Origin of the sequence: Marinobacter sp. F3R11 (assembly GCF_003318275.1) — a bacterium.
In the GTDB taxonomy this organism is placed as follows: domain Bacteria; phylum Pseudomonadota; class Gammaproteobacteria; order Pseudomonadales; family Oleiphilaceae; genus Marinobacter.
Genome location: NZ_QOCH01000015.1, coordinates 602,516 through 716,580 on the forward strand (window position 1 = coordinate 602,516; position 114,065 = coordinate 716,580).

At 55.1% G+C, this 114,065-nt stretch carries 114 protein-coding genes and 1 tRNA gene (1 of these 115 cut by a window edge); 61 read left to right on the forward strand and 54 right to left on the reverse strand.

The window, feature by feature from the left end; genetic code table 11:
* Positions 1-283 precede the first annotated feature (283 nt).
* The 4 genes from DS878_RS11185 to DS878_RS11200 are packed head-to-tail and all read right to left on the reverse strand — an operon-like array spanning position 284 to position 3,054.
* On the reverse strand, positions 284-658 hold the full coding sequence (locus DS878_RS11185) for a hypothetical protein (protein WP_113816033.1): 375 nt from the start codon (positions 656-658) through the stop codon (positions 284-286).
* Complete coding sequence (locus DS878_RS11190; RefSeq protein WP_113816034.1) at positions 624-1,412, reverse strand: CbbQ/NirQ/NorQ/GpvN family protein; 789 nt, start codon at positions 1,410-1,412, stop codon at positions 624-626. The genes DS878_RS11185 and DS878_RS11190 overlap by 35 nt, the downstream gene beginning before the upstream one ends.
* A gap of 30 nt (positions 1,413-1,442) precedes the next feature.
* On the reverse strand, positions 1,443-2,672 hold the full coding sequence (locus DS878_RS11195) for a cytochrome D1 domain-containing protein (protein WP_113816035.1): 1,230 nt from the start codon (positions 2,670-2,672) through the stop codon (positions 1,443-1,445).
* Positions 2,673-2,697: 25 nt separating this feature from the next.
* On the reverse strand, positions 2,698-3,054 hold the full coding sequence (locus DS878_RS11200; RefSeq protein WP_261977780.1) for a c-type cytochrome: 357 nt from the start codon (positions 3,052-3,054) through the stop codon (positions 2,698-2,700).
* Between the two features lie 226 nt (positions 3,055-3,280).
* Here DS878_RS11200 and DS878_RS11205 point away from each other — a divergent pair, with 226 nt between their 5' ends.
* From DS878_RS11205 to DS878_RS11245, 9 genes are all read left to right on the forward strand, one after another.
* Positions 3,281-5,005: a nitrite reductase gene (locus DS878_RS11205; protein ID WP_113816671.1), complete on the forward strand. Its 1,725-nt coding sequence runs from the start codon at positions 3,281-3,283 to the stop codon at positions 5,003-5,005.
* A 40-nt stretch (positions 5,006-5,045) separates the two neighbouring features.
* On the forward strand, positions 5,046-5,510 hold the full coding sequence (locus DS878_RS11210; protein WP_113816036.1) for an AsnC family transcriptional regulator: 465 nt from the start codon (positions 5,046-5,048) through the stop codon (positions 5,508-5,510).
* Positions 5,507-6,046 carry an Lrp/AsnC family transcriptional regulator gene (locus DS878_RS11215; protein ID WP_113816037.1) on the forward strand — a complete coding sequence of 180 codons (540 nt, stop codon included), beginning with the start codon at positions 5,507-5,509 and terminating at the stop codon, positions 6,044-6,046. The genes DS878_RS11210 and DS878_RS11215 overlap by 4 nt, the downstream gene beginning before the upstream one ends.
* A complete protein-coding gene (locus DS878_RS11220; protein WP_113816038.1) occupies positions 6,030-6,518 on the forward strand; it encodes an Lrp/AsnC family transcriptional regulator in 489 nt (162 codons plus the stop codon). The genes DS878_RS11215 and DS878_RS11220 overlap by 17 nt, the downstream gene beginning before the upstream one ends.
* Positions 6,493-6,999, forward strand: coding sequence for an Lrp/AsnC family transcriptional regulator (locus tag DS878_RS11225; protein WP_113816039.1), 507 nt, complete (start codon positions 6,493-6,495; stop codon positions 6,997-6,999). Before DS878_RS11220 ends, DS878_RS11225 begins: the two co-directional genes overlap by 26 nt.
* A 16-nt stretch (positions 7,000-7,015) precedes the next feature.
* The gene (nirJ, locus tag DS878_RS11230) at positions 7,016-8,212 is read left to right on the forward strand and encodes a heme d1 biosynthesis radical SAM protein NirJ (protein ID WP_113816040.1); all 1,197 of its coding nucleotides are present in this window, start codon (positions 7,016-7,018) and stop codon (positions 8,210-8,212) included.
* Positions 8,213-8,222: 10 nt separating this feature from the next.
* Positions 8,223-9,080, forward strand: a complete 858-nt coding sequence (cobA, locus tag DS878_RS11235) for a uroporphyrinogen-III C-methyltransferase (RefSeq protein WP_113816041.1) — start codon at positions 8,223-8,225, stop codon at positions 9,078-9,080.
* The gene (locus DS878_RS11240) at positions 9,065-10,558 is read left to right on the forward strand and encodes a nitrite reductase (RefSeq protein ID WP_113816042.1); all 1,494 of its coding nucleotides are present in this window, start codon (positions 9,065-9,067) and stop codon (positions 10,556-10,558) included. The genes cobA and DS878_RS11240 overlap by 16 nt, the downstream gene beginning before the upstream one ends.
* A gap of 100 nt (positions 10,559-10,658) precedes the next feature.
* Positions 10,659-11,360, forward strand: coding sequence for a Crp/Fnr family transcriptional regulator (locus DS878_RS11245; protein ID WP_113816043.1), 702 nt, complete (start codon positions 10,659-10,661; stop codon positions 11,358-11,360).
* Between the two features lie 25 nt (positions 11,361-11,385).
* Here the strand turns inward: DS878_RS11245 and DS878_RS11250 are convergent, their stop codons facing one another.
* A complete protein-coding gene (locus DS878_RS11250) occupies positions 11,386-11,949 on the reverse strand; it encodes a Yip1 family protein (RefSeq protein ID WP_113816044.1) in 564 nt (187 codons plus the stop codon).
* A gap of 118 nt (positions 11,950-12,067) precedes the next feature.
* On the opposite strand from DS878_RS11250, the gene DS878_RS11255 reads away from it, so the two are divergent.
* From DS878_RS11255 to DS878_RS11270, 4 genes are all read left to right on the forward strand, one after another.
* Positions 12,068-13,228, forward strand: coding sequence for an NnrS family protein (locus tag DS878_RS11255; protein ID WP_113816045.1), 1,161 nt, complete (start codon positions 12,068-12,070; stop codon positions 13,226-13,228).
* A gap of 257 nt (positions 13,229-13,485) precedes the next feature.
* Positions 13,486-15,078 carry an antiporter gene (locus DS878_RS11260; protein WP_113816046.1) on the forward strand — a complete coding sequence of 531 codons (1,593 nt, stop codon included), beginning with the start codon at positions 13,486-13,488 and terminating at the stop codon, positions 15,076-15,078.
* A gap of 61 nt (positions 15,079-15,139) precedes the next feature.
* On the forward strand, positions 15,140-16,501 hold the full coding sequence (locus DS878_RS11265) for an MFS transporter (RefSeq protein ID WP_113816047.1): 1,362 nt from the start codon (positions 15,140-15,142) through the stop codon (positions 16,499-16,501).
* Between the two features lie 96 nt (positions 16,502-16,597).
* Positions 16,598-17,452 carry an ion transporter gene (locus DS878_RS11270; RefSeq protein WP_113816048.1) on the forward strand — a complete coding sequence of 285 codons (855 nt, stop codon included), beginning with the start codon at positions 16,598-16,600 and terminating at the stop codon, positions 17,450-17,452.
* Here DS878_RS11270 and DS878_RS11275 read toward each other — a convergent pair.
* Positions 17,408-17,785 carry a SirB2 family protein gene (locus tag DS878_RS11275; protein WP_113816049.1) on the reverse strand — a complete coding sequence of 126 codons (378 nt, stop codon included), beginning with the start codon at positions 17,783-17,785 and terminating at the stop codon, positions 17,408-17,410. The genes DS878_RS11270 and DS878_RS11275 overlap by 45 nt on opposite strands.
* 126 nt (positions 17,786-17,911) lie before the next feature.
* On the opposite strand from DS878_RS11275, the gene DS878_RS11280 reads away from it, so the two are divergent.
* The 3 genes from DS878_RS11280 to fabB all read left to right on the forward strand — a co-directional run bounded on the left by DS878_RS11280 (position 17,912) and on the right by fabB (position 21,030).
* Complete coding sequence (locus DS878_RS11280; protein ID WP_113816050.1) at positions 17,912-19,096, forward strand: NnrS family protein; 1,185 nt, start codon at positions 17,912-17,914, stop codon at positions 19,094-19,096.
* Positions 19,097-19,297: 201 nt separating this feature from the next.
* A complete protein-coding gene (gene fabA, locus DS878_RS11285) occupies positions 19,298-19,807 on the forward strand; it encodes a bifunctional 3-hydroxydecanoyl-ACP dehydratase/trans-2-decenoyl-ACP isomerase (protein WP_113816051.1) in 510 nt (169 codons plus the stop codon).
* Between the two features lie 11 nt (positions 19,808-19,818).
* The gene (fabB, locus tag DS878_RS11290) at positions 19,819-21,030 is read left to right on the forward strand and encodes a beta-ketoacyl-ACP synthase I (RefSeq protein ID WP_113816052.1); all 1,212 of its coding nucleotides are present in this window, start codon (positions 19,819-19,821) and stop codon (positions 21,028-21,030) included.
* Positions 21,031-21,036: 6 nt separating this feature from the next.
* Here fabB and DS878_RS11295 read toward each other — a convergent pair whose 3' ends face one another.
* Positions 21,037-21,393 carry a helix-turn-helix transcriptional regulator gene (locus DS878_RS11295; protein ID WP_187298781.1) on the reverse strand — a complete coding sequence of 119 codons (357 nt, stop codon included), beginning with the start codon at positions 21,391-21,393 and terminating at the stop codon, positions 21,037-21,039.
* Positions 21,394-21,550: 157 nt separating this feature from the next.
* Here DS878_RS11295 and yegQ point away from each other — a divergent pair, with 157 nt between their 5' ends.
* From yegQ to DS878_RS11335, 8 genes are all read left to right on the forward strand, one after another.
* Positions 21,551-22,867, forward strand: a complete 1,317-nt coding sequence (gene yegQ / locus DS878_RS11300; RefSeq protein WP_113816053.1) for a tRNA 5-hydroxyuridine modification protein YegQ — start codon at positions 21,551-21,553, stop codon at positions 22,865-22,867.
* 243 nt (positions 22,868-23,110) lie between these two features.
* Complete coding sequence (sufB, locus tag DS878_RS11305; RefSeq protein ID WP_113816054.1) at positions 23,111-24,559, forward strand: Fe-S cluster assembly protein SufB; 1,449 nt, start codon at positions 23,111-23,113, stop codon at positions 24,557-24,559.
* Positions 24,560-24,638: 79 nt separating this feature from the next.
* Positions 24,639-25,412, forward strand: coding sequence for a Fe-S cluster assembly ATPase SufC (sufC, locus tag DS878_RS11310; protein WP_113816055.1), 774 nt, complete (start codon positions 24,639-24,641; stop codon positions 25,410-25,412).
* A gap of 12 nt (positions 25,413-25,424) precedes the next feature.
* On the forward strand, positions 25,425-26,711 hold the full coding sequence (gene sufD / locus DS878_RS11315) for a Fe-S cluster assembly protein SufD (protein ID WP_113816056.1): 1,287 nt from the start codon (positions 25,425-25,427) through the stop codon (positions 26,709-26,711).
* Between the two features lie 5 nt (positions 26,712-26,716).
* Positions 26,717-27,970: an aminotransferase class V-fold PLP-dependent enzyme gene (locus DS878_RS11320; protein WP_113816057.1), complete on the forward strand. Its 1,254-nt coding sequence runs from the start codon at positions 26,717-26,719 to the stop codon at positions 27,968-27,970.
* A 13-nt stretch (positions 27,971-27,983) separates the two neighbouring features.
* A complete protein-coding gene (locus DS878_RS11325; protein ID WP_113816058.1) occupies positions 27,984-28,337 on the forward strand; it encodes a HesB/IscA family protein in 354 nt (117 codons plus the stop codon).
* A 38-nt stretch (positions 28,338-28,375) separates the two neighbouring features.
* Positions 28,376-28,918 carry a putative Fe-S cluster assembly protein SufT gene (gene sufT, locus DS878_RS11330; RefSeq protein ID WP_113816059.1) on the forward strand — a complete coding sequence of 181 codons (543 nt, stop codon included), beginning with the start codon at positions 28,376-28,378 and terminating at the stop codon, positions 28,916-28,918.
* The gene (locus tag DS878_RS11335) at positions 28,919-29,380 is read left to right on the forward strand and encodes a SufE family protein (protein ID WP_113816060.1); all 462 of its coding nucleotides are present in this window, start codon (positions 28,919-28,921) and stop codon (positions 29,378-29,380) included.
* Positions 29,381-29,403: 23 nt separating this feature from the next.
* Here DS878_RS11335 and DS878_RS11340 read toward each other — a convergent pair whose 3' ends face one another.
* Together DS878_RS11340 and DS878_RS11345 are read right to left on the reverse strand one after the other, a co-directional pair.
* A complete protein-coding gene (locus DS878_RS11340) occupies positions 29,404-30,564 on the reverse strand; it encodes a flagellar assembly protein FlgT (RefSeq protein ID WP_261977783.1) in 1,161 nt (386 codons plus the stop codon).
* Between the two features lie 133 nt (positions 30,565-30,697).
* Positions 30,698-31,246 carry an LPP20 family lipoprotein gene (locus tag DS878_RS11345; protein ID WP_113816062.1) on the reverse strand — a complete coding sequence of 183 codons (549 nt, stop codon included), beginning with the start codon at positions 31,244-31,246 and terminating at the stop codon, positions 30,698-30,700.
* Positions 31,247-31,495: 249 nt separating this feature from the next.
* On the opposite strand from DS878_RS11345, the gene traF reads away from it, so the two are divergent.
* The 5 genes from traF to trmL all read left to right on the forward strand — a co-directional run bounded on the left by traF (position 31,496) and on the right by trmL (position 36,612).
* Positions 31,496-32,818 (forward strand): conjugal transfer protein TraF, encoded by a 1,323-nt coding sequence (traF, locus tag DS878_RS11350; protein ID WP_113816063.1) that lies wholly within the window; start codon positions 31,496-31,498, stop codon positions 32,816-32,818.
* A gap of 118 nt (positions 32,819-32,936) precedes the next feature.
* A complete protein-coding gene (locus DS878_RS11355; RefSeq protein WP_113816064.1) occupies positions 32,937-34,058 on the forward strand; it encodes a multifunctional CCA tRNA nucleotidyl transferase/2'3'-cyclic phosphodiesterase/2'nucleotidase/phosphatase in 1,122 nt (373 codons plus the stop codon).
* 9 nt (positions 34,059-34,067) lie between these two features.
* Positions 34,068-34,814 carry a pteridine reductase gene (locus DS878_RS11360; RefSeq protein WP_113816065.1) on the forward strand — a complete coding sequence of 249 codons (747 nt, stop codon included), beginning with the start codon at positions 34,068-34,070 and terminating at the stop codon, positions 34,812-34,814.
* Between the two features lie 127 nt (positions 34,815-34,941).
* Positions 34,942-36,120: an acetyl-CoA C-acetyltransferase gene (locus tag DS878_RS11365; RefSeq protein ID WP_113816066.1), complete on the forward strand. Its 1,179-nt coding sequence runs from the start codon at positions 34,942-34,944 to the stop codon at positions 36,118-36,120.
* Between the two features lie 6 nt (positions 36,121-36,126).
* Complete coding sequence (gene trmL, locus DS878_RS11370; RefSeq protein ID WP_113816067.1) at positions 36,127-36,612, forward strand: tRNA (uridine(34)/cytosine(34)/5-carboxymethylaminomethyluridine(34)-2'-O)-methyltransferase TrmL; 486 nt, start codon at positions 36,127-36,129, stop codon at positions 36,610-36,612.
* Here trmL and DS878_RS11375 read toward each other — a convergent pair.
* The 8 genes from DS878_RS11375 to DS878_RS11410 form a co-directional block, all read right to left on the reverse strand.
* The gene (locus DS878_RS11375; RefSeq protein WP_113816068.1) at positions 36,549-37,394 is read right to left on the reverse strand and encodes a heme ABC transporter ATP-binding protein; all 846 of its coding nucleotides are present in this window, start codon (positions 37,392-37,394) and stop codon (positions 36,549-36,551) included. The genes trmL and DS878_RS11375 overlap by 64 nt on opposite strands.
* Positions 37,394-38,431, reverse strand: coding sequence for a FecCD family ABC transporter permease (locus DS878_RS11380; protein WP_222837458.1), 1,038 nt, complete (start codon positions 38,429-38,431; stop codon positions 37,394-37,396). Before DS878_RS11380 ends, DS878_RS11375 begins: the two co-directional genes overlap by 1 nt.
* Positions 38,418-39,266, reverse strand: a complete 849-nt coding sequence (locus tag DS878_RS11385) for a hemin ABC transporter substrate-binding protein (RefSeq protein ID WP_261977785.1) — start codon at positions 39,264-39,266, stop codon at positions 38,418-38,420. The genes DS878_RS11380 and DS878_RS11385 overlap by 14 nt, the downstream gene beginning before the upstream one ends.
* Positions 39,257-40,333, reverse strand: a complete 1,077-nt coding sequence (locus DS878_RS11390; protein WP_113816071.1) for a hemin-degrading factor — start codon at positions 40,331-40,333, stop codon at positions 39,257-39,259. Before DS878_RS11390 ends, DS878_RS11385 begins: the two co-directional genes overlap by 10 nt.
* Before the next feature lies 1 nt (position 40,334).
* A complete protein-coding gene (locus DS878_RS11395) occupies positions 40,335-41,477 on the reverse strand; it encodes an HmuY family protein (protein WP_113816072.1) in 1,143 nt (380 codons plus the stop codon).
* A 33-nt stretch (positions 41,478-41,510) separates the two neighbouring features.
* The gene (locus DS878_RS11400) at positions 41,511-43,445 is read right to left on the reverse strand and encodes a TonB-dependent receptor plug domain-containing protein (RefSeq protein WP_113816073.1); all 1,935 of its coding nucleotides are present in this window, start codon (positions 43,443-43,445) and stop codon (positions 41,511-41,513) included.
* Between the two features lie 262 nt (positions 43,446-43,707).
* On the reverse strand, positions 43,708-44,211 hold the full coding sequence (secB, locus tag DS878_RS11405) for a protein-export chaperone SecB (protein ID WP_113816074.1): 504 nt from the start codon (positions 44,209-44,211) through the stop codon (positions 43,708-43,710).
* A gap of 87 nt (positions 44,212-44,298) precedes the next feature.
* Positions 44,299-44,715: a rhodanese-like domain-containing protein gene (locus DS878_RS11410; protein ID WP_113816075.1), complete on the reverse strand. Its 417-nt coding sequence runs from the start codon at positions 44,713-44,715 to the stop codon at positions 44,299-44,301.
* A 159-nt stretch (positions 44,716-44,874) separates the two neighbouring features.
* On the opposite strand from DS878_RS11410, the gene gpmI reads away from it, so the two are divergent.
* The 4 genes from gpmI (at position 44,875) to DS878_RS11430 (ending at position 49,951) form a co-directional block, all read left to right on the forward strand.
* Positions 44,875-46,422, forward strand: a complete 1,548-nt coding sequence (gpmI, locus tag DS878_RS11415) for a 2,3-bisphosphoglycerate-independent phosphoglycerate mutase (protein ID WP_113816076.1) — start codon at positions 44,875-44,877, stop codon at positions 46,420-46,422.
* Positions 46,423-46,442: 20 nt separating this feature from the next.
* Entirely contained in the window at positions 46,443-47,582 is a 1,140-nt protein-coding gene (locus DS878_RS11420; RefSeq protein WP_113816673.1) for a murein hydrolase activator EnvC family protein, read from the forward strand.
* Positions 47,583-47,714: 132 nt separating this feature from the next.
* Positions 47,715-49,121, forward strand: coding sequence for a S41 family peptidase (locus DS878_RS11425; protein WP_113816077.1), 1,407 nt, complete (start codon positions 47,715-47,717; stop codon positions 49,119-49,121).
* A 5-nt stretch (positions 49,122-49,126) separates the two neighbouring features.
* Positions 49,127-49,951: a divergent polysaccharide deacetylase family protein gene (locus tag DS878_RS11430; protein ID WP_113816078.1), complete on the forward strand. Its 825-nt coding sequence runs from the start codon at positions 49,127-49,129 to the stop codon at positions 49,949-49,951.
* Here the strand turns inward: DS878_RS11430 and hisF are convergent.
* From hisF to DS878_RS11455, 5 genes are all read right to left on the reverse strand, one after another.
* Positions 49,948-50,721, reverse strand: a complete 774-nt coding sequence (gene hisF, locus DS878_RS11435; protein WP_113816079.1) for an imidazole glycerol phosphate synthase subunit HisF — start codon at positions 50,719-50,721, stop codon at positions 49,948-49,950. The two genes, DS878_RS11430 and hisF, sit on opposite strands and share 4 nt — an antisense overlap.
* 14 nt (positions 50,722-50,735) lie before the next feature.
* Positions 50,736-51,473 carry a 1-(5-phosphoribosyl)-5-[(5-phosphoribosylamino)methylideneamino]imidazole-4-carboxamide isomerase gene (gene hisA, locus DS878_RS11440; protein WP_113816080.1) on the reverse strand — a complete coding sequence of 246 codons (738 nt, stop codon included), beginning with the start codon at positions 51,471-51,473 and terminating at the stop codon, positions 50,736-50,738.
* Positions 51,467-52,108 (reverse strand): imidazole glycerol phosphate synthase subunit HisH, encoded by a 642-nt coding sequence (hisH, locus tag DS878_RS11445; RefSeq protein WP_113816081.1) that lies wholly within the window; start codon positions 52,106-52,108, stop codon positions 51,467-51,469. The genes hisA and hisH overlap by 7 nt, the downstream gene beginning before the upstream one ends.
* Before the next feature lie 28 nt (positions 52,109-52,136).
* Positions 52,137-52,730 (reverse strand): imidazoleglycerol-phosphate dehydratase HisB, encoded by a 594-nt coding sequence (gene hisB / locus DS878_RS11450; RefSeq protein WP_113816082.1) that lies wholly within the window; start codon positions 52,728-52,730, stop codon positions 52,137-52,139.
* 128 nt (positions 52,731-52,858) lie between these two features.
* Positions 52,859-53,320, reverse strand: coding sequence for an SRPBCC family protein (locus tag DS878_RS11455; RefSeq protein WP_113816083.1), 462 nt, complete (start codon positions 53,318-53,320; stop codon positions 52,859-52,861).
* Between the two features lie 190 nt (positions 53,321-53,510).
* On the opposite strand from DS878_RS11455, the gene DS878_RS11460 reads away from it, so the two are divergent.
* The 4 genes from DS878_RS11460 (at position 53,511) to DS878_RS11475 (ending at position 57,260) form a co-directional block, all read left to right on the forward strand.
* Positions 53,511-55,718, forward strand: coding sequence for an AsmA family protein (locus tag DS878_RS11460; RefSeq protein WP_113816084.1), 2,208 nt, complete (start codon positions 53,511-53,513; stop codon positions 55,716-55,718).
* Positions 55,715-56,794 (forward strand): A/G-specific adenine glycosylase, encoded by a 1,080-nt coding sequence (mutY, locus tag DS878_RS11465; protein ID WP_113816085.1) that lies wholly within the window; start codon positions 55,715-55,717, stop codon positions 56,792-56,794. Before DS878_RS11460 ends, mutY begins: the two co-directional genes overlap by 4 nt.
* Positions 56,791-57,063, forward strand: coding sequence for an oxidative damage protection protein (locus DS878_RS11470; protein WP_113816086.1), 273 nt, complete (start codon positions 56,791-56,793; stop codon positions 57,061-57,063). The genes mutY and DS878_RS11470 overlap by 4 nt, the downstream gene beginning before the upstream one ends.
* A gap of 121 nt (positions 57,064-57,184) precedes the next feature.
* Positions 57,185-57,260: transfer RNA gene (locus tag DS878_RS11475), tRNA-Phe, on the forward strand.
* Positions 57,261-57,738: 478 nt separating this feature from the next.
* On the opposite strand, the gene DS878_RS11485 is transcribed toward DS878_RS11475, so the two are convergent.
* Positions 57,739-58,686, reverse strand: coding sequence for a LysR family transcriptional regulator (locus tag DS878_RS11485; protein ID WP_113816088.1), 948 nt, complete (start codon positions 58,684-58,686; stop codon positions 57,739-57,741).
* 158 nt (positions 58,687-58,844) lie between these two features.
* Between DS878_RS11485 and DS878_RS11490 the strand changes: the two genes are divergently transcribed.
* Together DS878_RS11490 and DS878_RS11495 are read left to right on the forward strand one after the other, a co-directional pair.
* Positions 58,845-60,305 (forward strand): AMP-binding protein, encoded by a 1,461-nt coding sequence (locus tag DS878_RS11490; RefSeq protein ID WP_113816089.1) that lies wholly within the window; start codon positions 58,845-58,847, stop codon positions 60,303-60,305.
* A 23-nt stretch (positions 60,306-60,328) separates the two neighbouring features.
* Entirely contained in the window at positions 60,329-61,297 is a 969-nt protein-coding gene (locus DS878_RS11495) for an NAD(P)H-dependent flavin oxidoreductase (protein ID WP_113816090.1), read from the forward strand.
* 85 nt (positions 61,298-61,382) lie between these two features.
* Here DS878_RS11495 and DS878_RS15485 read toward each other — a convergent pair whose 3' ends face one another.
* From DS878_RS15485 to DS878_RS11540, 10 genes are all read right to left on the reverse strand, one after another.
* A complete protein-coding gene (locus tag DS878_RS15485; protein WP_187298782.1) occupies positions 61,383-61,538 on the reverse strand; it encodes a hypothetical protein in 156 nt (51 codons plus the stop codon).
* Positions 61,539-61,653: 115 nt separating this feature from the next.
* Positions 61,654-62,607, reverse strand: a complete 954-nt coding sequence (locus DS878_RS11500) for a DMT family transporter (protein ID WP_113816091.1) — start codon at positions 62,605-62,607, stop codon at positions 61,654-61,656.
* A 2-nt stretch (positions 62,608-62,609) separates the two neighbouring features.
* Positions 62,610-63,413, reverse strand: a complete 804-nt coding sequence (locus DS878_RS11505; protein ID WP_113816092.1) for an ABC transporter permease — start codon at positions 63,411-63,413, stop codon at positions 62,610-62,612.
* Positions 63,413-64,285: an ABC transporter ATP-binding protein gene (locus DS878_RS11510; protein ID WP_222837459.1), complete on the reverse strand. Its 873-nt coding sequence runs from the start codon at positions 64,283-64,285 to the stop codon at positions 63,413-63,415. Before DS878_RS11510 ends, DS878_RS11505 begins: the two co-directional genes overlap by 1 nt.
* Before the next feature lie 61 nt (positions 64,286-64,346).
* The gene (locus DS878_RS11515; RefSeq protein WP_113816093.1) at positions 64,347-65,342 is read right to left on the reverse strand and encodes an ABC transporter substrate-binding protein; all 996 of its coding nucleotides are present in this window, start codon (positions 65,340-65,342) and stop codon (positions 64,347-64,349) included.
* 306 nt (positions 65,343-65,648) lie between these two features.
* On the reverse strand, positions 65,649-66,302 hold the full coding sequence (gene wrbA, locus DS878_RS11520) for an NAD(P)H:quinone oxidoreductase (RefSeq protein WP_113816094.1): 654 nt from the start codon (positions 66,300-66,302) through the stop codon (positions 65,649-65,651).
* 7 nt (positions 66,303-66,309) lie between these two features.
* Positions 66,310-66,774 carry a nucleoside deaminase gene (locus DS878_RS11525; RefSeq protein ID WP_222837486.1) on the reverse strand — a complete coding sequence of 155 codons (465 nt, stop codon included), beginning with the start codon at positions 66,772-66,774 and terminating at the stop codon, positions 66,310-66,312.
* 69 nt (positions 66,775-66,843) lie between these two features.
* Positions 66,844-67,629 (reverse strand): ABC transporter permease, encoded by a 786-nt coding sequence (locus DS878_RS11530; RefSeq protein ID WP_113816095.1) that lies wholly within the window; start codon positions 67,627-67,629, stop codon positions 66,844-66,846.
* A complete protein-coding gene (locus tag DS878_RS11535; protein WP_113816096.1) occupies positions 67,610-68,398 on the reverse strand; it encodes an ABC transporter ATP-binding protein in 789 nt (262 codons plus the stop codon). Before DS878_RS11535 ends, DS878_RS11530 begins: the two co-directional genes overlap by 20 nt.
* A 2-nt stretch (positions 68,399-68,400) precedes the next feature.
* A complete protein-coding gene (locus DS878_RS11540) occupies positions 68,401-69,405 on the reverse strand; it encodes an ABC transporter substrate-binding protein (protein WP_187298783.1) in 1,005 nt (334 codons plus the stop codon).
* A gap of 431 nt (positions 69,406-69,836) precedes the next feature.
* Between DS878_RS11540 and DS878_RS11545 the strand changes: the two genes are divergently transcribed.
* Both DS878_RS11545 and DS878_RS11550 read left to right on the forward strand, forming a co-directional pair.
* Positions 69,837-70,793 (forward strand): isopenicillin N synthase family dioxygenase, encoded by a 957-nt coding sequence (locus tag DS878_RS11545; protein WP_410003479.1) that lies wholly within the window; start codon positions 69,837-69,839, stop codon positions 70,791-70,793.
* Positions 70,786-71,535: an alpha/beta fold hydrolase gene (locus DS878_RS11550; RefSeq protein WP_113816098.1), complete on the forward strand. Its 750-nt coding sequence runs from the start codon at positions 70,786-70,788 to the stop codon at positions 71,533-71,535. Before DS878_RS11545 ends, DS878_RS11550 begins: the two co-directional genes overlap by 8 nt.
* Before the next feature lie 53 nt (positions 71,536-71,588).
* Here DS878_RS11550 and DS878_RS11555 read toward each other — a convergent pair whose 3' ends face one another.
* Both DS878_RS11555 and DS878_RS11560 read right to left on the reverse strand, forming a co-directional pair.
* A complete protein-coding gene (locus DS878_RS11555) occupies positions 71,589-72,575 on the reverse strand; it encodes an ABC transporter substrate-binding protein (RefSeq protein ID WP_113816099.1) in 987 nt (328 codons plus the stop codon).
* Positions 72,572-73,546: an isopenicillin N synthase family dioxygenase gene (locus DS878_RS11560; RefSeq protein WP_113816100.1), complete on the reverse strand. Its 975-nt coding sequence runs from the start codon at positions 73,544-73,546 to the stop codon at positions 72,572-72,574. The genes DS878_RS11555 and DS878_RS11560 overlap by 4 nt, the downstream gene beginning before the upstream one ends.
* A 239-nt stretch (positions 73,547-73,785) precedes the next feature.
* Here DS878_RS11560 and DS878_RS11565 point away from each other — a divergent pair, with 239 nt between their 5' ends.
* Positions 73,786-75,147, forward strand: a complete 1,362-nt coding sequence (locus tag DS878_RS11565; RefSeq protein WP_113816101.1) for an 8-oxoguanine deaminase — start codon at positions 73,786-73,788, stop codon at positions 75,145-75,147.
* Positions 75,148-75,246: 99 nt separating this feature from the next.
* Here the strand turns inward: DS878_RS11565 and DS878_RS11570 are convergent, their stop codons facing one another.
* The 4 genes from DS878_RS11570 to DS878_RS11585 form a co-directional block, all read right to left on the reverse strand.
* Positions 75,247-76,191 carry an ABC transporter substrate-binding protein gene (locus DS878_RS11570; protein ID WP_222837460.1) on the reverse strand — a complete coding sequence of 315 codons (945 nt, stop codon included), beginning with the start codon at positions 76,189-76,191 and terminating at the stop codon, positions 75,247-75,249.
* 79 nt (positions 76,192-76,270) lie between these two features.
* The gene (locus DS878_RS11575; RefSeq protein ID WP_113816103.1) at positions 76,271-77,200 is read right to left on the reverse strand and encodes an isopenicillin N synthase family dioxygenase; all 930 of its coding nucleotides are present in this window, start codon (positions 77,198-77,200) and stop codon (positions 76,271-76,273) included.
* A 494-nt stretch (positions 77,201-77,694) separates the two neighbouring features.
* Positions 77,695-78,690: a formamidase gene (locus DS878_RS11580; protein ID WP_113816104.1), complete on the reverse strand. Its 996-nt coding sequence runs from the start codon at positions 78,688-78,690 to the stop codon at positions 77,695-77,697.
* Positions 78,691-78,772: 82 nt separating this feature from the next.
* On the reverse strand, positions 78,773-79,462 hold the full coding sequence (locus tag DS878_RS11585; protein ID WP_113816105.1) for a GntR family transcriptional regulator: 690 nt from the start codon (positions 79,460-79,462) through the stop codon (positions 78,773-78,775).
* Between the two features lie 268 nt (positions 79,463-79,730).
* On the opposite strand from DS878_RS11585, the gene DS878_RS11590 reads away from it, so the two are divergent.
* The 8 genes from DS878_RS11590 to hpxZ are packed head-to-tail and all read left to right on the forward strand — an operon-like array spanning position 79,731 to position 88,040.
* Entirely contained in the window at positions 79,731-81,299 is a 1,569-nt protein-coding gene (locus DS878_RS11590) for an ABC transporter ATP-binding protein (protein ID WP_113816106.1), read from the forward strand.
* Entirely contained in the window at positions 81,296-82,354 is a 1,059-nt protein-coding gene (locus DS878_RS11595; protein WP_113816107.1) for an ABC transporter permease, read from the forward strand. The genes DS878_RS11590 and DS878_RS11595 overlap by 4 nt, the downstream gene beginning before the upstream one ends.
* A gap of 37 nt (positions 82,355-82,391) precedes the next feature.
* Complete coding sequence (locus DS878_RS11600) at positions 82,392-83,324, forward strand: ABC transporter permease (RefSeq protein ID WP_113816108.1); 933 nt, start codon at positions 82,392-82,394, stop codon at positions 83,322-83,324.
* 31 nt (positions 83,325-83,355) lie between these two features.
* Positions 83,356-84,417, forward strand: a complete 1,062-nt coding sequence (locus DS878_RS11605; protein WP_113816109.1) for a BMP family ABC transporter substrate-binding protein — start codon at positions 83,356-83,358, stop codon at positions 84,415-84,417.
* Complete coding sequence (locus DS878_RS11610) at positions 84,414-85,118, forward strand: isochorismatase family cysteine hydrolase (RefSeq protein WP_222837461.1); 705 nt, start codon at positions 84,414-84,416, stop codon at positions 85,116-85,118. The genes DS878_RS11605 and DS878_RS11610 overlap by 4 nt, the downstream gene beginning before the upstream one ends.
* A 21-nt stretch (positions 85,119-85,139) precedes the next feature.
* Entirely contained in the window at positions 85,140-85,826 is a 687-nt protein-coding gene (locus tag DS878_RS11615) for a cysteine hydrolase family protein (protein ID WP_113816110.1), read from the forward strand.
* Positions 85,823-87,652: an allophanate hydrolase gene (gene atzF, locus DS878_RS11620; protein ID WP_113816111.1), complete on the forward strand. Its 1,830-nt coding sequence runs from the start codon at positions 85,823-85,825 to the stop codon at positions 87,650-87,652. Before DS878_RS11615 ends, atzF begins: the two co-directional genes overlap by 4 nt.
* Positions 87,645-88,040: an oxalurate catabolism protein HpxZ gene (gene hpxZ / locus DS878_RS11625; protein ID WP_113816112.1), complete on the forward strand. Its 396-nt coding sequence runs from the start codon at positions 87,645-87,647 to the stop codon at positions 88,038-88,040. The genes atzF and hpxZ overlap by 8 nt, the downstream gene beginning before the upstream one ends.
* Positions 88,041-88,100: 60 nt before the next feature.
* Here the strand turns inward: hpxZ and rutF are convergent, their stop codons facing one another.
* The 6 genes from rutF to rutA are packed head-to-tail and all read right to left on the reverse strand — an operon-like array spanning position 88,101 to position 92,325.
* Positions 88,101-88,628 (reverse strand): NADH-dependent FMN reductase RutF, encoded by a 528-nt coding sequence (rutF, locus tag DS878_RS11630; protein ID WP_222837462.1) that lies wholly within the window; start codon positions 88,626-88,628, stop codon positions 88,101-88,103.
* 12 nt (positions 88,629-88,640) lie between these two features.
* Positions 88,641-89,231 carry a malonic semialdehyde reductase gene (locus tag DS878_RS11635; RefSeq protein ID WP_113816113.1) on the reverse strand — a complete coding sequence of 197 codons (591 nt, stop codon included), beginning with the start codon at positions 89,229-89,231 and terminating at the stop codon, positions 88,641-88,643.
* Positions 89,228-90,061 (reverse strand): pyrimidine utilization protein D, encoded by an 834-nt coding sequence (gene rutD / locus DS878_RS11640; RefSeq protein ID WP_113816679.1) that lies wholly within the window; start codon positions 90,059-90,061, stop codon positions 89,228-89,230. Before rutD ends, DS878_RS11635 begins: the two co-directional genes overlap by 4 nt.
* Positions 90,061-90,447 carry a pyrimidine utilization protein C gene (rutC, locus tag DS878_RS11645; protein ID WP_113816114.1) on the reverse strand — a complete coding sequence of 129 codons (387 nt, stop codon included), beginning with the start codon at positions 90,445-90,447 and terminating at the stop codon, positions 90,061-90,063. Before rutC ends, rutD begins: the two co-directional genes overlap by 1 nt.
* Before the next feature lie 16 nt (positions 90,448-90,463).
* Positions 90,464-91,237, reverse strand: a complete 774-nt coding sequence (gene rutB, locus DS878_RS11650) for a pyrimidine utilization protein B (RefSeq protein ID WP_113816115.1) — start codon at positions 91,235-91,237, stop codon at positions 90,464-90,466.
* Positions 91,234-92,325 carry a pyrimidine utilization protein A gene (rutA, locus tag DS878_RS11655; RefSeq protein WP_113816680.1) on the reverse strand — a complete coding sequence of 364 codons (1,092 nt, stop codon included), beginning with the start codon at positions 92,323-92,325 and terminating at the stop codon, positions 91,234-91,236. Before rutA ends, rutB begins: the two co-directional genes overlap by 4 nt.
* A 308-nt stretch (positions 92,326-92,633) precedes the next feature.
* Between rutA and rutR the strand changes: the two genes are divergently transcribed.
* The 9 genes from rutR (at position 92,634) to DS878_RS11700 (ending at position 101,071) form a co-directional block, all read left to right on the forward strand.
* Positions 92,634-93,323 (forward strand): HTH-type transcriptional regulator RutR, encoded by a 690-nt coding sequence (gene rutR / locus DS878_RS11660; RefSeq protein ID WP_410003480.1) that lies wholly within the window; start codon positions 92,634-92,636, stop codon positions 93,321-93,323.
* Positions 93,324-93,554: 231 nt separating this feature from the next.
* Entirely contained in the window at positions 93,555-94,565 is a 1,011-nt protein-coding gene (locus tag DS878_RS11665; protein WP_113816116.1) for an isopenicillin N synthase family dioxygenase, read from the forward strand.
* A 1-nt stretch (position 94,566) separates the two neighbouring features.
* Positions 94,567-94,953 carry a VOC family protein gene (locus DS878_RS11670; RefSeq protein WP_113816117.1) on the forward strand — a complete coding sequence of 129 codons (387 nt, stop codon included), beginning with the start codon at positions 94,567-94,569 and terminating at the stop codon, positions 94,951-94,953.
* Positions 94,954-94,985: 32 nt separating this feature from the next.
* Entirely contained in the window at positions 94,986-96,074 is a 1,089-nt protein-coding gene (locus DS878_RS11675) for a BMP family ABC transporter substrate-binding protein (RefSeq protein ID WP_113816118.1), read from the forward strand.
* Complete coding sequence (locus DS878_RS11680; RefSeq protein WP_113816119.1) at positions 96,071-97,591, forward strand: ABC transporter ATP-binding protein; 1,521 nt, start codon at positions 96,071-96,073, stop codon at positions 97,589-97,591. Before DS878_RS11675 ends, DS878_RS11680 begins: the two co-directional genes overlap by 4 nt.
* On the forward strand, positions 97,584-98,675 hold the full coding sequence (locus DS878_RS11685; protein ID WP_113816120.1) for an ABC transporter permease: 1,092 nt from the start codon (positions 97,584-97,586) through the stop codon (positions 98,673-98,675). Before DS878_RS11680 ends, DS878_RS11685 begins: the two co-directional genes overlap by 8 nt.
* Positions 98,676-98,677: 2 nt before the next feature.
* Complete coding sequence (locus DS878_RS11690; RefSeq protein ID WP_113816121.1) at positions 98,678-99,604, forward strand: ABC transporter permease; 927 nt, start codon at positions 98,678-98,680, stop codon at positions 99,602-99,604.
* Positions 99,605-99,650: 46 nt separating this feature from the next.
* On the forward strand, positions 99,651-100,421 hold the full coding sequence (locus DS878_RS11695) for an SDR family NAD(P)-dependent oxidoreductase (RefSeq protein ID WP_113816122.1): 771 nt from the start codon (positions 99,651-99,653) through the stop codon (positions 100,419-100,421).
* Between the two features lie 17 nt (positions 100,422-100,438).
* On the forward strand, positions 100,439-101,071 hold the full coding sequence (locus DS878_RS11700) for an isochorismatase family protein (protein ID WP_113816123.1): 633 nt from the start codon (positions 100,439-100,441) through the stop codon (positions 101,069-101,071).
* Between the two features lie 28 nt (positions 101,072-101,099).
* On the opposite strand, the gene DS878_RS11705 is transcribed toward DS878_RS11700, so the two are convergent.
* Entirely contained in the window at positions 101,100-102,050 is a 951-nt protein-coding gene (locus DS878_RS11705; RefSeq protein ID WP_113816124.1) for an isopenicillin N synthase family dioxygenase, read from the reverse strand.
* Positions 102,051-102,077: 27 nt separating this feature from the next.
* Positions 102,078-103,424: an amidohydrolase family protein gene (locus tag DS878_RS11710; RefSeq protein ID WP_113816125.1), complete on the reverse strand. Its 1,347-nt coding sequence runs from the start codon at positions 103,422-103,424 to the stop codon at positions 102,078-102,080.
* A 363-nt stretch (positions 103,425-103,787) separates the two neighbouring features.
* Here DS878_RS11710 and DS878_RS11715 point away from each other — a divergent pair, with 363 nt between their 5' ends.
* Both DS878_RS11715 and DS878_RS15740 read left to right on the forward strand, forming a co-directional pair.
* Positions 103,788-104,990, forward strand: coding sequence for an amidohydrolase/deacetylase family metallohydrolase (locus DS878_RS11715; RefSeq protein ID WP_113816126.1), 1,203 nt, complete (start codon positions 103,788-103,790; stop codon positions 104,988-104,990).
* Complete coding sequence (locus DS878_RS15740; protein WP_410003473.1) at positions 104,987-105,877, forward strand: rubredoxin; 891 nt, start codon at positions 104,987-104,989, stop codon at positions 105,875-105,877. Before DS878_RS11715 ends, DS878_RS15740 begins: the two co-directional genes overlap by 4 nt.
* Positions 105,878-105,944: 67 nt before the next feature.
* On the opposite strand, the gene DS878_RS11730 is transcribed toward DS878_RS15740, so the two are convergent.
* From DS878_RS11730 to puuE, 7 genes are all read right to left on the reverse strand, one after another.
* Complete coding sequence (locus tag DS878_RS11730) at positions 105,945-107,336, reverse strand: amidohydrolase (protein ID WP_261977790.1); 1,392 nt, start codon at positions 107,334-107,336, stop codon at positions 105,945-105,947.
* A complete protein-coding gene (locus tag DS878_RS11735; RefSeq protein WP_113816127.1) occupies positions 107,333-107,878 on the reverse strand; it encodes a (2Fe-2S)-binding protein in 546 nt (181 codons plus the stop codon). The genes DS878_RS11730 and DS878_RS11735 overlap by 4 nt, the downstream gene beginning before the upstream one ends.
* Positions 107,875-110,178 carry a xanthine dehydrogenase family protein molybdopterin-binding subunit gene (locus tag DS878_RS11740; RefSeq protein WP_113816128.1) on the reverse strand — a complete coding sequence of 768 codons (2,304 nt, stop codon included), beginning with the start codon at positions 110,176-110,178 and terminating at the stop codon, positions 107,875-107,877. The genes DS878_RS11735 and DS878_RS11740 overlap by 4 nt, the downstream gene beginning before the upstream one ends.
* A complete protein-coding gene (locus DS878_RS11745; RefSeq protein ID WP_113816129.1) occupies positions 110,168-110,992 on the reverse strand; it encodes an FAD binding domain-containing protein in 825 nt (274 codons plus the stop codon). The genes DS878_RS11740 and DS878_RS11745 overlap by 11 nt, the downstream gene beginning before the upstream one ends.
* A complete protein-coding gene (locus DS878_RS11750; RefSeq protein WP_113816130.1) occupies positions 110,993-112,069 on the reverse strand; it encodes an ABC transporter substrate-binding protein in 1,077 nt (358 codons plus the stop codon).
* Between the two features lie 176 nt (positions 112,070-112,245).
* The gene (alc, locus tag DS878_RS11755) at positions 112,246-113,268 is read right to left on the reverse strand and encodes an allantoicase (RefSeq protein WP_113816131.1); all 1,023 of its coding nucleotides are present in this window, start codon (positions 113,266-113,268) and stop codon (positions 112,246-112,248) included.
* Positions 113,265-114,065, reverse strand: the 3' portion of a protein-coding gene (puuE, locus tag DS878_RS11760; RefSeq protein ID WP_113816132.1) for an allantoinase PuuE. It continues 150 nt past the right edge of the window; 801 of the gene's 951 nt are visible here — the last part of the coding sequence; its start codon lies off the right edge, out of view — the gene reads right to left on this strand; it ends in the stop codon at positions 113,265-113,267. The genes alc and puuE overlap by 4 nt, the downstream gene beginning before the upstream one ends.

The following is a 114,065-nucleotide window of genomic DNA, read 5'->3' on the forward strand; positions in this document are numbered from 1 at the left end:
GTCATGCATCATGCCATCGTCTTTCTTCATGGCGCTATGATTCATGCTGTCACTTTTACTCATCTCATCAGCATGGGCCAGGTTTACACTCACCCCTACAACAGTAATCGCAGCAGCAAGAAACATTCGAGTCAGCGTCTTCATATAAATCTCCCGGTGTTTGTTATTGGCCAGAGGCATTTGCCCCGGGCTCTGACAACCATCATGAACGCACCGGTTTCCAGAGACTTAACGCAGCGCTAAAGACTTTATCCCGAAAAGATCACGAAATGATCACAGTGAATCAGAGCCATCTGGCTGGAAAGTGTGGCATCTTCTCCGACATTGCCCGTGCCAGGGAAACCATGCCCCAGAGAACAAACCCCGTGTGCAAAGCGATTGCCCATACCAGGGCAAATGTCCCGAAATGCCCCGGATCGCGGAAGAACATCCAGCCAAAAGCAATGCCCGAGCTGATCAGAGAGAAACCAATCAGCGACATGAACATGGCCGCCCGGGTATGGGCCCGGCGCAGCTCATTTGTTCCGGCGCTTTTAACAAACAGCCAGAGCAGAATTAAGAAGCCGATAACCGGAATCGCCAATAAATTCAGCAGATACCAGATAACCGGCACTACAGCTCCACTAGCGGGTTTCACCCGGGCGCCCGAATACTGCATACACCACCTCCATGAGTGAACTGACTGTTGCTTCGTCGTCTGAAAGCGGCTCAATCATGCCTGCACGGCAGGCTGCCTCCATCGGCACCCCTGCACGTATCAAAAGTGCCGCATGTATCAACAGGCGCGTTGATGCAGCTTCCTCCAGATCGTGGTCCTTCAGGTTGCGCAAGGCTGTTGCAAGATTTACCAGCTGTTGCGCGAGATCGCGGTCGCAACCGGATTCTTCCATAACGATGGTCTGCTCCGCTTCTTCGGAGGGATAATCAAACCGCAGTGAAACAAACCTCTGACGGGTGCTGGGTTTCATACCCTTGAGCAGGCTCTGGTATCCCGGATTATAGGAAACTACCAGCATAAAGCCCGGCGCTGCTGTCAGCAGTTCTCCGGTACGCTCTACGGGCAACTCCCGCCTGTCATCCGCCAGCGGGTGCAGCACCACGGTGGTATCCTTGCGGGCTTCTACCACTTCATCCAGGTAGCAAATACCACCTTCACGCACCGCACGGGTCAATGGGCCATCCTGCCAGTATGTGCCTTCCGGGCCGATCAGGTGCCGACCAACCAGATCAGCAGCTGTGAGGTCATCATGGCAGGCTACGGTATAAACCGGACGGTTCAGCTTCTCGGCCATATAGCGGATAAAGCGGGTTTTACCGCATCCGGTAGGCCCTTTGATCAGAACAGGCAGGCCGTTGTCAGCGGCAGCATGAAACAGCTCTATTTCGTTACCTACAGGCTGATAAAACGTCATCTGCAGAAATCCTTTGCGACTGGGTTGTATTCAAAGCCCGAGTACGTGGGCCCGGCTGGTAAAGAAAATACCGCTTGGGTTCTGTGCGTCCAGCTCAGCAACAGGCTCAAGGGTGTCAGTGTTGTACACCGTGATCCGGTTGCTGTCCCGGGACGAGACCCAGACTTCCTCACCCCTTGGCGTAAACTCCATGTGCAGCACAGCCTTTCCTGGTTCGAGCGTACGGATGATTTTACGGGTCTGGGAGTCGATCACCTGAACCACATCGTTCTTCGGGTGTGCGAAGCTCACCCAGATTCTTCGGTTATCCGGGCTGGCCATCACAAAAACCGGCTGCCCCTGTACCGGGATCCTGTCCACCAGAGACCAGTCATTCATATCTGCTACCAGGACCTGGTGATGTCCCACTGCAGGAACAAAGGCCCTGCCATCGGCCACCGTCCAGCCCTCAAGGTGCGGCATTTTGTACACAGGCAGTTGCTGTTCACCCTTACCATAATCTGGCAGGATTTCGGTAACACCTGCACTTGTATTCCAAAGATCCAGCATTGAGAGCCCATCCTCGCCAAACAGTCCAGCGATGTAATACCGCCCATCCGGCGTAATCATGGAGTCATAAGGGGCTTTACCCGCATCGAACCGGGTGACTTCCGGCTCACCGCCGTCTACTCCGTCAGGCATATCGAGAACCCAGATCTGTCCGGCATCAAACAGGCTGAAAACAAAACGGTTACCGGGTGCATCGACCAGACCCACGGTTTTAGACTGTGCCCTTTGACCATTATCAAGTATGTAAGTAGCAGGAATATCGGCCACAAGCTCCAGGGTCCCGCTATCAAAAACCTTTACCCCGCCCGGATCGTAATTGGACACAGCAACGTAACGGCCATCCTGGGATATGGCGCCGCCAATGCTGTTACCAGACTGAATAACCCGGCCTGCAATGGATTGAGTGAGCAGATCAACTTTGGTCAGCCCACCATCACGACCAAACACAAAGCCGTAACGCGCATCCCGGGAGTAAACAATAGACGCGTGAGACAGGTCACCCAGTCCTTCTATGCGGCCAATTACGCCATGGCTGGTCGTGTTGATAACCAGTAAAGAACCGGTAGCCCGCTCTACAACCAGGCCCATATCACCGGTGCCCATCAGACTGTCATCTGAGCCCCCGTCAGGGAGCGCCTGACAACCGCTCACCAGTGCAGAAAACAGCACCAGCGTTAACAGTGGTTTTACAAAACCGGGTATCCGGACCATGCAGTAATTCCTCCAGGCTAGTAGGTCAGGGTAAGACCAGCGCGCCAGCTTTAAGTTGATGACTGATCCATTCAATATCGGCGGGTGCCAGCAGGGGTTTCCAGGGTGGCATTGCCGTGCCGGGAACACCCTCACTGATGATCGCAGTGATCGCTGCCTCTGGCAGATGGGTAAGATTTTCCGGCCGCAACGGGGGGCCAAGCCCTCCCTTCAGGGTCAACCCGTGGCAGGAACCACAGTCCTGCACCACAAGGTTTTCGAGATCAGCCGGGCCGCGCGAAGGCTCATCAGCCAGGGTTACCGGAGCCCCGGAACCGAGCATCAACAACACCAGAATGACACTCACCTTCTGCCCTGTCTGACTCCTTCCGGAAGTGTTCACCGCTCGCTTTCTCCCATACGTCTGCGCGGGTTTTCACCATGGTGACGCCACCCTATAAGCGCATCTTTGATATTTGTTAAAAACACCCTCTTCCACAACAACTCTTTAGGCATACCTATGGTTGGGTACTCACTGGACACAGAACATATATCTGATTTTAATCAATGTTCATCAGGGCAAAGAAGCTAAACCTAACAACACTCTTAAAATCCAACGGGAGAACCTGATGAGAGCAACCAATCCATTTCTTAAACCACTGGCACTGGCCGTGGCAATCGCGTCGTTTGGCGTGATGACTGCGACCGCTGCTCCGAAGAATGGCGACCCGGCTGAGGCCGCCTACGAGGGTACCTCCAGCCCTATCTCACCCAAGTCGGCCAAAATTGTCCGCTCACCAGGCGCACCGGATCTGACCGATGCAGAGTTTGAAAAAGCCAAGAAAATATTCTTTGAACGCTGCGCGGGTTGTCACGGTGTATTGCGCAAGGGTGCTACCGGTAAGCCACTGACACCGGATATTACCCAGGCCCAAGGCATTGATTACCTCAAGACTTTCATCACCTACGGATCTCCAGCGGGCATGCCTAACTGGGGCACCTCCGGAGAACTTTCCGAAGATGAAGTCGAAATGATGGCCAAGTACCTGATGCATGAGCCACCTGCACCACCGGAGTGGGGCCTGGCCGACATGAAGGCGACCTGGGAAGTGCTTGTAGCGCCTGAGGACCGGCCGACAAAGCAACTGAACAATCTGGATCTGGAAAACCTGTTCAGCGTTACTCTGCGGGATGCCGGAGAGATAGCCCTGATTGATGGCGCGTCCAAAGAAATTGTTGAAATCATCAAGACAGGCTACGCGGTACACATTTCCCGTATGTCAGCCTCCGGACGCTATCTGTTCGTGATTGGTCGCGACGCGGCTATCAACATGGTTGATCTGTGGATGGAGCACCCTGACACAGTTGCCAAGATCAAAATTGGCCTGGAAGCCCGCTCGGTAGAAACGTCCAAGTACAAAGGCTATGAAGACAAATACGCGGTTGCAGGCGCCTACTGGCCACCGCAGTTTGTGATCATGGACGGGGAAACTCTGGAGCCGAAGAAAATCGTGGGCACCCGCGGCATGACTGTGGATACCCAGGAATATCATCCGGAGCCAAGGGTTGCTGCCATAGTCGCGTCCCACGAACACCCCGAGTTCATTGTTAACGTAAAAGAAACCGGCAAGATCATGCTGGTCAACTACGAAAACCTGGAAAACCTCAACAGCACCACCATCGACGCCGCGCGGTTCCTGCACGATGGCGGCTGGGACAGCAGCATGCGTTACTTCATGACGGCTGCAAACCAGTCCGACAAGATCGCTGTTGTTGACTCCAAAGACCGAGAACTGGAAGCCCTGGTAGACGTAGGCAAAATCCCCCACCCCGGTCGTGGTGCCAACTTTGTTGATCCTGAGCACGGCCCGGTCTGGGCAACAAGCCACCTGGGTGATCCGACCATTCAGATGATCGGCACCGACCCTGAAGGCCATCCGGATAAAGCCTGGAAAGTGGTTCGCACTATCAATGGTCAGGGCGGCGGCTCACTGTTCATCAAGACCCATCCGAAGTCTAAAAACCTGTACGTCGATACTGCCCTGAACCCGGCGGAGTCAGTCAGCCAGAGCGTCGCAGTGTATGACATCGACAACCTGGAAGGAGGCTATGAAGTATTGCCAATCGCCGAATGGGCAAATCTGGGAGAAGGCCCCAAGCGCGTTGTTCAGCCTGAGTACAACGTAGCAGGCGACGAAGTCTGGTTCTCTGTGTGGAATGGCAAAGAACATAGATCAGCCATCGTGGTGGTGGATGACAAGACCCGCAAGCTGAAGAAAGTTATCGACGACGAGCGTCTGGTCACTCCGACCGGCAAGTTCAACGTCTACAACACTCAGCACGACGTCTACTAGAACGCTCTTGTATGCCGCATCGACCCGGAGGAGACGAACGATGAGACTGGATCATACGGATCAGCAACTGATCAACCACTTCCAACGGCATCTGCCAGTGTGTGAGAGGCCGTACCTGGAAATGTCCCGGCAACTGGGCATCTCCGAGAAGGACGTTATTGAACGGTTGCAGTCGTTGCAGTCTCGCGATGTCGTCGGCCGGGTCGGACCGGTGTTTGAGCATAGCCAGGCTGGCGCAAGCCTGCTGGCTGCTGTGGCGGCTCCGGAAGAGCAGATTGATCTGGTAGCCGCCCGCATAAACCGTGCGCCCGGGGTGAATCACAATTACGCCCGGGAGCACACCTACAATCTCTGGTTTGTCATGACTGCTCCCGATAACGAATCACTGGAGGAGCATCTCGATAAACTCGAACAGGAACTGAGGCTGCCCATGCTACGCCTCCCTATGATAGAGGGCTATCACATTGACCTGGGCTTCGACATCGACTGGGGAGCCCTGTCATGAACCAGTGTGCATCAGCCGATCACCTGCATGTAGTTGCCGGGGAGTCAGGTGTTGTAAGTGCATGGGGTCTATTGCGGCTCAGAAAGCAGCTGGAGCAGGGACTGCCACTTACAGCCCGCCCCTATCAGACCCTTGCAGAACGTACCGGTCTTTCCGAGCGGGAGGTTATGAGTGCCATCACCCAATGGCAGGAACAGGGACTTATCAAACGCTTCGGGCTGGTAGTGAAGCACCGCACCCTGGGCTACACAGCCAATGCCATGGTGGTCTGGAATATCCCCGATGAACAGGTGCAGGCACTGGGGAAAATCATGGCTGACATACCCTTTATTACCCTGTGCTACCAACGGCCCCGGCAACTCCCGGACTGGCCCTACAACCTGTTCTGCATGATTCACGGCACAAGCCGGGTGCGTGTACTGGCACAGCTGGACAGCCTGATTGCAGAGCACAACCTGCAGAATGTGCAACATTCTGTACTGTTCAGTAATAAAGCCTACCGGCAACGGGGAGGACGCTATGTCAGCCACGACTGAAACCCGCCATCAGGTGCCGACTGCCATCCTCAGCCCGGTTGAGAAAGCCCTGGTCAATCGCTTGCAGCATGGCTTGCCACTGGTACCGAAGCCATATGCGGCAGTTGCCGGAGAGCTCGGCCTGAGCGAACAGCAGGTGCTTGAGTCGATTAAAAAGCTACTCGCTGAAGGCGTACTGACGCGCTTTGGCCCCATGTTTCATGCCGGAAAGCTGGGCGGCGCATTTACCCTCGCTGCCATGCGCATCCCGGATGAGGATTTTGAGCGAGTTGCAGAGCAGGTTAACAGCTTTGACGAAGTCGCTCATAACTACCGGCGAGAGCATGATCTGAATATGTGGTTTGTACTGGCAACCGAAACTCCGGAAGCCATCGAGAGCACCATTCGCGCCATTGAAGAAACTACAGGCCATCCGGTTTACAACATGCCAAAGGAGCAGGAATTCCATGTCCACCTCCACTTTCCCGTCTGAGGTCACTGTCACAGAGTTCGACCGCAAACTGATCCTTGCCACCCAGGCAGGGCTGCCTCTCGTCTCCGACCCCTGGGAAGAGCTGGGCAGGCAACTGGACATGAGCGCCGACGAGGTGCTTGCCCGCTTCCAGTCCATGCAGGAAGCCGGTGTGATACGCAGAATTGCAGCAGTACCTGATCACTACCGACTGGGTTACCGATACAACGGCATGACCGTGTGGGATGTAAACGATGACCGCATTACCGAGCTGGGAGCAGCCATAGGTGAACTGCCATTCGTGAGCCACTGTTATCGCCGGCCACGCCACCTGCCCTATTGGTCGTTCAACCTGTTTGCCATGGTGCACGGCACCACCCGGGAAGAGGTGGAGGACAAAGCAGCCCGTATCCGCGGTGTTTTAGGTGATGCCAGCCGGCAGCACACCATTCTCTACAGCTCGGCCATCCTGAAGAAAACCGGTCTGCGGCTGCGTAGCTAACGCAAGGGGGAACACTATGTTCAGAATGACCCGTTACATCAAAAGCCTGATGAATCCGGCCCCGGTGAGAGCCATCCCCAAGCCTTCCGGCCCGGTTGTCATCTGGAACCTGATTCGCCGCTGCAACCTTACCTGCAAACACTGCTATTCGATTTCGGCGGATATCGATTTCAAAGGTGAACTGAGCACTGGCGAAGTCTATACCGTGATGGACGATCTCAAATCCTTCGGCGTACCAGTACTCATACTTTCTGGCGGCGAACCGCTTATGCGACCGGATATTTTCGACATTTCACGCCGCGCAAAAGACATGGGGTTTTACGTGGGGCTGTCCAGCAACGGCACCCTGATTACCGATGACAACATAAAGCAGATCGCCGATGCCGGCTACGATTACGTAGGCATCAGCATTGATGGCCTGGAACAGACTCACGACGAATTCCGCCAGAAGAAAGGCGCCTTCGCAGCCTCCATGAAAGCAGTAAAGCTGTGCAAGGACGCAGGTATCAAAGTCGGCCTGCGCTTCACCCTCACACAGGACAACGCGCCCCAGTTGCCGGACATGCTCAAACTTCTGGATGAGCATGATATCGACAAGTTCTACCTCTCCCACCTGAACTATTCTGGCCGTGGTGGCCGCAACCGTAAACGGGATGCATGGTATGACATGACCCGGGATGCCATGAACCTGTTATTCAACCACTGCCACGAAGAACTCAAACGCGGAATTGAACGGGAGTACGTCACGGGCAACAACGACGCCGACGGCCCCTTCCTGCTGCAATGGGCAGCGGAACACTACCCTGATCAGGTGCCAGCTCTGGAGCAACGACTGGTCAACTGGGGCGGCAACTCCTCCGGCGTAAACATTTCCAACATCGATAACCTGGGCGTTGTTCACCCGGATACCTTCTGGTGGGACTACAACCTGGGCAACGTACGCGAAAAGCCATTTTCACGGATCTGGTCAGAGGCAAATGACGATCTGATGGTGGGATTCCGCCAGACACCACGCCCCGTTAAAGGCCGGTGTGCTGAGTGTCAGTATCTGCCCATCTGCAACGGCAACACCAGGGTACGCGCCCACAACATTTCCGGTGATTTCTGGGAAGAAGACCCCGGTTGTTACCTGACCAACGAAGAGATCGGGATTCTCGACATGCCCCGGCGTATCGCTACCCCGGTTGTCGAAATTCCGGTTCACAATCTGTAAGGAAAGCATCATGACAGTCAGCCAGAGAAAGAAGTGCCTGGTGGAATTCCAGCTGGCAGAACAACCCTTACGGCCCGGAGACGTTGCCATAGTAGGTGCCGGCCCGGGCGACCCGGGGCTGCTCACGCTCAGGGCCCTGATGCTGATCCAGCAGGCAGACGCCATTGTTTATGACCGCCTGGTATCCCCCCAGATCATGGAACTGGTGAATCCCCGGGCTGAGCGAATCCACGTGGGGAAAGCCAGTGGCTGCCACTATGTACCCCAGGAAGATACTAACGAGCTTCTGGTTCAGTTAGCCATGAAACTGCGCCGGGTGGTGCGTCTGAAAGGAGGTGACCCGTACATTTTTGGTCGCGGCGGCGAAGAAGCCGAGTTCCTGGTGGAAAACAACATCGACTTTCTGGTGGTGCCCGGCATTACCTCTGCGGCCGGCTGTGCTTCCTACTGCGGCATCCCCCTCACCCATCGGGATTACGCACAAAGCGTGACTTTCGTTACCGGGCACCGTAAAGCCGACCAGGCCTTTGAACTGAACTGGAAAGTTCTGGCGGGTCCCGGCCAGACCCGTGTGTTTTACATGGGCCTGCACAACGCCCCTACGATTGTCCGGGAGCTGACAGCTCATGGCCTGTCTGGCGACTGCCCGGTGGCATTGATAGAACGCGGCACCACCCCCCAACAGCATATGGCAGTGACCACACTCCAAAAACTGGAAAAGACCATCGAAATTGAAGGCTTCCAGCCACCTACGCTGATTATCGTAGGTGAGGTGGTACAACTCGCAGAAAAGCTGGCGCAGCCAACCCAGGCAGGCTGGAACCACTACCAACATTCAAATCAGGAAGCACGATGCAACAGCCTCTGAAAGCCCTGATACTCACAACAGGCCTGCTGCTGTCACCCCAGATTACCGCCAGTACAGATGCGCAGACTGAAGCTCTGTATCAGGAACACTGCGCAAGTTGCCACGGCAGCGATCGCCTTGGCGGGATGGGGCCTGCCCTGTTGCCGGAAAACCTTGCCCGTCTGAAAAAAGACCAGGCAAAAAAAGCCATTCTGGAAGGCCGTGCAGCAACCCAGATGCCTGCCTTTTCCAGCACGCTGAGCGCAGAATCTGTCAGCGCTCTGGCTGAACTCATCTACCAGCCGCCAGCTACTGAGCCGGTTTGGGGCAGGACTGAAATCATAGCCAGCCATCTGCTGCCACACCCTGCCGGCACTTTGCCCGACAAACCGGCCTACGACGCCGACATGATGAACCTGTTTCTTGTGGTGGAAATCGGCGATCACCACGTCACCCTGCTCGACGGTGACAGCATGCTGCCTGTCCACCGTTTTGCCAGCCGCTACGCCCTGCACGGTGGCCCCAAATACAGCCCTGACGGACGCTTCGTCTACTTCGGTTCCCGGGACGGCTGGATTACCAAATACGACTTGTACAACCTCGAAGTTGTCGCCGAAGTACGGGCTGGTATCAACATGCGCAACATCGCTGTTTCTGCTGACGGACACCACCTGCTGGCAGCCAACTATCTGCCCCACACCCTGGTTCTGTTCGATTCAGACAATCTCGATCTGCTGGAAATCATCCCTGTTGAAAACGATGCTGGAGAAAGTTCACGGGTCAGCGCCGTTTATGCCGCTCCGCCAAGGGGCAGTTTTATAGCAGCGCTGAAAGACATACCCGAAGCCTGGGAGATCACTGTCGAAAACAACAGGGCCAGGGTGCGCAGAATGGAAACCGACACCTGGCTTGATGACTTCTTCTTCGACCCGGGTTACGAACACCTGATCGGCGCCGCCCGCGACGGCAAACATGGTCTGGTCATCGACATGGACACAGGAAAAACCATCGCCAACCTGCCTTTGCCGGGCATGCCTCATCTGGGCTCTGGAATAACCTGGGACTACCAGGGTTCCCGGGTAATGGCCACACCTCACTTCCGCACCAACGCGGTTTCTATCATCGACATGAACACCTGGAAAGTCATAAAGACTCTTGAAACAGCCGGCCCGGGTTTCTTCATGCGCAGCCATGAAAATTCACGCTACGCCTGGGTAGATGTCTTCTTTGGCCCAAACAAAGACAAAGTTCATGTTATCGACAAGCAGACTCTGGAAATCGTCAAAACCCTGCAACCTGCTCCCGGAAAAGTAGCCGCTCATGTCGAGTTTGACCGCTACGGTAAAAAACTCCTGCTGAGCATCTGGGATGAAGACGGCGCAGTGATCGTCTACAACGCAGATACACTGGAGGAAGAAAAGCGGATACCCATGACCAAACCGTCCGGGAAGTACAACGTCTGGAACAAAATCAACTACGAGGAAGGGACAAGCCACTGAGCCTATATCGAGCGGGTGAAAAAGCCTTAATGATTTAAGTCATTTCCCAAAACATCTTTCTGTTAGGATAATTGGCAGATATCTCAACGGCAAAAACCCTATGACTCGCACTCACAGGCCAGACGTATCCTCCTCTCCCTGCATGCTGGGAGAGAACAACCCGGACATCATCCATCATGATTCAGCGCCGCAATCAATGGCGCTGCTCAATGGCCTGAGCCGGGTGTTCGGAATAAGGCTGAGCGAAAAACTGGACACTCCTGACACCCGGTTTTTGAGAGACCTCACCCGGCTGTTTCACCAGCGCCGGGTCGACGCAGAAACCCAGATGGAAAAACATGACACGCCCTGGAGCAACGTCTATCTGATCCAGTACGGCATTATGCGCCTGTTCCGTGAGGCTCCCAGCGGCAAAGTTGCAGTGCACCATTTCTTTACCGAGGGGGACATGGTCTGGCCGGTTTTTGGCCGCAGCCGCACAGTGCGCAACACCTTGTGCCTCACCACCGTAACACCCACCACTGCATGGGTTGCCGATTTCGCTGCCTTCCGGGCGGCCATTCAGTCCCACGGAGAGGGGCTCTGGCCCCAGTTCGCAATGGCCCTGACTGAAGAACTGGCGGAACTGACCAGCATGCGGGAATTTCGCAAACTCACCATGCCGGCAAAGGAGCGTTATCAGCTTCTGCTTGAAGAGTATCCGGAACTGGTCAGGCGGGTACCGGACAACCAGCTGGCTTCATGGCTGGGCGTTGTACCTGCAACATTCTCCCGGCTTAAAACCGGGGCGATCAAGAAATAACTGTATCAGCACAAAAAACAATATTTCAAAACGCCCAGACCATAGCCATCAACACCCCCCATGCAAGCAATGATGCCGCCATAACGGTGTAGGTGGCCGACATGGTAATAACATCATCAGGGCTGCGGTGGCACAACGACCTCAGGCCCTGATACACAAGGGTGCAGGACAACGCCATTGCAGCCAGAACCGTAATCACACTGACAATCACTGCCGGCACCAGCAGTGCCAGTGATGACAGCCAGAGCGGCAGGGGCGCAATTGCCGCCAGCAGATAAGCGTTGTTGTAACTGATCTCCAGCTTATGGCCCTCGACTACAGAGTGAATAAGCCAGCCCATCACAAAGAACGTCAACAGCTCAGCGAGAAAGAGAATGGTGGTGATAAAACGCCATTCCTTGCCCCCAAACCCTGCAATAAAATCATCGCCGTAATGGGTACCTGCGTAGTAGAGCAGCACCGGTGGCAGAAGCGACATGGGGACAACAACAAACCATGCAAGCATGGGAATGGATAGCTGCCTGCGCTCGAGTTCACTCCAGCCTCCATTGCTGGAAAACGGAAGTTTAAGCATGCTTGAAACATTCATGATGGTTCTCCTTGTTCTCAAGCAAGCGCATTTGCCTCACAGGACAGCGTTTGCAATATTATGATGGTTTTCAATTACTCTTTTTAGGCGCACCTCCCTGAACCGTCAATTGAGCTGGATGATCTTGAACAAGTCAGTCAACAGGCAGCCACGCAAAGTTCATGCTTTCTGGCTATTTTTCCCCGCAGCAAGCCTGCTGGCGGCCATGGCCGTACCGCTCTCTGTGTGGGCAGTGTGGTCGGGTACAGGGTGGCCGGCAGGGCTGCTGGGCTCAGGCCATGGGCATGAACTGATTTTCGGCTTTGCCCTTGCCCTCATAGCCGGTTACACCCTCGGCCCCCAGCCTGCATCCCTGCTTTATCCACTTTTCGGCCTCTGGCTGGCGGCCCGGTTGAGCTGGCTTCTGTTACCCGATAGTTTTTCAGCCCAGCTCCTGAGCCCCGTGTTTGCTCTGGCCCTGGCCTGGTATGTTGTGCCCCGCTTCCATGCAGCAAAAAAATGGCGGAACCGTATAGTGGGGCCGCTGATACTGTTAATTTGTTTGCTTGCTGTCATCTTCGGACTATCCGGGGCACTGAGTGTGCCGGATGAGCCCTGGCTGCCGGATCCTTTCAGACTTATGCATTCCGCGATTACAGGGTTGCTGCTGCTGATGACATTTATGGGTGGCAGGATCATCGCGCCAGCGGTTGCCGGCACGCTGGAGAAAAAAGGCATTCCCCTTGATGCCCGTGTTCAGCCGCGTATTGAAGGTATGCTGATTGTTGTACTGGGATGTTCGGTTTTCCTGACAGCCTTCCCGGTAATGAATCCGGTCACGGGCTTCCTCCTGATTCTTGCATCAGGGCTGATAACTCTGCGGATCCTGAGATGGAAACCATGGTTGTGCCGGGAGCGCCCGGATTTACTGGTATTGACGGCGGGATATGGCTGGCTCGCCATTGGCGCACTGGCAACCGGACTGGCGCTGGTAATGGGCACAGCACTGATTCCATCCCTGCACCTGATTACTGTCGGAGCACTGGGCATTCTCTCCACCAGCGTCATGCTCCGGCTGGCCTGGCAAAGAAGTCACCGGAGACCTCCTGCGGCAGGTGAAGTTTTCCCGATTGCAGCAATCCTGTCTGCAGCGGCAGTCAGCCGGTTTCTGGCCGGTGAGTCACCCTTCAGTGAACCCGGGCTGCTGTGGCTATCCGCCACCTTGTGGGCTCTAGCCTACCTGTGGGTAACCTTCAGGCTATTCGTTCTCGCCCGACACCTCCAAAAACCCGGGAAATGAGGGGCTACCTCTCCTGCGCTTCCCACAAAAATCCTTACCCATTTAGTGATATAACCACAATATCCCATTTAAAAACAACAGGTTAAAATCCAAAGATCACCCCGCCCCAGATAGCGCTCAACACGCCCCTACTCGCCAGATCTTTACCTTGATTTATGTCATGAATGAACACGCACCCAACTTTGCACAATGGCATCAAGAAGCCCGCAAACCGCACCCGAAGCAGTTCCGGGCAGGTTAACTCAGGGAGTATTGTTATGGCCAAAACCAACGCCGACATCGAACACTGGGATGTCGAAAGTGATGAGTTCTGGGAGAGGGAAGGCAAACGTATTGCTTCCCGCAACCTGTGGATATCCATTCCCAGCCTGCTGATGGGTTTTGCCGTCTGGCTGATGTGGGGAATGATCACCACCCAAATGAAGAATCTGGGATTCTCTTTCAGTATTGAGCAGTTGTTTACGCTCTCGGCAATTGCCGGTCTGTCTGGCGCCACCTTGCGGATTCCCGCATCGTTCATGATCAAGATTGCTGGTGGACGCAATACGGTTTTCCTGACTACAGCCCTGTTGATGATCCCGGCTGCGGGTACTGGCATCGCCTTGATGAACCCGGATACGCCATTCATCGTGTTCCAGGCACTGGCGCTGCTTTCCGGTATCGGTGGAGGCAACTTTGCCTGCTCCATGAGCAACATCAGCTCGTTTTATCCCAAGAGCAAGCAGGGCTATGGCCTGGGAATGAACGCCGGACTCGGCAACTTTGGTGTTACTACCATGCAGGTTCTGATTCCTCTGGTGATGACAATTGGCGTTTTCGGTGCTCTGGCTGGTGACCCGATGCAACTGCAGAGCCCAAGCGGCACACTGATCGGCCGCATTGAGGCGGGTACAGACACCTGGATCCAGAATGCTGGATTTATCTGGCTGGTGTTTCTTATTCCCCTGGCGTTCGCCGGTTGGTTCGGCATGAACAACCTTAAAGTGGTTACTCCGAATCCAGGCAACCCCATGTCGGCCTTCGGCAAAATTCTCGGGCTTTACGGCGTTGGCATTCTCACTTCCGTCGCAGGTGTCTGGGCGCTCAGCGTCATGAACATGTGGCTGGCCCTGCCGTTGACCATCGTTCTGACCGTCGTTCTGCTACGCCTGATCCCCGGTGATATCAAACCCAACATAAAAAACCAGTTTGCGATTTTCAGCAACAAGCACACCTGGTCCATGACCGTGCTGTACATTCTCACCTTCGGCTCATTCATCGGCTTCTCTGCAGCACTGCCGCTGTCTATCAGCGTGATTTTCGGCAACATGATGGACGTTGCTGCAGATGGCACGGTAACCCGCGTTGTTAACCCGGATGCCCCCAGCGCACTGACCTGGGCCTGGATGGGACCATTCGTTGGCGCACTGATTCGCCCTGTGGGTGGCTGGATTTCTGACAAGATGGGCGGTTCTATCGTTACCCAGATCATATCTGTAGTGATGGTTATTGCCTCTGTGGCAACGGGGTACGTGATGATGCTGGCCTATAACTCCACCGATCCGAACAGCTACTTCGCCCTGTTCCTTATTCTGTTCATCGTGATGTTCGCCGCCAGCGGTATCGGCAACGGCTCCACCTTCCGCAGCATTGGCTACATCTTTGATCAGCAGCAAAAGGGCCCTGTACTGGGCTGGACCAGCGCCATCGCAGCCTATGGTGCCTTCATCGCACCCAAGCTACTTGGGCAGCAGATTCAGGCGGGAACCCCGGAAGTCGCAATGTATGGCTTCGCAGTGTTCTATGCGCTCTGCCTGATCGTGAACTGGTGGTTCTATCTGCGCAAAGAAGCGTACATCAAGAACCCTTAGGAATCCGGTAAGAAATACAGCAAACACAAGCCAGAAGACACAGACATACGGGGCCACCAAAATGATCACACCAACCAAACAGCAGCAGCATCGAGCACTGGGTCTATCCACACTGGCATTCACGCTCTGCTTTGCCGTGTGGACAATTTTTTCGATCATAGGCATTCGCATAGCTGAGGACCTGGGGCTTTCAGATACGCAACTCGGCCTGCTCATGGCTACGCCAATCCTGACTGGCTCAATCAGCCGGTTGTTTCTTGGTATCTGGACGGACCGATATGGCGGGCGCTGGGTATTCGGCATACTCATGCTGACGACGGCCGCCTGTGTCTACTTGCTGACGTTTGCTACGACCTACCTGATGCTTCTGGTCGGTGCGCTGGGGGTCGGTCTTGCAGGCGGCGCCTTTATCGTTGGTGTGGCTTACACCGCAGCCTGGTTTGAACCCGCTCACCAGGGAACAGCTCTGGGTATCTTTGGCGCAGGTAACGTTGGTTCCGCAGTAACCAACTTCGGAGCGCCCTTCCTGCTCGTTGCCTTTGGCTGGGAGACCACCGCACAAATATATGCTTCTGTGCTGGCGGTAATGGGTGTTGCCTTCATTGTGCTGGCAAAAGAAGATCCGGTTTCTGCCAACCGCAAAAGTGGCGAACAGCGACGTTCGTTTATGGAGCAGATGGAACCATTAAAGGACCTTCGGGTGTGGCGCTTCGCTCTTTACTACTTCTTCGTATTCGGCGCCTTTGTGGCTATGGCCCTGTGGCTGCCACACTATCTGATCGGGGTATACGGCCTGGACATCCGGACGGCGGGTATGATTGCCGCGCTTTATACCATTCCGGCATCCCTGTTCCGCATTCTGGGCGGCTGGATGTCTGACCGCTTTGGCGCGCGGCGCGTCATGTACTGGACATTTATCGCCTCAGTTGCCTGCACCTTCCTGCTGAGCTACCCACCTACAGAATATGTTGTTCACGGCATAAACAGTGATATTCGCTTCCGGCTGGATATGAGTCTGCCGGTTTTCGTGGCGCTGATTTTCACTCTGGGTTTCTTCATGTCCCTCGGCAAAGCCGCTGTTTACAAACACATACCTGTTTATTACCCACTGCATGTGGGTGCTGTTGGCGGAGTAGTGGGAATGATTGGCGGGCTGGGCGGTTTTATCCTGCCACTGACCTTTGGCGTTCTGAACGATCTTACGGGCATATGGCAGAGCTGTTTCATGCTGATGTTCGTGATAGCGGTTGCCGCACTGGCCTGGATGCATTATGCCATCCGTTCTGCCGAACGGGTTGAATGGGCAGCAAACCAGGAACAGACAGATCTGCCAGAACTCTCATCTCCGCAACTGTTCTATCCGTTAAACCGAAAACCTGGCCAGAATGGCGGGAAAAGCTCTTCATCACAGGGAGGTAACTAGGGTCTGTTTTTTTGAAATCTCTGTAACAACGCTGTTCCAGTGCTGGACGGGCGATTAGAATCCAGAAACCCGTTTTTATCTGGAGCAGTAAAGAACATGTCCCTGGAAATATCGCCCACTGCCGGCTTCAACCAATTGCGCCGAATTGAGTCCAGCACACTCTTTCAGGGCGCCGTTATCGCCATCATCATACTGTCGGCCCTCACCATAGGTGCCAAGACATACGACCTGCCGCCTCTTGTAGAGCGATCCCTGAGTGTGATGGACAATGCCATCACACTGTTTTTCCTGGTCGAAATCCTGTTCCGCTTTGCCGCCAGCCCGATGAAACGGCGTTTCCTGATGGACGGCTGGAATCTGTTTGACACCCTGGTGGTGATCGGAAGCCTGATTCCTCTGGACAACTCAGAGGCAATTCTGCTCGGACGGTTACTGCGGGTTTTCCGGGTGCTTCGTCTGATCTCGGTAGTGCCTGAATTGCGTTTTCTGATCAACTCGCTGCTTAAAGCCATTCCTCGCATGGGCTACATCGCACTGTTGATGTTTATCATCTTCTATATCTATGCAGCCATGGGCTCCATGTTCTTTGCCCGTGTAGATGAAACCCTCTGGGGTGATGTGGCTATTTCGATGCTGACTCTTTTCCGGGTCGCCACCTTTGAGGACTGGACGGATGTAATGTATGCAACCATGGACCAGTACCCATTAAGCTGGATCTATTACCTGACCTTTATTTTCCTGACTGCGTTCGTTTTTCTGAACATGATGATAGGCGCGATTCTGGAAGTAATGAGCGAGGAACAGAACGCCAGACAGGCCCAGCAGGCTCACGATGAGCGTGATGAAATTACGCGCCAGCTCCGCGAGGTGCAGAGCCAGCTCGCAGAGCTGATCAGCCACACAAAATCAGAACAGAAGGGGTTTGCTCATCGCAAGGTAGAAGATGAATGACACCTGAAGCAACGCCAGAGCAGCAGCAACAACACGAACCGGCCGTGACATGGTAACTTTCAGCGCAAACAGCCCTGCGGCGATGTAGCCCAGCAACAACAGGATTTTGGCCATCAGCCAGCTCTGCTCCAGGGGATTCCAGCCGCCTACAAACAGAAGACTGATGGCCGCAACAAGCAGCACTGTATCATTGGCGTGGGGGATCCAGCGCAACGGAGTCTGACGCCAACCGGGCCGTCCCACTGCGTCGAGCAGAAGCCGCAACGCGAACAGAGTTATGGTGAGGTAGGCTGTAGTCATGTGAAGGTGCTTCAGGATCACGTACGTACTCATAGATCATTCCATTGTGATTCAAAACGATAGCGGCATTGTACGCAAAGATACCACCAACCGGGTATGTTATTTCTGACCTTACGCATATAACATATACTTAAAATATATGTATTAGCAGGAACCAGCATGCAGGCCATCCCGACATCCGTTACAGCCGATAGCGCCAGCTTTAGCCAGCTGTTCAGTTATCCATTCCGCATTTTCTTTCTGTCGATGACTCTGCTGGCACTTCTGGTTATCCCTCTCTGGTTTTTACAGGTAACCGGTATCATCAGTCTGCCACTGGCGTTGCCCGGACTGTTCTGGCATCAACACGAGATGCTGTTTGGCTTTTTGTCTGCAGCCATAGCCGGTTTTTTGCTGACGGCGGTCTGCGTATGGACTCAAACCGAACGCACCCATGGAGTTCGGCTGGTGTTGCTATGGGGTGTATGGCTGGCCGGGCGACTACTTCTGGCTCTGGGAGCCAATGTGCCGGACTGGCTGGTTCAGTGTGTCAATCTGGCCTTCCTGCCGCTGGTCATGCTGGATGCGGCCTGGCGCATCTGGCATGCCGGACAGGTGCGTCAACTCATGATTCTGGTGGTTCTGGGCCTGCTATGGGTAATGCAGATCGGGTTTGTGACCCGTCTGGACATGGCTTTCAGCCATGGTGCACTGATTGCCGCTATGGCACTGATCAGCATTATCGGTGGACGTATCACACCGGCATTTACAAAAGGCTGGCTACGTCAGCGGGGGCTTGACGCCAATGCAGTAAAAATCATTCCTGCTCTGGATATGGCCACACTGATTTCAATGATTCTGCTCACCGCATCCCTGGTTACCGGCTGGCAAACTGTTACCGGCCTTCTGGCAATGGTTGCCGGTACGCTTACACTGATCCGACTGGCTAACTGGAAGGGGTGGCTGGCTCGTAAAGAACCCCTCTTATGGGTTTTGCACCTGTCCATCCTTTGGGTTCCAGTTGCTTTGTACCTTCTCGCAGGCACACTCTTCCTTGGCTGGCCCTCCAATGCATGGAGCCATGCGGCAGGCACAGGCGCCGTCAGCAGCCTCATTCTGGGAGTCATTGCCCGCGTGACACTGGGTCACACAGGCCGCCCACTGGTGTTACCCAAAGGCATGGTTCTCGCGTTTATAGCTATGCAGCTGGCAGCCCTGGTCCGCGTGCTTACCGCTTTTGACATTATTCCATGGCACCCGGGCATTGGCGGCAGCACCCTTCTCTGGTTATTCGCCTACGGCATGTTTCTGGTGCGCTATATAAAGATACTCGCAACTCCCAGACCGGACGGTCGCCCAGGCTGAAAGCGCCTGTCACTGGCTGGTTCCGCACAATCCGCAGAAGGGCAGGCTCACAGGGAACCTGCCCTTTTTCTATTTTTCTGCGCCCACTGAAACTTGCAACTGCGCCCTTTAAACGTTAACTATCAACTAATGGTCAATAGCGACTCGCGAAAAAGCAGCTAAAGTATCAGTAAATCATTCTGTAACAGAGACAATGGCACTATGAACCCGGATCATTTTGACAAAGAAGACCTGATCAAATGCGGTCATGGCAAACTTTTCCCGGGCGCCACGCGGCTGCCCATCGATGAGATGTTGATGGTTGACCGTGTCACCCACGTAGGCACGGACGACGGCCTTTACGGTAAAGGCAGCCTGGTAGCAGAGCTGGACATCCATCCGGATCTCTGGTTTTTCAAAGTACACTTCGTAGATGACCCTGTCATGCCCGGCTGTCTTGGCCTTGACGCCATGTGGCAGTTGGTAGGTTTTTATCTCGCCTGGAGTGGCAGCGAAGGCAAGGGCCGCGCCCTGGGCGCCGGAGAAGTAAAATTCACCGGACAGGTCCTTCCTACCAACAAAAAAGTGCGTTATTACCTCGACATCAAGCGTGTAATCAAGCGTAAACTGACATTGGCCATTGCCGATGGGCGCATGGAAGTGGATGGCAAGGAAATCTACACGGCCAAAGACCTGCGGGTTGGCGTATTCACTTCCACTGATGATTTTTAGGAGCTAGCAAGATGCGGCGTGTTGTTATCACCGGCATGGGGATTGTCTCCAGCCTTGGCACCAATCAGAAAGAAGTCACCCACTCCCTGAAGGAGTCTGTGCCCGGCATCGGTTTCAGCGAAGAAGCCCGTGACAATGGGTTACGCAGCCACGTTTGTGGTCAGATCGACCTGAATCTGCCAGAACTTATTGATCGCAAACTTCTGCGCTTCATGTGCCCGGCTGCTGCTTACACATATCTCGCTGCCTGCGAAGCCATCGAACAGGCAGGACTGACTAACGAACACCTCACTGCCAACAGCACCGGTGCAGTGTTTGGCACTGGCGGCGCATCAACTGTCGAACTGCTGGACGCCATAGATACCCACCGCGCTAAAGGCATTCGCCGGGTCGGGCCTTATCGCGTACCCCGCACCATGGGCAGTTCAATCAACGCCACCATAGCTACGGCATTTGGTATTACCGGCATTAACTACGGCATTACCTCAGCTTGCGCCACCAGTGCTCACGCCATCGGCCATGCTGCAGATCAGATTGCTCTTGGCCGTCAGGATGTCATGCTTGCCGGCGGCGGCGAAGACATTCACTGGACCCTGAGCCTGATGTTTGACGCCATGGGCGCCCTTTCTACCAAGTACAACGACACCCCTGAGAAGGCATCGCGTACCTACGATAAAGACCGGGACGGATTTGTTATCTCGGGCGGTGGCGGCACTCTGGTGCTCGAAGCTCTGGAGCACGCTGAAGCACGCGGAGCGACCATTCTTGCCGAACTGGTTGGCTTTGGTGCCACTTCCGATGGTGCAGATATGGTTGCCCCCAGTGGCGAAGGAGCCGTGCGCTGCATGCAGCAGGCCATGAAAAACCTGGATGGCGAGATCAGCTATATCAACACTCACGGTACCAGCACACCTGCAGGTGACGTGACGGAACTGACAGCGCTGAAAAATACGTTTGGCGACAAAATACCGCCGCTGAGCTCCACCAAGCCCCTTTGCGGGCATGCCCTGGGTGCCGCTGGTGTTCATGAAGCCATCTACAGCATCATTATGCAGCGGGAAGGCTTTATCGCACCTTCAGCCAATATCGAGAACCTCGATGAAGGCGCCGAAGGCTACCCGATTGTGCGCGAACGCCTGGACAACCAGAACCTTGATCTGGTTATGAGCAACAGCTTTGGCTTCGGCGGCACCAACGCAACACTGGTCTTCAAGAAGCACTGATGTCAGTCAGGAACGCCTGACTGACCGATATTCAGCCGGGGAAGTGCCCATCCAGCGCTTGAACGCCCGGCTGAATGCGCTGAGTTCCGAAAACCCGAGCTGCTCGGCGATTTCCACCAGCGGCTTGGTTTTGTCCTGCATGTAAGTCAGCGCCTGCTTACGGCGAACGTCTTCCAGCAAACGGGCAAAAGTTAACCCCTCCCGCTTGAGTTTCTTGTGAAGCGTGTAGCGGCTCATATGTAACTGTGACGCCACCACTTCAACTCCCACCTTACCGCGGGCAAGTTGCATGCTGATCAGCGAACGCACTCTGTTACTCAACGAAACCCGCACAACCTCCGGTCCCAAAGGCTCTGACACCACCCTCAACTCTCCTTTATTATGGTTACCAACTCTCTCATGCCGGGTTGCAGCGTACACATGTTAGCTGAAAAGAATCAATAAGACGTTTGAGCAGGATCAAGAGAAAGCGCTTTTGCCTGCGGCAGAATACCCTACCACCGATTTAACCGGAGACCCCATGATTATCCCGGAATTACTGGCACCTGCCGGCACCCCAGAGCACCTTGAAACTGCGTTTGCCTACGGCGCAGACGCCGTGTACGCCGGACAACCACGCTACTCATTGCGGGTGAGGAATAACAGCTTCAAGGACACTGCTGCGCTGGGCGCCGGCATACAAAGAGCACATACTCTGGGCAAACAGTTCTATCTGGTTTCCAACATAGCGCCACATAACGACAAGGTACGCTCCTATCTGAGAGATCTGGAGCCCGTCCTCGAATACAAGCCGGACGCCCTGATCATGTCAGATCCGGGCCTGATCATGCTGGTGAGAGAAAAGTGGCCGGACCAGCCCATTCACCTGTCGGTGCAGGCCAATGCCGTAAACTGGGCAACCGTTGAATTCTGGCGACGACAGGGCATCAACCGGGTGATCTTGTCCCGCGAGCTCGCGCTGGGCGAAATCCGCGATATTCGCGAACGGGTACCTCAAATGGAACTGGAGGTGTTCGTTCATGGCGCGCTGTGTATGGCCTACTCCGGGCGTTGCCTGCTCTCTGGCTACATGAATCACCGGGACGCCAACCAGGGCGCCTGCACCAACGCCTGCCGCTGGAATTACAAGCCGGTACAACACAGCCACGACCAGACCAATGATCTGATCGCGACTTCTGCCGATGCGGTACAGCAAGTGGAGCCGAAAGAAATACTGCTGGAAGAACCGAACCGCCCTGGCAGCTTTATTCCCGCCTACGAAGACGAGCACGGCACCTACATCATGAACTCCAGGGATCTTCGCGCGGTTCAGCACGTCGCTGAACTGGCCGCCATGGGCGTGCACTCCCTTAAAATCGAGGGGCGCACCAAAAGCACCTACTATGTAGCCCGCACCACGCAGGTCTACCGCCGAGCCATTGACGAAGCGACACAGGGCAAACCTTTTGACATGAGCCTGATGAATGAGCTGGAAGCTCTGTCTAACCGTGGCTACACCGAAGGCTTCCTGCGCCGGCATATGCCGCAGGAATACCAGACTTACGAACAGGGCTCCTCCTATCTCGGCACCCAACAAGTAGTCGGCACCATCAGCAATGCCGACGGCGACTGGCTGACCGTTGACGTAAAAAACAAGTTCGCCCCCGGCGACCAGCTTGAACTGATTACTCCAGACGGCAACCTTATATTCTCGATTCCCGTTATGGAAAACCTGAACGGCACATCCATGAGTTACGCCCCTGGCAGCGGCCATACCGTTCGCATCCCCCGACCGCCTCGTACGCCTGAGACTCTGGAGCACAGCTACCTCACTCGCATACTACCATCCCGGACCTGAGACCCTGCGAAGCCTCAAACTCCGTATAAGCCATACCAAAGCAGTAATACACCTGCCAGACTTAGCCTCTGGCAGGTGTATTACGCTATAATTGCCTTTCCCACAATTTAATACCTGACTAATTTAGTATGGTATTGTACAATCTGGAACCAGAAGCAATAGATCAGCCCCCGCAACCCACCCCGGTTGCCGGCAAACCAAAGGGCCCGAGAGCCCCCGATGAGAGAATACGGAGCGACGATCATGGCGACCACCGATCAAGAGGTGAACGAACTGATCAAACGGGAATACGAGCACGGTTTCGTTACAGAAATCGAAGCTGATACGTTCGAAGCCGGTTTGAATGAAGACGTTATCGCCCGCCTTTCTGCAATCAAGAAAGAGCCGGAGTTTATGTTGGAGTGGCGCCTCAAAGCCTATCGTCGCTGGCTCGAAATGAAAGAGCCCGACTGGGCGCATGTGGGTTACCCGAAAATCGACTACAACTCGATCTCCTACTATTCGGCACCCAAGCGCAAAGAAGACATGCCCCAGAGTCTTGACGATGTCGACCCTGAACTCCTCAAGACATACGAAAAACTCGGCATCCCCCTGCACGAGCGCGCAAAGCTTGCTGGCGTGGCTGTGGATGCGGTTTTCGACTCGGTATCGGTTGCCACCACGTTCAAAGAACCTCTGGCAAAAGCTGGGGTTATATTCTGCTCGATCTCAGAAGCCTTGCGTGACCATCCCGAACTGGTCAAAAAGTACCTGGGTACTGTTGTGCCACACACTGACAACTATTTTGCAGGGCTTAACGCCGCAGTTTTCTCAGACGGAACCTTCGTATATGTTCCCAAGGGCGTTCGCTGCCCCATGGAGCTGTCAACCTACTTCCGCATCAACGCGGCAAATACCGGCCAGTTTGAGCGCACTCTGATCATTGCCGACGAAGGCAGTTATGTGAGCTATCTGGAAGGCTGCACAGCCCCGATGCGTGACGAAAACCAGCTGCACGCTGCAGTAGTAGAACTGATTGCTCTGGACGATGCGCAGATCAAGTACTCCACCGTACAGAACTGGTACCCAGGCGACGAAAACGGCAAAGGCGGCATCTATAACTTCGTAACCAAACGAGCAGCCTGTATCGGGAAGAACTCCAAGGTTTCCTGGACCCAGGTGGAAACCGGATCGGCCGTTACCTGGAAATACCCCAGCTGTATTCTTCGCGGTGAAAACAGCGTCGGTGAATTCTATTCAGTCGCACTCACCCACAATTACCAGCAGGCCGATACCGGCACCAAGATGATCCATCTGGGCAAAAACACGTCCAGCACCATCATCTCCAAGGGTATTTCGGCCGGCAAAAGCTCCAATGCCTATCGTGGCCTGGTGAAATTCGGCCCCCGCGCTGAAGGTGCGCGCAACTTTACCCAGTGCGATTCGCTACTGATCGGTGACCGCTGCGGCGCTCATACTTTCCCGTACATCGAAAGCCTGAACAAAACCGCCATCGTTGAACACGAAGCGACCACATCCAAGGTAAGCGACGAGCAGATGTTTCTTTGCCGCCAGCGAGGCATTGATCCCGAACAGGCCGTCTCCATGATTGTGAACGGTTTCTGTAAAGAAGTTTTCAAGGAGCTTCCAATGGAATTTGCGGTTGAAGCCGGCAAGCTTCTGGAAGTAAGCCTGGAAGGTTCTGTGGGCTAATCCAGTACGGACCTGAAGCTTCGTGAACGCAAACAGAATTCAGACGGTTAAAACAGTTTAAACAGAGAGAAGCCTACAAATGCTGAGCATCAAAAACCTGCACGCATCCGTTGAGGGAAAAGAGATCCTCAAGGGCATTAACCTCGAGATCAAAGACGGGGAAGTACATGCCATTATGGGCCCGAACGGGTCCGGCAAAAGTACGCTTTCCCAGGTGCTCGCAGGCAACGACGCATTTGAAGTTACCTCAGGCGAAGTCACCCTGAATGGTGAAGACCTGCTTGAAAAATCCACCGAAGAGCGGGCACGGGATGGGGTGTTTCTCGCATTCCAGTATCCGGTAGAGATTCCTGGCGTCAGCAACCTCCAGTTTATGCGTACAGCCGTGAACGCCATGCGTCACCACAACGGCGAGCCGGAAATGAATGCTGCCGAATTCATGAAGCTGGCACGGGAAGTGTCAAAACAAGTGGATCTGGACCCGGCGTTTCTCAAGCGCGGAGTAAACGAAGGCTTCTCCGGAGGTGAGAAAAAGCGTAACGAGATCATGCAGGCGCTATTGCTGCAACCGAAACTTGCCATTCTGGACGAAACCGACTCCGGGCTTGATATCGATGCTCTCAAGGTGGTTGCAGACGGCGTTAACGCTCTTCGCTCAAAAGACCGCGCAATTCTGATGGTAACTCACTATCAGCGCCTGCTGGATCACATTGTGCCTGATTACGTACACGTACTTGCCGGCGGCCGGATTATCAAATCCGGTGGCAGGGAGCTGGCACTGGAGCTGGAAGAACGCGGCTATGGCTGGCTTGGCATCAAGGATGAAGCAACTGCAGCCAGCCCAGCCAATTAAGGAGATCGCGGAATGAAACCAGCATCCACCCTTTCCACCGCGTTCCTGCACCCTGCGGGCCAGGCATTACCGGAGCCCCTGCTTGCGTTGCGCAGGCAGCGCGGAGCAGCTCTGGTCGATATGCCGCTGCCCACGCGAAAAACGGAAAACTGGAAGTACTCCAGCAAGTACCTGAAGCTGACTGACGAGATGGCCATCTCACTGCCAACAGCGGGCAAAGCCGGTAGCGCATTGGCTGTCCCCGGGTACAAAGTGGTTTTCAACAATGGCGTTATGATGCCGGAAGCCAGCGAGTATCCGGATCTTGAAGACATACTTATCCAGCGCTTTGGTGATCTTTCAGAAGCGGAAGCAAGTGAACTCGCTGAACGACTGGATAGCACACTGGACAACAAAACGGTGCAGTTTGCAGGTGTAAACTCAGCACGTTTTGAAGATGGGCTGGTAATTCGTCTGAAGCCAGATGCTGTTCTTGATCAGCCATTGTTCATTATTCATGAAGTAACTGCAGATGCCAGCGGATCTGCCTTCCCGCGGATATTCGTGGATGCCGGCCGCAACAGCCGGATCACCCTGGTTGAAGAGTATATTTCCCACGGGCATGAAGCTGTCATGGTGAACGCTGTCACCGAGTTCACCCTTGCTGAGGGCGCCAACATCACGAATATCCGTCTCAGCATGGATGGCGACAATGTACAGCACATCGGAGCCACTGGTGTATTGCAGCAACGTAGCTCACGTTTTGAAAGCCACTGCGTTGGCTTTGGTGGCCCTCTCCGCCGCCATGACCTGCAGGTACGGCTGGAAGGTGAAGGGGCGGAGTGCAAGCTGAACGGTGTCGTGGTTACCCAGGGTACTCAGCATTACGACAACCACACCAGCATCGAGCACGTTGCAGCGCGTTGCGATAGTGAAGAAACCTATCGCAACATCGCTGCGGACAAGTCCCATGCAGTGTTCAACGGCCGGATTTATATTCACCAGGACGCTCAGAAGTCCAACGCGAATATGAACAACAAAAACCTGTTGCTCACCACCGGCGCTGAAATCGATACCAAACCGGAACTGGAAATCTACGCAGACGACGTCAAATGTGCCCACGGCGCAACCATTGGTCAACTCGACGAAGAGTCGCTGTTCTATCTGGTATCCAGAGGCATTGGCCGCCGGGAGGCCAACGTGCTGCTGACAATGGCATTCATCAACGAACTGGTAAGCCAGATTCCGGTGGAAGCTGTAAGAGAAACCGTTCAATCCCGGCTCAATCAGTTTTTTGAAAAAGCATTTCAGGAGGCCTGAGCGGCATGAGTGATCTGTCCGTGGCAAACACAGCTACCAGCAAGGCGTTTGATGTAAAAGCCATTCGCCAGGACTTTCCCATCCTTTCCCAACAGGTAAACGGGAAGCCGCTGGTATACCTGGACAACGGCGCATCGGCCCAGAAGCCAATCGCCGTTCTGGATGCCATGGATCACTATTACCGGGAAATGCACTCCAATGTGCACCGGGGCGCTCACACCCTGGGAGACCGTGCAACAGCGGCCTTTGAAGGGGCCAGGGAAACCGTTCGCAGTTTTCTGAACGCACGCAGCACACAGGAAATTATCTGGACCCGTGGCACCACCGAAGCCATCAATCTGGTAGCAAATGGCCTGGCACCACGCCTCAAGGCTGGCGATGAGATTCTTGTGAGCCATATGGAGCACCATGCCAACATAGTGCCCTGGCAGATGATAGCCGAACGAACTGGCGCAAAAGTGGTACCAATCCAGATCACGCCTCAGGGTGAGCTGGACATGGAATCGTTCAACAGTCTGTTAAACGACCGCACCCGGGTGCTTGCCATCACTCACGCATCCAACGTTCTGGGTACAATCAACCCGGTAGCAGAGATGGTAAGCCAGGCCAAAGCCCGCGGCATCATCACCCTGCTCGATGGCGCACAGGCAGTCCCGCACTTTCAGCCGGACGTACAGGCTCTGGATTGCGACTTCTACGCGTTCTCATCCCACAAACTGTTTGGCCCGACAGGCATTGGCGTACTCTACGGAAAAACGGCCATGCTGGAAGCAATGCCTCCTTATCAGGGCGGCGGGGAGATGATCGAGCGGGTTTCTTTCGAGCGCACAACATGGAATGTCCTGCCCTACAAGTTCGAGGCAGGTACTCCAGCGATCGCCGAAGCGGTCGGCCTCGGTGCGGCAATCAGGTACCTCAATAGCTTCGACAGGGAAGCAATGGAAGCGGCAGAGCACGCCTTGCTGGAACGCGCCAACCAACTGGTTGAAACTGTTCCAGGCATGACCATTATCGGTACCGCAAAGCAAAAAGTACCTGTCATGTCGTTCAAAATCGAGGGTCTGCACCCCAGCGACATAGGCACCTTACTGGATCAGCAGGGCATTGCCATTCGTACCGGCCATCACTGTGCAATGCCATTGATGGATTTCTACGGAGTTCCCGGTACAGCCCGCGCTTCCTTTGCGTTCTACAATACACTGGACGAGGTGGATCAGTTGTTTACCGCCTTACAGAAAGTCCAACGTCTGTTTACCTGATGGAGGTGGCACAATGACAGCTGAAGTCTTTACTCCGATCGTAGGCGTTACCATGACGCCAAGTGCCGTCAAACACGTGCGCAAGCAACTCGAAAAAAAGAGGGATGCCAAAGGCATCCGGCTGGCAATCAAAAAAAGCGGATGCTCAGGCTTCAAGTATGAAACCCAGTGGGTAGATGAAGCCTCGTCCGATGACAGGGTTTTTACCATTGATGGCGTTGACGTGTTCGTGAAAGAAGAACACCTGCCCCTGGTAAACGGCATTGAGATCGATTTTGTCACCGAAGGTGTGAACTCAATGTTCCAGTTCCGCAACCCGAATGCAACTGCCGAGTGCGGATGTGGTGAGAGCTTCACAGTAGCTTGACCCCTCCCCCCTCCGGATCAAATGAGGTTTAACCAGGAATGCAAGAACGTGAAGTCGTCCTGACCAAACGCGAGGTGGAAGCCCGCCTTGTTCCGAGCGGAACGGAAATAATGATCCCGGCCGACACCTTTGTGACGATCACGCAGTCACTGGGCGGAACCTTTACTGTTGCGGTTAATGGTAATCTTGCCCGTATCGAAGGCCACAATGCCGATGCCCTGGGCAAAAAGCCGCTGGAAAGCAGTTTTGAGACCCCGGCTGATGGAAGCATCAATGAGAATCAGATCTGGGAAGCCCTGCGTAACTGCTACGACCCCGAGATTCCCGTCAATGTGGTCGACCTGGGCCTGATCTACGAATGCCGAATCGAAAACGGCACAGAAGAAGGCAATCAGGTTTTTATTCTGATGACGCTCACTGCTGCTGGCTGCGGCATGGGCCCCGTCATTACTGAAGATGTGAAAGTTAAAGTAGAGCATGTGCCCAATGTGGACAAGGTAACCGTAGAGCTCACCTTTGATCCGCCCTGGAACAATGACATGCTCACAGACGAAGCCAAGCTCGAACTGGGAATGTTGTAAATGGCTGCTACAGAACAGGATTTCCTGGACAACCCGCTCGGAAAAAGCACCACTCTTGAAGACGTACTTGACGGTTTCGAGTTTCTGGACGACTGGGAAGACAGATACGCATTTATTATCGACCTCGGCAAACAGTTGCCGGCCTTTCCTGACGATGCCCGCACAGAAGAGAACTATGTTCACGGCTGTCAGAGCCAGGTGTGGCTGATCTCCTACTACGATGAAGCCAGCGACAAGCTCTACCTGCTGATAGACTCTGACGCCATGATCGTTCGCGGCCTTGCAGCGATGATTCTGGTGGCCCTTAATGGAAAGTCGCCAAGAGATTTGCTGGCAACCGACATCGACGAACTGTTTGAACGCCTGGACCTGTTTCGTCATATTTCCCCAACGCGCGGCAATGGCCTGCGCGCCATGGTAGGGAAAATTCGCGATATAGCCGCGGCTAAAACAGCTGGCTGACCAGCTTACAGGTTTACTGTGAGCTACCAGATAATGGCAATGTCGTCGCGCTGGATGTTTACCTGCCCACCAACTCTGGGCATGGTGCCATTACTGAAATCCGGATGAACGTTATCAAGCGTCACTTTCATCTGGCTATCACTCAGCTCTGGCGTGCCCCCCAGGGAATCGAAATAACGGGCACTGCGGTACAGGTGCAGCTCATCCCCCGGCCTCAGACCGGCAGTTGCGCCTGACGCCAGAGTAACCAGCTGGCCATCTACCCGGGTAATCCGTGTCATAAACGGCTGGCAGGCAAGTGCTTCCGTTACGGCCCGAGTCATATCCCCGATAACACCGGCAACCGCCTCGCCATAGTGGGTTTTACGAAAACCCTCGGAACCAAAACCAGCTGAACTTCCAGGACTGGCGTTCCAGTCAGCAGCAGTTTCAAAGCGCTGCTGGTATACAGGCGAACCGCTGAAGCCATCAAGAACCACCACATCGACCGCAAAACGCCGGCGCATATCAGCAGTACCCATGCCACGACTCATCTTATCCAGAACAGAAGAGCCCCAGGCCGCAGGATCAGCGACGCCAATATCCCTGATAACACCAGACACTACGAACTGAACACCCATTTCCCGGGCCAGCTGAATCACATTGGTAAGCCTGTTGTTGTTTTGCTGAACCGTCGGTGCATTCAACAGATCAGCAAACAGACGTGACCTTGAGGCAGAAAACACCTGCAGATGACCGGCTTCACGCAGTCCTTGCTGAAGTTGCTGCGGCAGGATTTCGCCTGCGTCATCTATGCGCCCTATTGTGGCCTGCTCCGGATACAGAAGCGGAAACCCCGTTACCGCCACTCGCTTTTTCAACCGGCCGCTCTCGCCACCGTCACAACTGGACTGCCCGGCAGAGATATCGCCGCGCACGGTTACGCGCAGCAGATTGCCACTGCGATGCTCATCAATAACCTTTACATTCTTTGCTCTGGCACTGGAAGCAAGGCGCACGCTGGATTCTGTCAAGACACCGTTCTCCATAGTGTCTCTGGTACTTACCCGGGCTTCGTACTGTAGCGCAAGATCACGCATGGCAGCCTTGCGGGCTTCAGAACGCGCAGAAGCAAGGTCATCGTTATATATGCTGGCATGGCCCACACCTTCCAGAATAACCGCGTGAGCACTCGTGACCAGCATCAGCGGTATCAATACACACCACAGCACCGGCCGCACGAACCGCGTTAAAAACCTGCGCATTATTTCCTACCCGTTTTTTCGTTCAATTTTCAGTGCCTCAGACTATGTCGGGCTGAAATCAGTCAAGCTGAACTCAATCAAGATAGTACAGCGAGTCAACGTTTCTGCTCTGAACATCTCCGACACTGTCGTTGTATCGGGGCATAGGTATAGGGCAAAGATCCTGCACCTGATCGTCGGACACTTTGGACACACAGGCGCGGAAGCGTGGTTCCAGCCGCAGCTCCATAACAGTCTCAACAACGCCGTCGCTGTGTTCGTTTACAGCCACCATTTTTGCGCCGCGAATGTAACTGTCCACATAGGTACGGAACGAATCATTCCGAAGAACAAAGTCATTCACCGTAGCGCTGCCATAGATAACCGTGCCATATACCCGTTCTGCCAGATTCCGGTATGCATCCATCTGCGATGCCCTGCGCGCCATCAGGCGTTTGCGGGTATTCAGCCTGTCGGCACTGACATCTTCATAGGTGCCAAAACCGCTGACCCGCACTGTGATGGGTTCAAACTGCATTTCAGATTGTTCTTTATTTCTGTCGCTGTCCCGGTGGCTGCCAACGGGAGCGCATGCCGCCAGCGTAAACGCCAAAAAAGGGACCAGTATCCAGCGAATAGCCATGTTCTTGTCTCCAGAGATCATTTTGGTCAACCCATGAAAAATTCACGCCAGCTTTTCTAACATGCTGATTTAACGGAGTTCCCCCTATATAGCCATAAAACAAAACCTGAAACCGGCAAAAAAATGCCTCTTATTACATATCAAAAACAAATCGTTACCGCTTATGTAATGTTTGAGTACTCATATGGTTTTACCATTTTTCCAACCCACTAATTCCAAAACGTTTATTTTTTTTGAGAGGGAATCCATATGCATCAACATCGTCGGTCCAGACTGTTTATTACTATCGCTCTGTCCCTTACGTCCGTCTCTGCGCTTGCCAGCCCCCAGGCCTTCATGTCTTCGCGCTCGTTTGCCATGGGTGGAACCGGTGTAGCCGTTGCACATCCATCCTCTGCCACCGCAGCAAACCCCGCGATGATGGCAGCTGACCAGCATTCATGGTCAGACGATTTCGGCCTGATACTACCTTCCATCAATGCAAGGCTTGCGGATGAAGAAGAGACTGTTGATCAGGTTGACGACATCCAGGATGCCATTGACCAGTTTGACGGCATTGTCAGCAGCATACAAAACACCCCCTCACAGACGAATGCAGATGAACTCGCCGTATCCGCTGCGGATCTGAGGGACCGTCTGGTCGATCTGGACAATGACACTATGCGTGCAAACATCGGCCTCGGTCTCGCATTAGCTGTTCCGGGCAAAACCCTGGCGGTCGGCTTTTTCACCAATGCAAATCTCACAGCGACAGTAAGAGGCGAGTTGTCTGACAACGACAGGGCACTGCTGGACAGCATTGTAACTACAGCTCAAACCGGTACCCCTACCGACGTACAGAATATCGTCAACAACGCACCCGTTGATGGGAACGGCGACATTATTTTCGACTCCCAGGGACGTGTTCTGGCATCCGCCGTGGGCGAGTTTGGAATATCCTTTGCCCATGCACTGAAATTGAATAATGGCAACACACTGCAACTGGGCATTTCACCAAAATACGTTGAACTGCGAACCTTCCAATACACAGAAAGCGTTGCAGGCTTTGAAGACGATGAATTCGACAGCGATCAGTACCAAACTGAAAAAAGCGGCTTCAATCTGGACATAGGAGCGACTTACGCCTTCGGTGACGAGAAGCAATGGAACGCCGGCATCGTAGTTAAAAACCTGATTCCCATGGAGCTGGATTCTGCCGCAAGCAGGCCTCTGCTGGGAGAAGAAGTCAGAACACTGGAACTCAACCCCATGGCGACCATCGGTATCGCTCACAAAAGCGACTATCACGTTGTTACCGCAGAAATTGATCTGACCAAGAAAGAGGCCTTCGGCTTCGAGGATGATACTCAGTGGCTTGCTTTGGGTGCAGAATTCGATTTGTGGCGTTACGCCCAACTCCGTGCAGGTGTCCGCCACAACCTGGCCAGCAACGATGACAACGACGGCATTGAAGAAAAAACCCAGCTTACCGCCGGCCTTGGCGTTAACCTGATGGGCGTTCGCCTTGATCTCGGAGCTCTGTTCAGTAGTGCCGATACAGGCGCAGCTCTGGAGTTCGGCACCTCTTTCTGATCCAGCCCCGGACCTTGTTCAAGATGTCAGGCAACCCCGCCAGAAAACCGGGGTTTGCCTGATCCGCCCGGGAAACGGATAATTCCCGGACACTTCTCCGAAAGGAATCTGACGCTTCATGCAAACCTATCTGGTTGGCGGTGCTGTTCGCGATGAATTATTGGGCCTGACGGTCAAAGACCGGGACTGGGTTGTAGTCGGCGCGACCCCGGAGCAGATGCTTGCTCAGGGCTTTACTCAGGTAGGTTCAGACTTCCCGGTGTTTCTGCATCCCAAAACCCGGGAGGAATATGCCCTCGCCCGCACCGAACGCAAACAAGGGCACGGATATCACGGTTTCAGTGTTTACAGCGCTCCGGATGTCACTCTTGAAGAAGACCTTCTACGCCGGGACCTGACCATCAACGCCATAGCTCGTTCGAAGCAAGGCGAGCTGACAGACCCGTTTAACGGTAGAGCCGATCTGGAAGCACGGAAGCTCCGCCACGTTTCGGAAGCATTCAAAGAAGACCCTTTGCGCATTCTCAGAACCGCCCGCTTTGCTGCACGTTTCCAGCCTCTCGGCTTTAGTGTCTGCACTGAAACAATGGCGCTGATGCGCAGCATGGTTGCTGCGGGCGAGGTAGAGCATCTCGTACCCGAACGGGTGTGGCAGGAAATCCAGCGAGCCCTGCACGAACAGTCTCCGGCTACCTTTTTTCAGGTATTACGGGACTGCGGCGCACTTGCTGTGTTAATTCCCGAATTGTCTTCCGACGCCGACTTCAGCGCTGCTCTTGATGCCTTACAATGCGTTCATGCAGCCAAGGGTTCAACAGCTGAGCGTTTCGCCGCACTGTTTTGCACACTTGACGAGCCCACCTGTTCTGCAAGAGCCAAAGCACTGAAAGCACCTAATGACTGCCAGCAACTTGCCAGGCTGACCGTGGTTTTCATCCCGGTAATCAGGCAACTCGACCCGGCACAACCGGATGCCGGCATTTTGCTTGAATTACTTGAAAAGGCGGACCTGTGGCGACGCCCTGAACGTTTTTCAAATCTGGTCCGTGTACTCGGGTGTACCCTTGGAACTGCTGAGCAGGAACGCCTGAACCCGCTAATAAGCGCCGCAGACGCCGCCTCGGGCGTTGACCCCAAGGCTCTGATGGAACAAGGGTTTTCTGGCAAAGAACTGGGCGAAGCAATTCGGTCAGAGCGCCTGACCCGTATAGCTCAGGCAGTCGCCTGCCCAACACTTTGAGGATCACCCATGCCGGCACATACTCCTGTCGCCCTGATTACCGGTTCCGCACATCGTCTTGGCGCACACACGGCACAGTTACTCCACGACAGAGGGTGGAACCTGGTTATTCACTACCGCAGCCGTGAAGAACAAGCCAGAAACCTTGCGGAGACTATGAACCAGCAACGCCAGAACTCAGCAATCGCACTACAGGCCGATCTGAACCTGCTGGAAGACACCAGGAACCTGGGCCATGAGGCAATCGCTCACTGGGGGCGGCTGGATGCGTTGGTGAACAACGCATCGGTGTTTTATCCAAAGCCGACTTCCGAGACAACGGAAAACGACTGGAACAACATCATGGATACCAACCTCAAGGCGCCTTTCTTTCTGTTACAGGCCTGCCTGCCAGCACTGCAGGAAAGTATGGGCAGCGTCGTTAACCTGATTGATATCTACAGCGAAAAACCACTGGCAGAACATCCCCTTTACTGCGCCAGCAAAGCCGGCCTTGCTGCCCTCACCCGCTCCTGGGCCAAAGACCTGGCACCGCAAGTCAGAGTGAATGGCGTTTCGCCAGGAGCAATACTCTGGCCAGACGGCGATGCGGAGATTGATGCCGACTATCAGAACCGAATTCTGGACAAAACTCCGTTGAAGCGTACTGGCGAACCAGACGATATCGCCCGAACCATCGTATTTCTGCTGACGGAAGCACCGTTTATTACCGGTCAGATAATTTCTGTTGATGGCGGGCGAAGTCTCAATATGTAGTTATCCAGAGCATCATTTTGGCCGAAAGCCCTTTCCGGCGTACAATAGGCGCCATCTTCTGACTCAGTAAGGGCTGGCTTCTTCTTGCCACTCTCTGAAAGCAAAACCATCTAACCGGAGAAACACCATGCGTGATGTCGTTATTGTTGCCGCCCGACGTACGGCTATCGGAACATTTGGCGGAGGCCTTTCCAGCCTTCGCGCGGATCAACTTGGTACGGCAGTCATCAAGGCTCTGCTTGAGGAAACCGGTGTTGCCGGTGAACAGGTCAATGAAGTGATACTAGGTCAGGTACTCACTGCAGGCTCTGGCCAGAACCCTGCTCGCCAGTCGTCCATCAATGCCGGAATTCCGGCTTCTGTACCAGCCATGACCATTAACAAGGTTTGTGGTTCCGGTCTCAAAGCTGTGCATATGGCAGCTCAGGCTATCCGTTGCGGCGATGCAGACATGATTATTGCCGGCGGTCAGGAAAGCATGAGCCTGGCCCCGCACGTTCTGCCCAGCAGCCGAAACGGACAGCGTATGGGTAACTGGACAATGATCGACACCATGATCACGGACGGTCTCTGGGATGCCTTCAATGATTACCACATGGGCATCACAGCTGAAAACATTGTTGAGCAATACGGCATCAGTCGTGAAGAACAGGATGAGTTCTCTGCAGCATCGCAGCAAAAAGCCGTTGCCGCCCGCGAGTCCGGACGCTTCGATGGCGAAATCGTTCCGGTTTCCATCCCCCAGCGTAAAGGCGACCCAATTGTCATCAGCAGAGATGAAGGCCCTCGCGATGGCGTAACCAGTGAAGGACTCAGCAAGCTACGCCCCGCTTTCAAAAAAGACGGTACCGTAACAGCAGGCAACGCCTCATCTCTGAACGATGGCGCAGCGGCAGTTATGCTGTGCAGCGCAGAGAAAGCCAAAGAACTGGGCCTGACCCCGCTGGCGACAATCAAGGCTCACGCCAGTGCCGGAGTTGACCCGACTATAATGGGTACCGGCCCGATTCCCGCGAGCCAGCGTTGCCTGAAACTGGCTGACTGGAGCGTTGACGATCTCGATCTGGTAGAAGCCAATGAAGCATTTGCAGCCCAGGCCATCTCGGTCAACCGTAACATGGGCTGGGATACCAGTAAGGTCAATGTGAATGGCGGCGCAATTGCTCTTGGCCATCCAATTGGCGCTTCTGGCTGCCGCATTCTCGTGTCGCTGCTACATGAGATGGTGCGTCGCGATGCCCATAAAGGCCTCGCAACCCTGTGCATCGGCGGTGGCATGGGCGTTGCCCTGGCCGTGGAGCGCTGAAACAGCGTGCTGAATGTGGTGCTGTACGAGCCGGAAATACCGCCCAATACGGGCAATATCATCCGGCTGTGCGCCAACACCGGCTGTCGACTGCATCTGATTGAGCCCCTGGGTTTTACCCTGGAAGACAAGCAGATGCGGCGGGCCGGGCTCGACTACAGCGAGTATGCCTCGATAAGCGTACACAAGAACTATCAGGCCTTTCTCGACAGCGAGCAGCCCGGACGTCTGTTCGGCTTCACCACAAAAGGTCGACGTTACTACCATCAGGTAGCTTATCAGGAAGGTGACTACCTGATGTTTGGTCCGGAAACCCGCGGGCTGCCGGCAGAAGTACGCGAGGGATTATCCACAGAGCACTGCCTGAAAGTTCCGATGCGCCCGGAAAGTCGCAGTCTGAACCTGTCAAACACCACTGCTCTGGTGGTTTACGAAGCCTGGCGACAGCTCGGTTTTTCGGGCGCCAACCTTGAAAACGAAGCCCAGGAATAACCGGGTTTGTGCGCGTCGTCCCGGGGAATGACCAGCGGATAGCCCTCTTCCAGTTCCAGAATTCTCGCAGACAGGCCGTAAACCTCGGCCAGCACACCTTCGGTGAGTACCTCCGAAGGCAGCCCTTCAATATGAACTTGCCCCTGATGAAGTAACATCAACCGGTCAGCAAACCTTGCGGCCAGATTAAGATCGTGAGCAACGGCCAGCACGGCAAATCCCCGCTGGCGCGCCAGCCGCCGAAGCAACGAAAACACATGCTGCTGGTGGGCTGGATCCAGCGCTGACGTGCATTCGTCCAGCAGCAGCAACACTGGCCCCTCTGCATCCCATATCTGAGCCAGCACACGGGCAAGCTGAACCCGCTGCTGCTCACCTCCGGATAAGCCAGGCGCAAGGCGATGCTGCAGATGGGCTATGTCCAGCAACTCCATCAGTTCCATAAGAATGGGCATGCTCTGCGCCAGGGGTTCGGGTGGGCGGCCAAGGCGTACAATCTCCTCTACCGTCAGAGGAAAGTTCACTTCAACCCTCTGGGGCATAACAGCTCTCTGCTTCGCCAGATCCCGGTTCGACCAGCCTGTCATTAGCTGCCCGTCGAACATCACCTGCCCTCCAGCTATTTTGTGCTCTCCCGCCAGCCCCTTAAGCAGCGTGGACTTGCCCGCACCATTCGGGCCCAGCACAACAAGTAACTCTCCGGCATCCAGGTGAAAGCCGAGACCTTTAACAACCGGCTTTCCGGATAGATGAATACCCAGACCATCGACCTGTAACAGCATCAGACTATCCTCGTTCTCAGCAGCAACAAAAGGAAAAACGGGCCACCAATCAATGCCATCACTAATCCGATTGGCAATTCCGCCGGAGCCACCACCACCCGTGCAAGGCAATCCGCGCCCACCAGCAATGTCCCGCCCGCCAACGCACTTACGGGAATGACAATCCGGTGCCCCGCACCGAGTGCCTGCCGCACCAGATGAGGCACAACCAGCCCGACAAAACCAATCAGACCACTCACCGCAACCGCCGCACCCACACCGAGCCCTGCAATCAATACAGCAGCACGTTTGGCCCAGTCAGCGTTATACCCGAGGTGACCAACCACATGCTCCCCAAGCAGAAACGCATCCAGTGGCCGTGCCAGAAACGGGGCTGCGCACAATGACAACAAAAGCCAGGGGCCAGCCATAACCACATCATCCCAGGCTGCATGCCCCAGACTTCCCATTGTCCAGAAGGTCAGTGAACGTAGCTCTTCGTCCGACGAATAGAAGGTCAGCAATCCCGTACCTGCACCGGCAATAGCATTGATGGCTATCCCTGCCAGCAGCAAGGTCGCTACTGACGTTTGCCCCGCTCTTCTGGCGATGCGCCAGGCCAGAAAGACGGTGCCGCTACCACCCGCAAAAGCGGCAACCGGGAGTGCCCACACACCCGCCAGATCCAGCCATCCTCCCAGCCAGGTTCCACCCAGCACGATAACGGCAATTGCCGCCAGAGATGCTCCAGCGGAGACACCGATAAGCCCGGGGTCTGCCAGCGGGTTACGAAACAGGCCTTGCAGAATCGCACCGGAAACCGCCAGCACAGCGCCCACAAGAAAACCAAGAATCAGACGAGGCAGGCGTACATCAAACAGCACCATGCTGACAATATCGTCATCAAGTTCACCCTTCAGTACTGCAAGAATATCGGCTGCAGAAAGGGGGTAGGCGCCACTGGTAACGGAAACCGCAGAGACTGCAAACGCGGCTCCGAGAATTATCAGTAAAGCCGGCCCCTTTGCCAGCCGGCCAGCGCCATCAATGAGCTGCACTGGCAACCGGCCCCGCTTTCGCCAGCACCCCTGCAACCGCTTCCATTGCCTGAGGCAGCCGGGGACCAAAACCGAGCAGCAACATGCTGTCGCCTATGTAGTACCGGCCCTGCTTCCAGGCATCCAGCGCTGCCAACTGGGGCCACTGGTTTATATCGAACTGTCCGGGGCGGGATTCCGCAACAACGATCGCATCGGGACGGGAAGCAAGCAGTGCCTCGCGACCAGCAGGTTTATAACCACTTATATCGCCCATTGCATTGTCGGCACCCAAGGCGTCAAGAAGGGCGCTGGCAGCGGTATCCTGGCCGGCAATCATCACACCGTGATTCCCCGCCGCCATAAGGAATAGCACTTGCGCCGGCGTACCTTCGGTATTGGTGTCAATGCGCTCAACTCTTTTCCGGATATCCGCAACCATGGTTTCTGCTTCCGGGCCCTTGCCAAGAACCCGGCCAACCTCGCGAATACGCGCCATGGCACCCTCAGGCGAACGCGCAACAGGCAGCTGGATAACCTCCACGCCAGCCTGTTTCAAGCGTTCAAGAGTTCTGTCCGGAGCAGCCTCCACAGTGGTCAGGAGTACATCCGGGCGCAACGCCAGCACCCCCTCAAAGGGCAAAGCCCTCAAATACCCCACCCGAGGCTGCGACCGCACTTCAGGCGGATAGTTGCTGGTAGTATCAACGCCCACCAGACTGTCCTCCGCCCCCAAAGCGTAGACCGTTTCCGTGATACTGCCGTCGGCACTGACAATTCTGGGTTGCCCGGCCTGCACCGGAATGGAAAGCCACAGGCAGGCAGCACATAAGGCTACCAAGACACTCATTCGCATAGCGCATTCTCCAGCGTGTCAACTTCGCGCTGCCAGTCTGTAGATTCCGGCTGCCCTGGCTTGCGCTTGCCAAACAAGGTGATCACCAGGTCGCCTTGTGCGTTATAACCCTCCACGGATGTCACCATGCCGTCTGCAGACGGCCGGCGAACCACATACCAGTCACGAATGCCATAGGTATTGGCGTGCAGACTGAACCGCTTATCCAGAACATTCATCCAGGGGCCGGTGCGCTTCAGGTTGTCTACGGTGCCGGTGAAAATCTGGACAATTCCGGGATTACCCACAAACACCATTATCGGGCAGCGGCTGGTTCTGACCTGGTTCAGAATCTGATCCAATGGCGAATGGATCTCCGGGGTGGAGGACTTCAGACGAGCAACCCACTTCGCACCAATAAGCTCAACTGCGGTCAGACGATCTACCTTGTTACGCTTAAGCATTGCATGGAAATGATGAACGTCTTTGAGTTCCGACCAGTCTTTGCGCAGGGCAACAACATCGACCGCATCAGCATCAGCCCGCGGTTCACGCACAGGCGCAGCTAACAACTCCGGAAACGGCTGGTCATTGTCCAGATAATTCGCCAGAAGCAGATCCCAGGCATCAGTATTAGTCGTGGCTGTTTTATAGATCTTGTGCAGGGCTCCGCCATGGTCGTTGAAAAACTGCAGGCTTTCCCGGGTAGTTTTACCGGCATTCTCTGTCACCAGATAGCCATGGGCCCACTGGTTAAGAAACACCCGTATATCTATATCACCCACCGCAAGGCCCATGGCTCCTTTTGCAGCAACCGTAAATTTTCTGAACCTGGCCGTTACTTCGTGTACCACCTGGTCATTGCGAGTAAGGATCATCACATCGCCAACATCATCCATTGCAGACATCAGCGCGCCAAACGCAGGCTTCAATGGATAGACGCCATCGTCACGGCTGAGCAGGAGTTCCAGTTCGCTAACCCCGAGGGCTTCAGCTGCATTGCGAATGCGAAGCCCGGGTTGCTCTTCAAGTAGCTGCTGCCAGCGTTGCGCCAGCGACATGTCAGATTGAGCCGCAAGTGCTTCCATCTCAGTTCTCCCCGGTTGTCAGGCTGATTTCTTTCCAACGGATTTCAGGCTGCCCGCTGTTACCATCCGCCCCGTAGTAATTGATAATTTGCATTGCGTAGACCGGCGCTGAGGCATCTTCGGAGTCACTGTCGATGAGGTATACGCGGAAGTTGGGCCAAAGTTTGTGGGCACCCTGAAGGTTATAGGCATACCAGCTGTTGTCTGTGAACAGGCCGCCAGTAGAGTCTGATGCGTAGGCCTGCGTAAGAGATTCGCCTGTAGCACTATCGATTGTTGCGCTTGTGTAAGCCGACAACTCTGACCAGTCAATCGGGCCAAGCGCTCCACCCTGCCCCGCCCCGGACGGCCCACTGTTGGTTTTGAGGTACCACTCACGACCGGAAAAACCGATCAGAACATCCCAGGTATCCGAGCTCGAGCAGTCCACCACTGCATTGGTATCAAAATCGAAACAGGCATCACCACCATCGTATTCCAGCGGCTCAGTGAAATTTATCGTTGTTCCAGAAAGCTGAGTAGTGCCTGCGCTCTGAACCTCAAACTCCAGGTTGAAGCTCTCAATTCCGTTGCCGGACCTTGTCGGGAAATTAAAATCCACAATTCGCATGCGGGCATAGCTGTCCCCCTCAGCGGAACGGACCAGATACCCTATGTCGGGAACCTCTGAAATAACGCCCCCGTCGCCATATACTGACCAGCCATCACCAAATGCATAGACCACATCGTCTGATATCCAGCTTTCAGGCGCAGGAAAAGAATCCTTGAGATGGTCCAGCTCGCCATCCGCTGTCGCGCCGACAAACTTGTTCAGATCAGGGTTCCCGTCCGCATCGTAAAATTCCGCCTGTTCATCACCCATAGCCCCGGCAACGTTGCCATTGCCCGAAGCACCCGAGTTAAGCAGGACACTGGTGCGATTGAAGGCCAGATCCCAGTCCCCGTCACTGGAAACCACCTCTCCTGTGGCCAGGTTCAGATACTGGGTCTGAGTCCGTGCATCGATCACTAGCTGGCTGTAGTCGTTATCTGATGCCCCGCCATCATCCGCTTGTTCACTTATTTTATTGTCGCTACCGCCACACGCAGTCATCATCAGACCGAGAGCGGGTACCAGGAACTTCAGTTTGTGCTGTTGTGCCATTTCATGGCTCCTTGTTGTTGAATAAAGGGGCAATCACTGGTCGCCGAGAGTCATAGAGAAACCGGCATAGAGGAATCGGCCGGCAACCGGCTGGAAATCATCTGGGTCGGAAAAATCGCGCTGAGTGTCGGTAAGGTTGTCAACGCCCGCAAACAACTTCAGCTCCGGAAGAACCCGGTAATTGAACTTCAGATCTACAACGCTATAACCGGGAGATTTGCTGCCAAGAGTGGAATCGATATATTCAGAGCTCTGGTTGCGGGCTCTTACTGACCAGGACAAGCCCTGGATACCGGTCAGGCCATCAACAGAAGCCTGTAGCTGATGTTGCGGGCGTCTGTTGAGATCATCACCTGTTGCTACATCTTCGGTTTCAGTCCAGGTATAGCCGGCAGAGACACGCCAGCCTTCAGCGATTTCCCAGCCTAACGTTGATTCAACACCCCAGGTGCGAGCCTGATCAACGTTACTGTAGTGGTAGACCTGGACATTGTCGGTGCGTGCATCCGTTGCTTCCTGATCCAGGCCAGTCTGAATCAGGTCATCGATATCATTGAAGAAACCGTTTACGTCAAACCAGACCTTCTTTTCAAAATGGCCGCCAATGCCAAGTTGATAGCTAACAGATGATTCGGCTTCGAGTTCCGGGTTACCGTTAACTATGTACCCCAGCTGGCTGTGATCGAAACGGTAGTGGCGTTCTTTCAGGTTTGGAACGCGATAGCCCGCGCCTACACCAGCGCGAATAAAGCTGTCAAAACCCTCCCCATCTTCGAAGCCCAGACGGGCGTTGATCTTGGGCGCCAGGTGACTACCAAAATCAGAATCTCTCTGCCCGCGCAGACCGCTGGCGATTTCCAGGTTATCCAACAGGAACCAGGTATCCTGAACCCAGAGTTCATAACCCTCCCGGGAAAACTCTTCATTGCTGGAAAGTTCCGACACTCCGTCCTTGTACTGCTCTAGTGTTTCGCGCCTCAGGTCAACTCCTGTCTGGACCCTGTGCGCCTCACCCAGAGCAAATTCAATATGCCCTGAAGCCTGGGAAAGTGAACTGTCGGCCTCCCGCCGGTCAAAGGTGCCAGTGACAGAATATTTGGAAGTATCATCACTTAGTTGCTCGTGCAGCAGTGCCCAGTGCCCACGCAACCCATTACCGTCGCTATGGTCGCCCGAAAGGGTAGTTCTGAGACGGCGCACATCTTCGTCTTTACCCTGATTAATGGTGCCCCCGGGAAGCGTGCTGTAACGGGAACTGGAGTTTTCATCAAATACCGAACCAAACCAGGAAACCCTGTTGTTCTCTGCCGGCTGCCAGTCCACACGCACCGAAGCATCGTTGCGGTCGTATTCGTCGCCAGGGCGATCCCAGGTTTCCGGGGCCGGGTCTATGCCATCAGAGTGCTGCGATGAACCGGACACCCGTACACCCCACTGCTCATTGCCGCCAGAGACCGTCGCGCGACCGCTGTAACGGCCAGCATCCCATTTCTCTCCGGAGGGGTTCTGGTCACCGTAAGTACCGGCATCCGCCGAGAAAACTCCTTTAACGCCTGAGCCCACATCACGGGTAATCACGTTGACAACCCCACCCATAGCCGCACTGCCGTACTGAGCCGAAACAGCACCTTTCACTACCTCAATCCGCTCAATATCCAGCACCGCCAGCTGGCTCACATCAATAGCGGATCCTGTGGTGGCGCTCACGGGCAGACCATCCACCAGCACGAGTACACGATCGGCATCAATACCCTGCAACCACACTTCATAACCCGGCTTGCCGTGTATTTCCCGCAGTTGCAGGCCCGGTACGTTGATCAGAGCTTCTTTGAGACTTCGGGCGTGGGTTTGCTCTATTTCCCTGGAGGTAACAACATCGGTGCGTACCGGCGTATCCAGAACCGTTCGCTCACTGCGTGTCCCGGTGACTACCAGCTCATCCAGGTAGCCGGCAGAATAGGCGGGCATCGAGACTGCGATCAAAGCGAAGAGCACAGACCGGTTGATGCAACCGGACCATCGACATACAGAATTAATCACAACGAACCCCGCAAATATAAATACTAATGCGATAGATTCTTATTCAATACTTAACTTAAATCAAGACCGAGGATGAGATTTATTTTTATTCAGGGTCAATCGGGAACAGCAGATTGGCGAAGTGGCAGGTCATAAGCAAAACAGCCCGGCGTATGCCGGGCTGTTTCAGGTTTGGTTTGCAGTATAGCTGTCAGTGCGTCTTCTGCTCTGCGCCGGATTCTCCAGCGGCTTCTTCCTGCTTGCGCTGAAGGGCCTGAGCATAGATGGCGTCAAAGTTAACCGGTGCCAGCATCAATGCCGGGAAGCTGCCTTTGTTAACCACTCCGTCGATTGCTTCACGAGCATAGGGGAACAAAATGGTCGGGCAGTAGGCGCCAAGCATCTGGCCGAGTTGCGGCCCTTCAATGCCAGAGACCAGAAACACGCCAGCCTGCTGAATTTCTACCAGGTAAGCGACCTTTTCACCTATTTTTGTCGTAACGGTCAGTGACAGCACTACTTCATACTGATTGTCGCTGACTTTAGTATGGGCAGTGTTCAGGTCCAGACTCACCTGCGGCTTCCACTGCTCCTGAAATACTACGGGCGAGTTCGGGGACTCGAAAGAAAGATCTTTCACGTAAATACGCTGAAGCGCAAACTGGGCTTGGTTCTGGTTTTCATTGCCTGCGGCGGCTTGCTGATTCTCAGCCATGTTCAGTCCTTTCGGTTTTGTAGCGAGTCATTGGGTGGGCCAAAAGCCCATTATATATTTGCATCGGCCAGAATAGTCCAGCGCCGGTTATTTCTTCACCAGCGGCAAATTGCTGGCCCTCCAGTCGGCAACACCCCCGTTGAGGCGCACCACATTAGCATAACCCTCGGCGTTGAGCTGCTTGACCGCCATGGCGGAATGCTGCCCCATCTTGTCCGCTACGATGATTTGCTTGTCCTTGTACTTCTTCAGTTCAGCAGCCCGGCTCTTCAGACTGCTCAGAGGAATATTGACTGAACCGGTGATACGCCCCTCGCCAAACTCTTTGCGATCACGGATATCAACCACAATGGCCTCATCCCGGTTAATCAGACTGACAGCCGCCTGGGCAGAAACTTTTGCACCGCCACGCCGGGACTCCAGAATCAGGATAGCGACCAGAAAGGCCACAAACAACGAAGCCAGAACGTAGTGGTTAACGACAAATTCAAACAACCGATCCATGAGGTAACCCTGAAAATAAGTTTGGGCGGATTATACACAGCCTGCTCGCAGGACAGAAGGCGACCTTAAACACGACGACTGTGGCCTCAAAGAGTAAAAATGGATAAGCTTCACTCCTACTTCAGAAAACTTATCACTACTCTACTTCCGGACTGAATGATGACAGCATTGCGCAAGCCGACAGCACTGATAATTCTGGACGGCTGGGGCCATCGTGATCCCGCCGACGACAACGCCATCAGTAACGCCAACACGCCCTTCTGGGACAAGCTCTGGGAAACCAGGCCCAAAACACTCATAAACACATCCGGCATGTTTGTCGGCCTGCCCAAGGGGCAAATGGGCAATTCGGAAGTCGGGCACATGAACCTGGGCGCAGGTCGTGTGGTTTATCAGAGCCTGACACGTATTGATAAGGATCTGGAAGAAGGAACCTTTAACGAAAACAAGGTTCTGTGCTCCGCCATTGATAAAGCAGTAAGTAAGGGTGGCGCTGTTCATCTGATGGGTCTGCTATCGCCGGGCGGCGTGCACTGTCACGAAGATCACATTCTCGCGGCGGCTGAGCTTGCGGCCTCAAGGGGCGCAAAAGAAGTCTACATTCACGCCTTCCTCGATGGCCGAGACATGCCGCCTCGCAGCGCTCGCCCCTCACTGGAGAAGGCAGCAGCAAAACTCAAAAGTCTGGGCGTAGGTCGCATAGCATCCATTGTAGGGCGCTACTTCGCCATGGACAGGGATAACCGCTGGGACAGGGTTGAAGCTGCCTATAACCTTATGACTCTCGGCGAGTCAGAATTCACCGCAACAGACCCTGTTGCCGGCCTGGAACAGGCCTATGAACGCGGTGAAAACGACGAATTTGTAAAGCCGACCCACATTCAGAATGCGGGCGAACCGGCAGGCACCATCAATGATGGCGACGCAGTATTGTTCATGAACTTCCGCGCTGATCGTGCCCGGGAGATGACTCGCACTTTCGTGGACGAAGACTTCGAAGGATTCAAACGTCAGAAACACCCGCATCTCGCCGACTTTGTGACGCTCACCGAATATGCTGCGGATATCAAAGCCTCATGCGCCTACCCCCCCGAGCAACTGGTTAACGGCCTGGGTGAATACGTGGCAGGGCTGGGCAAAACCCAGCTTCGCATTGCCGAGACAGAAAAATACGCGCACGTTACTTTCTTCTTTAACGGCGGGCTGGAGACGCCCTTTCCCGGCGAAGACCGGATTCTCGTGCCCTCGCCCAAGGTAGCTACCTACGATCTTCAGCCTGAGATGAGCGCTCCGGAAGTCACAGACAAGCTGGTGGAAGCCATCAAGAGCGGCAAATATGATCTGGTGGTATGCAACTACGCCAACGGCGACATGGTTGGCCATACCGGCAAACTGGATGCAGCCATCAAGGCCGCGGAATGCCTGGATAAATGCGTGCAACGCGTAGTCGAAGCACTGGACGAAGTGGGTGGGCAGGCGCTGATAACCGCCGACCACGGCAACTGCGAGCAGATGACAGACCCCAGCTCTGGCCAGGTTCATACCGCCCACACCATTGGCCCGGTTCCCCTTGTCTACACAGGTAACCGCCAGGTACGCCTTGAGGATGGCGGCAGCCTGAGCGATGTGGCTCCGTCCCTGCTCACCTTGATGGATCTGGAGCAACCAAAGGAAATGACCGGGCACAGTCTGGTCAAAATCGGTTGATCCGGAAACAGGCCATACCATTGCGACTTACTGCAATAGCTGCGCTGGCACTCACGCTTCTCGTGGGTGCTGCGCCGGTAGCATCGGAGCAAGAGGTTACACCAGCCCAGATTGAAGCCCTCAAGGAACGCATTGAGGATATCGACGACTGGCTGGCCGACGCCGAAAAGGATCGCTCTACCCTGGAGCAGCAGCTTGCTGCGGCCGAGCGCTCTATCAGCCGTCTGACCCGTGAGCGACGATCTCTGCGTGAGCAGGTCGAGAAACAGCAGCAGCGACTCTCCGGACTCCAGAGCGAGGAGCAAGAACTGACACAAACACTGGAGCAGCAACGCGAAAGTCTGAAGAAACAGATCCGCACCGCCTGGATGGAGGGTGATGCTCCAGCCGTAAAGGTTCTGCTCAACGAGATAGATCCGGACAACATTGCCCGGACCATGACCTACTACGAATACCTCAGCCGCGACACCATCGGGCGTCTGGAAACCTTCCATAAAAACCTGAAGGAGCTGAAAGTAACGCAGGCAGCCGTTCAAAGCACCCGGGCAGAGCTTGCCAAAGCCGAGAAAGGTGTCATTCTACGCCAGCAGGAACTGCAGGCGTCCCGCCAGAAGCGCGAGAAAACACTGGTCGCGCTTAAACAGGATATCCACAACCGTCGCGGCGAAAAAGACGAGCTGGAATCCGACCGCAAGCGCCTGGAAAAGCTACTTTCGGAAGTACAGCAAGCCATTGCAAGCATTCCGTCTCCGAACGAATCACAACCCTTCTCCTCACTCAGAAACAAACTTCCATGGCCCGCACAGGGTAAGGTTACCAGCCGGTTTGGCGATAAATATGCAAATGGCAAACTCCGGAGAAACGGCTTGCTGATCCAGACCGCCGAGGGTGCGGAAGTAAAAGCCATCCACTATGGCAGGGTTGTTTTCGCCAACTGGCTCAGGGGGTTCGGGCTCATAACAATTATTGATCACGGTGATGGCTACATGACACTTTATGGCCACAGCAGCAGCCTCTTTACCAGTCCCGGCGACTGGGTTGCAGCCGGGGAAGCCATTGCTCTGGCAGGCCGCACAGGTGGTACAGAAAACCCGGCGCTTTATTTTGAGGTGCGCCACAATGGAAAACCAGACAATCCGGGGCGCTGGCTGGGCAAGTGAGCACCCGCAGCAGGGCTGACAAATGCGCCCGCTGACGCCATACTGTCGGGGCGGAGAATTCAGCCGGCTGATTCTGCCTGGTTCTCAGCTCAGTTCTCAGTTTAACTACCGGAATAACCACGGGATATGTGAATGAAACGGGTCCGAAGTACACTCCAAGCCATACCTTTGCGCTCTGCCATTCTTGCGGCCTGTTTCATCGCACTTCCAGGGCTGGCCTTCGCCCAGGACAGCTCTTCAGACACCACAAGGACTCTGGAAGGCATTCAGGATGGGGAGCGTGTTGAAATCACCCTGCCCGATCCGGAGAAGCAGCTGCCGCTCAATGACCTGCGCAAATTCACGGAAGTTTTCGCCCGCATCAAGGCCGCCTACGTTGAAGACGTAGACGACAGTCAGTTACTGGAAAGCGCCATCAAAGGCATGCTTTCGGACCTGGACCCACATTCCACCTATCTCGCCCCCAAAGACTATGAAAAACTGGAGGAAAGCACCTCTGGAGAGTTTGGTGGTCTGGGTATTGAAGTCGGCATGGAGAACGGCTTTGTAAAAGTTATCGCTCCAATTGACGACACTCCGGCTCAGCAAGCCGGCGTTCAGGCAGGGGATCTGATCATCAAACTTGATGAGAAGCCGGTAAAGGGCATGAGTCTTGAGGAAGCTGTGCAGCTGATGCGCGGCAAGCCAGGCACCATACTCACCCTGACGGTCATGCGTGAAGGACAGAATGCGCCGATCGAGATAGATGTTGAGCGGGATGTTATCAAGGTTACCAGCGTAAAAAGCCGCATGATTGAAAACGGCTACGGGTACGTCCGCCTGACCCAGTTCCAGGCGGAGACCGGAGAACAGTTCACCAAAGCTCTTAAGAAGCTCAAAGAAGATCATGGCAGCGACCTCGACGGGCTGGTGATCGACCTGCGCAATAATCCGGGTGGCGTACTGCAGGCGGCGGTGGCAACGGCGGACGCACTGCTGGATGAAGGGCTGATTGTATATACCGAAGGCCGGATCCAGAGCTCGCGTCTTCGCTTCAGTGCTCAAGCCGGTGACGTAATGGCTGGCACACCCATTGTTGTTCTGATCAACGGCGGCTCGGCCTCCGCTTCAGAAATCCTTGCCGGCGCCCTGCAGGATCACAAACGGGCCGTAATCATGGGCACCCAGTCTTTTGGTAAGGGCAGCGTTCAAACGGTCATCCCGCTGGATGAAACCCACGCTATCAAAATGACAACTGCCCGCTACTACACTCCCGACGGCCGTTCCATTCAGGCCACCGGCATTGAGCCTGATATAGAAGTCCGCCCGGCAGAGCTCAAGGAGCTGGACAGCCGCCCCTTCTTTACCGAAGCGGATCTGAGCGGCCACCTCATTGGCCAGGATGAGAAAGCGGACAATGCAGAAGGCACCGGCAAACAATCAGAAGCAGAAAGCCAGACCGGCTCCATAGCAGACCGCGACTATCAGCTACGCTCAGCACTCAATCTGCTGAAAGGACTGCACATTCTTGCCCCCCAAAGAGCTGGCTCAGTACAGTGAAGTCTATGTCTGGCCTGACACTGGGGGCGCTTATCCTGGCAGCCCTGACAAGCCTGGCGGGCAGGGCTGTAGCGGCCGATCCGGTAACGGACGCTGTCCCGCCAACCATTGCCATCATCATTGATGACATGGGGCACAATCTGCATGAAGGTGAACGCCTTGCCAACATCGACCAGCCGCTGACCCTGGCATTCCTGCCCTATCGGCGGCACACAGATGCTCTTGCACGCCTGGCACACAGCCGCAACAAAGAGATCATGCTGCACGCCCCCATGGCCAATACCCGGAACTTCAGCCTTGGCCCGGGTGGATTAACCTCAGATATGGATGAACGGAGTGTGACTACCACACTGCGCCGCGCCCTGAAATCCATTCCCTATGTACAGGGCGTGAACAACCATATGGGCAGCCTGCTGACCCAGCAACTGAAACCCATGGACTGGGTGATGAAAGAACTCAACCGCTACCCGGTTTATTTTATCGACAGCCGCACCATAGCTTCATCAGTAGCGGGCAGCGTTGCTGAGGCTTATCAGATACCAACCATGACACGGGACGTGTTTCTGGATCACGAACAAACCGAAGAGTTTATCGACCAGCAATTCAGGGAACTGGTCCGGCGGGCAAAGGAACACGGCAGTGCGATTGGCATTGGCCATCCGCATACGGTGACTATCGATTATCTCGAAAAACATCTTCCGCTACTGGATGAGCAAGGCGTTGCCATCGCCACAGTGAGCGGACTCTGGGCTATCCGTAACAACAACCAGAAGATGTTTGCAGAAGGGGAAAAGCAGGCCATAAGGCCTGCTCTCGCTAAAAAGGACTAATCCCGGACTTCGATTCCCTGAGCCTTCATAAAGGCTTTGGCCTCAGGAATTGTGTGCTCACCAAAATGGAAAATAGACGCGGCCAGAACTGCGTCTGCCCCCCCCTTGGTAACACCATCCGCCAGGTGCTGAAGCTCACCTACACCACCTGAGGCAATCACGGGAACAATTACGGCATCACTGACTGCACGGGTAAGGCCAAGATCAAATCCTGCCTTGGTGCCATCTCTGTCCATACTTGTAAGCAACAGTTCGCCGGCACCCATTTCCACCATTTTGCGGGCCCACTCAACAGCATCCAGCCCTGTTGGCTTGCGGCCTCCATGGGTGAAGATTTCCCAGCGCAGCGCTTCGCCTTCAGCGCTGACCTGCTTGGCATCAATCGCCACCACAATGCATTGGCTGCCAAAGCGCTCTGCCGCTTCCCGCACAAACTCCGGGTTAAATACCGCAGCTGTGTTAATCGCCACCTTGTCTGCTCCGGCGTTTAACAGCTTACGGATATCATCAACGGTACGAACACCACCACCAACCGTAAGCGGGATAAAAACTTCAGCCGCCATCCGCTCAACGGTTTCATAAGTCGTGTCGCGGCTTTCGTGGCTTGCCGTAATATCCAGAAAAGTGATCTCGTCAGCACCCTGTTCGTTATAGCGGCGAGCCACTTCCACAGGGTCGCCCGCATCCCGGATATCCACAAAGTTTACGCCTTTTACAACACGCCCTTTGTCCACATCCAGACAGGGAATAATGCGCTTTGCCAGTGCCATAAAATCTACCTTGTTCAGCCTTTCAGGGTGTCACAGAATGCCTGGGCTTCCGCAACATCCAGGGTGCCTTCATATATAGCGCGGCCGGTAATAGCGCCGATGATGCCCTTGCTGGCAACGGGTGCCAGGCGTTTGAGATCATCCATATTCGTAACGCCACCGGAAGCTATGACAGGTATACCCCCCTCTTCGGCCAGAGCCGCTGTAGCTTCAACATTTACACCCTGCATCATGCCATCACGGTTGATGTCGGTATAAACAATCGCCTCAACACCATCGCTGGCAAACCGCTTAGCCAGATCAGTCGCCATGATTTCAGACACTTCGGCCCAGCCATCTGTAGCTACGCGACCATCTTTGGCATCCAGGCCCACGATTATATGGCCAGGGAAACGCTTACACATTTCGGTCACAAATTCCGGTTCTTTAACCGCTTTGGTTCCGATAATCACCCACTGTACACCGGCTTCGAGATAGGCCTCGATTGTTTCTGCCGTGCGAATACCGCCACCAATCTGGATTGGCAGATCAGGGTATTTACGGGCGATGGCCTGGACAATCTCACCGTTAACCGGTTCACCTGCAAACGCGCCGTTCAGATCCACAAGGTGCAACCGGCGGGCGCCGGCCTCCACCCAACGGGTGGCCATATCAACAGGGTCACCACCGAAAACCGTGGAATCGTCCATCCGGCCCTGGCGCAAGCGCACACACTTTCCGTCTTTGAGATCAATGGCGGGAATAATCAGCATGTTCCGTTCCAGTCAGTAAAGTTCTTGAGAAGTTGCAGTCCTGCCCGGGCACTTTTCTCCGGGTGAAACTGCACAGCAAAAATATTGTCCCGGGCCACCGCAGCAGCCAGATCAACGCCGTAATGGCTGCGTCCGGCGATATCCGCATTGCCTTCTGCCTCTGCGTAGTAACTGTGCACAAAGTAGAAGCGGTCACCGTCGGGAATACCCTGCCAAAGCGGGTGCTCTTTGGTGTGATACACCTCGTTCCAACCCATATGAGGCACCTTCAGGCGTTCGCCATTTTCTATCAGGTTCTCACCGAAGAAACGTACTTCAGAAGGGAAGAGATTGATGCCGTCAACGCCGCCATTTTCTTCGCTTCGGGACATAAGTGCCTGCATACCGACACAAATGCCCAGAAATGGACGGTCACGGGAGACTTCCCGCACCAGTTCATCCACCCCATGTCGGCGCATCTCTGCCATACAGTCACGGATTGCGCCGACCCCCGGCAAGATTACCCGGTCGGCTTCACGAATCTGATCAGCGTTATCGGTTACCAGAACTCTGGTATCCGGGGCCACATGCTCTACCGCTTTGCGGGCAGAGTGAAGGTTCCCCATGCCGTAGTCGATTATGGCAACGGTTTTCATGGTTAATGCGGTGTCCTTGAGTGGCGGTTTACAACAGGCCTTTGGTCGACGGAGTAACACCCGCCATGCGCTCATCCATTTCAATAGCCATGCGCAAGGCGCGGCCGAATGCTTTGAACACAGTTTCGATCTGGTGGTGGGTGTTTTTGCCGCGAATGTTGTCGATGTGCATGGTCACCATCGCATGGTTGATGAACCCACGGAAAAACTCTTCAAACAAATCGACATCAAACCCACCCACCATACTGCGGGTATAGGGCACTTCCATAATCAGACCAGGGCGGCCTGAGAGATCAATAACCACGCGGGAAAGTGCCTCATCCAGAGGTACATAGGCGTGACCATACCGGCGAATACCTTTTTTATCACCCACGGCCTGTTTGAAAGCCTGACCAAGGGTGATGCCGATATCTTCTACCGTGTGGTGGTCATCAATGTGCAGATCGCCTTTGGAGACAATGTTCAGATCGACCAGACCATGACGGGATATCTGCTCCATCATGTGATCAAGAAACGGGACTCCGGTATCAAAACTGGACTTGCCGGTGCCGTCGAGATTGATTTCAACGGTGATCTGGGTTTCTAGGGTATTTCGTTCTACCCGAGCCTTACGTTCGGCCATGGGGACTCCGTAGCAGATTAGGTGGCACAACGCCGGAAAACTTGATTCGCGGATTATACCTTTTATGCCTGCAGGAGTCCCATAGCCGGGTTAATCGTTACGATAGTGTGAGCCTGAACACAAGTTGTTCAAAAAGCATTCTTCAGGTTTTTCATGTAGGTATCCACCAAACCGTTGAATTCGTGTTTGATGACAGGGCTGATGGCAAGCTTCAGCAAGCTTGGCAGGGGCATAGTCAGCTCGGCACAGGTGTGAAACTTCAGGGCGGTAGTTTCGTCTCCTTTTGCCGTCAACGTCCAGGACCCACGCACTACACCGTTGCCTTCCTCTTTTACAGGCTCCCAGGAAATTTTTCCGGCGTCTTTATCTGAAACGTACTGACATGCATAAATTGCCTGGATAGCGTATTTGTCGACGCCAACCTTTTCCATTTCCCAGCGATAGGTATTGCCGCCCAGATCCGCCAGCTTATCTACCTTTGGAAAATAGCCCGCAGAGCGCGGGACATCAGCCAGCAATTCAAACACGTCATCGTAGCTAGCCGGAATTTCAAGCTCCCGACTCAGCTCGATCGAAACAGTAATAGCCACAACGAACTCCTTTTTATGCTTATACGTAACAACAAAGCGGGAAAATAATAGATGTATTTTGGCCCAACACTACGGCATTGTCATACTCCCACCCTGTTAATTTATTAACCCTGCGTTATCCTTTAGATTATTCACGCCCGGATTCGCCCTGAATCCTGAAAGCTACTGCAAAAGAAAGGACGTCTGAAACATGAAAGCCATACGTTATGCGCTGATCGCCATAGTTGCACTTGTCGTTCTTGCCATTGTCGCGATTGCTATTGCCATGGCAGTCATAGACCCGAACGACTACAAACCACAGATCGAACAGGTTGTTGAAGATCAAACCAACCTCGAACTCGTTCTTGACGGCGATATCGGCTGGTCTTTTATTCCTCTCGGGCTGGAGCTGAATGATGTAGAAGCCAACCTTGATGGTGAACGCTTCATCGCACTGAAGCAACTGGTTGCCCAGATCGACTTCTGGTCTCTGCTTGCCATGTCGCCACAGGTCAGCACCTTCGTACTGGATGGTCTGGACACTCACCTGAGCATTAACGAACAGGGAGAAGGCAACTGGACCCACATTATGCCAGACTCTGCAGCCGTTGATGAACAACAGGACAAGCAGGACGTTACCAGCAATTCCGGGGAAACTGCCGCTCCGGAAACCGAACAGGGCAGCGGCCAAACCCTGAATTTCAATGTCGAAAACATCCAGATCAGCAATGCGCAGGTGCACTACAGTGACCAGCGTACCGGCCAGACAGTCACTCTTGAAGACTTCACCGTCAATGCCAGCAATATTACTCTCGGCTCCGAATTCCCGCTGGAAATCGGCTTTCGTGTAGAAACCAGCCAGCCACAATTCTCGGTTGACGGGAACATAGAAGTCCGCCTGGCGGCCAACGAAGCTCTGAACGATTTTGCCGTTTCCGGGCTGGAAGCTGTTTTTGACATGAGCGGCGAACCTTTCGGCGGCAAAACAGTAACAGCAAAACTCGGTGGCTCTGCCAAAGCCAATCTGGAAAACGAAACCGCTACGCTGAGCGACTTCACTGCCAGCCTCGCAAACCTGACGCTGTCGACCCAGCTCGATGTTAATGGTTTCGGTGATAAACCAACCCTCAAAGGCCAGGTAGCCATCGATGAGTTTTCTCTCAAAGAACTGATGGAAAACCTGGGGCAAGCTGCCATTGAGACAACGGATGAAGCCGTTCTCGAGGCCATTGCATTCTCCACCAACATCGGTGGCGCTGCCGGCAAACCCGCACTGTCTGATCTGGTGATCAAACTGGATGACACTACATTCAAAGGATCAGGCAGTTATAACCTCGACAATGGCGGAGTTGTATTTGAACTTCAGGGCGACAAACTCAACGCTGACCGCTACCTGCCCCCTGCAACTGAAGGCGACGCCACTGAATCAGCAGCTGATGCACCGGCACAAACTGCTGAAACAGGCCCTGAAAGCGACCTGCTCCCACTGGAAACCCTGCGCAGCCTGCTGCTCGATATTGATTTCGGGCTGGGAGAGCTGATCGCAAGCAATCTGACCATCAGCGACATCAAGGCCAGCACAACCGCCAGCAAAGGCCTACTGAAAGTGGATGAATTCAGTGGCAAGCTTTATGAAGGCGGCTTTGACGCCAACGTCACCATTGATGCCCGCACCGATACCCCTAAGTGGACAGTCAGTTCTGATGTAAGCAATGTCCAGACTCTTCCACTGCTGGCAGACCTCGCAGAAGTCACCATGCTTGCCGGCGGCGCAAATCTCAAGGTTAATGCAACCACCTCCGGTAACCGCATATCTGTACTCAGAGAAAAGGCCGATGGACAGATCAGCTTCAACCTTGCCGAAGGTGAATTCCGCAACATGAACCTGACCCGCATGGCCTGTCAGGGAATTGCACTGGCCAACCAGGACCAGCTGACAACCACCGACTGGGGCGAAACCACGCCATTCAACGACATGCACGGCACACTGGACATCAACGGCAATGTCTTTGACAACACCGATCTGGTCGCCTCACTGGCGGGCATGAAGCTGGAAGGTAATGGCACCGTCGACCTGAAGCAGACCCTCGTTGATTACGAACTCGGCCTGAGAATTGTTGGTGAAATCCACCGAGACAACGCCTGCCGGGTGACCGAGTACGTTGAAAACGTAGTTATTCCTGTGGAATGCCGCGGTGATTTCTCGGCGGGTGCAGCCAGCCTGTGCTCCTTTGACGGTTCCCGTTTCCGCGACACACTGAAAACCATTGCAGAAAACGCTGCGCGCCTGAAAGCCAAAGAAGAAGTCGACAAGGTGAAAGACAAAGCCGAAGAAAAAATCAGCGAAAAGCTCACTGAAAAGTTTGGTGAAGGCGAGGGTGAGAAAGTTAAAGACGCCCTCAAAGGACTGTTCAAGTGACAGCAGGCTGCTTCGCCGAAAATCTTCTGACATGGTACGACCAGCACGGCAGGCACAACCTGCCGTGGCATCACAACCGCAACGCCTATCGGGTGTGGGTTTCCGAGATCATGCTTCAGCAAACCCAGGTAGCAACCGTTATCCCCTACTTCCAGGCTTTCATGGAACGGTTCCCCGATGTCCGGTCTCTGGCGGAGGCCCCGGTTGATGACGTGCTCAGCCATTGGTCCGGACTGGGCTATTACGCCCGCGCCCGCAACCTCCAGAAAGCAGCCCAATCCGTTGTAAACGACTTTGGCGGCATATTTCCCGACACCCGGGAAGAGCTGGAAACCCTCACGGGCATAGGCCGCTCTACCGCCGCCGCAATCATTGCACAGGCATTTGGCAAGCGCGCGGCCATTCTTGACGGCAATGTAAAGCGGGTACTGGCCCGCTACCACGCTGTTCCCGGCTGGCCAGGACAGACCTCTGTACTGAAGCAGCTCTGGGAACATGCCGAAGCCCACACTCCGGAGGAGCGCGTTCGGGATTACACCCAGGGCATAATGGATCTGGGTGCAACTGTATGCACCCGTAGCCGCCCCGCCTGCAACAGCTGCCCTCTGCAACAGGGCTGCACGGCCCATGCCAGAGGAGAGGTCAGCCTCTACCCAGGCTCCAAACCCAAAAAAGCCAAGCCCGAGAAAACAACCTGGATGGTCATACTGGAAGATAAGGAAGGCCGTATCCTGCTGGAACGACGCCCGCCCACTGGCATCTGGGGCGGCCTCTGGAGCCTGCCCGAGCTGGATCCGGCCTATGGTGCAGACGAACTTCAGGAGGCGTGTGAGCAGAGCCTTGGATTTGACTGCGGAGAACCTGAACTGATCGGCGGCTTCCGACATACATTTTCCCATTACCACCTGCACATTCAGCCTGCTCGCCTGAATGTAACCAGACAGAACACCGTGAGAGACGATGCTCAACACAAATGGCTGCACCGGCACGAAGCCCTAACCCTGGGCCTGCCAGCGCCTATACGCACCCTGCTCACGAATCCGACCACTCACATACCCAGACAGGAGCAATCATGAGCCGCACAGTTTTCTGCCGCAAATACCAGAAAGAACTGGAAGGCCTGGCTTTCCCACCCATGCCCGGGGCGAAAGGCCAGGACATTTTCGAGAACATATCCAAACAAGCCTGGGAAGAATGGCAAAACCAGCAGACCATGCTGATCAACGAAAAACACCTGAGCCTTATGGACCCCAACACCCGGAAATACCTGCAGGCGCAAATGGAGCATTACTTCAATAACGAACCTTTCGATAAAGCCGAAGGCTACGTACCACCGGAGCAATGACACAAGTTTGGTCAAAGCCTGACCAAGCCTGAAAAGATTCAGGATTTTTTCCGGGCCGGCCTTGACTCAATACACCGAAACCGGTTTAATAGCGCCCCGTTGCACAGCAGTCTTGCAACTTGCCCGGATAGCTCAGTCGGTAGAGCAGAGGATTGAAAATCCTCGTGTCGGTGGTTCGATTCCGCCTCCGGGCACCATTAAAAATTCAGATGAAGCCCGCCTTGTGCGGGCTTTGTTGTTTCTAGCATCAACAAAGTGTCCACGCGTAATTACTGCCCTGGCTTGTGCGTGTGACTAGCGCGCCTGGATCCATTTCTTCCTCAAAAAGGCTTCTCTCATAAAGAGCGCTCTGCAGCTTTGAATAGTTCGTAGGGCTGGGATCCTGGTTGTATCTTCCCTGGGCCACTCGCGCCAAATGACATTTTTCATTCCACTTCTCATGCATAGCGGCATTGCTCATAAATCACTCCTGCTTTTTTGAATGCCTGACAACCATAGCCGATAGTTAAAGGATTGATCTCGACAACTTTCTGCATGAATTGTGGCGAAAGATGGCTATACCCCAGCGTGGGTCCAATATCCCAATGCTTCTGCACCAGGCGCTCATACTCAGTAGGGCTCGGCGGTATCTTTCGCTTGTGTCGACACTGGTTTCAAAACAGGCACGCTGCAAAGTCAGAAAGAACCTCCAAACTGCCCCTTCATCACCTTGCCCACAACACCCTCTTCCGAAAATGAATCTTTAATAAAGTCCAGCAGCGTCCTCACCGTTTGCGATGGGTACAAGCTGGGAGCTGTTATCAGAAACATCTTGTCGCCCCACATTTTCGGATCCGAATCAAACCCCTTCAGTGCCCGGAGTAATACCCCACTCTTCAGCTCTTCACTGATTAAATAGTAGGGTAGAACCCCAATACCGTTCCCCAGGATGACGGACTGCTTAAGGAAGTTCATGTCGGCACATTGCAGCTTGGGTATCACCTCAACCACGTGTCGCTGCTCTGAATCCTGAGAGAAAAAGCTCCAGATCAGCCGGTTGTGTCTTACCGGGGGTGTCACCAGGTAGTGCTCAGATAACTCAGCAGGTACTTTCGGGCTGCCATACTGCTCAATATAACCAGGAGAAATACAGGGAACCCACTCAATTCCAGACAGCTCCCTGGCCACATAGTTTTCCGGAGGCACGTTAGCAACGCGAACAGAGATATCCACCTCTTCCTCCAACAGATCCAGAATACGGTTATTGAAGGTTATCTGCATGGTCACTCCCGGATGCAATTTGCAGAACTCCAGCAAGGCTGGCCCGAGAGTCATCTGCCCAAGGCCGATCGGCATGCTCACCCTCACATGACCTCTCAGATTCCGGCCCATATCCTGAACGGTAGCCTGAAGAGCAGACAGCTCCTGTGTGACCTTCACTGCGTGCTCGTACATGGCCCAGCCAATTTGCGTTGGCTCCATGTGACGCGTCGTTCGCCTCAACAGCTGCACACGAAGATCCGACTCCATTTTTTTCAATCGGCGGCTGACGTTTGAGCGGCTGGTGTTCAGACGAAGGGCGGCAGAACTCATACTGCCCGACTCTACAATGGCCACCAGTACCTCCAAGTCTTTGATATCCAAAAGACGCTCCTTATTGTTGCCAATTTGGAAACAGTTTGGGGTTAATTTGATGCATTGTCGAGAATCCGGATCGTACCTTAAAGTGTCGCTACCCGATACCAGTGCTCTGGCCTGAATGCGAATGCATAGGCGGGCTACCAAAAACAACAGGAAATCAAATGACTGCCGCACTCATTTTTGAAGACATACGTCTCTCAGGATCTGATATTGATTTACGCGGGCTGAAACTCGCAGGTGGGTTAACTGAGCTGGGACTGACTGAGGGCGACGTTGTTGCTGTCATGATGAGAAACCACCCGGTGTTTATGGACATCATGGTGGCATGTCGAACGATAGGCATATATCACTGTGCGATCAACTGGCATTTCAAGGCCGGCGAAGCCCGCCATATCATGAACGACTCCAATGCCAAGGCCTTGATAATCCAGTCGGAATTCCTGGAGGAAATTGAATCCGTCATTCCAACAGGCATACCCGTTCTGGTGATAGATTCTCACGATGGAACTCACACGAACTACGAGGACTGGCTAAGTAAACAACCTGTCTACAACGGTCCCGAGAGAAGCCCAAGGGGCATGATGCCTTATACCTCAGGCACCACAGGGAACCCGAAAGGGGTTCGCCGTATGCCCCTTGATCCGTCCTTCCTGCCATTGATGAGAGAGCTTGCAGAAAAAGCCTGGGGCGTTATACCCAGCGCAAGAACTCTGATGCCGGCTCCGCTTTATCATAGTGCGCCGAACAACATGACACTGCAGGCTTTGTTATACGGCGAATTGCTGGTACTGACGCAGGGCTTTGATGCAGAAAATATTCTGCGCCTCATAGAGCAGCACAAAATAACGACGGTGTATCTGGTCCCGATCATGTACGTGAGACTCCTGCGCCTGCCAAAAGAGGTAAAGCAACGGTACGACATATCATCGGTCACCTTCGTTGCATCAACCGGAGCACCCTGCGCCCCCGAATTAAAAGCATCAATGATTGAATGGTGGGGACCCGTCATTCACGAAACATACGCTTCCAGTGAAACCGGAATGCTCACCATCCAGCACCCCGACGATGCGCTCAAAAAACCCGGAAGCGTGGGCAAGCCGGCCCTGGGCGCCGAGGTAAAGATCATTGATGAGGATGGCAACGAATGCCCTACCGGCGACATTGGCGTTATCTACGGGCGACAGCCCGCCTACCCGGACTTCACGTACCAGAATAACCAGCAAGCAAGAGACAAAGCCGCACTCGGCCGCCTGGTGACCGTAGGTGATATGGGTTACTTCGACGATGATGGTTATCTGTATGTATGTGACCGCATCTCGGACATGGTCATTTCCGGCGGCGTCAATATCTACCCTGCTGAAATCGAGAACGTGCTGCTGGAAATCGAAGGTGTTCAGGACTGCGCCGTGATCGGAATTCCGGACCCGGAATATGGCGAGTCGCTTGTCGGGTTAGTCAAATTCCACAACCCAACTGAAGATACAGTCGCTGAAATCAAGACTCATCTGGAGAGCCGACTCGCAAAATATAAAGTACCCCGGACGATCAATATCGTCGACAGCATTGCACGGGACGACAACGGAAAAATCTCCAAGAAAAAACTCAAACAGCAGTTCATTTAAGACAAAAACAGGAGTTCAGACAAATGAGTCTGCCAGATACCCTCAAAGATAAATTAGCGCTGCCGGTGATCTGCTCACCGCTGTTTATAATTTCCACCCCCAGGCTTGTTATCGAACAGTGTAAAGCCGGACTGGTGGGATCCTTTCCGGCACTGAATGCAAGGCCTGCAGAGAAGCTGGATGAATGGTTAACAGAAATTGAAACCGAACTGGCTGCATACAAGGCGGAAAACCCGGACGCCAAAGTAGCCCCCTATGCCGTCAACCAGATTGCCCATGGCTCCAATGACCGGCTTGAACACGACATGGAGGTCTGCGTAAAACACAAGGTGCCAATCATTATTACCAGTCTGCAGGCATCGTCTATGGTGATAGAGGCAGCGCATAGCTACGGCGGCCTGGTGTTTCATGATGTAATCAACGTGCGGCATGCAAAGAAGGCGTTGGCTGCGGGGGTTGACGGCCTGATTCTGGTAACCGCAGGGGCCGGCGGCCACGCAGGAACATTAAGTCCATTTGCCCTGCTGTCCGAGGTTCGCAGTTTCTTTGATGGCCCGGTTATTCTGGGCGGTTCCATCACCAAAGGTAACCATATTCTAAGTGCAAAGGTGATGGGTGCAGACCTGGCCTACATGGGCACACGGTTCATTGCCACCCAGGAGGCCAATGCCGACCAGGCCTACAAAGACATGATCGTGCAGTCCTCAGCGTCTGACGTTGTTTACAGCAATCTGTTTACCGGGGTTCACGGCAACTATCTGCGGGGCAGTATCGAGAACGCAGGGCTTGACCCGGACAACCTGCCCACTTCTGACAAGAGCAAAATGTCGTTTGGCTCAAAAGGTAGCAGCAAGAGCAAAGCCTGGCGTGACATCTGGGGCGCTGGTCAGGGCGTTGGAGCGATTACTGAACTGACGACAGTTGCGCAGACTGTTGCAACACTAAAAGATGAATATGAAACGGCGCGTCAGAGCATCATTAGCGACAACTGAACCCAGCCTGTCTGAGCATTCAGCTTCGCAGCTCTGACGGCATAAGAGCGGCAAAACAAATGAAGGATTTTCGTAAAACAGCCTCTCAGGCAGCTTTGCGGAAATCCTCCATCCGTACACTCTTGTCCCGGTTGCGCCGGTATTTGCTTTTATCTTCAACTACACGCATCTGGTATTTCGGTGTTCTGAGTTCCCGCTGCACCGCACTGTGCTGAGTGGGCTTTGCTTTCTTTTTCGCCATGGCTATCTTCTCCTCTGGCTGTTGATTTATACACTCTGATTATAGCATCTGAGAGCTCTTCACCAGCGTAAGGAGTAACACCCATGCCTGAAATGGTCTGGCAGGCTCCTTCCTTTTACTTCCGCAGCCCGGAGGCCCGCATTCGCGCCAGCCGCCAGTCAGTGAGCCCGACAAGGACGATTCCCAGGCCAATCATCAGGAACCCGAACACGTCGTGATAACCCGGCATTTCCCCCAGCAGTATTGCGGAGGAAATGAGCCCTACTGCCGGAACCGCCGCCGAGCTCAGGGACATGGTAACCGCAGGCAGGGACCGGATGGCGCCCACTTGCGCAGCCACACAAACCCCCGAAGCCAGAGCCCCGCTGAACAGGATATTTACCAGAAAACCAGGCTCCCAGCGTATGCTGGCCGTGTCTTCTATAATCAGGGACAGGGGTACAAGAAAGACCAATGAGGACAGCAGCTGCCAGGATATAAGCGATAGCACATTGCCATGCCAGCGGTGTTTGCGAACGTGTATCAGCCCGGCTGTCCAGACCAGGGTAGCCAGTACAATCAGCGACCCTCCCAACAGAGTGCCTTCGGAACTCCAGTCAACATCCAGAGGGTTGAAAATACTCATCAGTCCCACCAGGCCAAGAGCTGTACCGATTGCTCTCGGGGCCGTCAGCCTCTCGCCCAGAAACATGGCCGCAGCCGGAACTACCCAGATTGGCGAAGTGTAGGCCAGTATGGCCGCCCTGCCCGCCGGCATAAACTGCATGCCCAGGGTAACCAGGGTGATAAACCCCATGTTCTGGAGAATTCCCACGGAAAACACCACAGGCATATCCGCACGGTGCGGCACACGGAGAATCCCCATGGCGCCGGCAATCACGAACATGGTGATTGTTCCGATCGACATCCGGAGGGTTGTATACAGGAGCGGCGGGCTGTATTCGAGCCCCATTTTCATAATGGGGAAGTTGATACCCCAGGTCAGAGCTGTGAATGCCAGCAGCAGGTACCCGTTACGCCAGGCGTAGCCAGCGCCCGCCGCAGGCATGGATTCGGCGAGGCGCGTCATGCTCAGTGTTCAACCTTGAGTGCACTTTCATGCCAGTTACGCAGAGCCCTGTCGGACATCCAGACCATGGCCGCAAACAGAATAATCCCGGTCAGCGTGATCAGAATCAGCGCCGCAAACATCTTGGGAATCTGCAGGTTGTAGCCGGATTGCAGGATCATGTAGGCAAGCCCTGCTTTGGCACCACCGGTACCGGCAACAAACTCTGCCACCACTGCGCCGATCAGTGCCAGCCCGGAGCTGATCCTCAAACCACCGAAGAAATAGGGCAACGCACCGGGAATCCGCAGGCGTACCAGTTCCTGCCAGCGGCTGGTCCGGTACATACGGAACATGCTCAGCAGGTTGGGATCAACGCTGCGCAATCCAAGCGTGGTATTGGATATGATCGGAAAGATGGCAACGATCACCGCACAGATGGTCAGAGCCCAGGTGGTGTCATCTACCCAGATGATGATCAGGGGCGCAATGGCCACAACCGGCGTTACCTGCATCAGTACTGCGTATGGAAACAGGCTGACCTCAATCCATTTGCTTTGGACAAACAGGAGGGACGCCGCGACACCCGCTATCACGGAAATCACGAAGGCCAGGAAGGTAACCTTCAAGGTCATCAACAAGGCACCAAACAGGGAGCTGAAGTCCGTAACCAGAGATTCAGCAATATCCACAGGGCTTGGCACCAGGTATTTCGGTACATCAAAAGCCATTACACTGATCTGCCAAAGTAGCAGAACCAGAACCCCTACCAGCAGAGGGGCCGCGATCTGGACAAAACGTTCATTCCGTATCAGTGGCGTACTCATCAGCAATTCTCCTTGCTCTCACCCATTCCGCTGGCACGTTCAAGAGCCTGCGATACCTGCCGGCAGTACCCGGCGAATTCCGTTGATATCCGGAAATCCGGAGATCTGGGATAGGGCTTGTCAATCTTGATGTCATCCACTATCCGCCCCGGACGGGCGGCCATCACAACCACCCGGCTGGACAGATAAACTGCCTCATAGACACTGTGCGTCACGAATACGATGGTCCAGCCATTCTCTTTTTTGAGTTTCAGAACATCGTCGTTGAGCTTGTTCCGGGTCATCTCGTCAAGAGCGCCGAATGGTTCATCCATTAACAGCAAATCAGGCTCGGTAACCATAGCCCGGGCGATGGAAGCGCGCATCTGCATACCGCCGGAAAGCTCCCGCGGAAAGCTTTCGTCAAAGCCCTTCAGCCCCACCATTTCCAGAGCATCATCCACTTTCTTTTCCGACTCTGCGCTGTTCTCATGCTCCAGATCCAGCGGCAGTCGCACATTCTTGCGTACCCGGGCCCAGGGCATCAGCGTGGCATTCTGAAAAACAAAGGCCAGCTTGCAGCCTTTGCTTCCAACCACATCGTAATCCTGCTCCCACCATTTCACTGTGCCGGTAGTCACTTCACCCAGTCCGGCCATGATGCGTAGCAGGGTGCTTTTACCACAGCCTGACGGGCCCAGCAGGCTGACAAATTCTCCCTGCTTCACGGTCAGGGCGGCCCCTTTCAGGGCGACAGTGCCATTGGCATATACCTTATCAACGCCCTCCACCTGAAGGAGCGGACGAGATGAGGCTCTTGCCTCAGCATCGCTGGTTTCAGTTTCCGGTTCCGGCGCAGGATTCAGCGGTGTAACCTTGTTGGCTGTCATCATAATTTCTCCACGAACGGCCGGGCTTTTTCACCCGGCATCAGGCTTGGTAGCTCACAGGTGTTTAAGGCAGCACCGGTGTCTCAGGCAGGAACTCCAGCGTGTAAACATCGCTCATATCGAGATCGGCAGATGCCAGTCCAGCCTCCACCATGAAGTTCTTGATCCTGGTCCAGCGTTCGTCAGTCATCACGCCAATGCCTTTGGTTTGGGCATCGCCACCGGTGACGAGCTCATATTCCTTCATTTTTTCCAGGCCATAAGCGAGCTGCTCCGGTGTCATTTCCGGGTTCTCCTTCATGATCAGCTCGTTACCTTTGGCCGGAGACTCAAGGTAGCTTTTCCAACCTTCCATACTGGCCTGCACAAAGCGTTTCACCACATCCGGACGCTCCTCGATCATGTCCGTGGTTGCTTCGATAGTGGTCGCATAGGGAGGGTAACCATAATCAGACAAGAGAAAGACGTTAGGCTCTACGCCACCTTTCTCGATAGCGAACGGCTCCGAAGACAGATACCCCTGCTGCACAATGTTCTCGTTAGTCAGAAACGGCGCCACACTGAAGGTGTAGGCATGAACCACATCATCTTCAAAACCATACTCAGCTTTCAGCCAGGGCCAGAACGTGGAGTGTGCAAAGGCCGCCAGATAGACGGGAAGCCCCTCCTCCTTGATCTGTTCTATGGACTCAATGTGCGGATGCGCAATCAGTGCCTGGGGATCCCCCTGCATTGCGGCGGCCACGGTTTTTACAGGCAGCCCCTTCTCAACTGCGGTGATGTTGCCGATGGGATAGCCCATCAGCATATCGTAGCGCCCGCTCACCAATAGCTGGGTGCCGTTTACCTGAGGCCCTCCCATTTTGATTTCCACGTCCAGGCCGTAGTCTTCATAGATTCCGGTGGCCAGTGCCTGATAGAAACCGCCGTGTTCGGCCTGGGCGTACCAGTTGGTTCCAAACACCACCTTGTCCAGTTCGTCAGCGGATACCGGGGAAAAAGCCACCAGGCCTGCTATTAAGAGGGAGCCTGCAGAGGCTGCCTTGAATTTACGCTTCATAGGTACTCTCCTGAGTCCGGGGACTATATTTATTTAATTGACCACTTGATCAACTTTTAAAGCAACCCTCATGCCACCCAGAAAAATCAGGGTAAAATAATTTATTTTCAATAAGTTAAAGAGTATTAAAGGTATGTCGAACGCACCACATTGAACCAATTCCAAGCCAACCGCTCTGGTTTTGTGCGCTTCAGAACTCAGGCCGCATCAGCGGTCCTCAATGAAACAAAAAAGACAAAAGAAAAGCCGCCCGAAGGCGGCAAAGGGACACAACACAACACTCACAATCTGACAGATGCCAAGGCATCAGACTGAACTGGCAGCAAGCTCTACGGATGATGGCTCAGGTCTGACCCAGCCAGCCAGCCGGGCCACTCTGGCACCAAGAGCACGGGCGATGGCCAGTTCATTACTATCCACTCCCCGGGTGCCATTGAAACCCGTCACGGTGGTCGCACCATAAGGGGACCCGCCCTTATCTGTATGTACCAGCTCCGGAACACTATGGGGCACACCCGCCAATACCATTCCGTGCTGCAAAAAGGGCAGCAGTAGGGTAAGCAAGGTGACTTCGTTACCGGAGTGCATGCCGCCACTGGAGGTAAACGCAGCACCCACTTTTCCGATCAGGGCTCCCTGTCGCCACAGCGGCGCCACCTCATCGATAAACGCACGAAGCGGCGTGCTCATGAGCCCGTAACGGGTCGGCGATCCCCAGATAATCCCCTGGGCCCACTCAAGGTCAGCAGCTGTAGCCCGGGACAGTTCGCTGTATTCCTTCTGGGCGGCGATATAGTCGGGCCGCTCTACATCCACACTGAACTCCGGCTCGACAATCGAGACCCGGCACAGACGAACCTCCGCACCTTCTGAAGCAGCGCCATCGGCAATAGCCCGCGCCAGAGCCAGGGTACTCCCATACCGGGAATCAACAATCACGGTGACACGACTTTGAGTCATAGCGCCTTTATGCTCCGTGGTTCTGCCAAAAGGTTTGGTGTACTTTCGCAGCTTCGTCTTCCAGTACCGGCCCAATAACTTCAACGTCCCGCTGGCCAGACGCAAACACCTGTCGGCAGGGCAGATCCAGCGTCGGGTTTTCCGGATGGTTTCCGGTAATCATCTTCAGCTGATGTTCGCTGACCCCATAGACCAATCGGCCCAGTCCGGCCCAGTAAGCCGAACCGGCACACATACAGCAGGGTTCAGCAGATACATACATGGTACAACTGGCAAGAAAGTCCGGACGCCAGGTTTTGCTCGCCCGGGTCATCAATACCCGCTCAGCATGCCCGGTCATATCCTGATCTGGCAGGTAGGCGTTGCCCTGCTCCATAAGAACATTACCGTCGCTGTCAGCCAGTATGGCTGCAAAGGGGTGAACGCCTTCTGTCGCAAGTTTCTCAGCCATCCCGATCACCTTGTGCATCATGGCCAGATCGGTATCGTTCAGTTTTTCCAGTTCAGACATATCATCAATCTCGATTTATATCCCGGAGCCTTATTTCTTAGGCAGGCTCCAGGGGAAGAAAATTTGTTGAGTCCATTGCACAGACTTGAAGAGCAACAGACTGACCACCGCCAGAAAGAACAGACCTGCAAAGGCCTGGGGAATCCGGAAGAACGATGTGGAGAACTGTATGAAGTACCCCAGACCTTCCTCCGCGGCAACGAACTCCGCAACCACCGCACCGATAATCGCCAGAGTGATCGCCACTCTCAATCCGGTAAAAATGTGCGGAATGGCGTAAGGAATACGGATTTGCCAGGTCTCCCGTCGGGTAGGCGCATCCAGTGACCGGCTCAGCTCTATCAACTCTGCAGGCGTCTCGTTAATCCCTGTAGCTGTAGACACCACCAGAGGGAAGAAGGTGAGCAGGCAGGTAATCAATACTCTTGAAGGATCGTCAGAGCCCATCAGAACGATGATCAGCGGCGCTACCGCCACAACAGGTGTGGACTGTATAACCACAAGTAACGGATAGAGCGTTCGGGTCAGCAATTCTGACCGCATCATGGCAATCGCGATGGGAATGGCGACCACAATGGAAACCAGGAAACCCATCAAAGCCACTCTCAAGGTTGCCCACAAGTGGGTCATCCAGCGGCTGAACTCAACCTTGAAGAAGGCGTCTATAATGGCTGAAGGCGCCGGCAACACGTATTCAGGCAGTGAGAACACACGGCATACCAGTTCCCACAACAGAATCAGGCCAACAAAAAACAACCAGGGCGCAGCTGCAAGCAGAAGGCGCCTGGCTTTAGGATCAGGCAGCGTCAGGCTCATAAATGTGCTTCCTCAGACGTTCTGTAAGTTCCGCGAACCTGGGCTCGGAAATCGTATGCCGGGTCCGTGGACGGGGCAGGTCCACTTCCAGCATTTCCAGCAAGGTTCCCGGCCGCTTGCTCATCACCAGAACACGGTCTGCCAGCAGTACCGCCTCTGCAATTGAATGAGTAATGAACAGTACGGTCTTGGGGTTTTCTTCCCAGATCTTCAGAAGATCAAAACCAATCTGCTCCCGGGTCATGGCATCAAGTGCGGAGAAAGGCTCATCCATCAAAAGGATATCCGGGTTAAGCAACAGCGCCCGGACAATACCGACCCGCTGCTGCATACCGCCCGACAATTCGTCGGGCATTTTCCCGGCAAAGCTTTCCAGTCCCGCCATCTCAAGCAACTCGTCTGCCCGCTTTTCATCTTCATGGCTGTAGCGGCCATACTTATGCTTGAGCGGGAACAGCACGTTCTTGCGAACATTCAGCCATGGAAGCAACGTGGGCTTCTGGAAGACGATGCCCACATCGTCCCTGGGGCCATCAACTGGCCGGCCAAATACAGTGACCTCTCCTTCTGTCGGCTTCAGCAAGCCGGAGATCATCCGCAACAGTGTCGACTTTCCGCACCCGGAAGGGCCGACAACCGCTACGAACTCATGCCGCTGGATGTCCAGATTGACACCGGTCACCGCCTTTGGCGTCTTAGGGTCCGGGTCGTACCTGTGTCCGACTCCGGAGAGCCGGACAAAAGAGCGGTTGGTGGCGGATCCAGTCATACTTACAGCGCCTCAAGCAAAGTACGATCGATAACGGTTTCCGGGTCCAGGGCATCCTCAGCCAGTTTTTCGGCCTGAGCCACACGGGTCCAGGTCAAAGCTACACGCTTTTCAGTAAGTGCTCCCAAACCATCACGGTTGCTCACATCGTTCACAATCAGCTTCATGGAGTCACCAATCTGGGCAACGGCCACATCAACATCCACCTCGGGCACCATGGTGTGCAGGGCTTCGGCTGCTTTGGTCGGATCATCATGGGTGAGCTTCAGAGATTTGTCGTAAGCGCGCATGAAACGCTTGGCCACGTCCGGGCGTTCGCTCAGGAATTTCTCGGAAGCAACAACTGAAGAGGAATACAGTTCCAGGCCGGCATCAGACCAGGGTAAAACCACCAGTTTGTTACCAGTTGTCTTGGCCTGATTGTCAAAGAGGGCAATGTTGGTTACCCAAGCGATAATGGCGTCAGTACCGCCGTTCATCAACATTGGGCCCAGGGCACCCGGGTCCGCCTTGGTGAGCTGAACCGCGTCTTCTGCTAACCCGTTATCTTTCAGCACCAGTGGCAGAAATGCATTGGACGAAGTAAACGGCGAGGTAGCAACTTTTTTACCTTCGATATCCGTCACCTTATTGATACCGCTGCCTTCAAGAGTAAAAAAGGCATGAGGTGCGCGATTGAATATGCTGTAAACAGCTTTCACTGGCAGGCTGTCATCCTGTGCTTTGGCGGCCATCAATGCACCAATATCAGCGCTGCCTATGTCGGCTTGTCCGGTCGCAATCTTGGTGATCGCGTCGGTAGAACCCCGGCCACTTGCGATGCGGACTTCCAGCCCTTCATCGGCAAAGAATCCTTCCTGCACACCGAGATAGACCGGAGACTTGTCACCTCCCGGCAGCCAGTCCAGCTGGTAGACAACTTTATCAGCGGCTAATACAGACTGGCTCAAAAGACCACCAGCCAATGATGCTGCAATCAGAAACGAACGAGTGATACGTTTATGCATTTCCTTTCCCCTTCTGCGATTTATGCTCTGAATTTTTTTGATCATTCGGTCAGGTTTTATTAGACAAAGCAAAGGCCAGGCCAGCTTGCCGATTCAGACTCAACAAACGTAGCCATAATTGGCTTTCACTCCTGAAAAGACTTCAATTAGCGGGCCAGCTCTGGCTTTCATAGCAGTAGACGAACAACCGGCAACACCCCCAGAAACTCCCACTTTCCAGATCAGACTTGCGCCCGAATCTAGTGCAATAGTTCAGGAAATGCCCCCATTTGAGGCCTTTAGTCCGTAACCAGAACTTCCAGAAACGTCCAGACATCAGTGCACACGTGATTTACCCAGCATTGCGCCCAGGCACATCACTGGCACGCTTTGTGAATTACTGACCATCTGGACAGCATTATTAAAGAACCTGGAGTCACATCATGAGCACCATCAACGAATCAGGGGCTTCGCTACCTGTTATCGACATGTCGTTACTAACCGGAACCGATCAGCAACGACAGCAGCTGGCCCGATCCCTGGCTGACGTCTGCCTGCATACCGGCTTTTTCTATGTCAGCGGCCACGGCATTCCCGAGACATTGATCAGCCGGGTATTCGAGGAATCCCAGGCCCTGTTCAATCTGCCCGAGTCAGAGAAAGAGGCCATCAACAAGAGCTTCTCCAAGGCGAACCGGGGATACGAACCTCTGAAGGGGCAGACTCTGGAACCCGGCTCTCCACCAGATCTTAAAGAAGGCTTCTATATTGGCCAGGAACTGGATGAAACAGATCCCCGGGTAATAGCCGGTCGCTTCAACCAGGGTGCCAATCAGTGGCCCCAGTCCCTGCCCGCATTCCGCGACACCATGACGGAATACTTCGAGGCTCTGAATGAGCTCAGCAGCCGGATCATGGAGGCTCTGGCCCTGTCGCTTGGGCTAGCTCATGATTTCTTCGAGGATTTTTGCCGGCAGCCCCTGTCTACCCTGCGCCTGCTGCACTACCCACCCCAACCACCAAACCCGGCCCCGGGGGAGAAAGGTTGCGGGGCCCACACAGACTTTGGCGGCATCACTGTACTGCTGCTGGACGACAAACCCGGGTTGCAGGTCTGGGACATTAAAGGCGACCGCTGGATCAATGCGGACCCGGTTCCGGGTACTTTTGTCGTTAACCTTGGTGACATGATTGCGCGCTGGACCAACGACCGCTATAGATCCACCCTGCACCGCGTGGTCAATACCTCCGGAGCCGAACGCTACTCGGTACCCTTCTTCTACAGCGGCAATCCCGACCACCAGGTCAGCTGTCTGCCTACTTGTCTGGCAGAGGGCGACCAACCCCACTACCCGCCCACAACCGTGGAAGCCCACCTGATGGATATGTACCGGAGAACTTATGCCTGATACACAAATTACCGCGGTTCTGATTCATGGCGCCTGGGCCGGAGGCTGGGTATGGGAAGCCATTACACCTTACCTTGAGGAACGCGGGTTCCGGATCCTGGCGCCGGACCTGCCCGGATGCGGCGCACGGCTGGGAAACCCTGCGGAGGCCTCTATTGAAAGGTGTGTAGCGGATCTCGAACAACAGCTTGATGAGATTGATGGCCCACTGTTGCTGGTTGGTCATTCAGGCGGTGGTGCTGTGGCCACCCAACTCGCTGAATCCATAGCCGAGCGGGTAATCGGCGTTGCGTATCTGGCAGGTATGATGTTGCCGTCAGGCACTGGCTTCGGTGACCTGGTCAGCGAAATGATAAAGGACTTCCCTGAAGCCTCAGGGATTGGTCCTTTTCTGGAATGGGAGTCCGATGGTCAAGTATCCCGGGTGCAGCCATCAGCTATCCGGAACATTTTCCTGCAAGACGTCAGTGAACAGGTAGCAGAGCAAGCCATTGGCCGGTTCAGCCCTCAAGCCGAGGGCAGCCGGGCACTGGTGCCCCATTGGACACAGGCCCGCTTCGGACAGCTACCGCGGCTCTATGTCGAAGCCCTGCAGGACCGTTCCGTGGTTTTGCCAGTGCAAAGACGTATGCAACAACTTGTACCCGGTGCCAGGGTTGTCTCTCTGAATACAGGCCACGTCCCCCAGGTAGCGGCACCCGAGGCCGTAGCCGACGCCCTTGCAGAATTTGTATCGGGCTAGACAAATAAAAAGGGCGACCTTCAGGCCGCCCTTTTTATTCATACCCTTAAATCTCAGTCTGCATAGACCGCTTCGATAAACGAAGCATCAAACGCCTTCTCCCAGTCCAGATCTTCCGGCAGGGTGCCGGCAGCAACCATATCATCAAAGAATGTCTTCCAGCGCTCAACGGTCATCATGCCATAGCGCCCACCCTCGGCTGCATCAGAAAGCAGCATGTTTTCTTCCTGCATTTTCGCATAGGTGTAGGCAAGCAGTTCATCCTGCATCTCCGGGTTGTCTGCCTTGATCAGCGCATTAGCCGGCTCCGGGTTCTCGAAGTAGGCTTTCCAGCCCAGGGCAGTAGCCTTCACCATTTTCTGCACAACGTCAGGGTGTTCCTCGATCATCTCACGGGTGGTGTCGAGTGTTGCTGAATAGGCTTTCCAGCCATAGTTAGCCAACAACAGGCTCTTGCCCTCAACACCCGCCTGCTCCAGGAAGAAACCATCGTTGGTCACGTAGCCCTGCTGGATAGCCTGCTCATCTCTGATAAACGGTGCAAAGCTGTAATCATAGGCCTGAAGCTGGTCATCGCTGTAACCGTATTCAGTTTTCAGCCAGGGCCAATAGGCAACGCGGCCCGCCGTAGGCACACGCATGGGCTTACCTTTCATGTCCTCCAGTGAGTCATTTCCTGCATTTTTATGTACCACGAGGGTTTGCGGGTCTTTCTGGAAGAAAGCCGCCACTGTGACCAACGGAATATCTTCCTTCACAGCGTTAAGTGACTGCAGGCTGTACCCCATAATGAAGTCCATCTTGCCGCCCATGAGCAACTGCACGTTGTTCACCTGAGGGCCACCCATCTTGATGGTAACATCCAGCCCCTGCTCCTCGTAGAGGCCCATGGCTTTAGCTGCATAGAAACCACCGTGTTCTGCCTGGGCATACCAGGTGGTAGACACGCTTACAGGAATGAGGTCTTCCCCATAGGCAACACCAGAGATGGTAGAAAGCGACAGGGTGATACCGGCCGCCAGGCTTTTTAGTTTGTTCATAGTGATTCCTCGGTTGCTGGGCTGGATGCCCCATAGGTATTGGTTAGCTTTTCATACAGGTGCTGACCCGCAGAAATCGGGCCATAGATCGGGGGACTGTCTGCCGTGGCGCAGCTTTCGATACAGGCTATTTCGGCTGATTTGTTGGGATGACAGAAAAAGGCAATGGAATACCGGTCTTTGCGGCAGTTTTCTGGTGCCACATTCACACGATGGGGTGTAGAGCAAAATACATGGTTGGTCCACCGGTGCATCAGATCACCTGTATTGACCACAACAGTTCCGGGTATCGGTGTCGCCCTAAGCCACTCTCCACCGCGAGTACGGACCTCCAGGCCACCAACTGAGTCCTGGAACAACAGGGTAATGCTTCCATAATCGGTGTGAGCTCCGGCCCGGCTTTCGCCTTCTTCCGGCTCAAACCCTTCAGGAAGAGGCGGATAGTGGAGCAATCGCAACGTATGATCGTGCTCGTTGTGCGCCTCCACAAAAAAATCCGCTGGCAGATCCAGAGCAAGTGCAAATGCTTCCAGCACGTGGCCTGCAGTCTGCGTACATTCCGCCAGAAACCCGCTCATTACTGATTCAAACTGCGGCTGGCCAGCAGGCCAGAGGTTTTTAATCGCTTCCGGGCCTGGACGCTCCGGCGCCAGATTGAAAGCCTCTTTCAGATCACCCGGGCGAGTCGGGTCCAACTTCTCTCGCCGGATTCCAACGTAGCCCCGATTGCTCTCGGCATTCTGCCAGGCCACCTGCCGCTTTACCTCAAGCGGTAAGCCAAAGAACGCCATTGATGTGGAGAATGCCTCTGCAAGCTTCTCTTCCGGCATGCCACAGCCGGACAAGTAAAAGAAGCCCCAATCCTGGCTGGCCTGCTTCATCTGCGCCGCCACTGCCTTACGATCGGCTTCAACTCCACTCAGGAACGGTGCAAAATCAATTACAGGTATTTCCAGCTCCTCGTCCGCCATATTCTCTCCAGTTGCATTAATGATTAACTACCCATCTGGTCAATATATTTGCAACAGACATGCCAAATAAGAAACCGCCACAATGCTCTGTTTATATGGGGCACACCAAATACATTTGCATCAAATAGGTGCAAACTCTCAATTTTCTGACCATTTCGTCAGGGTTTTGGGCAATAAAATAAGGCACCACTATTGCATGCGAACAAACTGCAAACTTTCGCAACGGGAAAATGCCAGCAATGACAGACACACTGTTACTGAAGAACGCCCGAGTCATCGCCACCATGGACGACGAAGAGCGTGAAATTGAAAATGGTTACATACTTGTCCGCGACAACCGGATTGAAGCAGTCGGGACTATTGATGAGTGCCCTCAGGATGCCGGCCGCACAATCGATCTTAGTGGCCACGTGGTAATTCCAGGCCTTATCAACACTCACCACCACATGTTCCAGTCCCTGACCCGGGCTCTGCCTGCAGCCCAGAACGGTGAACTGTTTGACTGGCTGAGCGCCCTGTTCCCCGTTTGGCGCAACATCACACCGGAAATGCAACGGGCGGCAAGCCGAACCGCCATGGCTGAACTTATGTTGTCCGGATGCACTACGGCCGCCGATCACGCTTACCTTTATGTAAATGGCATCACTCTGGATGACAGTGTTCAGGCAGCCATTGAGATGGGTATCCGTTTTCACGCCGCGAGAGGAGCAATGAGCCTCGGCCAGAGCCAGGGCGGCCTGCCACCGGATGAACTGGTGGAAGCAGATGAGCACGCGATTCTCAGGGACATGCAACGAGCGGTTGAGACTCACCACGACTACAGCCCGGATGCCATGATCCGGGTAGCGCTGGCACCCTGCTCACCCTTCACTGTCACCAAAGATCTGATGCGCGAAGCTGCCACCATGGCAAGATCAATGAAGGTTGGCCTGCATACCCACACAGCGGAGAACTGGAAAGATCTGGCGTTCAGCATGGAGCGCTATGGCATGACACCGACAGAATTCTCCGAAGATGTAGGCTGGCTTGGAGAGGACGTATGGCATGCACACTGCGTACATCTTGATGAACCAGGTATTAAGCTTTTTGCCCACACAGGTACCGGAGTTGCCCACTGCCCCTGTTCCAATATGCGGCTGGCTTCAGGCATTGCACCTGTCAGGCAAATGCTGGATGCCGGAGTAAAGGTTGGCCTGGGTGTAGACGGCAGCGCCTCCAATGACAGCGGAAATCTTCTCGATGAAGCCCGGCTGGCCATGCTGTCCGCTCGCGTAAGGGATCAGCAGCCCGGCGCGATGACAGCCCGCGAAGCGCTGCGTATCGCTACTCGCGGTGGTGCCGAAGTTCTGGGAAGGGGTGATGCTCTTGGCCGCATTCAGCCGGGTTACTGTGCTGATATAGTCGCTTTCCGCACCGATGACATTGGTATGGCCGGAGGACAGAGCGACCCGCTTGCGTCTCTGGTTTTCTGCACACCACCAAAGGTGCACTGGAGTATCATCAATGGCCGCGTGGTGATCGAGGAGGGTCAGCTATGTACCCGGTCACTGCCTCATATTATTGAGGAGCAGAACCGGATGGCGGCGCAGCTGCTTGCGTAACTCCCCAACTGTCCGGGGGGACACCACCAGCAACAGGCTCTTTTAGCAAGGGCACCCTGAAAGGGTGCCCTTTTCTCTCTGACAAGTTAACCAGATAGGTCAGTCGTTATATACAGCCTCAATAAATGAGAGGTCGAACGCTTTTTCCCAATCCAGGCCTTCCGGCAAAGTCCCCGCAGCAACCATATCCTCGTAGAACTCCTGCCAGCGCTCCTTTGTCATCATCCCGTAACGACCATCCTTGGCTGCTCCGGACAAAAGAATACCTTCCTCCTGCATTCTTGCATAACTGTAGGCCAGCAAAGCATCCTGCATCTCCGGATTATCTTCTTTGATAAGGGCATTTGCAGGTTCAGGATCCGCAAAATATTCAGCCCACCCCTTGGCAGTTGCCTCCACCATAGCCTGCACTATCTCGGGATGCTTGTTGATCATGCCTCGGGTAGTGTCCATGGTGGCAGAATAGGCATTCCAGCCATAGTCTGCCAGCAACAGGCTTTTCGCCTTCACATTTTCTTTAGCGAGAAAAAAGCCATCGATAGTAACGTAGCCCTGCATGATCGCTTCCGGATCAATGATAAACGGGCCATAGGTGTACTCATAAGGGCGCAACTGGCTATCACTGAAGCCATAGAGCGACTTCATCCACGGCCAGTAGGAAATACGTCCGGCCGCAGGCACACGAATCCCCTTACCCTTGAGCGCCTCCAGACTGTCATTACCGACGCCCTCGTGCACTACCATAGACTGAGGGTCCTTCTGGAACCAGGCCGCCACAGATACCAGCGGCACCTCCTCCCGGACAGCGCTGAGTGACTGCAGGCCATACCCCAGACTGAAATCAACCTTACCACCGACCAGCAACTGAACATTGTTGACTTGCGGCCCACCCATCTGAATGGTTACATCCAGACCATATTTTTCGTAGATTCCCAGTGCCTTGGCAGCATACAAGCCACCTTGTTCAGCCTGGGCATACCAGTTAGTCAGCACCGTCACCGGCGTCAGCTCACTGGCACTCATGGCAACTGCCGAGTAACTCAAAGACAGCACTACTCCTACGAAGTTCAAGAACTTTGAAAGCATAATATAGACCCTGTAAATAATGTTTTATCAAGAAAATTCAGTAAGTTGAATTAAGACACTCAAGCAAGTGATCCCCTGCCGAAATCGGGGCATAACGGGGCGGATTGCTCTCACTCGCGCAACTTTCAATGCAGGCAATTTCCGCATCATGGTTCGGGTAGCCGAAGAAGGCGATGGAGTAACGATCGATATGTTCTGCCCCGCTCGGCAGGCTGACCCGGTGAGGCGTCGAACAGAATTCCTGATTTGTCCAGCGATGCATCAGGTCGCCGGTGTTAACGACCACTGTGCCGGGAATGGGTGGAGCCGCAACCCACTGACCTTTGCGGGTACACACCTGCAGACCACCGACATCATCCTGAAACAACAGGGTGATGCTGCCGTAGTCTGTATGGGCTCCAGCACGGCTTTCACCGTCCTGAGGTACATATCCTGACGGTAGCGGCGGATAATGCAGCAAACGCAAGACATGATGGTGACGGTCGTGTGCTCTGACGAAAAAGTCGTCTGGCTGATTCAACGCTACAGCGAACGCCTCAAGTACATGGTTTGTGGTGATGATGCAGGCCTCAAGAAAGGCCTCCATCTGAGAACGGAAACCCGGCAGCGCTGCAGGCCACGGGTTATCAGCACCCTCAGAACTGCACGGCGCCAGGTTGAAAGCCTCCTTCAGATCACCCGGTTTACTCGGGTCGAGCCGCTCCCGGCGCACGCCCACGTACCCTCGGTTACTCTCAGCATTTCGCCACGCAAGGACTTGCTTGTCGTCGTCGGGCAAGGCAAAAAAGGCTTTTGAAGCGGAAAAGGCATCGGCCAAGCGGTCAGCGGGCATGCCGCATCCCGATAAGTAGAAAAAACCCCAATCAGCGCTGGCCAGTCGCATCTGCCGGGCTACTTCAGCCCGGGCGACTGCGTCACCGCCAATAAAGGGAGAAAAGTCAATTACCGGTATTAAGTCTGTTGTCATGGGTGTCTCCTGTTGCGGGTACATGCACCGCCACCAAGTAGCGGTGGAAAGATGCGACCTGCCGGTTTAGCCCTCGAACCCGAGTCCAGGACGACACGACTCATAACCTGACCAGTTACGCAAGATTTGAAAAAGCAAGATCGATGCCAAGACAGAAAACCCAGAACGTTGGCACCTTTCACAGGGAAAGATGTGGGAACTAACGCGCCATTTTTGTGCTTAAATTCGCAAACCGGCCTCTACATGCTCTAATTTGCCCCCTTGGATCCGCACCTAGAGCACTGATACCTTTCTTGTCCTTCTGGTCAACATAACAACATGCCTGGGAGCGCCATCAAGGCAGGGTGGTGATCGAGGAGGGTCAGCTATGCACCCGGTCCCTGCCTCATATTATTGAGGAGCAGAACCGGATGGCGGCGCAGTTAGTGGGGATCTGAACAACACAAAATCAGGAGGGCGCATGCCCTCCCGACAACAACCTTGCTCACCCGCTATCAGCCAGGCTTGTATTCACGTTCCGGCGGCTCAAAACCAAAGTCCCTGCCATCCACCACTCTCACATCGTCATCCCAGGGCAACCGGTACTGGCCACGCACCATGTCCTGCATGAATGTGTACGGGCAGTCTCTCGCGCCACCTTTCACAGCCACATAGCCGCGGTGACCAAGCTGATAGATGTTGTTCTCAACACCCCAGTGGATACGGGCCTCATCCACCAGGTCGGGACGCACTTCTGCAGTGATAATCTCGTCGGCAAAGCCATTGCCTTCGACCATCGGCTCACCATCAAAGTTGACCACCATACCCTCACCCATGGAGTTAAAGGTACCGTCACTGCCCGCCAGGCAAACATTGGCGGTCACCATCAAATTGCAAAATGCATTGGCTTGATTGGTAATTTTCCAGGAGTGCCGGATCGGCGCGGTGTAGCCTGCGGTGCGCAGCATGATATTGGCGCCTTTATAGGCACACTCGCGAGCAACTTCCGGGAACATGCCATCATGACAAATGGCCAGCGACAGGCGACTGCCATTAGGACCATCGCAGACGGGAATACCAAGGTTACCTGGCTCCCAGGGCTCCACCGGCACCCAGGGGTGCAGCTTGCGGTAGAACAGCCGCACTTCACCCGTGTTATCGATAATCACGCCAGTGTTATAAGGATTGCCGCCAGGATTATTCTCCATGATGGAAAAACATCCCCAGATGTCATGTTCCCGACAGGCAGCCTGAAAAGCAGCCATCTCCGGGCCATCGCGGTCACACATTATGGCCGGATCAATGTTCATGGAGAGACCATGCAGGCAATACTCGGGAAACACCACAAGATCCATAACCGGAGACTGGCGGCGAGCCTTGCCTACCAACTCACACACGCGGCGGGTCTGAGTCGCCAGCTGCTCTGGCGTGGACACATCCGGTAGCTGCAACTGGACCAGACCTATCACAACGCCATTGGGAGATTTATTCAACCCACCTAATCCACTCATACTGCCTCCAGTCTTGTCGGTTTAATACAGAAAGGAAACTATCGAGCATGAACCATGCCAGCAGAGTGAGTGCCCGCCCAGACTACCCCTCCATCACCATCAACCGACGGCGCTCTTCCAGCTGGGCCAGGGTTACTTCGCGACTCTTGGCCTGACTTTCATGAATATGGGCCCGCAGCACATCGATAGCAGCAGACAGGTCATTGGCCAGGATGCGCTGACAGATCTCGTAATGCTCTTCATAGGTTTTTATCACGCTTTCCCTGTCAGGCAACCCGAGACGCCGGACGATCCTGATATGGTCATTCACATCCTTCAAGAACTGCACCAGTACCGCGTTGCCACTAAGACCGGCAAGCCGGATATGAAAGTCCTCTTCGGCATTTTTAAAGCTCTCGGTTCCTTCCGAACCATAATTCAGTTTCTTCGGGTCCCAGTCGTCCGCAAGCTGCGCCAGCTCCCGATAAGGCACCCGACGGCTCATAAGTCCCACCGCTTCCAACTCAAGCGCGACCCGCACGTCATAGTATTCCGCCAGTTCGAAAACATCGAGTTGGCGAATATAGCAGCCATGTTTTGGACGAATGGTCAGATAGCCCTCAACCGCCAGCCGTTGCAGTGCCTCCCTTACCGGCGTCCGGCTGACACCAAACCTTTGTGCCAGCTCGGTCTCAGTGACCCGGCTCCCTGGATACAGATCAAGAGTCATAATCCCATGACGCAACTCGCCGTAAATGCGATCGGCGGTCCACTTCCGCGCTGATTCAGTCATGCTTCAACTCCTGTCTTTGGTTGCATACATCATTAACTATCATTGGGCACATTTCAATCAGTTCCACACCCAATACCGCGCACCATTTCTGAGCAATATTTGATTTATTGCACCAAATAAAAACACTTTCAGATCAGTTTTCATGGCCATTACACATGGTTATTGAGCACAACTGAACCAAAACACCTCAACCATACGCCCCGCCAGCATATGGCATGATCCATGCAATCTTGTATACAACAGAAGCAAATGAGCAAGAGTCGTTGTCATGGATATCCAGCTTTATAACATCACCAAACATTTCGGCGACGTTACGGCAAATGACGGAGTCTCTCTCGACGTCCGAGCCGGAGAGGTAGTCGCACTGCTCGGTGAGAACGGTGCCGGCAAAAGCACGCTCATGAAGATGCTGTTCGGCCTGTATCCTCCTGATGACGGCGCCATTCTGATTGACGGTCGGGAGACCACCATTGAATCCCCCCAGAAAGCGATGTCCCTGGGCATTGGCATGGTGTTCCAGCAGTTCAATCTGGTTCCCGCCCTGTCCGTGCTGGACAACCTGCTGCTGGCCTATCCGAAACCGCCCTTCTGGACCTTCCGCAGACTTTTTCATACATCTCCTCGCAAGGCCGTACTCACCTATCTGCATGAGCTTGCACCCGGGCTGGCACCGGACACTCTTGTGCGAGACCTTTCCGTGGGACAACGGCAACTACTCGAGTTGGTCAAGGTGCTGAACCTGGACGCAAAGGTCCTGATTCTGGATGAGCCCACATCGGTACTGCCGCCCCAGGAAGCAGAACGCCTGTGGGGACTGATCCGTAAACTGGCGGAGGCTGGCCGCAGCGTGGTGCTTATCACCCACAAGATGCAGGATGTGATGGCCTGTGCGCACCGGGTCGTCGTGATGCGGGCCGGCCGGATGGTTCAGACGCTAACCCATGAACAGTGCACCGAATCCTCTCTCGTCAGCCTGATGATGGGCGACAGCAACCAGCGTTCCGCCATTGAAGTCACTCCCCGTGAAGCCTTCGCCAACCGGCCGCCCCGGATTTCGATCCGGGACCTCGATGCCCGTCATGGAGCCCAGTCAGTGGAGGATATTCGGCTGGATATTGCGCCCGGCGAAATTCTCGGCGTTGCGGGTGTTTCCGGCAACGGCCAGCACCTGCTGGCAGACGCACTGGTGGGCCTGACCCCGCTGGCCAGGGGGGAAGTCATCATCGATGGCCGTGTCCTACAGTCCGCCAGCCGCACACCGAGCACTTCAGACCGGGTTTCCTATATTCCGGAACAGCCGGCCGTTAATGCGGTCGCGGCGGACCTGTCACTGACAACCAATGTAGCCCTTTCCCATTTTCGGAGTCTGAGATTTTTCCCCGCCTGGACGCCGGAAGAACAACTGACCCGAAAAATTATCCAACGCTATCAGGTGCGGCCCGATAACCCGGCCCTGGCAGCAGGCCAACTGTCCGGGGGCAATCTCCAGAAACTGGTGGTAGGCCGGGAACTGGAGGGAGACAAAGATCTGGTCGTCGCCGCCTACCCCACCATGGGGCTGGATGCCGGCGCCGCCCATGACATCTACCAGGCCTTATTTGCAAAGGCACAAGAAGGCGCTGCGATCTTGTGGATTTCAGAGGACCTGGACGATCTCATGTCTTACGCCCATCGCATTGCTGTGCTGCAGGGAGGACGGGTTTCCGGAATTTTCGACCCACGGGAATGCGACCGGCTCGACATCGGCCGGGCCATGACAGGCGAACATCGGCCTGCCAGTACCCAACAGCCACCCGAGCAGAAACCTGCTGACTCACACGCGAGGGCCGTATCATGACAAGCGCCACCCAACCCGTTGTAAAACTTGGCCTGCAACTGCTAAGAGGCCCGGCCGGTGCCGTTCTGGTCATGACAGCCATTTTCGTGGTGGCAACCCTGGCGTTCTTTGCCATCAACGGCCGTGAAGCAGTATCCCTGTTCCAGGAAATGGTCATGGGCGCCTTCGGCGACAGCTATTCCTTCAGCGAGACCCTGGTTAAAACCGCTCCCATTCTGCTGACTGCCCTGGCCGTTGCCCTGCCTGCCCGGCTTGGACTTATCAGTGTTGGTGGCGAAGGGCAGCTCTATCTGGGCGCCCTGTTTGGCACCGGAGCTGTGCTGGCCGCAGTAGATCAACCCGGCTGGATATTGATGCCGCTGATGCTGGCCGGCTCCATGGCAGGCGGTGCGTTATGGGGCGTTATCCCCGGGCTGCTCAAGACCCGCCTCGGGGTGAACGAAACCATTTCCACCCTGTTATTGAACTACGTGGGCATCCTTCTGGTGAGCTTTGTGGTTCATGGCCCTTGGAAAAACCCCAACTCTCTCGGATGGCCTGCCACTATTGAGTTCCCGGCCGGGGCGATTCTGCCCCAGTTCTTTGACACCCGGGTCCACATGGGGCTGGTGTTCGGCATCGTAGCCGCCATCGTCTTGCACATACTGGTAACCCGGAGCCGTTGGGGTCTTGGCCTTCAGGTCAGCCGCAGCAACCCACGGGTCGGGGCGACCGCCGGTATTTCCTACGAACGCAATGTTCTCATTGTTATGGCGGTGGGTGGTCTGCTGGCCGGCCTCGCCGGTATCGCCGAAGCTTCTGTGATCCAGAATCGCCTGCAGGATGGCCTGGCCAGCGGCTATGGCATGACTGGCTTTCTGGTGGCGTGGCTCGCGGGCCAGCATTTCCTGCGAATTATTCCGCTATCGGTGTTGATGGGTGGTCTGCTGGCCTCCGCCGACTCTCTGCAACTGTATGCTCAGCTCCCCAAGGCCAGTGCTGACATTCTCCAGGCCCTGCTGTTCATCATCGTACTCGCCGTGGCAAGTCTGTGGGCCCGGCGCAGCAACATCTGAACGGCCCGTGGCCCGATAGCAATCCAAAGGACCCTGTATGGAATATTTTACGACTGAACTCCTTACCCTTCTGTTTGCTGCCCTGCGCAGTGCCACACCGGTACTCGCCGTGGTACTGGGCGAGGCCATGACCCAGCGCAGCGGTGTGATCAACCTCGGCGTGGAAGGTCAGATGCTGCTGGGCGCAATGACCGGCTTCGCGGTAGCATCCGTGACTGGCGACCCCTGGCTCGGCGTCATCGCGGCCTGCTGTGCAGGCATCGCACTATCGATGGTTCACGCCATACTTGTACTCGGGTGCGGAGCTAACCAGATCGCCAGCGGCGTTGCAGTGCTGATTCTTGGCGGTGGCCTCAGTGCTTACTATGGCACGCCTTTTGTGGGCGACAAGATCGATGCTCTGGGCAACCTGAACCATACGTTCGTCAGCGACATCCCACTGCTCGGTGAGTTTCTGGGCCCGATCACACCCACCGTTCTGATCACCCTGCTCGCTATCCCGGCTATATCCATTTTCCTCTTCAGGACCCGTACCGGCCTGCGCTGGCGTTCCACTGGCGAATCCCAGGACATCACCCGCAACCTCGGGCATAACCCAACGTACTACCAGCTGGCCGCCATTGCCTTTGGTGGTCTGATGTCAGGTTTTGCCGGTGCTGCCCTGGCGGTGGACTACACCGCCAACTGGGTCGAAGGCATGACCGCAGGGCGGGGGCTGGTCGCCGTCGGTCTGGTCATTGTTGCCCGCTGGAACCCATGGTACGCCTTACCAGCGGCCCTACTGTTTGGAGCCTCCGAGGCCCTCAATCTGAAGTTGCAGTCATGGGGTGTGGACATTTCACCCTACCTGCTGGCAACCCTTCCTTACATGATCCCTCTGAGCGTGCTGATGCTCAGCTATCGTGGCCTGCGGGCAAGCGGTGGCGGCATGCCAGCCGGTCTCAGGGTGGTTTTTCAAAGTGCCCGATAACCAACCAGACAACATCAAACGGAGAATCACCATGAAAAAAGTAATCCGCACGCTACTCGCTTCTTCTATTCTGGCAATCAGTGTCCAGGCCGCCGCCGAAACCAAGGTTGGCTTTATTTACGTTGGTCCGAAGTCTGACTACGGCTACAACTATGCTCAGGATCAGGGCCGGCTCTATATGGAAGAGCACATGGACGACGTGGAAACCGTGTACTTCGAGAACATCCCGGAGAACGCAGATGTCCAGCGCGTCATGGAACGCATGGTCCGCTCAGGAGTGGAAGTGGTCTTTCCTACCAGCTACGGCTATCTTGACCATGCACTGAAGGTGGCCGAGAAGTATCCCGACGTCCACTTTGCCCACTCCGGTGGTCTCAAGACCTCCGATAACCTGATGACCTACTTTGCCGAGATCGACCAGGCAATGTACCTGGCCGGTGTCGCCGCTGGCCTGACCACAGAGACCAACCAGCTTGGCTTTATCGCCGCGCACCCGATCCCGCAAGTACTTCGTAACATCAATGCCTTCACCCGAGGCGCCCAGAGCGTGAACCCTGAAGTCACCACGTCCGTAATCTGGACTTCGAGCTGGTCGGACCCCACCAAAGAAGCTGAAGCGGCGGAAGCCCTGATCAGCGGCGGTGCCGATGTACTGACCGGTCACGTGGACTCTCCCATCAACTACGTCCAGGTCGCAGAGCGCCGGGGCGTCTACTCCGTGGGCTACCACGCCGATGCGAGCCAGTTCGCACCTAAAGGCTGGTTGGTCGGAGCAATCTGGAACTGGGGCCCGATGATGGTAGACATCGTCAATTCCGCCAAAGACGGCAGCTGGAAATCCGAGCATCTGAGGGGTGACCTGCTAACCGAAGCCGCCATGCTCAGCGATTTCGGCGCCGCCGTAAGTGAAGATGATAAACAGACTGTACTGGATCGCCAGAAAGCGATTATGGACGAGGAGTTCCAGGTCTGGGCCGGCCCGGTAATTGGCCAGGATGGGACAGTGATCGTTGAGGAAGGCGATACCATGACCCTTGAAGAAACCGAGAAGATGGACTTCCTGGTGCAAGGCGTCCAGGGGCGGCTCAAGTGAACGAAGCGGCAACCTTCACGGTAGAAGATGCAAGGCCCTATGCGTGGCCTTGCATCGCGCCGGTGGCGCCTCGGCAACTGGCGCTGATCGTTATCGACATGCAAAAGGATTTCTGCGCCCCGGGAGGCTATATCGACTCCCAGGGGGTCGACCTGACCCCCGCAAGAGCTACTATCGAACCCATACAGCGCGTTCTGGCAGCGTTTCGCAGGCTGCCGGAGGCGCTGGTTATCCACACCCGTGAAGGCCATCGACCGGAACTGGTCGACCTGCCCGCCAACAAGCAGTGGCGCAGCGAACAGGTCTGTCCCGGTATCGGCAATGCCGGCCCTCTGGGCAGGATTCTGGTGCGCGGTGAACCCGGATGGGAAATCATTCCGGAACTGGCGCCAGCCCCTGGCGAAATCGTGATCGACAAACCCGGAAAAGGCGCTTTCTACGCCACCGACCTGGATCACATTCTGCGACTGCGAGGCATAACTCACCTCATCGTCGTTGGCCTGACCACCGATGTGTGCGTACACACCACCATCCGTGATGCCAACGACCGGGGTCTGGAGACACTGATACTCAGGGACTGTACCGCCGCTACCGAAACCCGGCACCGGGATGCCACTTTCACCATGACAGAAATGCAGGGCGGGCTTTTCGGTGCTACGGCTACCTCAAGCCAACTCCTTGAAGCCCTTTCAACCCTTTGACTAATTATGGAGCAATCAGCCATGACCACCACACTGAATTCCCGCCCCTATGTCTGGCCGTGGGACAACAACCTGGGCAAGACCAACACCGCTCTGGTTATTATCGATATGCAGACAGACTTCTGCGGCAAGGGTGGCTATGTCGACACCATGGGCTATGACCTCTCCCTTACCCGGGCTCCTATCGAACCCATCAGCCGGCTCCTTGCCCGCTTTCGGGCTCTGCGCATGCCGGTGATCCATACCAGGGAAGGCCACCGGCCAGACCTCAGCGACCTGCCGGCCAACAAGCGCTGGCGTTCCCGGCAGATTGGCGCAGGCATTGGAGACCCGGGCCCATGCGGGCGCATTCTGGTTCGGGGTGAACCCGGTTGGGAAATTATTCCGGAACTGGCGCCCCGTGCAGGCGAACCCATCATCGACAAGCCTGGCAAAGGTTCTTTCTATGCCACTGATCTTGAGTTGATTCTCAGAACCCGGGGCATCCAGAACCTGGTACTGACCGGCATCACCACCGATGTCTGCGTTCACACCACCATGCGTGATGCCAACGACCGGGGCTTCGAGTGTGTGCTGGTAGAAGACTGCTGCGGCGCTACTGATCAGGCGAACCATGATCACGCTATCAAAATGATCCAGATGCAGGGCGGCGTATTTGGCGCTGTTACCGATTCCAATAGTTTGCTCCAACGGCTGGAGGCACTATGAACCAACGAATTACACCACCTGTGAGGCTCGACATTGATCACCTCCAGCACCTTTACAGCTCCGGAGATATAACGCCCAGGGCACTGCTGGCAAAACTCGACGATTATCAGGAAGCTTTCCGCGACCGCAATATCTGGATTCACTACCTGACACCGGACGAGCGGGAACCCTTTCTGCAATTCCTTGATGGCAAGGCACCGGAATCTTTACCACTGTACGGCGTACCTTTTGCGATCAAGGACAATATCCACCTGAAGGGAATTCCGACTACAGTTGCGAACCGGCATGTAAACATTCTTCCGGAGGACAGCGCGTTCGTGGTCAGACAGCTATTGGCCGCAGGGGCCATCCCCGTGGGCAAAACCAATCTGGATCAGTTCGCTACCGGGCTGAACGGCACCCGCTCTGACTTCGGCCCTTGCGGCAATGCCTTTGATGGAGACTGGATCTCCGGCGGGTCGTCAGCGGGCTCCTCAGTGGCGGTGGCACTGGGCATGGTGAGCTTTGCCCTGGGTACCGATACCGCAGGCTCTGGCCGGGTGCCGGCAGCCCTTAATCATATAGCCGGCCTCAAACCTACTCTGGGCAGGCTGAGCGTTGAAGGCGTTGTTCCCGCCTGCCAGACCCTTGATTGCGTATCAATCTTTGCCCGCACCATGGTTCAGGCCAATCAGGTTCTGACTCTGGCGGACACGTATAACCCGGACGACCCCTGGCAAAAAAAACGTCAACCTCCCAGCCGGCTGATCAGCGATTCCTTTACCTTCGGTATACCCGCTGCGGATCAGCTCGGGCTGGTAGAATACCCCGAAGCTCAGGGGCTTTTTGAAGCCACAATCGCACATCTGGAGGCTCTCGGCGGACGCGCCAAAGAAATAGACTTCCGCCCATTCGAAGAAGCCGCGTACCTTCTCTATGAAGGCCCTTGGGTCAATGAGCGCCAACTGGCCATTAACGACCTGATTGATAACCCGGAAATGATCAACCCGGTGGTACGTGATGTGGTGGCCAACGGTGACAAACACTCCGCCAGCGACGCATTTCGCGCCCAGTACCGGCTGGCAGCACTGAAACAGGAGGCCGACCGCATTCTCGCGTCAGTAGACCTTATTGTCACACCCACCTGCCCCGGGCCTTACACCATCGCGGACATGATCGCCGATCCCATAGCACTCAACGCCCGTCTCGGAGCATTTACCAACTTCATGAACCTGCTGGACTACGCTGCGGTGTCAGTTCCCTCAGGATTTCTGGCTAACAACATGCCGTGGGGTGTCACCCTGTTTGGTCCAGCCTGGAGCGATACTGTGCTAAGCAGTCTGGCCAACGGACTGCATCAAAGGGTGACGGATACTGTTGGAGCTACCACGGACCCGCTGCCAAAGGAGAGCCTGCCCGGAATCCCGAACACACTGGATGTTGCGGTCTGTGGCGCCCATCTGCAAGGGTACCCCCTGAACAGCCAGCTGACCGAACGAGGTGCCGTTCTCGTCCGACAAACCCGCACAGCTCCTCACTACCGCTTCTATGCACTGGCAGGAGGCCCACCATATCGACCCGGGCTGATCCGGTCTGAGGGCACAGGCGGCTCCATTGAGGTAGAAGTATGGCGGATGCCGGAAGACAGGTTTGGCACATTTGTAGCCGGCATCCCTCACCCTTTGGGCATTGGCCAGCTGGAACTTGAAGACGGCACCTGGTGCACCGGCTTTATCTGCGAACCCTGCGGCATCGAGGGCGCGACAGATATCAGTGAGACCGAAGGCTGGCGCCAGTATATGTCCAGACTTTCTACCCCACCATCAAAGGAGACTTCGAATGACTGACCCGATCGTTAACGCCCCCGACACAGTAGCCAGCGTCAAGTATGCTTTTGAGACTTATGAGAAGGCTCTGATCGACAACAAGCTGGACATCCTTGACGGCTATTTCTGGAATTCTCAATTCACAGTCCGTTTTGGCGTTGCCGAAAACCTCTACGGAGCTGTCGCCATCGCGGCCTATCGACGCAAATGTCAGCCAGTAGGACCGGGGAGGACTCTCCACAACACGGTAATAACCACCTTCGGTGACAGCTTCGCTACCGTGAGCACTCAGTTTCAAGATGGAGAGACGGATCAGGTTGGGCGCCAGATGCAGACCTGGGTCCGTTTTGCGGAAGGCTGGAAGGTGGTGGCCGCCCACGTCAGTGTGATGAAGACACCTTCAGCATAACCATTTACTCAGGCGACCACTGACGCAGCCTGGCCCCGACCTGGCTGCGTTCGTTACCTGTCACCGGGATTTCAACTGGTGATAAGCACGATCAAAATAGACCAGACTGCCCACTTCGCCCTGCTTGCGAACACTGGCAACTTCACAGAACAGGATGTCGTGAGTTCCCACACTTACCCGTTTACTGATCATGCAGTCGAAACTGACCAGAGCTCCTTCCAGCACGGGCGCGCCTGTCACTGCCGTGGTCCAGTCCGCAGCCGCAAACCGCTGATCCATATCGGACTTTCCACCAAATATACCGGACAAGTCAGACTGGCCATCTGCAAGCGTATTGACACAAAGGCTCTGGCAGTCGCTGAAAGTATCGTATACAGATGCGTTCCGGTTCAGGCAAACCAGTAGCGTCGGGGGCTCATCGCAGACACTGCATACCGCCGTTGCGGTAAAACCTGCACGACCGCCTGGCCCGTCCGTGGTTACAATATTCACGGCTGCAGCCAGTGTCGACATAGCGTCCCGGAATGTCTGCTTGTCCACCCGGGGGGGCATGGCCATAACCTCACAAATTTGCTGCTGTGGTTTCATGGTTTTCTCCTTTCAGGACAGGCGACAGGCATCATCAAATTCAAGCCGCATCAATCTGTCATAGAGTTTTTCCGGGTCGCCGTAGCCCAGGTTGATCAGAAGGTTAACTTTCCAGCTGGTTCCGGCGAAAAAGGCCTCGTTCACTTTCGCAGGATCGAAACCAGACATGGGGCCGGTATCCAGGCCCAGGGAGCGTGCGGCCAGAATCAGATAGGCCGCCTGCATGGAACTGTTCCGGAAGGCCGTTTCATAGGCCATTTCCGGGCTACCGGTAAACCAGCTGCGGGCATCACCGTGGGGAAACAACTCTGGCAGACGTTCATAGAATTCTTCGTCATAAGCCACAATGACCGTTACCGGGGCCGTCATCGTTTTTTCGCGATTACCACTGGACAGGCACGGTTCCAGCTTCTTCTTGCCCTCACTACTACGCACAAACTCAAACCGGGCCGGGCTGCAGTTTGCCGACGTAGGCCCCATTTTCACCAACTCATAGAGCTGGCGCAGAGTATCATCGGTTATCGGACGGCTCTGCCAGCCATTGTGAGTGCGGGCTCCGGTAAATAGCTGGTCGAGAGCTTTGCTTTCAAGTTCCTGGCTCATGAAGCCTCCTGAGTGGTTATTACTGTCGTGGGCAGACGATGCTTACGAAGATGGTTGAGCATCAGCGCATCAAAGCGCTCAGGTTCCGTGACATTGACCGCATGCCCGCCCGTCGGCAAAAGCTGAACACTGGAGCAGGGCAACCCGGCGGCCAGTTTCTGGGAACAGTTCCAGGGCACAAGGGCGTCATCCCGGGTGGCCAGAACAAGGGTGCCTGCCTGCACCTCCGCCAGCTCCTCAGGAGCCATTTTCCAGGCTTGCAGGGCCCGCATACGGTTTAACAGATTCTCCGGCGGCGGAAAGCCTGCAAGCTGGTGAGCAGTTTCCTGATCAAGCCAGTCGCTGTTCTCCGCAATCCAGACCGGTGGATAAAGAAATAAGGGCTGGGCCTCCAGGTACGCCTCTGGCCCCTCACTTATCAGAAGTTTGCGGCGGACAGAGAAACAACGGCTGGAGTAGGCATTAGGCTCTGCCCAGGCATTGATCAGCAACAAGCTCCCTACCCGTTCCGGTGAACGCCGCGCCAGCTCCAGACCTATGAGCCCGCCGAGTGCGTGCCCTATAAAATGCACCGGGCCGGCTGTGGTTTCCGCGAGCAGTACGTCAAGCTCTGCCGCCATATCCGCAACGGTATAGCCTTCCGGTACCTCACCAGGACTGCGACCGGTGCCAAACTGGTCATAAACCAGAACCCGGTAGCGCTCGGCAAGTGCCGGAATCTGAGAGGCCCAGTATTTACCTGAGCCGCCCAGACCAGCACTCAACACGACGGTTTCGCCCTCTTCCGGGCCGAAAGTTTCCCAGTAGAGTGCACCCGCTGCGCCGTTCATCATTTGCCTACGTGTGCAATACTGGCGATCTCCACCAGGGCATCCGGCTTTACGAGCTCGCATTTAATGCAATAGCGGGCAGGCTTCTCACCCGGAAAATACTCGGCATAGACCTTGTTGACTGCGGCGTAGTTATCCCAGTCTGTCACCATAATCATGTTGAAAGTAACGTCATCCATGGTGCCGTTAGCGGCTTCGACAACACCCTTGATAGTCTCCAGTACGTGTCGGGTCTGGGCTTCGGCATCGCCCACATGAACCACGTTATTATCTTTGTCGAACGGCAGGGTCCCGGATACATAGAGGACGTCGTCGGCCATGGAGCCAGGTACATAGGGCGCCAGTGGTTTGCCGGTGCCTTTTGGGATAATGGATGTTTTAGACATAATAAATCTCCGTTGTTTATGCAGGACTGGTTTGAGACTGAGTGGTTGTAGCTGTCTCGCTTGATGATGAGCCAAACGCGTTGCAGAAATCGTCGGTGCTGGATACCCATCCAAAGAAGACTTCAATGTTGTACAGTGCCGCCTGTTGAATGAATTCGGGGCCGGCCTGGTGAGTAGCGTCGGCCAGTACCACACCGAAATATTCCAGGAAGAAACCATCGCGCAGGGTGGATTCAACGCAAACGTTGGTAGCAATACCCGTAAACACCAGGTTACGGATGCCACGGCTGCGCAGGATGCTGTCAAAAGCGGTGTTGAAAAAACCACTGTAACGGGGCTTGGGTATAACAATATCGCCCGCCTGCGGCTGCAGTTCGTCCACCAGATCGTAGTCCCATGTGCCCTTGGCGAGCATGCTGCCATTAAGCTCCGGCTCCTTACGCATTGCCTTCAGAGCGTTGGACTTGTACCAGTTCGGAGATCCGGGTCCTCCCGCCTCAACGTACTGCGGATCCCAGCCATTCTGGAAGAAGATTACGGGCATACCTGCAGCTCTTGCTGTGCATATAGCCCGTTTGATTTGCTGGATAACCGGGCCGGTGGCAGACACATCAAAGCCGGCTTTATCCAGATAGCCGCCAATGGTGGAATAGGCATTCTGCATATCAACCACAACAAGCGCCGTTTCACTTGCACGCATGTGCAGTGGTTCCGGCCTGGCCGGAAGCTCAAGCACTGCTTCGCCTCCGGTACAAAGAGCATAACCTGACTTTTCGGTAGCGATATTCATACGGCCTGCTCCACCTGACCTGTCACATGTGCACGGCTCGTCATCAGTGGCTGGATGTATTTACCAAAATTTTCGATGCCCTGAACAAAGTCATCAAAAGTGAGCATGACGCCACTGACACCCTCCAGGGTGGACACTTCATCCAGCATCCGGGCGACGTTTTCATAGGAACCAACCAGGGTGCCCATGTTGATATTTACGGCGGAAGTAGGGTCTACCATCTGACGAATGTTGGTGTCCGATTTCGACTTCTTGTCTGCCGCACCCTGCTCACCCAGCCAGGCTATAGCTTCCTCATCAACACCTTCCTTATAGAACTCCCAGCGCGCACGCGCAGCCTCATCGGTTTTATCCGCAATGATCATGAAGAGGGCAACGGAGCTGACATCACGACCGGATGTTTCGACAGCCTTTACCAGACGCTCTACCGTCGGTGCAAAGGCAGTCGGGGTATTCACGCCCTTGCCAAAACAGAAGTTGTAGTCGGCATACTTGGCGGTAAACGCCATACCAGCTTCGCTCTGGCCAGCGCAGATAACCTTCATGTCCGCCTTGGGAAGAGGGCTTACCCTGCAATCGTCCATCTGGAAGTGCTCACCCTTGAAATCACTGCGCCCCGTGGCCCAGAGATCCCTCAATATCTGCGCATACTCGCCCAGATACTCGTAACGGGAGCCAAAGAACTCATCCCCTGGCCACAGGCCCATCTGGGAGTATTCCGGCTTCTGCCATCCGGTTACCAGGTTGACCCCGAAACGACCATCCGAAATGGAATCAATGGTGGAGGCCATACGGGCAACGATTGCAGGCGGCATGGTGAGCGTGGCTGCAGTGGCGAACAGTTTGATTTTGCTGGTAACCGCTGCAAGGCCGGCCATCAGAGTAAAAGACTCCAGGTTATGCTCCCAGAACTCCGTTTCGCCCCCGAAACCGCGCAACTTGATCATCGACAGTGCAAAGTCAAAACCATAGCTTTCAGCTTTCTGAGTAATCTCTTTATTCAGCTCAAAAGTCGGCATGTACTGTGGCGCGTTCTTTGAGATCAGCCAGCCATTGTTTCCAATAGGAATGAAGACTCCAATATTCATCTGTTCGCTCATTTGTTCCACCTCGCGGTTCCAGTGTTAGTGGTGCATGAGGGAGCACCCTGCTTTCACTAGCTTAAGCATAATGCCGGCCACAACAGATATTACCTTTCTTATTCAAGTGGTTATAAAAATACTAATGAAATTTTCAGACCGTTTGGTCTGCTTTAGAGCACTTGGTTTGTGCGGTGCGTTCGTTTTTGGGGCAAGATCAACGAAATGGCCAAAAGGATCTATTCATGTCAGATTCCGGTGCTAGAATGAGCCCCAGATTTAAACAGTGGACAGCGGAGAGTCATGTGAGTGTCAGCATTAAAGGCAAGGAACCGGCAAGACAGCCTTCACGCAAACGGCAGCGGGTTCCGTCTGCAGCATCACTGAACAGAAGACTACGCAACAGTGAAAGAAAGCGTGCAGTCATACTTGAAGCTGCACTGGCAACTTTTTCCAAGTACGGGCTGCATGGTGCAAGTATCGAACAGATCGCTCTCCAGGCGGATGTATCCAAAACCAACCTTTTCTATTATTTCAATAATAAAGAAGAGCTTTACGTCAGCGTATTGCGGAGCCTTCTGGATCTTTGGTTAAAGCCACTCAGGTCGTTCACGGAAGATCAGGACCCGGTAGAGGCCATACGTGACTACCTCAGGGTCAAGCTGGAGTTCTCTCGCGACCACCCGGAGGAATCCCGCCTTTTCTGCATGGAAGTCATGCAGGGGGCCCCTCTGATACTGACAGAATTGCAACAACCTCTTCACGATCTTGTGGAGAACAAAATTGCCGTTATTCAGGCATGGATCGACCAGGGAAAACTTACCGCCATAGAGCCTTACCACCTGATCTTCTCACTCTGGGCAACGACTCAGCACTATGCAGACTTTCGCGTTCAGGTTGAAGCTGTCGCCGGGAAAACCCTGGACGACCCCGACTTCTTTCAGGAAACCCTGAGCAGCCTCGAGACCATCATTCTGAACGGTGTAACCCCTCGGCCAATCGGCTGAATACCCACTCTGAAATCATCCGCCCTCATTTTGTGCCTAATTTAGAACCATGCACTCTAAATCAGACCATTTGATCCGCAAAAACTCCGCGAAAAAATATAACCTTCTGTTTTTTAAATAACTTAACAAGATGGCACGCATTCTGCTAGCTCCTTCAGCATGCGAGATCCCTTTACCTGGACAAAGCCAGGCCCTTCTCGCGACAACCGTACTGAAAGGAGGGTGTGACCCATGCAGTTGCAACACGTACCAACCATTGACCTTGCCCCGTACTTCGAGGGCACCCCGGAAGGCAAAGAACAGGTAGCAAAAGAGGTCGACAGGGCCTGCAAAGACATTGGTTTCCTGGTAATCACCAATCATGGCATCCCCAAAGAACTGGTAGATCGCGTTTACTCTCTGAGTCAGAAATTTTTCAATCTGCCCATGGCTGAAAAACGTAAAGTGGATCGCCCCAGCCCGGATATGGTGCGCGGTTATAGTGCAGTCGCAGAAGAAAGCCTGTCCTACTCCATGGAAGAGGCCGCACCAGGGGATCTGAAGGAATCATTCTCTATCGGGCCTACCGATGTGCCCGATGATGACTACCATCGCGGCCCCGCAGCCGGCCCCCACTTCGCACCGAATGTCTGGCCCGAAACCATCGAAGGCTTTAAAGAAGCCTACTCTGAATATTTCGACGCCATGAGCAGCCTTGCGCGCTCTCTGATGCGTATCTTTGCTCTTTCCCTGAAGCTGGACGAGCACTTTTTCGATGACAAGATCGACAAAGAAATCAGCATGTTGCGAACCCTCAGCTACCCAAACATGGGCACCAACATTGAAGAAGGGCAAATGCGTGCGGGCGCCCACACCGACTACGGCAGCCTGACCATTGTCAAACCCGATGATTCGCCAGGCGGTCTTCAGGTATGTAACCAGAACGGGGAGTGGGTAAGCGTGCCTTATGTTGAGGACAGCTTCGCGGTCAATATCGGGGATCTCATGATGCGCTGGACCAACGATCAGTGGATTTCTACCCTGCACCGTGTCGTCAACCCACCTCTGGACGCAAACGCCACTCACCCACGCCAGTCCATTGTCTTTTTCCATCAGCCCAACTATGACGCCATGATCGAGTGCCTGCCCAGCTGCCTGGGCGAAAATGGCGAGGCAACCTATCCGCCTGTCAGCTCCGGCGATCACCTGAAATCCAAATTCGTTAAACAGACCACTTTTGGCGGCACCCAGGAGGTAGCCTGAAATGAGCACGCTTTCTTATGTAAACATTTTTGCCGAGGACATTGAGGGCCTGAGCGTTTTTTACCGGGACCTGTTCGGATTCAAGGAAATTCCTGAAATCCGCTCGCCTATTTTCCGCGGACTGGATACAGGTCGTTCCTGCATCGGTTTTAACGCAATAGATGCCTATGAGCTTCTTAAACTGGACGACTATTCAGACACCAAAGGCTGCAAGTTTCTTCTCAACATAGATGTAGACAGCCAGGAAGAGGTAGACGAGTTTGTACCCAAGGCGCTGGCCGCAGGTGCCACTCTCATCAAGGAACCCTACAAAACCTACTACAACTGGTATCAGGCTGTGCTCCTGGACCCTGAAGGTAACGTATTTCGAATCAACTACATGATGTAACCGCGCCTTACCAACCCAAAGGAAATAACTCGATGAAAAAGCTAATACTCAGTGCCGGCTTTGCACTGGCCAGCTTCTTTGGCCTTATGAACATCGCGAATGCCGAGGGGCTGACTCTCGACGGGCCGCCAAAGATCGCCATGTTGTATATTTCCCCAACCAATGATGGTGGCTGGACTCAGGCCTTTGACGAAGCCCGTCAGCGCCTGGAAAAAGACCTGGATATCAAGATCCAGTACGTGGAAAGCGTTCCTGAATCCGCCTCGGCTATCCGACCGGCCGTTGAACGCTTTATCAAGCGTGGCGCCAACATCATTATCGGTACTGCATTCGGTTACTCCGATACCTTCAAGTCACTGTCCGAAGACTACCCGGACGTAGCCTTCCTGAACGGTTCCGGCACCACCAATGGCCCCAATCTTCTGTCGTACTATGGCCGCACCTACGAAAGCCAGTACCTTTGTGGCATGGCCGCCGGCGCAGCGTCTGAATCCGGCAAGCTCGGTTTCGTTGCCGCTAACCCGTTCGGCGTAGTGAACTGGACAATCAACGCCTACGCCATGGGTGCCCGGGAAATGAACCCGGATGCAACCGTGACCGTTGTCTATACCGGCGCCTGGAACGACCCCACCAAAGAACGCTCAGCAACCAAGGCCCTGATCGATCAGGGTGCTGATGTCATCGGCCAGCACGTAGACACCCCGACACCGCAACTGGTTGCCCAGGAAAATGGCGTCTACGGCACAGGGCACCATCGTGATTTCCGTGAGTTTGCTCCGGAAGCCACCGTTTGTTCTTCAGTCTGGGTCTGGGACCGCTTCCTGAAAAACGAACTGGAAAAAATCATTGCCGGGAACTGGGTACCTGCACCACACGGCGCTCTGCTTTCCATGCAAGAAGGTGGTACTGACATCGCCTGCTGCGGACCGAACATTGATGAGGAAGAAGAAGCCAAGATCATGGCAGCCCGCGAGAAGCTGATGAATGGCGAACTGCAAATCTATGCCGGCCCGCTGACAGATCAGAACGGTACCGTTCGCGCAGCCGCAGGAGAAGTCGTATCTGACGGCGATCTCTGGCAAATGGACTGGTTTGTGGATGGAGTTATTACACAGCAATGAGTAAACAGAACGCGATCCAGCTGAGCGGTGTCAGCAAGACCTTTGACGGTTTCAAGGCCTTGTCTGACGCTGACTTTACCGCCAAGTGGGGAGAGGTGCATGCCCTGCTGGGGGAAAACGGAGCCGGAAAGTCGTCCCTGATGAACATTGTGGCCGGCTTGTATGGCCCCGAAGGCGGATCGCTGTTCATTGATGATAACCCGGTAAAACTCAAAGGCCCCAAAGAAGCTGCAAAAATGGGCATTGGTATGGTGCACCAGCACTTCAAACTGGTGATGCCATTTACCGTTGCCGAGAATATTCTCCTGAACCTGGGGCATATTCAGACTGCGGGCCTTTACCGGGAGCGCCTGCGCCGGGTGTCTGATGACATCCGAGCCATGGCCAAACGCATTGGATTTGAAATTGACCCAGACACTCGCGTTGACCAGCTATCCATAGCTGAACAGCAGCGGGTAGAGATACTTAAAGTATTGCTGGCCGGAGCCAAGGTGCTGATCCTTGACGAGCCGACAGCGGTACTCACCGAAGAAGAGGCCGAACGACTGCTGACCACCGTGCAAGGGTTTGCCCGGGAAGGCGCAGCCGTCATTCTGGTGACGCACAAGATGAACGATGTTCTGCGCTACGCGGACCAGGTCACCATTATGCGCGCAGGCCGCACAGTCAAAAGCCTGAAACCGGATTCCGTATCTGTTGATGAACTGATCAGACTCACTGTGGGTGAATCCGCTCCCGACCAGTCAGCCACTCCCGGAGAACGCGAGCCAGGGGCCCCCTACCTGCAGGTAAAAGGCCTCACCAGCACGGGACCGCTACGCGCACTCAATAACCTGAACCTCACCCTGAATCAGGGGGAGATCTATGGGCTTGCAGGAGTCGGAGGCAATGGCCAGAGCGAACTCGCCAATGCCCTGATGGGGATTCCCGAACCAGTAGAAGGACAGATGGAGATAGTTGGCGAAGGAGACCTTGCCGATTTTGATGCCGCCAGAAGGCGCGCCATAGGCATTGCCTCCATACCTGCCGACCGCTATGGCGCTGCTTTAGCGGGGCCCCTTTCGATTGCAGACAACTATGCTCTTGGAGACATTCACTCCGGCCGATATGGCCCATTCTGGTACCTGAAAACCCGGGCCATTGAAGCGGACGCCGCAGAAGCGGTACGCCAGTTTGATGTTCAGGGCGTTCGCTCCCTGAAACAGAAAGCTGCTCTGCTTTCCGGGGGTAATGCCCAGAAACTGGTCATTGCCAGGGAGTTCAAACACCCGCCCAGGCTGGTTCTCGCCCACAGCCCGAGTCGCGGCCTTGATGTAAAGGCAACAGAAGCTGTCAGGGACAGACTGCGGGCTGCGCGGGATGACGGTGCGGCAGTGCTTCTTATCAGTGAGGATCTGGATGAAGTCATGGCCATGGCAGACCGGATCGGCGTCATGTCCGCCGGCCGTATCGTGGCCGAATTTTCACAGCCGGCTGACCGCCAGGCAATCGGGCAAGCAATGGTGAACCATGTCTGACTTTGCATTAAAGCGCCCTCTGATGAACCGCAGATATACTCTGGAAGTCCGCCAACAGATGGCGTGGCCCTGGCAGGCTCTGATCCTCGGGGTATCCATGCTTCTGGGGCTGTTATTGTCTGGCGCCATACTGGTATTGGCAGGCGTACCTGCCGGAGAGCTACTGAACGAATTTGTCATTCTCACACTGTTTGATGCCCAAAGCCTGAAGTCTGTGCTGTTTCAGGCATCGCCACTGATTATGGTCGGCCTGGCCGGCTGCCTGGCATTCCGCGCCAGATTCTGGAACCTCGGGCTGGAAGGCCAGATGATATTTGGAGCTGTAGGCGCAACGGCCGTCACCATATGGGATATCGGTAGCCCGGGTATGCGCCTGCCTCTGATGATGGTTGTGGCCATGGTGTGCGGGCTACTCTGGGCGGTTACACCTGTACTGCTGAAGCTCAAGCTGCAGGTGAACGAGATTGTCTCCACACTGATGCTGAACTACATCGCAATCAATGTCCTGCTGCACCTCATGTATGGCCCCTGGAAGGACCCAAAAGACGCCTTCCCTTATTCGCCCAAGTACGACAGCTTCGAACTCCTGCCAGAACTTGGCAACGGCCTAAGCCTTTCGATCCCTATCGCCATTGTGATCGCACTGATCGTACTCTGGTTCGTCAACATCTCCCGCGCTGGCCTGTATCTCCGCTTTGTGGACAAAAGCCCCAAAGTAGCCGGAGCTGTCGGGGTTCCCGTGGCAAAAACCATTTTGATTGCCGTTCTCTTCTCTGGCGCACTCGCCGGACTGGCAGGCCTGATGGTCGCTGCCGGACAGGAAGGCCGTCTTACACACTCCTTCTATGTGGGCTATGGATTTTCCGGAATTCTCATCGCGTTTCTGGCGCGTAACAACCCAATCGCGGCCACCTGTGCCGCTCTGCTGATTGCCACTCTGTTCGTATCAGGTCGCAGCCTTCAGGTGTTCTACCAGATCCCGTTTGCCATGGTGCAACTCATCCAGGCCGTACTGGTGATCTGTGTTGCATCTTCGGACTTCTTTATCCGTCATCGTATCCGTCGCGTTCAGGGGGTAGACTGACCATGGACCTGATTACCAGCTGGATGGGTAACATCCCTGAATTCGCTGTTCCTTTTGCCCTGGCAGCCCTGGGACTGATCATTACCGAGAAATCAGGCGTACTGGCACTCGGTGCTGAAGGGCTGATGCTGGTGGGCGCTGTTATAGGTGTCGGCGCCGCCCTGACTTTTGACAATACGGCCGTGGCTCTGGCGATCGCCATGATTGCAGCCAGCATTGTCTCTTTGTTATTCGCCCTGATGGTTCTGGTGATGCGTATCAATCAGGTCATTTCCGGGCTGGTTCTGGTGTTTTTCTGCCAGGGGCTGACCACATTGACCGGCACACTGATGGGCTGGACCAACCAGCCGGTTTCCGGGTTGGGAAGCATTGCACTCTGGCCCCTGTCCGAACTGCCTTATGTGGGCCGTTTTTTCATCCAGAACATTGTGGTCTATCTGGTTCCGCTGGTTTTCGTATTCTCCGTCTGGGCCCTGAACAGAACAACCCACGGCCTGCGACTGCGAGCGGTTGGAGAAAACCCACAGGCTGCCGACGCTGCCGGCATCTCCGTGCTGGGGTATCGACTGGCAGCGATTGTGATTGGTGCTGCCCTTATTGGTCTGGCGGGTGCTTTCATCGCCGTACTCAGCAACAAACTCTGGATATCCAATATGACCGCCGGCCGCGGCTGGATTGCTGTCGCCCTGGTTATTTTTGCCCGCTGGTCTCCGTGGAAAGCTCTGGCCGGCGCCCTCCTGTTTGGCTGCATTGAGGCACTGATCCCCCAACTGGCTGCATCGGGCATCAAACTGCCCCAGTACTTCGTATTCATGGCGCCCTATGCAATTACTCTTGGCGTAATGGTCTGGGTCGCCGTATCAAAACGGGATATCAGCAGTCAGCCAGGAGCTCTGGGAGCACCCTTTATCCGGGAAGAACGCACCTGACAAATGTTCTGGCCCGCCCATCAACCAACCCAGGAGAGAAAGAACGTTGAACAAAACCCTATTTGTAACCGGCGCCACATCCGGCTTCGGGGCAGCCATCGCACGCAGGTTCGCCCAGGATGGCTGGAACCTTGTCATTGCCGGTCGGCGTACAGAGCGGCTGCATATTCTGGCCGACGAACTGGGGGCAATAACGCAGGTTCATCCGTTAAAACTGGATGTACAGGACGCCGATGCGGTGCAGCAGGGTATTGAATCCCTGCCCGCCAGCTTTCGCAACATTCATACACTGGTCAATAACGCCGGGCTGGCTCTGGCTCCCGACGCCATGCAGGATGTGGAGCTTTCGGATCTGCACACCATGATCAACACCAACATCACGGGTGTGGTCAATGTCACCCACGCACTGCTTCCCGCATTGATCCGGAGCGGCGCTGGCGCCAGCATCATCAACATCGGCTCCACCGCCGGTGAATGGCCCTACCCGGGCAGCCATGTTTATGGCGCCAGCAAGGCTTTCATCAAACAATTTTCGTACAACCTCCGGTGCGACCTGACAGGCACGGGAGTACGAGTGACCGACCTGGCTCCAGGTATTGCCGAAACTGAATTTTCGATAGTGCGGAACAATGGTGATCAGGCCGCTTCCGATTCTGTCTATAAAGGAACCGTCCCCCTGTCCGCCAAAGATGTGGCTGAGCAGGTTGCCCACATTGCCAATTTGCCCGACCACATCAACATCAACCGGGTTGAAATGGTACCCGTACGTCAGTCCTGGGGACCCTATGCCATTCATCGTGATCTGGCTCCGCACTAGAAGGAGAAAACTGGCGCATGCCGAAACTTAATCAAGCCTGGCCAGTGGTCCCGGACCGGACTGCCCTGATCATTGTGGACATGCAGAAAGTTTTCTGTAATCCGGAGGGTGATCTTTACGTACCAGCTACCAAAAACATCACACCGAAGATCAGGCGGCTGGCAGATACCTGCCGCAAAGCCGGAGTAATTGTGGTGTATCTGCGCCATATTGTTCGAGGTGATGGCAGTGACACCGGGCGCATGAAGGATATGTACCCGGATGTGGATCAGGTACTGGGCCGCACCAATCCCATGGTTGAGATAATCGATGAGCTTGCCCCCGGCCCCGACGACGTTGTAGTGGACAAACTGTTCTATAGCGGCTTCCACGGCACTGATCTGGATACTGTGTTGCGCTCCAGAGATGTGGACACTCTGATTGTTTGCGGTACGGTAACCAACGTCTGCTGCGACACCACCATTCGCGATGCCGTTCATCGGGAATACAAGGTCATTGCACTCAGTGATGCCAGCGCTGCCATGCCTTACCCGGATCTCGGGTTCGGTGAGGTAACTGCTGATGAGGTGCAGAAGGTCGCACTCACAACATTCGCCTATGAATTCGGGGAAGTAACGACCTCTGAAGATATCCTTGCACGCCTGTTCTGAACACGGCGACAGAGCCTGACCATACGGGTCAGGCTTCGTCCTGACGGTGATCGTAGGTGGCATTAAGTCGCGCAGCCAGATAGTCGGCACAGGTCACCGGCTCGTATTTCGGCACCTGATCGGGCACAACATCCCTCGGGTCTATCACTGACTCAGGGTTCACTTCCAGGAAGAAAGCAATCGCGTAACGTTCCCTGGCCGGCGGCCTGACCCTGTGAGGAGTGGAGACATATACATCGTTGCTCCAGCGCATCAGGCAGTCACCGATATTGCAGACAAAGGCTCCGGGCACATAAGGCGCCTGAATCCATTCCCCTTTTCGATTAAGAACCTCCAGTCCTGCCACCTCATCCGTTGCGAGGATGGTGATATTGCCATAGTCCGAGTGGGTACCTGCGCCCCCATCTTCGCGATCCGTGCTTCCGGCAGTCGGCGGATAACGTAGCATTCGCAAAGTCGCAATGGGCAGGGTCAGGTGCTGCGCAAAGAAATCTTCGCTCAACCCAAGATCGAGACTGAAGCCTCGATGGATTGTCCGCCCCAGCTCCAGACAGTGATCAAAATAGTTCAGGGCCTGCTCCCTCCAGCCCTCGATTGGTGGCCAGAAATTGACACCCCGAAAGGGTTTGCCAGCCAGAACATCGGGGTGATCTTCAGGGAAGTCTGTCCCGATATTGAACGCCTCCTTCATGTCTGCACCCGATTCCGGGTTCAGCTTCTCATCGGCCATGGCCACATAACCACGATTATGAGGTGAGCGCCTGATCGACAGATCTGCCTTGTCGTCCGCTGGCAATTCGAAGAGTTGTCTGGCGAGATCAAAAGCTCCTTGGCAGACCGTCTGGGGGATACCGTGATCGGTCACGTAGAAAAACCCGACGTCACGGCATGCATGGCCCAGTTCCGCCGCAGTGGCCAGGCGCTCTTTCGGGTCGCTGCTGCGTAAACCCGTCAGGGAAATAATTGGTAGTGAAGACATAGTGTTCCTCCATCGTTGTAGATGTCATCAAATCATGGTGGTTCGGGTATGTGAAAACGTCTGGCAGGCTTCCTGCAGGGCCAGCCCCTGATGCTGGGCGGCGACAATGACTGAGGACTGGTTAACCCGGGTAGCTTCGCCCTTGTCGATCAGGCGGACACCATCCACCCATACTCCGGCCACATTCGTGCTACCCGCAGAAAACACCAGATTCCACAACAGGCTACCGCCCGCTTCATTCACACTGACCGGGGTCATGTTAGCCGTCATAATATCCAGCAATAACAGGTCGGCCTTTTTGCCCACTTCCAGCGAACCGATCTCCTGATCCAGCCCCAGTGCTCTTGCACCATTTATGGTAGCCATGCGCAGGATCTGGTCGGCGGGCATAGTGATGGCATCCAGGCGAGTAGCCTTCTGAATGAGAGAGGCGAACTTCATCTCCTCGAACATATTCAGGCTGTTATTGCATACAGGACCGTCGGTGCCCAGCCCTACCGTTACGCCAGCCGCAAGCATTTCAGGCACTCGCGCCACGCCACTGGCAAGTTTGGCGTTACTCACCGGGCAGTGGGCAATGCTTGTACCTGTGTCAGCTACCCGGGCAATCTCATCATCATTCAGCCAGACACAGTGGGCCAGCAGGGTTCGTTCGCCCAGGATGCCGTAGTGGTCCAGCATCGCCAGCGACCGGCGACCCAGCTCGGCGGTGACCGCCTGCTCTTCTTCTTTCTGCTCGCTGCAATGGGTATGAATGCCCACGCCATATTCCCGGCTCAGCTGAGCAGCTTCTCGATAGGCATCTTCGGTACAGTAAAACAGATGCTCCAGCCCCATCCATACACGGATGCGACCGTTCAGGGATTCATGATGACTGTGGATCAGCCGGCGGTTTTCTTCCCGGGTTGAGAAAAAATCCTTACCAGGCTTGTCTGCCACATAAGGCGCCAGCTGAACCCTCAGGCCCAGCTCGGCAGCCGCATCAGCGCAGCGATCCATGAAGCGGAACATATCCATAACGCAGGTAGTGCCGGACTGCAGGGCTTCCAGGTAACACAGGCGGGCAGAATGGTAGGCAAACTCTTCCGTCATGGCCCGGTGTTCCAGCTGGTACCAGGGCAGCCACTCCATCAGGGGCATATTTTCAGTGACGCCGCGCATCAGACTGGAGTGGGAGTGACAATCGATCAATCCCGGCAATAAGGCGTGCCCCCGGGCATCAATCACCTTGCAGTCCTCCGGGATATTTACATCCCCATCCTCTCCTATCCGGGTAATGATGCCGTCCTGCACCACCAGGGTGCCAACCGGTATCACCCGATCGCCAGGATCAGCGGTAAATATCGCGGCATGGCGGATTGCAAAACTGGACATACTGACTCCCGATACTTTCTGACCAATTGATCAGTTTTTGAAAGCAATCGCTATGCCACGCCTCAGACAGCGCCAACCGCCAATAAATACCCTGAACCCGCCATTCAGGTGCACCGCAAGCGCTCACTTTGCTGCAACTTGCACCACAAACAGTCAGCTTTATTGACCACCTGATCATTAATTGCTCCGTGCCCGGGCCATTAACGACTCCTCCGGAATCGCTGGCATATATCCTGCTTAACTTCTTTCAGGGAATTTCCGGGCCAAGAGAACCTCCTGGATCAGACTCCTGAGTCAAGATGACATTCCTCTGTCATAACGCCTCTCCGGCGTACGGTTCTCGAGAGATTCTGGAGGAATGCTATGCCTTCCATGCAAAACGATGTGCAGGTATTGAAAGGTGGCCGGGTTATCGACCCTGCCAACGGGTTCGACGGCATTGCCGACGTCGTCACCAGGGGTGACACCATCATTGCCGTTGGACCGGATGCCGGCCAGCAATACCCTGACGCCCGGGTTCTGGACATGACCAGCAAGCTTGTGACTCCTGGCCTGATCGATATTCATACCCACTGCTACACAGGGCTGGGCGACTTCTGCCTGCCAACAGATCTCATGGGGGTCGATTCGGGGGTGCCGATCATGGTCGACGCAGGAACCACCAGCAGCACCATTTTCGGGCTCGCCCGCAAGGCCATCATTGACCACCCGGATACCAAAACCAAGATCTTCGCCCTTCTCGACCCTTCGCAGATCTATCTGGCCAACAAAACATTCGTCTGCCACTATCTGCGCATTGCCGATGATGAGCGCAATATCGATGTCGAATCTGCCAGAAAAGTGGTGGATGACAACCGCGATGTCATCGTCGGCTTCAAAGTACGGGCAACCATTACTGACGACCCGGACCGTTCACCATTTCTGGAAGCTGCCCATCAGATTGCTCCGGACCTGCCCATAATGATCCACCTCGGCGCCTTCCCACACACGCCGGTGCTGGATACGGAAAAGCTGCTTTACAAGCTGCGTAAGGGCGACATGATCACCCACGCCTGTCGCGGCGGCGGTGGCCAGCTCGACCAGAACGGCGAACCGACCAAAGCATACAAAGACGCTTACGAGCGGGGCGTGCTCATGGACATAGGTCATTCCGCCGGGGATTTCCACTTCCGCACGGCACGGAGGCTGATCGAACGGGGTTATCTGCCGACCACCATCTCTACCGACCTGAACGTGTTCAACGTGGACGGGCCGGTGTACTCGCTGTCCACCACCATGTCCAAAATCTGGGCTCTCGACGTACCGCTGGAGAAGGTCATTGCCATGACCACCATTAACCCGGCCCGCGCTATCAACAAGCAGGATACCTATGGCTCGCTGAGTATCGGGCGGCCGGCTGAAGTCAGCGTGCTGGATATCGAGGAGGGGCCTTGCACCCTGTCCGACGGCAATGAGGAACTTGTTGCTCCGCGTCGGCTGCGGGCAGTGGGATGCCTGCGTAACGGCAAGTGGTATGACGCTGTTCACGACCAGAAACAGACAGCAGAACTGAAGGAGGCAGTATGAGTAGCGCTACTGCCATGCAAAAAACCGCTGTCGATCCGAAAGTTTTCTATGATGATCTGGTACGAACCCTTGAGCAGCGCCGGGATGCTCTCTCCGAGCCGGAAAAGAGTTTTGGCGGCTACCAGCCGCTGGATCGGGCAGAATTGCTTGAGTGGCTTAAATTCCAGTGCTGGTATGAGCAGGAAGCCGCTGGTTTTATTGGTTCGTGGCTACGGGATACTCCAGAACCAGAGGTATTTGTTGGACTTTGTCAGCAGGTCGCCGACGAAGGTAAACACTACAAGCTGATCCTGTCCCACCTGCAGTCTCTGGGAGCATCCATGGAGGGCTGGTCACCGGAGCCCGAATGGGTTGAGTGGGTCAGCGAGTTTTACTCCAGCGGCGACGATACCCTGGAACGGGTAGCGGCCCACAACATCACCGGAGAACTGGGCGCCATGGACGCCTTCGAGGGACTGCTGCCGCGTATCCCCGAAAGCACCCGTGCGATGCTTCAGAAGATCATTCCCGATGAAAAGTTCCATGTTTCTCTGGGGCGTATGACCGTACACCGTTATGCCACCACCCAGGACCGGCAGGCGCGTGTTGAAGCGAGGGTCTTGCGGGCATTTGAGCTGGAACAGAAGGGCCGGCTGGCATTCGAACGCCGCCTTGGCGCAACCCGCGAACAAGCGGCCAATGATTCCGCTGAACAGCCGCCAGCCAAAGCCAATGAAGGCGCAGCTCCCCAATGGATCTGCCAGGTGTGTGGCTGGATCTACGACGAGGCGGTAGGTGACCCGGACTCAGGCATTGCTCCAGGAACGCCATTTGAAGACATCCCGGATGATTGGGTATGCCCCGAATGCCTGGTGACCAAGGATGACTTTGTCCTGCTTTCGGTCTGAGAAACCCCGTTACTGAAAGGAATGCACCGGGAGGGCGTTTAAACGCCCTCCCTTGCCCTGCAAGAACTTATACCGGCGTCGCCACCCCGTTTCTGTTTGAGGCAAGCCACTGGTCACGGCGTGTGAGCAGCCGGTCAGCCGCCTGGTTGGCGTGGTCGATATATTCAGCCATATCGCCACTGAGCAATATCTGGTTCTCAGCGAGTACCCTTCCCGCCACCATGGTCATTGCAACATCTCCACCCAGTACGGAATGCACAAGATTATGATGCAGGTTCTGCAATGACCCCGAGGGAATAAACGGCGTCATCCTGGCGGTATCGGCACGTACGGCAATCACATCCGCTTGCTTGCCCGGCTCCAGAGAACCAATTTCACGATCCATGCCCAATGCCCTGGCACCTTCGATGGTAGCCGCCCGCAGGACATCCCAGGATTTCCAGGCGGCGGCATCCATGGCCCTCAACTTGGCCAGCAGCGAGGCGATTTTCATTTCCTCGAACATGTCCAGGTTGTTATTTTCCTTCTCACCATCTGTGCCAATACCCACCGGGATACCGGCGGCGATCATGGCTTCCACAGGCGCCGGACCGCTGGCCAGTTTCATGTTACTTGAGGGATTGTGAGCAACGCCGATGTTGTTGGCTGCCAGCAACTGGAGTTCGTCATCATCAAGCCAGACACAATGAGCCAGTAATACCCGTTCCGGCGACAGAAGACCCAGCTTCTCCAGAGCACGCACAGGGCTCATCCCGTGCCGGCGCATAGCCTCGGGGATTTCATTCTGGCTTTCGTTCGAGTGGGTATGAAACCCGGTGCTGTAGTGATCGCACAGATCCACAACCCGACGGCACGCAGCTTCTGTAGCATAGTACTGGTGTTCCAGACCCACCCATACGTTAACCCGGCCACCAGCCCCGCCATGCCATTGCGAGATCAGAGCTTCGTTATCATCCAGAGTATCGAAATAATCGTAACCCGGTGCCTCACCTACGTAGGGCACCATTACCACACGATTCCCCAGAGCTTCTGCCGCCCGGGCAGAACCGGCCATATAGCGCCACATATCCACCGACGTGGTAGTGCCGGCCAGCAGGCTTTCCGCATAACACAGCCTGGAGGCAGCCTCTGCTTCTTCTGGCCTGAGCACACGGTGCATCGGATCGATATACTGCTGTAGCCACTCCCACACAGGCAATTCCTCTGCGGTGCCCCGTAAGAGGCCGGAGTGGCTGTGAGTATTGATCAGCCCCGGCATCAGCACCGCGCGACCGTAATCCCGGAGCTCGGCATCCGGAGCACGTTCCAGCAATACCGAACGGGGACCAACAGCTTCAATGGTTTCACCCATCACCAACACGGCGCCGTCCTGGATTATGGGATTGCCAGCAGTCATGGGCAATACGGCGTCTGCGCTCAACAGGAGCCTGCGTTTGCTGGCCAAGGTCGTAGTCATCATAGCTTCTCCTGTTCTGAGGTACTCCGGCCATCCGCTTCATCCGCGCAGCCAGGAGCAGCAAGTCGAGCAATGGCCCGCCGCAGGCCGCCATAACCGGTACAACGGCAGAGATTGCCAGCTACGCATTCCGTCAGATCCACCTTGCTTCCCTGTCGGCGCTGCCTGATCCCTGCAACCAGAGAGACCGCAAAACCCGGTGTGCAGTAGCCACACTGCAAGGCACTCTCACTTGCCAGTGCATCACGTACAGCGAGAAAGTCGGGATCCTTGTTCAGCCCCTCTACGGTCTGCACATGACGTCCAGGCAGCTGCCAGGCCATCACCAGACAAGAGGGCACAGCACAACCATCCAGCAGTACCTGACAGGCACCGCATCGACCTACACGGCACCCGGGCCGGGCTGAGGTGATCTGGCCAGATTCCCGCAGGATATCCAGCAGGGTCCCGGCATCCGACGCGGATCGGGTAACAGCCTCTCCGTTCAGCTCAAAACTGATGTTTTGCTGTGCCGGAGTTTCCGGCAGCGGATAATGATCACTCATAGGTTTTGTTCCTGTGCAGCCATTGCCACCAGCAAGTCTCCGGGATCTACCGGCAGCCGCCGGACCCTGACACCGGTTGCCGCTTCGATCGCCGCAGTAATAGCCGGTGCTACTGCTTCAATACCCAGTTCACCCACGCCCCTTACCGGGTACGGATCGTCCTCTGGTGTATTGTCCAGAACATCAACACGCTGGAGAGGGGCATCATGAAAGGTGGGAATCAGGTACTGATCCAGATTGTCTGCCTGGTAGCGGCCTTCATGGGCTGTCATGTCTTCAGTCAGAGTCATGCCCTGCCCCATCACAGCAGCACCCTCGATCTGCCCCAGATAACCGGGAGGGTAGATCACAGGCCCGGCCGCCGTAACGTGATGAAGGTCCGTCACCCGGACCCGACCAGTGATACGATCCACTTCTACCCGGGCCACAGTCGCGATCTGCAGCTGCAGATAACGGCCCACGGGGTGTTCACTGTCCGGCGCCACCGGAAAATCCTGGCTGGCGTTGGCCGTCATGCCGCCAGGGTTGGTGCTCTCAGCCAGCTCCCGATAGCTCAACACCTGCCGACCATCAGAAAATATACCCCCCGGGCCAAACTCAAGGCCTTTTTCCGGTTGGCCGCTCACGCGGGCGGCATGCCCACGCACCGCATCCATCCAGCGGGGCAGAATGCTGGCCAGTACACCGTGTACCAGTACGGTGCTGCGAGATGCGCTGGTGGGCCCGGAGTCCGGTCCCCGGGAGCTCCCAAGTACAACTTCCACGTCGGCTTCCCTGCAGCCCACCCCATTGCAGACGGATCGGGTGATGGACTCGACAATGTTCTGGCCATAGTCCGTAAAACCGAATTCCACGCAGATACGACCTGCCGGTGACAAGCTGATACGACCGCCACCACTGTCAGGTAAACCATCTCCCAAACCGTTGCCCTGGGCACCCATAGCCATACCCGTGCCTGTCAGCCAACGGCCATTATCCGTGTCACCGCGGGACCAAAGAGGGGAAGCTACGGCAGCCGCCAGCACGTCGGCGGGCGGCGCCGTCCAGCGAACAGTCTGGTTGCGGCTACCGGCATCACCCGGAGAACGCAGGTTGATCCGGCGAAGGGTCGCGGGCTCAATACCAAGGCCGCGGGCCAGCTCATCCAGCTGCGATTCCACCGCGAAAGTGGCCTGGTTTCCGCCAAAGCCCCGGAAGGCCCCACACACACCATTATTGGTATAAACCAGGCGACCGGACACACGATAGGCCTCAATCCGGTACAGGGGTGCCGTGGCGTGGTCCAGATAGTTCTCAAGCACGGCCGGCCCCAGACTGGCGTATGCGCCGGTGTCCAGAACTGCCTCTACTTTATGAGCCAGCAAACGTCCTGCCGCGTCACACCCGGTGGTCATTTTTACTGACACCGGGTGGCGCTTGATGCCGGCCCGGCAGGATTCGAACCGATCCAAATGGATCATTACCGGGCGCCCGGTTTTCAATGCAAGCAAACCAGCAGCCGGCTGCACTGTAAGTTCATCCTTGCCACCGAAGGCGCCACCGGTGGCCATGGACTCGACAGCCACCTTTTCACGGGCAACACCAAGAATATCTGCCAGTTGTTCCACATCACGATGACCGGACTGGCATCCTACCCGGAATAGCACACCACCTTTGCCATCAGGAATGGCCACCCCGCCTTCGGTTTCCATAAACACATGCATCTGGCGGGGAGTCTGATAATGATGTTCTGCGATCACAGTACAACGGGAAAGCGCGTCATCAATGTCGCCGCATTCAAGCGTTTCCCGGACCAACAGGTTGCTGCCACCGTGCTCTTCATGGGAGGAGTGGATAGCAGTCTGCTGCTCAGCCAGGGAAGCATCACTGACCACCGGTAGTGGCTGGTAATCCACTTCAATGGCATCCAGCGCTGCTCTGGCCTGCTCCGGAGTGTCTGCTGCCACGGCAGCTATCGCATCTCCTTCGTAGCGGACCCGGTCATCACAAAACACCGGCTGATCGCGAATCACAATGCCGAAACGATTCAGACCCGGCACATCGTCCGCCTTGATCACCGCATGCACGCCGGGCATGTTCAGAGCGCGGGAGGTATCTACCCGGGTAATCAGGGCATGGGCGCAGGTACTACGAAGAATGGCACCATGCAGCAACCCGGGCAGGTGTCGCTGATCAGTGGCATAGGCCAGACCACCTTCGATACGCGGGGCCAGATCCATCTTAGAGGTTGCGTTACGGACGGAGTTTCCGTCCAGCGTCATCAGCTTTCTGACTGCCCCCTGTAAATTTTCAGACGTCACGGGTCAACTCCATCAGTCCAGACTCCAGCATCCGTCGCACGGCCAGCCTTAACCGGGTGTCGTGCCAGCCCAGAGTTTCCAGCTCACTGTCCACCACTATCGCCAGATCCGTGAGTTCACGAATGCCCTCATCTCTCAGCATGGCTTCGGTAACCGTCAATCGTCCCGGGCCTCCTTCACCACACACTGCCAACTGCACCTTCTCGCCATCATGAACACACGCCACAGTGGCGCGGGTGGGACTAAAGCGTTCCCGATAGCCAAGCTTTTCCAGAGAAACACGCCAGCCACGGCTGTCTGGCAAGGAGACAGACCTGAGCAGATCGCCGCCCTGGCGATCCGGTAGCCATCGGGTCAAAGGCCGGCGGTTGCTGCCTTTGCTTCCCACCAGGTCCACCTCAGTGTCCAGGGCAAGCGCCAGCGCTGACAGGTCCCCGCCGGCAAACAGATTTCCGCCGACTGTTCCCAGATGACGCACACCGGGTCCTGCTACACGTTTAATCAAACCGTTCAGTTGAGGAAGGTACAACGCCATCAAAGGGTGGCGGGCCAGCTCGTCCAGAGTGGTTAACGCTCCAATGCTGAGACCCTCTTCCGTCTCCCGAATACCACGAAATTCCGGCCAATCAGGATTCAGCGCCACCAACTGCACGGGCCACTGCCGGTCACGTTCACAGGATGGCTGCAACCAGGTGCCACCAGCAATGTAGGGCGACCGGAAGCGTTTGGCGAAACTGACCGCCTGACGGGGCGACTCCGGGTGCATGACCCGGACCGCCTGGCGTTCGCTGACTATGCCGTTCACAGGTTCCACTTACTCGCTGCCGGCACCGGACACGTCCGGATACCGGGCCATAATGTCATGGATGGCCTCAGTACCAACGAACTCTGTGGTATAGCCCTTGGTGGGATCAACGGATTCATCGATCAGATCCAGGCTAACCAGTTGCTTATAGATATCCTGCCAACGTTCGTCGGTCATGATGCCTATACCACCGGTCAGGGCATCGCCAGAAAGGACAATGCCACGCTCATCCATCTCCCTGAGAGAATGGGCAAGCTGATCCGGACCCTGGTTCTCGTTCAGCCCATGAATGTATTCATTGGTAGCTGCAGGGTCCTGCAGATACTGGTACCAGCCCTCAATGGTCGCTTCCACAAACTTGCGGGCAACTTCCGGGCGTTCTTCCAGAGTTTTGCGAGTGGTAACGATCAGAGTGGAGTAAGACTCCCAGCCATGATCAGACAGCAGAAACACATTGGGCTCGATACCAGCCTGCTTCACAACAAAAGTTTCCGAGGTTACATAGGCCTGCTGGATAACCTGAGGATCTGCAATAAACGGCCCCATCTGGAAGGTATACGGACGAACCTGTTCATCGGTGTAGCCGTATTTCTGTTTCAGCCACGGCCAGAATGACTGGTGAGCATCCTGGGACAGCAGGATCGGTTTGCCTTTGAGATCTTCCAGCCTGTCGTTCCCGACCCCCGGGTGGGTCATGATGATCTGCGGGTCTTTCTGGTAGAACGCCGCAAGCGCCACTACAGGCAGATCTTCCCCAATAGCATTGAGAATCTGGCCGCTCGAATGGAGCATCACAAAATCAGCCTGACCGCCGAGCAGCAATTGCAGGTTGTTGACCTGAGGCCCTCCGGGAGCCATGTCCACATCAAGCCCATAGTCCTCATAAGTACCCTGGGAATCCGCGTGGTACCATCCACCATGTTCGGCCTGGGGGAACCAGTTGGTGCGAAAGGTCACCTTCTCAAGATCATCAGCCCACAGGGAGCCAGGCGTTGCCAGCATGGCCAGCCCCGCCGCCATCAACATAGTCGCTACCCGACCGGGGCGCCGCACTTTCGTTGCAAAAGATACTGTCTTGGTCGTCATGCACTCTCTCCAAACATAAGGTCATGCGGGTGATCTGACATTCAGACTCACACCCGCTTGTGATTTCCCTATAATTTTTATTCGAGGGAGAACATCAGGCATTGGCAAAACATTGGCTGGCCGGCAGTACCGGTGCTATGCGCGGTGCAATTCCGCGATGATTGTCCGGGGATGACTCATGACACCGGCTTCCCGAACAGTCTCACCCGGCTCACGCCACCATCAGGAATCATATTGAAACGGATATGGGTAATCGCACCCAGATCCTTCAGATCGGTAAACTGATGGATGGCGTCTGCGGTCAGTGGCTGATCGTCCATCAACGTATGCCAGAACATACTCTGGGTAATGAGAGACTGGGCAGTGCTCTCTCCAGACTCGACACAGGCAGCCTGTACAGAGCAAGCCGCCGGAAAATTACCCTTGAAGTGCGCTGTATCCACTTCGATGCGTTCAGCTATACCTTTGTGGCCAAGAGCCAGAATGCACCAGTCATTTCCCGGCTCACGCCTGCGACGGGTCTCCCAGCCATCGCCCATATTGATACCCCGGCCCGGTCGCAGCAGCTTGCGGGGCTCACCGTAGTGGGCGTCACTCCAGGCCACCTGGTCACCACCATGTTCCAGAGCAAGCAGGTTAACCGGGCCAGTGCTCTGTAGTGCAGACCAGTCACAGTATGGTTTGCCGTATATTCGCAGGCGCGCCAGCCCCCCATCGGGGAATATGTGTACACGCACATGGCTCCACGCCTGATCCGATGCGATTTCACAGAATCGGTGATCGTTGCCTCGCAATTCGATTGCGGGCACCAGTGTTTGCCAGTTGCTGTTTTCGCCAGGCTCACCATCCGGGCAGTAGCATGCCTCCAGCGAGGCCGCCGGGGGGAAGTTTCCGGTGAAGAAACTGGTGTCAAAATCCACACCCATCAAAATCCCGGGTGTCGACAGGCGAACAACACACCAGTCGTGGCCGGTAGTACGACGACGGCGGGTTTCCCATCCGTCCATCCATTTGCCATTGTCATCAAAACGGTCGGGGTAAAACACAGGCTGATCCGGGCTCAGCATGCGCTCCCGCGACGCAAAAAATTCATCGGTCACCTGAGTCACTTCCGCTCCCAGGCTACCATCGGCCAGATTCAGGCCTTTACGGGTGAAGTCAGGCCCCTCGACAACAGGCGCCACTATTGCATCAGTCATTCTTTTACTCCGGTATCAGTCGCCTGAAAGGGGTGTTCCTGTTTCCAGTGGCGGGCAATATCAATACGCCGGCACACCCATACCTGTTCGTGTTGCTGGATATAATCCAGAAACCTCTGTAAAGCCCTGAAGCGTCCCGGACGACCAACAACCCGGCAATGCAGGCCTACAGACATCATCTTCGGGGCATCAGCGCCTTCTTCGTACAACACATCAAAAGTGTCTTTCAGGTACTGAAAGAATTGCTCTCCCGAGTTGAATCCCTGGGGCGAACAGAAGCGCATATCGTTGGCTTCCAGCGTGTAGGGAACAACCAGATGGGGTTTGAGCTCTCCGTCACGGGTTTCAACCGTAGTCCAGAAAGGAAGGTCGTCTCCGTAGTAATCGCTGTCGTATTCCAGTCCGCCATGCTCTACAACCAGACGGCGGGTATTCGGGCTGTCGCGGCCGGTATACCAGCCCAATGCAGGTGCTCCGGTCAACCGGGCGTGCTGCTCCAGCGCCAGTTCCATCCAGCGGCGTTCCTCGGTCTCGGCCATCTCCTGGTAGTGAATCCAGCGCTGACCATGGCAGGCAATCTCGTGGCCATCATCAATAAAGGCCTGCACCACCTCCGGGTTTCTGGCAAGAGCCATAGTGACGCCGAATACTGTCAGGGGTAGCTGACGCTTGCGGAATTCACGCAGAATGCGCCAGACACCGGCACGGGATCCATACTCATAGAGGGACTCCATGCTCATGTGCCGCCCTCTGTAGGCTTCAGCACCAATAATGTCGGAGAGGAACGTCTCGGAGTG

What these genes read in the sequence shown, in the direction of transcription:
- DS878_RS11185 (WP_113816033.1), bottom strand. Translation starts at nt 658, where the DNA reads ATGCAGTATTCGGGCGCCCGGGTGAAACCCGCTAGTGGAGCTGTAGTG.
- DS878_RS11190 (WP_113816034.1), bottom strand. Translation starts at nt 1,412, where the DNA reads ATGACGTTTTATCAGCCTGTAGGTAACGAAATAGAGCTGTTTCATGCT.
- DS878_RS11195 (WP_113816035.1), bottom strand. Translation starts at nt 2,672, where the DNA reads ATGGTCCGGATACCCGGTTTTGTAAAACCACTGTTAACGCTGGTGCTG.
- DS878_RS11205 (WP_113816671.1), top strand. Translation starts at nt 3,281, where the DNA reads ATGAGAGCAACCAATCCATTTCTTAAACCACTGGCACTGGCCGTGGCA.
- DS878_RS11210 (WP_113816036.1), top strand. Translation starts at nt 5,046, where the DNA reads ATGAGACTGGATCATACGGATCAGCAACTGATCAACCACTTCCAACGG.
- DS878_RS11215 (WP_113816037.1), top strand. Translation starts at nt 5,507, where the DNA reads ATGAACCAGTGTGCATCAGCCGATCACCTGCATGTAGTTGCCGGGGAG.
- DS878_RS11220 (WP_113816038.1), top strand. Translation starts at nt 6,030, where the DNA reads ATGTCAGCCACGACTGAAACCCGCCATCAGGTGCCGACTGCCATCCTC.
- DS878_RS11225 (WP_113816039.1), top strand. Translation starts at nt 6,493, where the DNA reads ATGTCCACCTCCACTTTCCCGTCTGAGGTCACTGTCACAGAGTTCGAC.
- nirJ (WP_113816040.1), top strand. Translation starts at nt 7,016, where the DNA reads ATGTTCAGAATGACCCGTTACATCAAAAGCCTGATGAATCCGGCCCCG.
- cobA (WP_113816041.1), top strand. Translation starts at nt 8,223, where the DNA reads ATGACAGTCAGCCAGAGAAAGAAGTGCCTGGTGGAATTCCAGCTGGCA.
- DS878_RS11240 (WP_113816042.1), top strand. Translation starts at nt 9,065, where the DNA reads ATGCAACAGCCTCTGAAAGCCCTGATACTCACAACAGGCCTGCTGCTG.
- DS878_RS11245 (WP_113816043.1), top strand. Translation starts at nt 10,659, where the DNA reads ATGACTCGCACTCACAGGCCAGACGTATCCTCCTCTCCCTGCATGCTG.
- DS878_RS11250 (WP_113816044.1), bottom strand. Translation starts at nt 11,949, where the DNA reads ATGAATGTTTCAAGCATGCTTAAACTTCCGTTTTCCAGCAATGGAGGC.
- DS878_RS11255 (WP_113816045.1), top strand. Translation starts at nt 12,068, where the DNA reads ATGATCTTGAACAAGTCAGTCAACAGGCAGCCACGCAAAGTTCATGCT.
- DS878_RS11260 (WP_113816046.1), top strand. Translation starts at nt 13,486, where the DNA reads ATGGCCAAAACCAACGCCGACATCGAACACTGGGATGTCGAAAGTGAT.
- DS878_RS11265 (WP_113816047.1), top strand. Translation starts at nt 15,140, where the DNA reads ATGATCACACCAACCAAACAGCAGCAGCATCGAGCACTGGGTCTATCC.
- DS878_RS11270 (WP_113816048.1), top strand. Translation starts at nt 16,598, where the DNA reads ATGTCCCTGGAAATATCGCCCACTGCCGGCTTCAACCAATTGCGCCGA.
- DS878_RS11275 (WP_113816049.1), bottom strand. Translation starts at nt 17,785, where the DNA reads ATGAGTACGTACGTGATCCTGAAGCACCTTCACATGACTACAGCCTAC.
- DS878_RS11280 (WP_113816050.1), top strand. Translation starts at nt 17,912, where the DNA reads ATGCAGGCCATCCCGACATCCGTTACAGCCGATAGCGCCAGCTTTAGC.
- fabA (WP_113816051.1), top strand. Translation starts at nt 19,298, where the DNA reads ATGAACCCGGATCATTTTGACAAAGAAGACCTGATCAAATGCGGTCAT.
- fabB (WP_113816052.1), top strand. Translation starts at nt 19,819, where the DNA reads ATGCGGCGTGTTGTTATCACCGGCATGGGGATTGTCTCCAGCCTTGGC.
- yegQ (WP_113816053.1), top strand. Translation starts at nt 21,551, where the DNA reads ATGATTATCCCGGAATTACTGGCACCTGCCGGCACCCCAGAGCACCTT.
- sufB (WP_113816054.1), top strand. Translation starts at nt 23,111, where the DNA reads ATGGCGACCACCGATCAAGAGGTGAACGAACTGATCAAACGGGAATAC.
- sufC (WP_113816055.1), top strand. Translation starts at nt 24,639, where the DNA reads ATGCTGAGCATCAAAAACCTGCACGCATCCGTTGAGGGAAAAGAGATC.
- sufD (WP_113816056.1), top strand. Translation starts at nt 25,425, where the DNA reads ATGAAACCAGCATCCACCCTTTCCACCGCGTTCCTGCACCCTGCGGGC.
- DS878_RS11320 (WP_113816057.1), top strand. Translation starts at nt 26,717, where the DNA reads ATGAGTGATCTGTCCGTGGCAAACACAGCTACCAGCAAGGCGTTTGAT.
- DS878_RS11325 (WP_113816058.1), top strand. Translation starts at nt 27,984, where the DNA reads ATGACAGCTGAAGTCTTTACTCCGATCGTAGGCGTTACCATGACGCCA.
- sufT (WP_113816059.1), top strand. Translation starts at nt 28,376, where the DNA reads ATGCAAGAACGTGAAGTCGTCCTGACCAAACGCGAGGTGGAAGCCCGC.
- DS878_RS11335 (WP_113816060.1), top strand. Translation starts at nt 28,919, where the DNA reads ATGGCTGCTACAGAACAGGATTTCCTGGACAACCCGCTCGGAAAAAGC.
- DS878_RS11340 (WP_261977783.1), bottom strand. Translation starts at nt 30,564, where the DNA reads ATGCTGGTCACGAGTGCTCACGCGGTTATTCTGGAAGGTGTGGGCCAT.
- DS878_RS11345 (WP_113816062.1), bottom strand. Translation starts at nt 31,246, where the DNA reads ATGGCTATTCGCTGGATACTGGTCCCTTTTTTGGCGTTTACGCTGGCG.
- traF (WP_113816063.1), top strand. Translation starts at nt 31,496, where the DNA reads ATGCATCAACATCGTCGGTCCAGACTGTTTATTACTATCGCTCTGTCC.
- DS878_RS11355 (WP_113816064.1), top strand. Translation starts at nt 32,937, where the DNA reads ATGCAAACCTATCTGGTTGGCGGTGCTGTTCGCGATGAATTATTGGGC.
- DS878_RS11360 (WP_113816065.1), top strand. Translation starts at nt 34,068, where the DNA reads ATGCCGGCACATACTCCTGTCGCCCTGATTACCGGTTCCGCACATCGT.
- DS878_RS11365 (WP_113816066.1), top strand. Translation starts at nt 34,942, where the DNA reads ATGCGTGATGTCGTTATTGTTGCCGCCCGACGTACGGCTATCGGAACA.
- DS878_RS11375 (WP_113816068.1), bottom strand. Translation starts at nt 37,394, where the DNA reads ATGCTGTTACAGGTCGATGGTCTGGGTATTCATCTATCCGGAAAGCCG.
- DS878_RS11385 (WP_261977785.1), bottom strand. Translation starts at nt 39,266, where the DNA reads ATGCGAATGAGTGTCTTGGTAGCCTTATGTGCTGCCTGCCTGTGGCTT.
- DS878_RS11390 (WP_113816071.1), bottom strand. Translation starts at nt 40,333, where the DNA reads ATGGAAGCACTTGCGGCTCAATCTGACATGTCGCTGGCGCAACGCTGG.
- DS878_RS11395 (WP_113816072.1), bottom strand. Translation starts at nt 41,477, where the DNA reads ATGGCACAACAGCACAAACTGAAGTTCCTGGTACCCGCTCTCGGTCTG.
- DS878_RS11400 (WP_113816073.1), bottom strand. Translation starts at nt 43,445, where the DNA reads ATGCCCGCCTATTCTGCCGGCTACCTGGATGAGCTGGTAGTCACCGGG.
- secB (WP_113816074.1), bottom strand. Translation starts at nt 44,211, where the DNA reads ATGGCTGAGAATCAGCAAGCCGCCGCAGGCAATGAAAACCAGAACCAA.
- DS878_RS11410 (WP_113816075.1), bottom strand. Translation starts at nt 44,715, where the DNA reads ATGGATCGGTTGTTTGAATTTGTCGTTAACCACTACGTTCTGGCTTCG.
- gpmI (WP_113816076.1), top strand. Translation starts at nt 44,875, where the DNA reads ATGACAGCATTGCGCAAGCCGACAGCACTGATAATTCTGGACGGCTGG.
- DS878_RS11425 (WP_113816077.1), top strand. Translation starts at nt 47,715, where the DNA reads ATGAAACGGGTCCGAAGTACACTCCAAGCCATACCTTTGCGCTCTGCC.
- DS878_RS11430 (WP_113816078.1), top strand. Translation starts at nt 49,127, where the DNA reads ATGTCTGGCCTGACACTGGGGGCGCTTATCCTGGCAGCCCTGACAAGC.
- hisF (WP_113816079.1), bottom strand. Translation starts at nt 50,721, where the DNA reads ATGGCACTGGCAAAGCGCATTATTCCCTGTCTGGATGTGGACAAAGGG.
- hisA (WP_113816080.1), bottom strand. Translation starts at nt 51,473, where the DNA reads ATGCTGATTATTCCCGCCATTGATCTCAAAGACGGAAAGTGTGTGCGC.
- hisH (WP_113816081.1), bottom strand. Translation starts at nt 52,108, where the DNA reads ATGAAAACCGTTGCCATAATCGACTACGGCATGGGGAACCTTCACTCT.
- hisB (WP_113816082.1), bottom strand. Translation starts at nt 52,730, where the DNA reads ATGGCCGAACGTAAGGCTCGGGTAGAACGAAATACCCTAGAAACCCAG.
- DS878_RS11460 (WP_113816084.1), top strand. Translation starts at nt 53,511, where the DNA reads ATGAAAGCCATACGTTATGCGCTGATCGCCATAGTTGCACTTGTCGTT.
- DS878_RS11470 (WP_113816086.1), top strand. Translation starts at nt 56,791, where the DNA reads ATGAGCCGCACAGTTTTCTGCCGCAAATACCAGAAAGAACTGGAAGGC.
- DS878_RS11490 (WP_113816089.1), top strand. Translation starts at nt 58,845, where the DNA reads ATGACTGCCGCACTCATTTTTGAAGACATACGTCTCTCAGGATCTGAT.
- DS878_RS11495 (WP_113816090.1), top strand. Translation starts at nt 60,329, where the DNA reads ATGAGTCTGCCAGATACCCTCAAAGATAAATTAGCGCTGCCGGTGATC.
- DS878_RS15485 (WP_187298782.1), bottom strand. Translation starts at nt 61,538, where the DNA reads ATGGCGAAAAAGAAAGCAAAGCCCACTCAGCACAGTGCGGTGCAGCGG.
- DS878_RS11500 (WP_113816091.1), bottom strand. Translation starts at nt 62,607, where the DNA reads ATGACGCGCCTCGCCGAATCCATGCCTGCGGCGGGCGCTGGCTACGCC.
- DS878_RS11505 (WP_113816092.1), bottom strand. Translation starts at nt 63,413, where the DNA reads ATGAGTACGCCACTGATACGGAATGAACGTTTTGTCCAGATCGCGGCC.
- DS878_RS11510 (WP_222837459.1), bottom strand. Translation starts at nt 64,285, where the DNA reads ATGATGACAGCCAACAAGGTTACACCGCTGAATCCTGCGCCGGAACCG.
- DS878_RS11515 (WP_113816093.1), bottom strand. Translation starts at nt 65,342, where the DNA reads ATGAAGCGTAAATTCAAGGCAGCCTCTGCAGGCTCCCTCTTAATAGCA.
- wrbA (WP_113816094.1), bottom strand. Translation starts at nt 66,302, where the DNA reads ATGACTCAAAGTCGTGTCACCGTGATTGTTGATTCCCGGTATGGGAGT.
- DS878_RS11525 (WP_222837486.1), bottom strand. Translation starts at nt 66,774, where the DNA reads ATGATGCACAAGGTGATCGGGATGGCTGAGAAACTTGCGACAGAAGGC.
- DS878_RS11530 (WP_113816095.1), bottom strand. Translation starts at nt 67,629, where the DNA reads ATGAGCCTGACGCTGCCTGATCCTAAAGCCAGGCGCCTTCTGCTTGCA.
- DS878_RS11535 (WP_113816096.1), bottom strand. Translation starts at nt 68,398, where the DNA reads ATGACTGGATCCGCCACCAACCGCTCTTTTGTCCGGCTCTCCGGAGTC.
- DS878_RS11540 (WP_187298783.1), bottom strand. Translation starts at nt 69,405, where the DNA reads ATGCATAAACGTATCACTCGTTCGTTTCTGATTGCAGCATCATTGGCT.
- DS878_RS11550 (WP_113816098.1), top strand. Translation starts at nt 70,786, where the DNA reads ATGCCTGATACACAAATTACCGCGGTTCTGATTCATGGCGCCTGGGCC.
- DS878_RS11555 (WP_113816099.1), bottom strand. Translation starts at nt 72,575, where the DNA reads ATGAACAAACTAAAAAGCCTGGCGGCCGGTATCACCCTGTCGCTTTCT.
- DS878_RS11560 (WP_113816100.1), bottom strand. Translation starts at nt 73,546, where the DNA reads ATGGCGGACGAGGAGCTGGAAATACCTGTAATTGATTTTGCACCGTTC.
- DS878_RS11565 (WP_113816101.1), top strand. Translation starts at nt 73,786, where the DNA reads ATGACAGACACACTGTTACTGAAGAACGCCCGAGTCATCGCCACCATG.
- DS878_RS11575 (WP_113816103.1), bottom strand. Translation starts at nt 77,200, where the DNA reads ATGACAACAGACTTAATACCGGTAATTGACTTTTCTCCCTTTATTGGC.
- DS878_RS11580 (WP_113816104.1), bottom strand. Translation starts at nt 78,690, where the DNA reads ATGAGTGGATTAGGTGGGTTGAATAAATCTCCCAATGGCGTTGTGATA.
- DS878_RS11585 (WP_113816105.1), bottom strand. Translation starts at nt 79,462, where the DNA reads ATGACTGAATCAGCGCGGAAGTGGACCGCCGATCGCATTTACGGCGAG.
- DS878_RS11590 (WP_113816106.1), top strand. Translation starts at nt 79,731, where the DNA reads ATGGATATCCAGCTTTATAACATCACCAAACATTTCGGCGACGTTACG.
- DS878_RS11595 (WP_113816107.1), top strand. Translation starts at nt 81,296, where the DNA reads ATGACAAGCGCCACCCAACCCGTTGTAAAACTTGGCCTGCAACTGCTA.
- DS878_RS11600 (WP_113816108.1), top strand. Translation starts at nt 82,392, where the DNA reads ATGGAATATTTTACGACTGAACTCCTTACCCTTCTGTTTGCTGCCCTG.
- DS878_RS11605 (WP_113816109.1), top strand. Translation starts at nt 83,356, where the DNA reads ATGAAAAAAGTAATCCGCACGCTACTCGCTTCTTCTATTCTGGCAATC.
- DS878_RS11615 (WP_113816110.1), top strand. Translation starts at nt 85,140, where the DNA reads ATGACCACCACACTGAATTCCCGCCCCTATGTCTGGCCGTGGGACAAC.
- atzF (WP_113816111.1), top strand. Translation starts at nt 85,823, where the DNA reads ATGAACCAACGAATTACACCACCTGTGAGGCTCGACATTGATCACCTC.
- hpxZ (WP_113816112.1), top strand. Translation starts at nt 87,645, where the DNA reads ATGACTGACCCGATCGTTAACGCCCCCGACACAGTAGCCAGCGTCAAG.
- rutF (WP_222837462.1), bottom strand. Translation starts at nt 88,628, where the DNA reads ATGAAACCACAGCAGCAAATTTGTGAGGTTATGGCCATGCCCCCCCGG.
- DS878_RS11635 (WP_113816113.1), bottom strand. Translation starts at nt 89,231, where the DNA reads ATGAGCCAGGAACTTGAAAGCAAAGCTCTCGACCAGCTATTTACCGGA.
- rutD (WP_113816679.1), bottom strand. Translation starts at nt 90,061, where the DNA reads ATGAACGGCGCAGCGGGTGCACTCTACTGGGAAACTTTCGGCCCGGAA.
- rutC (WP_113816114.1), bottom strand. Translation starts at nt 90,447, where the DNA reads ATGTCTAAAACATCCATTATCCCAAAAGGCACCGGCAAACCACTGGCG.
- rutB (WP_113816115.1), bottom strand. Translation starts at nt 91,237, where the DNA reads ATGAATATCGCTACCGAAAAGTCAGGTTATGCTCTTTGTACCGGAGGC.
- rutA (WP_113816680.1), bottom strand. Translation starts at nt 92,325, where the DNA reads ATGAATATTGGAGTCTTCATTCCTATTGGAAACAATGGCTGGCTGATC.
- DS878_RS11665 (WP_113816116.1), top strand. Translation starts at nt 93,555, where the DNA reads ATGCAGTTGCAACACGTACCAACCATTGACCTTGCCCCGTACTTCGAG.
- DS878_RS11670 (WP_113816117.1), top strand. Translation starts at nt 94,567, where the DNA reads ATGAGCACGCTTTCTTATGTAAACATTTTTGCCGAGGACATTGAGGGC.
- DS878_RS11675 (WP_113816118.1), top strand. Translation starts at nt 94,986, where the DNA reads ATGAAAAAGCTAATACTCAGTGCCGGCTTTGCACTGGCCAGCTTCTTT.
- DS878_RS11680 (WP_113816119.1), top strand. Translation starts at nt 96,071, where the DNA reads ATGAGTAAACAGAACGCGATCCAGCTGAGCGGTGTCAGCAAGACCTTT.
- DS878_RS11685 (WP_113816120.1), top strand. Translation starts at nt 97,584, where the DNA reads ATGTCTGACTTTGCATTAAAGCGCCCTCTGATGAACCGCAGATATACT.
- DS878_RS11690 (WP_113816121.1), top strand. Translation starts at nt 98,678, where the DNA reads ATGGACCTGATTACCAGCTGGATGGGTAACATCCCTGAATTCGCTGTT.
- DS878_RS11700 (WP_113816123.1), top strand. Translation starts at nt 100,439, where the DNA reads ATGCCGAAACTTAATCAAGCCTGGCCAGTGGTCCCGGACCGGACTGCC.
- DS878_RS11705 (WP_113816124.1), bottom strand. Translation starts at nt 102,050, where the DNA reads ATGTCTTCACTACCAATTATTTCCCTGACGGGTTTACGCAGCAGCGAC.
- DS878_RS11710 (WP_113816125.1), bottom strand. Translation starts at nt 103,424, where the DNA reads ATGTCCAGTTTTGCAATCCGCCATGCCGCGATATTTACCGCTGATCCT.
- DS878_RS11715 (WP_113816126.1), top strand. Translation starts at nt 103,788, where the DNA reads ATGCCTTCCATGCAAAACGATGTGCAGGTATTGAAAGGTGGCCGGGTT.
- DS878_RS15740 (WP_410003473.1), top strand. Translation starts at nt 104,987, where the DNA reads ATGAGTAGCGCTACTGCCATGCAAAAAACCGCTGTCGATCCGAAAGTT.
- DS878_RS11730 (WP_261977790.1), bottom strand. Translation starts at nt 107,336, where the DNA reads ATGATGACTACGACCTTGGCCAGCAAACGCAGGCTCCTGTTGAGCGCA.
- DS878_RS11735 (WP_113816127.1), bottom strand. Translation starts at nt 107,878, where the DNA reads ATGAGTGATCATTATCCGCTGCCGGAAACTCCGGCACAGCAAAACATC.
- DS878_RS11750 (WP_113816130.1), bottom strand. Translation starts at nt 112,069, where the DNA reads ATGACGACCAAGACAGTATCTTTTGCAACGAAAGTGCGGCGCCCCGGT.
- alc (WP_113816131.1), bottom strand. Translation starts at nt 113,268, where the DNA reads ATGACTGATGCAATAGTGGCGCCTGTTGTCGAGGGGCCTGACTTCACC.